This is a genomic window from Hymenobacter telluris, assembly GCF_017313265.1.
Classification (GTDB): domain Bacteria; phylum Bacteroidota; class Bacteroidia; order Cytophagales; family Hymenobacteraceae; genus Hymenobacter; species Hymenobacter telluris.
On record NZ_JAFLQZ010000011.1, the window covers coordinates 1 to 115,343 of the forward strand.

Sequence of the window (115,343 nt, forward strand, 5' to 3'; positions counted from 1 at the left end):
CATCGGTGGGAGAGTCGGTCGCCGCCAACCTTACTGTTTTGCCAACGCCCCTCCGGCCCTGCCGTTGAGGGGCGTTGTTGTTTCTGGACCACCGGCCCGCTGGCCAGAATGATTATGGTTGTTTAACAAATCCGTTTATGTGCTAAGCAATTATGCACGACTTTTCGTGTTCACATGGGTTTTAATAAACCTGTATGATTGGTCGTGTATATGTTTGGTTCTGCAATGATTTGTGTTTACAGTTTTAGCTAAGGTTCTCATATAGCTATTGAGAATTCTGGCCTGTGATATTCTGTAGATCATTATATACCATAGAGCAGTTACTTGCCAAGCGTGCCGTGTGACTGCTAATAGCCTAACACCAACATAAAAGCCAGGGGCGTTTGATATCGTATCAAACGCCCCTGGCTTTTATGTTGGTGTTAGGCTATGCCACTCCTTATTAGAATGGATAGCCGATGGCAATGTTTAGACGTATTGCTTTGTCTTCAGGAGTGCCATAAGGAGCGCGTACTGGCATAGCTGCATCGAAGCGGATTACGAAAAACTGGACATCAATGCGAATGCCCACGCCGGCGCCTACTGCGAGTTGCTTGAGAAATTGGTTGGGTTCGAATTTGCCACCGGGGCGGGCAGGGTCGTCGTTGACAAGCCAAATGTTACCAGCATCTACGAATACTGCGCCTTTAACATAGGGAAATAAGTCTTGGCGGTATTCGGCATTGGCTTCGAAACGTAAGTCGCCTACTTGGTCGTAGAAGCTAGTTCTTTCTTGAGAGGTATTTAGCGGACGGTAGGTACCGGGGCCGATGCCACGAGCGGCATAAGCCCGCACACTGTTGGGGCCACCAATACCATACTGCTTGAGATATGGCAACACGGAAGAGTTCTGGTATGGGAGGCCGGCACCAATCAGTACACGAGTAGCTATTTTATTACCGCTGGTGCTGTTAGAGGAAATGCGGTAATAATTGCGAAACTCCAGATCAACTTTAGTGTATTGAGAAAACTCCTGGCCAAATACCTCATAGCTGCCATTCTCGTTTCGGGTTGCTCCTTGAAGGTTTTTTATGAGGTAAGCAGCATTACCAGATACCTCAATACCTCCGCTGAAATAGAGTTGATTTCTACGCTGCTCTAGGCTTTGCTGATTGTATGTGTAGCGGTAACTACTGCCGAGGATAAACTGCTGGCGGAAGCTATTAGCCAAAAACTGGTTGCTGTCGAGCAATGCTTGGAACGTGTTGCTGGCGTTGGCTAAGCGAATATATTGGAGGTCGATGGGGCGGAACTCCTGCTCGTTGGTGATTTTGGTTTTCCAGGTATAGCCGTAGTTCAGGTTGAATACATCTTGCCGGAAAGCTTCCAGCCGCTGAACATACTTGTAACCGGCGCCAAACGACGTACGTGGTTGAAAGTCGGAGTTGCGCAGGCGAATATCAAAGGGGGGCGTGATGAGGCGCGGAACCAACAGCTGAGCGTCCACACCTACTTCATAAGAAGTAAGGCCGATGGCATTAGTACCAGAACGGGTCTGATTTTCAAAGGAGCCGGTGACATTGACCAGTAACTGCTCGGCTCCGCGGAAGGCTGAGCGGTTACGAAACTGTAACTGGAAGCCTGGTCCAACAAACCCATTGGATTTGCTTACGAGCAGTACCTCGGCACGCAACGACTTCTTGGGTACCTGGGTCATACGGACGAAGGAGTTCAGGTGGCCGTAGCCAGCAGAATCGGGTACGTTGCGGGCGGGGCGGTACCGGATATCCACGTATTTGAACGTGCCTAGGCTCATCAGGCGGCTCAGGGTCTGGTCGGAGCGGCGGCGGCGGTAGAGGCTGTCAGGATAGAGGAAGACGGCGTTGGTAATGGCTTTGGCTTTGAATACTTCCTCATCGGGATAGTACCGGTAGCCTTTGTACATAATGGGCGGGCGACCAGCCGATGCCGTATCGGACAACGAGTAATCCGTGTTGAGAGAAATCCGGTTCAGTACGTAGGGCTGAGCAGCTCGCTTCGGAATACTACCCTTGATTTTCATGTAGACATTAACCTGATTATCGAGGGTGCTGTCTACTTGAAACAGGATGTAGTCGGGTGAAAAATAATAGTAGCCTTGGTTTTTCAAGGCGCCATCAATGCGGGTCCGCTCGTTGATGAGAGTCTGTAGATTGTAAGGGTCGCCTACTTTCAATAGCGAGGCAGAGCTGGTAGCGCGAATATCCCGGTCGATAAGCGTATCGCGCTCCGGGAAGTGTAGCTCTTTAATAACATAGGGCTTGCCAACAGTAGCGGTGTAATCAACGGAAGCGGTTTTCTCTTCCTGCTTCAGTTTGCTATGGACTACTGGCTTGAAATAGCCATTGTTGTTGAGGCGGTTGGCCATCAAGCTCTTTACTTTCTGGGTGTCTACCTCACTGATGAGCACTGGCTTTTCGCCGTACTTATCGGCTATCCATTTGCCGAGGCCTTTGGTTTTGCCTTCCCCCAGATGCCAGAAATACAGCTTGGGCCGCAACCCCAGAATAGAAGAGTTAGGTTTGGGCGCAATGACACTAGTTAGCTCGGTAGTTAAGGCGCTTTCGTTGGGAATAGGAGCAGCTGATTCCAGTTTCACGGTGCTGCCCGTGTAGAGCTTGGTGCCTTCGGGAATGTACTTGGTGCCGGAACAGGATGCCGCTGTAACCAACAGCGTTACGGCCGCTGTGCGCTGCCATTTCCCCCAACCTTGCTCACCAGAAGGAGCAGGGGAATGCAATGGGTTACTTAGCGTGCGAAGAATACGGGTGAGCATATACGGGTGATTTCGTAAGTCATGTAAGTGATAAGGCCGGTCCAACGGATGGCACTAGCGCCCCGAGGTAGTGGGGCGCTGGGCCGTCCGGCGAATGGAATCCTGGCGAGGTTCAGTGGTAACGACTTTAGTGGAATCAGCTTCTGCTTTTCGCTCACGCTTGTTGCGGCGGCGGTTCTCTTTCACTTCTTCCTTCACTTGGTCGTCGAGGCCACGGAACAGGTCGGCGAGGTTTTGGTAGTCGCGCTGGAAGATGAGGGACGCACCGGTGCGCACGAACTGGCCGTCGATGTCGCCGTAGGCGTTGTTGCGGAAAGCCCGGAGCCGGATGCGGCCGTTGGCCAACACGTTGTACTCGACGCTTACGTCACCGGCGAAACTGCTGAGACCAGCTTGATTTTGGCCTTGCGACGCTTGATTGCCGCCGCCTAACGGCACATCGGTACCGAGGCGCACCGTGAGGCGGTTGTTGAGCAATTGCCGCCGCACAGCCACATTCAAATCGGTGCGGGTTTTGCCGTTGGCGCTGCCGTCGGAGTAGTCGGCATAAGAATTCACGCCCAGGTCGATACCTAAGTTGGAGAGGTAGCTGCCGGTGAGGTTGTTGAGCTGCTGAGTGAGTACCTGGCTGGCACTACCCCGTAGCTGGTCGGCTACGATGCTGCCACCGCTACTTTTGAAGGGGTCGTCGGTGATGAAGCGGTTCAGGACGAGCAACGAGAAGACTTGCTTGTTCAACTCCGACGCCTCACTTGGCTGGCGTAATTGCGCTAGACGTGCCTCAATAGGGCCTCGCAGTTCCGACCGGCTTTCCTCGGGCAGTTTGATATCAAAACCGATAACGGGCTTGAGCAACTCGCCGGTTACATTCAGATATACCTGGAAAGGAAGTTGATTGCGACTGATAGCAGTTTGTGTTTCGTCGGCAACACCTTGCGAAGCCAACAATTCGGCAGGAGCGGCCTTCACGTTGTAGATGGCCGCAATATTGAGCTGTGCGTTGTAAGGGTCGCCGCTCCATACGATGTAGCTGCCCTGGCCGATTTTGAATTCGCGGGAAGCCAAGTCGTAGAGCGACATGTAGTAGCTGCCTTCCGTCACGTCGAGGCGGCCGGTAAGGGTGATGGAGCCGGAGGCGTCGATGGAGGTGTTGAGCGTGCCGTTGGCTTGCACTTTCAGGTTGTCGCCGGAAAGCGGGTCGATGATGATGGTGAACGGCGACTTGTCGGTGACGGTAATGCGGGCGGTGATGTTGTAGCCCTCGGCGGTTTTGGCAGTGTCAACGGCTACTTGCCGCGCCAGCATGGTATCAATCGGTGCGCTCTTGTCAATCCACTCCACAATGCCGTCGGTTTGCACCAAGCCGGCTTCGTCGTTGGGCGTAACCACCGTCAGGGCCGAACCATCAACTACCACAGCGCGGGTGTTGAGTACGGGCAGCGCCAGATTGCCGGTGATGCGCGTGTCGGAATCAACAATCAGCTTGCCGTAGAAAAGCTCATTGTCGCGGGCGGTACTTTGGATGGCAATGAAGTTGTCGGTGGTGGCATTCAGGTTGAAACGGTAGTCGTCCACGTAGTTTTTCGTGAACACCCGGCCATCTACCACGGCCTTATTATTCAGGGAATCGAGGATGGTGAAATTATTGAAGCGAATACCCTGGTTGTCGAAGTTGATGGACTGGCTCTGCATCCGGAACGGCGCGCCGAGCTGGGTGGCCGTAAAGCCGGCATCGGCGGTGGTGGTGAGGGCGCCGTTGATGCGGGGCTGGCTGACGGTGCCATTCACGGTGAGGTTGCCGGTAATGCCACCGGTAGTTTCGCGCAGCTGGCCAGCCGAGAAAGGCTCAGCAATTTGCAAGTCGAACCGATTCACGTTGACAGCAAACTCAATGGGGCTGGGCGGCGTGGCCAGGTAGTATCCTACGGCCTGTACGTCCATGCCCTGCTGGTTGGTGAGGCGCACATCCACGTTGTACCGGTCGGGCACGGGGTTGGTGGCTTTCAGGCTAATGTCGCCGAGTACCGACTTGTTGTATACGAAACCCGTGAGGGCGGCATCGGCGGTGAAAGCCTGCTTGGGCTGGCCCAGGCTGAAGGCCACAGCCCGCCCGTTGAGCGTGCCAGCCACCAACGAATCCTGCATGCCGGCGGCGCGGGCCAGCCCATTGATTTCGAGGTTACCCATGCTGACCTGCAAGGGGTATTGCGCTCCGTCCAGCGTCTGCAAAGTCAGGAACCGGTTGTTGCGGCGGAAGTCCACGTTTTGGGCGAAGATGGCGCCGGTGGCGGTGGTGTAGCGCAGCTCGTTGCCGGGCGCTACGGTCCACTCCACCCGGTCCAGCATCAGCTTGGGGTCGAAGCTGAACGTGTAGGCGTCGCCGCCGCGGAGTACGCGCAGCACGCCGGCCATGTTCAGCCGTTCGGCGCTATCCGACTCGGCAATGCGCAGGCGGGTGCCAATCTGGTTGTTCTGAATGCTGCCCGCCAGCGTGGGGTTCGGAATGCGCAGGGTGGTATCCTGGCTGATTGCGCGCAAACCCAGCGCGTAGTCCAGCTTCTGCGGGTCGGAGTTGATGCGGAACTTCAGCGAGTCCATGGCATAGCCCATGTACACGATGCGCGCAATGCGGGTGTTAAGGTGCAGGTCGGCGGCGCGACTGTCAAAGGCCCCGGTGAGCTTGAACGGCGTGAGCTGCTTGAGGTCGGGCACCAGCTTCTGAATCAGCTGGGTGTTCTTCACATTGGCATCGAACGTGAACTGCCGGTACACCGACGACGGCCGGTAGCGCACGTCTGGTAAGTCGAAATACCGGTCGATGTGCTCTTGCAAGACGGTGGCTAAGTCGCCGAGCGGGGTGTTGCCTTCCAGGTTGAAGTCGGCCACGTTGGAGTTGAAGGCCACCTCGGTGCGGCCCGGCCGCTGCACAATGCGCCCACTCACTGAGTCCAGGGGAATCACCTGGTTGTCGCGCACGATGACGATGTTACGGCCCGAGAACGTACCGTTGATGGTATTGGCGTCGGCGCCGCTGAGGTTGGCGGTCAGGTCGCCCTGCACGCGCAGGTCGCCGCCGGTATAGAAGCCGAGGGCCGTGAGGTTGGCACCGCGCAGGTTGAGGCGCTGCACTTCGTAGCTGGGGTTATTGGCGTTGCGCAGGTTCACGGTGGCCAGCAAATCCAGGTTCAGGTTGGGGTCCTGGCGGCTGCGGGCATCGATGACGTAGCGGTTCCGGTCGATGCCCACGTTGGCGGTAATGCCGCGGTAGGTGTAGTTGTTGTAGGTGGCGCTTTGCACGTTGGCTACCAGCTGGCCGCGCAGCAAATTCGGGTCGAGGCCGCCGCGGCCGGTGAGGCGGCCGGTAGCCGTAATGCGCCCAATGGTGGGGTCGCGTAGCACTTTGCCCACATCAAAGCCCTGCACGTTGAAGCTGGCGGTAATGGGTTCCTGCCCTTTCGGACCCGCGCCCAAATCCACCTTGGCCGCCACGTTGCCGAAGCTGGTGGTAGCCCGCAAATCGGTATCAAACAACATGGCCGTGGGGCGACCCTTGAAGGTGCCAGCCACTGTCATGCGCGGCGGAATCCGGTACTCGTTCGGAATCGTGCCTTTCGGTACTAAGCTCCGGATGTCGGCTTCGGTGGTGGTGAATTGCTGGATGTTGAGGTCGGTGTAGAGCCGCTGGTCGGTTTCCGGTAAGCCCCGAATCCGGCCGCTGGCTTTCACAATCGTGTTGCGGAAACCTACAAACTCCAGGTTCTGAATGCGCATGTCGCCGACTCGGCCACTCACGCGCCCACTCAGCAGCACCGACTGGTTGGGGCCGGTGGTGAAGGGTGGGGTGGAAGCCAAGTCGGGGGCTAGGTACAGAATGTCGCGGAAGCCGATGCGCACGTTGCGGAAGTCGCCTTCGAGGCCCAGGTTCGGCAGCTGCTTGGTGTCCGACAGCGCATCGAGGCTGGCGTAGCGCATGCCCAAGGTCTGGCGGATGCGGGTGTGCGGCGTAATCAAATCCAGATTGGTGAGCCGGGTTTGCACCGAGTCAAACACCACATCGGCCTTGGCCGACGTAATCTGGAAGCCGCTTTGGTCTTTGCCGGAAAGCTGCGTGATGCGGCCGGTGGTGCTGTTCTCGGAGTAGCGCAGGTTTTCCAGGTTCAGAACGAGGTCCGTGAACTTGAGGTGGTTGTAATCCAGCGCCGGCAGGCGGGTGCGCTGCTTGGGCTCGTCGAAGTTGTCGAAGGCCACATCTACCCCGCTGATGTCGGAGCGTTTCAGGGTCACCACCCAGCTGGCTTCCTGGCCGGTGGCTTTTTCCACGGCTTCGTTCAGGTCGCGCACGGCCTCGGCGGGGTTTACGAGGCGCTTCTCAGTGGGTACGTTTTCGTTTTGGGCGTAGGCAATGCTGGTGTTGCGCAGCTTAAGCGTGTTCAAGTCAACCCGCGAGTTAATCAGGTCGATGTTGTCGGCCGTAATATCGGCCTCACCCACGCGCGTGCTGATAAACTGCGCCGAGGGGCTGTTCTTGTAGGTCAGGCTCACGTTTTCCAGCAAGGCCTTGTTGAGCCCAAATGTGAGGTCGAGCGGCTCGGCAACGGCGGTGTCGGGTGGGGCGGTTTTGCTTTGCACCATGCTGATGCTGGTGTTGCGCAGCGCCGCTTGGTCTACCTTATAGATAGACTGATCCACGTCCACGGCGTCCATCGTCACGGCCAGCTCGCCTACTTTGATGCGCAGGTCGAGGCCTTCTACCTGGTCGTTGTAGGTGAGGTGAATGTTGGTGAGGCGCAGGTCCCCGATGTCGTATTTGAACCCGGCCCCGGTGGTATCGGCGGGTGTGGTAGTCGTGGTGTCGCCGGCCGTGAAGGCATTGACGATGAAGTCGTAGTTGTTAATACTGTCGGGCTCGGTGCGGCTGATAGCCAGCCGGCCGTCGTTCAACTCCACCGTTTTTACATTGATTTCCGACTTGGTCAGGGCCCAGATGTCAATATCAACGCCCAGATGGCCCACCGACAGCAGCGTATCGCCCTTCTGGTCTTCGATGTACACGCCATCCAGATTGAGGGCGTGCTTGAAATCGGTGCGGAACTTGCCAATTCGGACTTCGGTACCAATTTTATCCTGCAAGTAATTAGCCGCCTTCTTGGCCACATAATCTTGCGTAGAGGGGAATTGCAACGCCACTACCAACCCGATAACGAGCAGCAGAACGAAGCCAACAAGCCCCAGAATAACATACAGAGTACGGCGTAGGTATGTAGGCACAGTGTTGATAATCAGGCAGAGTTACGGTTTTATATCTGACCCAAACGGGAAAAACGGGCTGCGGGTTGGAATTCGGGCCGCTGAGTGAGTTCTGATAAGTAGCGGTGAAGCAGCCAGATGAACAGTGGAGCGCTTTGCCAGCCGATGCCCTAGCATAGCTAATTAGCCGTACTCCCTATCTTTCGTCTTCCATTCTTCTTCCCCGTCCTGTCCCATGATTTTGCGTTTTTCTTTGCCCTTCCGCACCACGTGGGGCCAGCGGCTCCTGATTTGTGGTTCCGAGCCCAGCTTGGGCGCCTGGAACCTCGACCAAGCCGTACCACTCGACTACAACCTTGATACCGGCATCTGGAGCCGGGAAATCACCCTGCCCGACGACCAGCCGGGTGCCCTGGAGTACAAATACCTGCTGCTCAACGAACAAGCCAACTCAACGGAGTGGGAGTGGGGCCCCAACCGCACCGTCGCCTACGATGGCCACCAATTTCAACGGCTGGTGCTGGAAGATTATTGGCGGGCCCCCGCCGAACCTGAAAATGAGTTGTTTACGGCGGCCTTCACCGAAGCCCTGTTCCGCCGCCCCGCCAAGCCCGGTAAGGCGGCCCCAACCGCCCGCGTGGCCGATTCGGTGGTGCGGTTTCAGCTGCTGGCGGCCCGCGTAGAGCCCGGTCAGCAGTTGTGCGTGCTGGGTTCCGATGCCGCCCTGGGGGCCTGGGACGGCCGTAAGGCCGTGGTGCTTTCCAATGCCACGTACCCCACTTGGACCGCCGAAGTGGCCTTGGAGCAGCCCGACCGCGCCCTCGTATATAAGTATGGAGTGTGGGACCCGCAGGAGCGCAAAATCGTGCTGCTGGAAACCGGCGCCGACCGGGTGCTACCCCCGGCCACCGACCGTAAAACCCTGCGCGTCCGCTCCGACGACAAATTCCGCTACCCCAACAACTGGCGCGGCGCCGGTGTGGCGCTGCCGGTTTTCGCATTACGCAGCCACCGCGGGCTGGGCGTAGGCGAGTTTCCCGACCTGAAGCTGCTGGTGGATTGGGCAGTAAGCACCGGCCTGAAGATGGTGCAGATTCTGCCCATCAACGACACCGTAGCCACCCACACCTGGGTTGATTCGTACCCGTACGCCGCTATTTCGGTGTTTGCCCTGCACCCGCAGTACCTCAACCTGGAGGCCATTGCCCCGCTTCAGGATAAAGCAGCGCAGCAGGAACTGGATGCGTTGCGGGACCAGCTGAACGGCCTCGATTTCGTGGACTACGAGCCGATGATGAACGCCAAGTGGAAGTTCATCAAGCAGTTATACAAGCAGGAGAAGAAAGCCTTCCTCGCCGACCCCGAGTTTCAGAAGTACCGCGAAGAGCAGAAGGCGTGGCTGGCGCCGTACGCGGCCTTCTCGGCGCTGCGGGACCGGTTCGGGACGGCCGACTTCCAGCAGTGGCCCGAAGAGTACCGCACGCCCAAGCTAGTAGATCAACTAACCCAGGAAACTGCCACCGACTTCGACGAGTTTGGCGTGCATTTCTTCACCCAGTTCCACCTCGATAAGCAGCTCCGCGAGGCGGTAACCTACGCCCGCCAGCACGGCGTGGTGCTCAAAGGCGACTTGCCCATCGGCATCTATCGGCACTCCGTTGACGCCTGGACCCAGCCCGAGCTGTACCACATGCACCAGCAGGCCGGCGCCCCCCCCGACGACTTCTCGACCACCGGCCAAAACTGGCGCTTCCCCACCTATAACTGGGAACGGATGGCCGAAGACGGCTACGCGTGGTGGAAACAGCGCATGGGCCAGCTAGCCCGCTACTTCGACGCCCTGCGCATCGACCATATTCTGGGCTTCTTCCGCATCTGGGAGATTCCAGGGCACTCGGTGGAGGGCTTGCTTGGGCACTTTTCGCCGGCGCTGCCCCTGCACCAGCACGAGATAGAGCAGCGCCTCGGCTGGTTCGACTACAGGCGGCTGTGTGAGCCGTATATCCGCTGGCACATGGTGGAGCGCATTTTCCACGGCCAGGCCCAGGCAGTGTTCGATGAGTTCATGGAGGCCGACCACCACGGCGCCATCCGCATGAAAGAGCACGTGCGCACCCAGCGCCAAGTGGAAGCCGTGCTGGATGCGCAATGCGCTGCCGAGCCCAGCCTGGTCGACCATTGCAAGTGGCTGAAAACCGGCTTGTACCAGCTGATAAATGAGGTGCTGTTCGTGCCCGACGACCTGCGGCCCGACCACTACCACCCGCGCATCACGCTCAACAAAAGCACGTCGTTTGCCGAGCTGGACGAAACCTCGCGCCGCCGTCTCTACGACGACATCTACATCGACTTCTTCTACAAGCGCCACGAGGGATTCTGGCGCGAGCAGGGCTTAGTGAAGCTGCCGCCCGTGCGCTACGCCACCAACATGCTGATTTGCGGTGAAGACCTGGGTATGGTGCCCGATTCGGTGCCGGGCGTGATGAAGGCGCTGGGTATCCTGGGCCTCAACATCCAGCGCATGCCGTCCAACCCGCGCACCGAGTTCGGCCACCCCAACGACGCGCCATACCTATCAGTAGTGAGCCCCGGTTCGCACGACATGAGCACGTTGCGCGGCTGGTGGGAAGAGGACCGCGAGATAACGCAACGGTTCTTCGAAACTATGCTAGGCCACCACGGCGAGCAGGCTCCTTATTATTGTGAGCCCTGGGTGGTGCGCGAAATCCTGGTGCAGCACCTGCACTCTCCGGCCATGTGGGCCATCTTCCCACTCCAGGATTTGCTGGCTTTGCATGCCGAGCTGCGCCGCAACAACCCGCAGGATGAACAGATCAACGTACCTGCCAATCCGCAACACTTCTGGAAATACCGCCTGCACCTACCGTTAGAAACATTAAATGATAATGCAGGATTTATTGAAGACGTGAAAAAACTGATAACGAGCAGCGGCCGGTAGAAAAGGCTGGTTATCACAAGTAAAACCCGTGTGGCTACACGTAAAAAGCCTCACTACCTGGTGAGGCTTTTTCTTTTCTCAGAAAGGGATAAATCCAGATTCATAGTCAATTACGTAGCCCGAAAAACCCGGAAAATCAGCAATAAGAGCAGGAATAAGCATTCCTAAATTTGGAATAGTAATCGTCTCGTAAATAGAACTATTCAGCGGGTGTAGGATTGTATTGAACGAAAAGTGGGGCTGTTGGTCGAGCGTTAGACCTAGGTTTGTGCCGTTAATCAGTTGCTGCCCGCCTGAAAAGGGGGCAATGCAGCTTATGCTAGCACAACACTTGTCGTTCATATCCCCAATCATGCGGTTACCATTACGAGTTCTAATCGGGTTGTTATTATTGCTGCCTGTCTTTAGCGCCAGGACATTGGCCCAAACAGCTGGCCCAGCTTATTCCTGCGACGGTACATTTTATCAGACCCGGCAGGTAGCTATTGGCGCTAACTTTCACTCGCAGCTGTTTCGAGTGAACCGGAACGTGACGCCCGCCGCCGACCCTAGTACCACGGTGTACACTACCACGCTGGTACAGGACCTGGCAACCGGCCTGGGGCTGCCCGCTACCACCGACTTCGTTGTCAACTCGTTGGCGTACAACCCGCTGGATGGGTATATGTACGCGCTGACGTACCCGGTGAATAACAGCGCCACTTATCCCGAAATCCACCTGTACCGCATCGGCCAAACCGGCGTGCAGGATATTGGCCGTATTACCATCAACGGAAGCGTGCCCGCTCAGTATCCGCAATTGGCGGCTGGGGTTATCGACAAGGACGGGCAGTACTACGCCACCGCCCGGAACCTGGCCAGTGCTACCAACAAGAACAACCTGTTCCGGCTCAACCTGAATCAGTCGTCGGATGCAGCCAAACTCAACGCCGTAACCGTGCCGATGGACTTCTACACCACGGCCAGCCCGAACACGGTAGTTACGCCCGCTAGCACCCAGGATTTCAGCTTCATCGACATCGGGTTAAACCCCGCCGACAACCAGCTCTACGGCATCTACAGCGCCGGCTCGGTATATAAGTTCGACTTCATGACCACGCCCGGCCGGGCCCGCGTTACCCGCATCGGGGCGGCGCCAGCTACCGCTCCAAACTTCGGCTCGGTCAGCTTCGACCTGGTGGGCAACATGTTTGCGTATTCCAACGAAGGCGACTTTTACTCGGTAAATATTGCTACGGGTGCTGCCACCGATATTGGCAACGTGCCTACTGCCGGCGTAACCGACGGCGCGAGCTGCGTGAACCCCAGCCAGCGGATTGATGTGGTGAAAGAGGTGACGGGAGTAACGTTTGTGAGCGGTACCACTTACGACGTGGCGTTTGCCATTCGGGTGAAAAACACGGGTACCGTTACGGCTACCAATGTGCAGGTAAGCGACTTCCTGCGCGGAGCTGCCAATAATACCACGTTCCCTACGTCCACTTCGGTGGCTATTTCCGGGCTGGCAGTAACCAACACCGGTGGTGCACTAGCGGCCAATACCGGCTACACCGGTCAGGCTGGCAACGCCGACCTGTTGACGGGTAGTGAGCCGCTTTCGGCCGGCCAAAGCGCCCTGATTACGTTCACTGCCCGCGTGGTTTTCCCAACGAGTGCCGTGCCTACCACTGCCCAAAACAACACGGCCTATGCTTCCAGCACCGCTGGCACTGCGGCCAACCCTGGCTACGCGCTGCAAACCACTGATGGTAGCCTGATTCTGCCCCCCGGCGACCTGGTAGCCGTGGATGCTTCCACCAACAGTGCTGCCCTGCCGCTTACGCCCAACGGTGACGTGGCCTCGCCTAGCCCGGTGTATTTCCAGACGGCTATTCTGGGTAATGTATTCGAAGACATCAACTACGGGGGAGGTGCCGGCCGCTCCCAAGCCGCCAGCAACGGCGAAGGGGTATTCCAGGCTCGCGTGGAGTTGTATTCGTCGTCGGTGGCAGGTGCTTACTTAGGATTTACTACTACCGATGCTGCTGGCAACTACAGCTTTATAAATGGGGTGAATGGTATTTCGTTGTCGGCCAACACCAACTACCGCGTGCGGGTTGTCAACACATCTGTGGTGAGCAACCGCCCTGGTAGCATAGCCGGCTTAGTGCCCGTACAAACGTTTCTTAACGGCAACGTGAACCGGGTAGGGGGGGAGAACCCCAACCAGACTGATGCCGCGCAGAATTCCGGTAATCAAACGCTGAATACATTGGAAGCCCAGAGTACCAGCACCACGGTACAAACACTGACAACTGTTACCACCCCGGCTTCCGGCCCACTAGTAGGCGTTGATTTTGGCTTCAACTTCGATACCGTAGTGAATACCAATGCCAGTGGCCAGGGTTCGTTGAGCCAGTTTATCACCAATTCCAACACCCTCACCAACGCCAACCTAACCCAGGCGTACACCGGCGCCATAGCCGGCCAGGAAGCGGCCATCTTTATGCTCAACGACGGCCGCCTGACCGGTGCTCCTGCCGGCCTGCGTAATGGTATGACGGCCGTAACCGGCTACAGTGCGCTAACCAGAGTGTTTACCATTACGCCTACCGCCGCTTTGCCAACTATTTTGGATGACAACACCACTATTAATGGTGCGCGCCAAACGGCTATAACCGGCGACAACGTAGCTGCTACCGCCGAGACATCAACGGGCGCCGAAGTAGTTATCAATTTCAACTCACTGGCGGGTTTGTTGGTAACGGGTGGTTCTACCCGCATTGAAAACCTGGGCCTCAACAATGCCCGCGGTACCAGCACCGCTACCAGCGGCGCCGTAACGGCTGATGGTGCTGGCGTAACGTTTAGCGGTGCTGCTACTACCGGCTCTGTAGTGAACCTGGTTACCACGGCCGGCAATGCCACGGCAGGGGTACGGTTGCAAAATGGGGCCACGGGCGTAACCGTATCCAATAGCGTGCTGAACGGCAGTGTGGCAACCGGCACCGTAAACGGCGAAGGACTGGTTCTAGCCGGTGCTGCTCGCAACACGATTTCCGGCAACACCATTTCCAACAACAGCGGCTTCGGCGTGCTGCTGGAAAGCGGCCAGGCCAACAATGAAAACACGATTTCCGGCAACATTATCCGCAACAACGGCGGGGGAGCCAACGTCGAAGATGCAGGCTTAGTAATTGGCGGCGGCAACAACAACCTGGTTAGTCAGAATACCTTCACTGGCAACGCTAGCAACGCTATAATAGCAGCAGCTGGTACCAGCGGCAACCGGTTCACCCAGAACAGCATGTCGAACAACACCGGCAACGGCATCGACCTGATGGCCAGTGGCACTACCGGCCTGGCGGGTGATGGCCTGACCCGCAACGACAACACCGATGCCGACACCGGCGCCAATGGTCTGCTCAACTTTCCGGTGATTAGCCAGGCCGTAACCAATGGTGGAAACCTGATTATCACGGGGTACGCCCCGGCAGGCTCGTTGGTGGAACTGTTTGTGGCTGATGTGCAGGCCGACGGTTTTGGCGAAGGCAAAACGTACCTATCCAGTTGGACCGAAGGTTCGGCGCAGGATGGCGACACCCGCACCGGTGGCTACAGCGGCCTGGTTTCTGGCGTAAACCAAGGCAGCGAAACGGCAACTTCCCTCTTCATGTTCTCGGTTTCTATTGCTAGCCTGACCCCTGCTCAGCAGGCGGCCCTCACTGCCAATGGCGCCCGCCTGACGGCTACGGCTACCACCCTCACCACCGTAAATAGCTTGGTAGTTGGCAATACCTCCGAGTTTTCGGGTAACACGGCCCTGCTTCAGAATCGGCCCTTGCCGGTAGAGTTGGTGCGCTTCAGCGCCGTAGCCAACAACACTAATGCAGTGCTGAGTTGGACCACGGCTTCCGAGAAAAACAACGCCCGCTTTGTAATAGAGCGCAGCCTTGATGGCAAAGACTTTCAAGCGGTTGGAACCCTGGCTGGCCAAGGCACCAGCACCCAAAGCCGTAGCTACCAGTTTGTTGATGAGCGGGCAGCAGCGGCAGCCAACCTGGTGTACTACCGTCTGCGCCAGCAGGATACGGATGGTACCAGCAGCCTAAGCGCCGTACAGGCAGTGCGCTTCAACGGCAACACCAGCAACACGCCAGTTATCGGCCTATACCCCAACCCAACCACTGCCAACGCTTCACTGGACCTGCGCAGCCTACCCGCTGGCACCGTTCAGGTACGCCTTACCGATCTGACGGGCCGAGTGCTATCAACGGCTACTGTACCTACCGGCCAGGTATACACGCTGGCCAGCGCTCAACTACCACAAGGCAGCTACCTGGTCACAGTGGTCAATGGTAACCAGAAAACCACCCAGCGGTTGGTGAAGCAATAACCAATAAGCTAAACGGACTGATTAGGTGCAGTAAGCCGTTGAACTGTAGGACATAAGAAGGCAGCAACCCCGCACTTGGTTTAAGATGTGAGGAGTTCCGACTCCGCTCTATCCTAAACCAAGTGCGGGGTTGCTGCTTTGTAAAGAAGACAACTGTTGCCGCTAAATCTTCCTTGCCAGCACTGCGCCTGTACACCGGGTTTGTTGGCCGCAGAAAGCAGTAGCACGGTGGTATTCTCAAACTCAACTTACTGTACTTATGGCCAAACGTGCCCATCACTACCGCCTTCATTTAGAGCATACAGCAGCAGCTTCCCCTGAGCAGCCCATCCATACGCCGCTCACGCTGGACTTCGACAATCACGACGATGTTCTTCAGATTGCCGACCGATTGGAAGCGCGCCAGCTATTCACCACGCCCGGGCAGGCCACTGAGTTTGCTATCGGTTTGAAATTATTTAGTGAAGTAATGCTCAAGAACCGAGAGCACGCGCTGTTCGTGGAGTTCCAGCCAGCCTTCAGTGAGTTTATGAAGAAGCTGAAAAGCGCGGCGCAGTCAACTACGCAGCCTGAGGAATAACAGCTGGCACAACAGTTACAGTGTGTTAGCCCCTTATATGTAGCCCACCGGTTATCCGATGGGGCATTCACTCTATGCTGTTAGAACTACCGTTCAACCGAATGCAATACGTACAGTAGCAGTGTTCGGCGTGTAAATGATATTAAAATAGGATGACACCGCTGTAAGCTCATACTACAGCTACAAACCGAATGTCACCTTCTGGCAGGCACTCTGATTCAGTATCGGAGTGCCTGTTGTTTTTCCGGGAATTAATAAAATTATATAAATTAAGCGGTTTTAAGAGTGTCTTATTTTAATAAATAATTAAAACTTTTCATGACACATGTCTGTGTTTTCTATAATTGAGAATATTGTTTAAGTTATTTAGTTCATTTTGGGATTGTTTCATAAGTGATTGTAAAAAAGGCAAGTAAAAAATAATAGAATCTGTTGCTCTGCAAGTAAATCCAAATATTACTTATTTCAGTAAGGATTTGTATGATTGTATTGAGGGAAGTAGGTGGCTGTGGAAGCAAGTCTACCTCGTTTAAAAACTAGTATTCATCGAGTCTAAGAGTTTATTCAGCGAAATAGATAGGTAGCCAGTCAACAGCCACAGTATTTTTGAAAAGTAAGCTCGGCCTATAGCGCCGTTTTCTTTGTTTCAATTCATAATTATTTTGATTTCCACCACTTCTTTTTTCCTATGAGAACAACCTTACGATTTGCGGTCTTGCTTCTCGCATGGCTGACCTTATTGCGAACTGACGTCTGGGCGCAGTGCAACACAAGTTCGACTACTACTTTTGTTACCAGTACTAGTGCTGCTAACGCTGATTGGAAAACGCGCAGCTCAATTGGGATACCTGCTGCCTCAGGTGTTACCAGGGTTACGACTCTCAAGGCGGATAATACGAGTAGCTATACTTCATCCAACACCTCGAGCAGCTCCATACAAACGAATGCCGCTGGTACTCCAATAACCTGGACCAGTGACTTTTCTGCAGGAAATGGTACGTCAGCGCTGACTTTCACCTTCAACCGGCCGCTGTCTAATTTCGCCGTTCAGGTAGGCGATGTTGATGCTACTGTAGACCGTAATTTCTTCAATCAAATTACGAATGCGTACACAGATCAGGTTGTTTTTACGGGTGCCAACAATGGTACTGCGGTAACAGCGCCAACAGTAACATCTGCTTCCGGCCCAACGCTGGTCGTCATTGCTGGCAATACCGCTACTGGGGTAAACGATAACAATACCAATACCGCAGCAGTAGTTACGGCAACCTTCTCGCAGCCAATTACTTCATTAACAATAACGTACCGGAGCGGTACCATCCCGGTAACCGATCCTGGCGGACAAATAATCACCATCAACCAAATGACGTGGTGCCGCCTGGCGCCAGTGGCTAACAACGTAACCAACTCGGTTACGCTGCCCACCAGCGCCGGTCAGGTTAATATAGATCCCCTGAGCAGTACGGTGGATGGCACGGAGCAGAGCTACACGATTACCGCTATTCCGTCGGCTGCCCAAGGCGTACTGTACTACAATACGACGGGCACCACTTATGCCGCAGTTACCAACAACCTGGTTCTGACGCCAGCGCAGGCGGCCAGCTTGCGTTTCGAGCCAGCTACCAACGGAACGGCTTCCAGCGCCTCGTTTTCTTACCGCGTAACGGATGATGCCAACTTGCTCTCGGCTAACACAGCCACATTCACGATTCCGCTGCAGGTCATTACGCCTTGCGCAGCTACCAGCACACTAAGTTTCGCCGCTCCCCGAGCTTTGGCGCAAGACTGGAAGGCCCGCACTGAAAACGTTCCTGCCACCTCGGCGCTTACAACGGTTACGAGCGGCTCTTATCAGACTCCGGCTTCAGCTACGGTCAATACGTTTGAAACGGCTTCCTTCAACGGCGTCCAGAGCCTGCTGTGGCAAATGGACTATGCTAGTACCGCGGCCAACACGTCGAGCGTAACCTTCACCTTCAACCGGGCGGTGAGTAACTTCACGGTGCGGGTGCAGGATATCGATAAGCTGGAGGATGCCAACAACTCATTCACTGACCGAGTGACCTTCACTGGTACCAACGCTGGCACGGCAGTTGTACCAGTTCTGAGCCCAGTAACCCCGAATGCTAACGCGGTTATCATCAACGGCAATACTGCTACGGGCACGGTGAACAACACCAGCCCAGACAATGCAACGGTAATAGCTTACTTTGCCGAGCCGATTACCTCGCTGACCCTAACGTACAGCAACATCTCCACCGCGTCGGCTAATCCTACGGCAAATGCTGTGGGTATCGACTTTATGGACTGGTGCCGCCTGGCTCCCGTTGCCAATACCATTACTAATACCAGCGTGTCCAACGCTGCTGGCCAGGCTCCGGTTAACGGCCTGAGTTCTGTTGTTGACGGTACCCCAACCTACACCCTGACGGCCCTTCCTTTGGCCACGCAGGGTATTCTGTATGTGAACGGGGTTGCTGCTACCGTAGGCCAAACCCTTACGGCTGCTCAAGCAGCACAGTTGAGCTTCGACCCGGCTACTACGTTTGCCGGTACAGTTAGCTTCAACTACAGCGTTAGCGACGAAGCCGGACAAACGGCTTCCGCTGCTTACTCCATTCCTGTAAATGCTAGTGGTGCTGCTGGTACGCCAGGGCCGTGCGCTACACCAGGCCGCGACGGTTCGCCCACGATTACCGCCAACCCGAACACCTACTACCCTAGTACGGCGGTTCAGTCGCTGACCGGGGGCGTATCCAACTTCCTGTACGTGGGCCCCGCTACGGGTACCAGTGATATTGCCGTGGGTGACCTGCTGCTTATCATTCAGATGCAGGGCGGCGACATCAACTCTACGAACTCTGACGCATATGGCGACGGGGTAACAGGTGGTAGTGCGAATGGCGCTCTGAATACCAATTTTACGGCTGGTACCTACGAGTATGTAGTGGCCAACAGCGCCGTAACGGCCGTGGCAGGTGGAACAATCCAACTGGCTACCACGCTAAGAAACAGCTACCAGAACGACTACGCTACCGCTACTGCTGGTCAGCGCCGCTTTCAGGTAATACGAGTTCCTCAGTACAGCAACTTAACACTGGGCGCTACTATTTCGCCGTTGCCTTGGAATGGTAACGTAGGCGGCATTATTGCCGTTGACGTAGCCAAGCAAACCAACCTAAACGGCTTCACCATCGACGCTTCGGGTGCCGGTTTCCGGGGTGGTGCCGGCCGCGTGCTGGGGGGAGCCGCTGGTATTGCCGGTACGGATTACCGCACTTCCGCGGCATTGAACGCCAATGGCACCAAGGGGGAAGGCATAGCTGGTACTCCCCGCTATGTAAATAACAACAATGCCCTGCTGGACACCCGTACCAGCACCAACGGATTGCCCGCAGCATTGAACGATGGCTATCCAAGCGGCGACAACGGCCGTGGTGCTCCTGGTAACGCCGGCGGCGGTGGCACGGATGCCAACCCATCTGCAAACGACCAGAACACTGGTGGTGGTGGTGGTGCAAACGGTGGGCGTGGTGGCCGCGGCGGCAACGCCTGGGCCAGCAATGCTGCCGTAGGTGGCGAGCCAGGTGCTGCTTTCACGGCTGTCAGCAGCAGCCGTCTGATATTGGGTGGTGGCGGTGGTGCTGGTAGCACCAACAACGCCTCTGGTACCCCAGGTGCGGGCTTCGCAAGCAGCGGAGCAGCGGGTGGTGGTATCGTTATGCTCCGCACAGCTACTATCAACGGCACGGGTAGCATATTGGCCAATGGTGCCAACGCCAACAACACGGTTGCCAATGATGGTAGCGGTGGGGGTGGTGCCGGTGGCTCTATCCTGATTACGGCAGCTACGCCTGCTGGCTTGAGCAACCTAACCCTGACGGCTAACGGCGGTACGGGTGGCACAAATACTACCACTACTCACGGCCCAGGTGGCGGCGGCGGCGGCGGGGTTATTCTCACCAATGCGGCAGCCGCCGCTAGCAACATCACGGCGGGTGCCAATGGTACCACCGGGGGCGTGGCTTACGGCTCAGAAGCTGGCGCTATTGGCGCCAGCAACGCCCAAATCAGCACGAGCATTGCCAACAGCACCAGCGGTGCCAACTGCCCTGCCGACGTAACGACAACCATCTCGGGACCAACTACGGTGAACACCAACCAGGCCTCAGGTGCTTACTCGGTGACTTTCACCAACAATGGCACCTCAACGGCTTCCAATGTAACCCAGTTGGTAACCTTGCCAGCGGGGGCTACCGTAACGGCTGCCCAACTGCCAGCCGGAGCTACCTTCACTACAGCTGGTACCGTGACAACTATCAACTTCGGAACGGTAGCCACATTGGCTAGCGGAGCTGGTAACACGTATGCCTTCAGCTACACCACGCCGCCCACCAGCGGCAGCTACTCGCTAACCAGCACGGTAGGCACCGATGCCAACCAGGGAGCAAACACGGCTCCTGACGTAGCCTCACTCACCATCCAAGTGAACGGAGCGCCGGCAAACTGCCAGCCTTCTTACTTGAACAACAGCACGGTAAGCAGCGGCCTGACGGCAGAATACTACGCTGGCTACTTCAATGACAACGTGAGCTACTTCCAGCGGGCTTCTCCGCTACGCCGCCTTGACCCGCAGGTGAACTTCAATTCCGGCGACGGTATCACCACTTGGGGCGACCTGAGTGTGGTTGCCGGGGGCTCATCGACCAACTACGACAACTACTCGTCGCGGTACCGGGGCAGCATCTATATCACTACGGCTGGTTCTTATACCTTCTATCTGACTTCCGACGATGCCTCGTACATGTGGCTTGATGGCGCCGCGCTGGCACCTACCACGTCCAATGCTACGATAAACAACGGGGGGCTGCACAGTCCCACCACGGTAGCAAATACCATTACGCTATCAGCTGGTGCCCACGACATTACCGTAGTATTCGGGGAGAATGGTGGCACAAACCGTTTGCTGCTGGAATATGAAAGCACCGCGCTTGGTATCAGCCGGCAGGCTGTTCCCTCGTCGATTCTGTGCGCTGGTCCGGCCACTACCAACGTGCCGCCGGTAGCTCAGAACGTGACGAACACAACGCTGCTAAGTTCGGCAGGGGCAACCGTACTAAGCCCGAACCTGTCGGGCTCGGATACGGACGGTACAGTGAGCTACTTCAACATCCTGACGTTGCCAAGCGCAGCTAGCGGGGTGCTTACCTACAACAACACGGCCGTGGTGGCTGGCCAAGCCATTCCGGCCGGCTCCCTGAACCTGCTTCGGTTTGTACCGTCGACCAGCTTCAACGGCAATGCCACCTTCACGTACTCGGTAACCGACAACAACGGCCGCACCGATACCAACGGCATTACGGGCGCTGCGGCTACCTACACCATTCCGGTGAACGGCACGGCTGACGTGACTACCACCTTGTCTGGTCCGACCAACCTGAACCCTGGTCAGGCTACCAGCAATTACACGGCGGCTTTCACCAACAACGGTCCTAACCCGGCTGTATCCGTAACGCAGCGAGTGACCTTGCCTGCTGGCGCTACCAACGTTTTTGTGAATGGTGTGGCGTACGTGCCTTCCGGCAACGTTATCGACTTCGGTACCGCTGCTTCTTTGGCCGCTGGTGCTACCAATATCTTCTCGTTCAGCTTCACGGCTCCTACCACTACTGGTAGCGCGGCCATCAGCAGCAACGTAACTACTACCACCACGCAGGGTGCCGATACGGCTCCGAACACGGCTACGCTGAATGCTACTGTGGGTAGCCCAGCCAACGTAGCGGCTACTATCTCGGCCGGTGCGGGTACCGTAACGGCTGGTCAATCGGCTAGCTTCAACGTGAACTTCAGCAACGCTGGTCCGGCTACGGCTGCCGGTGTAGTGGCTTCGGTACAGTTACCTGCTGGTTTGGGTGCGGTAACTGCCTCTAACGGTGGGGTGTACGACAACGCAACGGGCATTGTAACCTACGCGGGCATCACCTCTTACAACAGCGGTGGTAGCACGGCTTCGGTGATTTCCTTCACGGCGCCAGCTTCTGGTCCGGTAACGGCTACGGCCAGTATCAGAACCACTACGTCGGAGGCCGGCCAGACCGCCAACAACACGCAGAGCGCTAGCATCAGCGTAACGCCAACCTACGACGTGACGACCTCGATTACGGGGCCAACCAGCACGGCCGTTGGGGTGCAAACCACGTTCAGCGTGATGACCATCAACAATGGTCCGTCGATGGCACCGAGCGTAGTGCAAACCGTAACCGGTCTGCCAACCAACCTGACCAACGTGTACGTGTCGAATGGCGGTACCTACGATGCGGCCAGCGGCACCGTAACCTTCCCAGCGCTTGAAGCTATGGCCAACGGCGCACGGGTGGACAACACCATCAGCTTCACGCCAACCTCGACTACGGCGGGCTTCACGGCTACGGCTACCGCCACGGCCAACGGCACCAACCCCGGCGACTCGAACACTGGTAACAACTCGGTAGCTGCTTCGGCAATGGCAGTAAATGCTGCTCCGGCCGCTGCCACCAACGCCAATATCTACACGACTATTACCACCCCGAGTGCTAACGTACTGCCCGGTGATGCAGTAACCTTCACGGTAACCTCGGGCAACCGGGGCGCGGCCACGGCTACCGCTGTAGCGCAGCAAACGACGCTGCCTGCTGGCTTGAGCAACGTGGTAGTGCGGGATGCCAACAACAACGTAGTACCCAACACGGCTACTACGGGCTACAACAGCGCCACCGGCGTAGTGGTAGTGCCTAACGTAGCATCTATCCAAAGCGGAACTACTACGTCGTACAGCGTTTCGTTCACGGCGCCAGCCTCGGGCATGGTAGCCGGTGTGGCCACCATTTCTTCGGCCAACGCCGATTCGATGCCAGCGGACAACATCTCGACGGCTGACGTGACGGTGATGCCAACTACCGACCTGGTAGTGCGCCTGACGGGTCCTGCTTCAGTGGTGTCGGGTAGCTCGGCTACGTACACCGTAACGACCACCAACAACGGTCCGGCAACGGCTACCAACGTGGTTACTACGGTTGCTATTCCGGCCGGCCTGACGGGTGTGACGGTATCGGGTGGCGGAACGTATAATGCGGCTACCGGGGTGGTTACATTCCCGGCTACGGCTAGCCTGCTCAACGGCTCGGCTACGTCGAACACCATTACCTATACCGAGCCGAACATGGGCACGGTGCGGAATGTGGCTTCCGCTACTTCCACTACCGTGGATAGCCAGCCAGCCAACAACACGGCCAGCGTAGCAACGCAGGTGAAAGGCATGACGGATGTAACGGTAGCGCTGAACGGGCCTGCCACCATCGTACAGGGCAACCAGGTAGACTACGTGGTATCGGCCATCAACAATGGCCAGACCGCCGCGGCCAACACGGTTATCAAGGTGCAATTGCCTACGGGCCTGAGCAACGTAATAACCTCGAACGGCAGCTACAATGCTACTACGGGTGTGGTTACCTTCTCTACCATCGCCAGCCAGGCCGCTGGTCGTGACGGAGCAGTTAGCTACGGAATCCGTTTCATTGCCCCATCTACGCTGACGAGCCTGTACGCTGCCGCCTCGGTAAGCACCGATTCGGAAGAGAGCAGCTACACCAACAACACGGCTACCACTACTACCGCTGTAGCCGCGCCAACTACCGGCCAGGCCGACCTGCAAATTGCCGTGACGCCTAGCACCAACTCGCCGGTGGCGGGGCAGTCGATGACGCTCAACGTGGTAACGACCAACCTGGCAGCCAGCACGGTTGCAGCTACCAACGTGGTAACGCGGGTGTCTATTGAGCCCGGCCTGACGGTGACATCCATCACCAACGGCGGTACCTACGACCCAGCTACGGGCGTAGTAACCTTCCCGGCTTTGTCGTCACTGGCCATTGGGGCTTCGGTGCCGAACTCGGTGGTGTTTGTGGTGCCAGGCGCTACGCCGCTCACCACGCGCGGCCTCGTGTCGGGCGACCAGTCGGATCCTTCGGCTACCAATAACGTGGACTTCCAGAGCCTGACCGTGAGCCAGCGCGCCGACGTAGCAACTACCATCAGCGGCCCGGCTACCACGCAGCCCGGCGACTTGGTAACGTACTCGGTATCGACGATCAACAACGGCCCATCGGTAGCTAACGGTGTGGTGCAGAAAGTAACCATCCCGGCCGGGGCCACCAACGTGGTGATTTCCGGTGGCGGTATGCTGTCGGGCAACGAGGTGACTTTCCCAACCATCAACAACCAGGTGGCTGGGGCCAACGGCGCGGTAGTGAATACCATTTCCTTCAACGCTCCGGCTACCATCACGACGCCTTACAGCGTAGTGGCCAACGTAACGACGACCAGCACCCAGCCGACTACGCCGGGTACTGCCAACGACGTGGCTACGGCAACGACGGCCAGAGGCAACCGGGCTCCGGTAGCCAATGCCGTAGTGAACTCGCTGCGGACGCCGGAAGGCAACACCGCTGGGGCGCTGGCTATTTCGCCGCTGAGTGGTACGGATGCCGATGGTAATGCTACCATCACTTCTTACACCATCACCAGCATTCCGGATGCTACCACGCAAGGCGTACTGCGCCTGAACGGTACGCCGGTAACTGCTGGCACGTCAGTACTAGCTGCCGACGTAGCCAACCTCACCTTCGACCCGGTGGCTTCGTTCGTGGGCAATGCCTTCTTCACCTACACGGCCACCGACAACGCCGGTGCAGTGTCGGCCCCGGCTATCTACACCATCCCGGTTGGTCAGGACATCAGCGCGGTATATACGCTGACGACGCCTAAAGGTGGTGCCACGCCATACCAGAACGGTGACGTAATTGCCAACGTGTTTGATGTGAATGGTGGTGCCTATAACAGCGCTGCTACACCAGTTGTAACCAACACTGGTATCCAGACGGCTACCCTGACGAGCGGCACGCTGCCCGCCGGTACCACCCTGGACCCCGTAACGGGTATCATCACGGTAACCAACCGCCTTGCGCTGGTGGCCGGTAGCTACCCCGTAACGGTTACCACGATTGATGCGTACGGTGGCACCAACACCAGCACCTTCACTATCGTAATCGGAACTCGTCCGCTGCCAGTGGAGCTGGCTACTTTCGAGGTACGCGCTGTGAAAGTGGATGCGTTGCTGGATTGGACTACCGCTTCGGAGAAAAACAATGACCGCTTCGAAGTGGAGCGCAGCCTGAACGGTAGCACGTTCGAGAAGATTGGCACGGTGCGCGGCCAGGGTACCACCCAAGCCACCACGGCGTACAACTTCAAAGACGCTGGTATCGGCGCCCGCACGCAGAGCCTGGTGTACTACCGCCTGCGTCAGATTGACCTCGACGGTACGGTATCGTACTCGCCTGTGCGCACGGTGCGCTTCGAAGCCCAGGCTGCCGTGACGGCCAAGCTGAGCGTGTTCCCGAACCCTGCTACTACCGCCGACCGGGTGGTGACGCTGGATTTGAGCACGCTGCCAAAAGGCACTTATCAGGCCCTGTTGGTTGACGCCGCTGGCCGCATCCTCGGTACCTACTCGGTAGAGGGTGGCATCAACAAAACGGTTGACGTGCAGAACCTGCCAACCGGTACCTACATCATTCAGGTACGCGGCAACGGTTTGAAACTGAGCGAGCGTCTGTTGAAAGAATAGTGCTAGTATCAGTTGAGTAAGAAAAGCCCCGTCGGTATCCGGCGGGGCTTTTTTGTGCTTGAGCTTCCCGAGTCACTCGCACAACATTGTAAACAAAAGGCCCCCTTGCTCCTTAACCTATCATCAGCTACAACGGTATATGTCGGCTGACCTACTCTGCTCGTTCTGCTATGCCTGTTGCCGTTTCCCTTCCATCTGCCGTCACGCCCCGCCCGCGCCGCCACCGGCCGCCAACCGCACCACTCCTCGACTACGACGTGCTGATAGTGGGAGCGGGTAGTGCGGGTTTGAGCGCCGCGCTGGTGCTGGGCCGTAGTTTGCGCCGGGTGCTGGTTTGCGACGGAGGCGCGCCGCGCAATGCGCCTTCGCCGGGTGTGCAAGGCTTTTTCACCCGCGACGGTATCAAGCCCGCTGAGCTGTTGCAGTTGGGCCAGGAGCAGCTACAGCCCTATACTTCCGTGGCGGTGAAACCGATGCGCGTGGTAGGAGTGGAGCCGCTAGCCGCTGGGTTTCACGTAACGCTCGAAAGCGAATCGGGGCGCACCAGTACATGCACCACTCGCAAAATACTGCTGGCTACGGGTGTGGAAGATGAGCTACCGGTGGTGGAAGGCATGCGCGAGTTCTGGGGCACCGGCGTGCTGCACTGCCCCTACTGCCACGGCTGGGAAGTGCGCGACCAACCCTTAGCGGTGTACGGCCAAGGCAAAAGCGTGACCGGCTTAGCGCTGTTGGTTAGCCGCTGGAGCAAGGATGTGGTAGTGTGTACCGATGGCCCCGGTCAGCTCACCGAAAACGCCCGCCGCCGCCTGCGCCAGCAAGGTATTCAGGTGCGGGAAGAGGAAGTTAGCAAGCTAGAAGGCACCAAGCGCAACGGGTTTCAGTGCATCGTGTTCAAGAACGGGGATAAGCTAGTGCGCACGGCCGTGTTCATTCACGCCCATCAGCACCAGCGTAGCACCTTAGCCGAGCAACTGGGGTGCCGGTTCACCAAGAAAGGTGGCATCTGGGTCGATAAAAACGCCCAAACCACCATTACTGGCCTCTACGCCGCCGGCGACGCAACGCCCGGTACTCAGCAAGCCTTGTTGGCAGCAGCCCAAGGTGGGCAAGCGGCCATCTGCATCAATGAGCAGCTCACCCGCGAAGAATGTCCGAAGTAGCGGATGATTGGGTAATTGGATGAAAGGATGACTGGTTTTGGCGAGTTGAACACGTGTTTATGATTTGAGGAGCAGGCTCTTTACACCAACAAGCCCTTGACGTTACTATACGCCAAGGGCTTGTTGGTGTAAAGAGCCTATTGCAGATAGAAGACGGGTGGCTTTGCGCTACGTTCCAGCAACCACCACCCGCCCATCCAATCATCCTTTCATCCAATCACCCACCTACTCCACCACCACCCGACGGCTAGTGGTTTGGCCCTCGGTACTGAGCCGGAGCAGGTAGATACCAGGCGCTAAGCCAGGCACCGCAAGCTCGGTACGGGAAGTGCCCGTGGCATGGCGCACTAGCTGCTGATGCACCGGGCGGCCGAGGGCATCCAGCAACATGGTTTCGATGAGGCGGGCCGGGCCTTGCACTTCCAGCGTGAGCGGCTGTGTGGCCAGAGCAGGATTCGGGAATACGCTTAAACTCAGGTCGCGTAGGGCAGCTACGGTGGCTTGCGGCTGCCGAATGGTGAGCGTAACGGTGGTGTTGCTGCTCACGCAGGCATTCACCGAATCGACTACGTAGTAAGTGTACACCCCAACTGCCGTGCGGCCGGTAGCGTACGAGTCGCCGGCAAACAGGCGCTGGGTGCGGGCGGCATCACCGTACCACACGCGGGTTCCGGCGGTTCCGGTGCTGGCCGTAGCAGTAAGCGGGGGTACTGGCTGGCCCAAATCAACGGTTACGCTGGCGGCAGTAGGCGCGGGCAGAACAGTCGGGGTGAATTCAAGCGCGCCAATATCCGGGGTGGTGGGGTTGCGGGTGCCCCCCAAATAATCGACCGGGAAGTTTGGGATGGGCCGGGCGCGACCATCAAGGTTGCAACTGCGGTTGATAACGGGGTTGAGGATACCCGGCACGTTGATTTGCAGGTACACCCGCGTAGCCAGGCTGGCCTGGTCCTGAGTGGTAGCCGTACGCAAAGCCGCCAGCGTAGGGCGGGCGGCCCCGTTCACGTAGGCCAGCGTGCTGTTCGGGCCTACCACCGAGTAGGCATTGTTGTCGATGACGCTAAAGGGCGAAGTGGCCGAGGCCGAGTACAGCGCATAGGTTTTGCCGGCGGCAGCCGTAGTGGTTTGCTCGTTGGCGAGGATGTTGTTGAGCAATTCTACGCCGGTTACACCGGTGTTCAGGGCTACGGCCGCCGTAATGGGCGTGGTGCCGTTGGGGAGGTTGCCGGTCAGCCAGATGCTGTTGTAGTATAGCTTATACCCGCCGCCCGATGAAATATAAATGCCGTGCGGCGTGAACGTGTAATCATCTTCGCCGGTACCCTGGATGCCGGAAATCAGGTTGTTCACCACCAATATATCGGCCGCGTTACCGGTTGCCGAAAGGCGGATTCCGTAGGCGCCGTACGCATCAGTAGTAGTGGCGGCGGTTTGGGTGATGTCGGAAATGTTGTTGGCCGCAATGATGCCGTTGCTGCTGGTAGTGCCTACCACAATGCCGGCCACGGCCCCGCCGCTGGCCCGCGTTACGCCCGCAATGGTGTTGTTGAACAGTTCAAAACTACTGGTAGCCAGTACCACAATGCCACTGGCCCCCACCTTGTCGGCGGCCACGGTAGAGCCAATCAGGTTGTTGTTGGCAATGAAAATAGTGCAGTTGGCTTGGGTCTGGATGGCGGTGGCCGTCCGGCTGATGGCCGAGCGCCGAATGCGGCTGCTGGCCGTGCCATTGAACGCCACGCCGTAAGCGGTAGTCGGGCTGGCGGCTTTCAGGTCCAGATGGCTCAGCAGCACATTGTTGCCCGATACGAACAGCGCGCCGCTGCTACTAGCCGTGCCATTGTTGGTAAACGAAATCCACCGGCTGCTGGAGTTGCCCGCGTCTTCCCCGGTTACGGTAACATAGTCGGCATCAATGATGAGCAGTGGCGTGGTGGTGCTGGCCGGCGCCGTAAAAGAAGTTGTGGACAACCCCGCCCGCCCCGAGTTGATGGTGATGGTATTGACGCCGCTGGAACCGGGGTTGGGGTTAATGGTAATCGGGTAGGTTTCAGTGGGGTAGGTGGCATCCAGGAGGCGCAGCGTGAGGGGCCCGCTCAACTCACTGCTGTTTACGGCCGCCACGGCCGCCGTCAGGGTGGGGTAGTCGGCAGTAGCGGCGGTACCCACGGTTTTCACCCCGCTCAACGCGCCAATAATCCGGTAGAAATTCGGCCGCGCCGGAGCACTGGTAATGGCACTCACCGAGGTAGCCACAAAGCCCGCGCTGGGCGAGGCACTCACGTTCGGCGGTGTGCTCCGGTCCTGCGCCGCTACAAAGTACTGGATGGTGTCACCGAGGGCTGGGGTGGAGCGTAACTTGCTGGCATCGATAGTGAACAAGATAAATGTGCCCGGCGCCGGCCCTGGGGTTACCCACTTCCAGCCGTTGCCGGTGGCGTCGTTGGGAGCCGTAAACACGTTGGCGTCGGTGCTTTTCTTGTAGTATAGCCGCGGCGCGTTGCCCCCCGTAGCATCCACCCCAGAGGCATCATTTATCTGGGTGGCTAGCGTGCGGTTGCCGGTGCTGGCCGTGTTGCTGAGCGGCTGGTAGTTGATGGTCGGGCCGGTGAGGTCCACGGCGGTAAACGTGCCTTCGTCGGCCCCGATATCCGGAGTAGCTACGGTGCGGGCGTTGCCATCAATATCGGTCGGGACGGGCAGGGGAGAAGCCGCCAGGGAGCCGCCGCCACTTTCCGCCTGGGTGGCCGCGCCGGGCTGGATGTGCGGGTCGGTGAGGGCACTCACAAACGGTACGTTTTCCGTTACCGAACCCTGTTCGGCAGGGGCGGCCCGCAGCTTGTACTGCGCCAGCGTCTGGTCTACGGCCGGCGTGGTAGCCACCCCGTAGAAAATCGGCTTCTCCGCCGACGGGGTGCCGGCATAAAACAGGTTGTTGCCCGAGGTAGCCGACAGGTTGGTTACCGACGCCGTGCTCTTAAAGAAAGCCGCGGCCACGCCACCGCCGCCGGCCGGCAGCCCGGTCACTAGGTTCACGAAGATGTTGTTGCGCAAGTCAACCGGCGGGGCGCTGGAAATGTAAAACGCGCCGCTCTTGTTGGAGGCGGCCGTGGCGGCGTAGGTCAGCACCACCGTGTTGTGGTAGCAGTAGTTGTTGGTGCCACCCCGGAAGCTCAGGGCCCGCACCGAGGTGCCCGCCGTGCTGCCCGGCGCCTTCACGTCGTACACGAAGTTGTTGAACACGTAGTTGGTGGTGCCCCCGTTGATGTCCATGCCCGACGCAAAGCCGCTGGCCCCGCTCGACAGAATATCATAGGTGCGGTTGCGGCCCACCCGGTGCAGTACCCCGCTGTTCACGAAAATGGCCTGCGCCGCCGACGTGCTACCCGTGCCTACCAAGCCGTGCACCCGGTTGTCGAGAATATCAGCCGAATTGCTGGCCCCCGTTGAGTAGATGCCGTACACCGCGCTGGCTCCGGTGAGAGTGGCAATGTCGGTGTTGGCTACGCGGGCATTGGTCTGGCTGCGTAGGTAAATGCCGTACACAATGCCCGTAGCGCCGCCTGCCGCGGCCCCCACGTTGAGCACCTGGCTGGGCGCGCCGCCCGGCAATTGGTTTATTTCGTTGCCGTCGTCGGTGCCGCTGGTGGTGGCGTCCAGGTTGTAGCCGTAGTAGCAGTCCTGCACCGTGTTCGACAGGAAGCGGTTCAGGTTGTTGCCGCCGTCCTGCACGTACACCCCGTTGGTGCGGTTGGCATTGCCGCGGGTCAAATCCACGGTGGCGTTCTGGATGGTGTTGTGGGTGGCGCCGTTGGTCAGCAGGAAGCCGTATTCCAGCTGCTGCGCGCCCGTGGTGTTAGTAGCCGCATCGTCGATGTCGATGCCGTCGAAGGTCACGTAGTCGGCACCGTTCAGAGTTACAGCCGCGTCGGTGGTGCCGGTGCCGGTACCTTGCAGTTTGGGGTTGGCCAGGGTGCCGTCTTTGCGAAAGATGATGGGGTTAGTAGCCGTGCCACTTGCTGTAATGGCCGGAACCAGCTCGGCAAACGTAGCGCCGCTTTTCACTTGAAACGTTACGCCGCCCGCGCCCACGCCCTGCGCGTTCAGGGCGGCCACGGCCGCCGCAAACGTGGGGTAGTTGCTGGCGCCACTACCCGCCGGGTCGATGGTGCGGGTGCCCGTGAGCTGAGCCGTAGCGCCGTGGCTGATGCCCAGCGCCAGTAAAGAGTAAAAGAGTTTATGCATAGCTATGGAAAGGAAGGGTGGAAGAAGAGTCGGCTACAGGGGAAGATGTCAGTTGCTTACGAATGATGGTCAGCGGCTTGCGCAGATTTTGGCCTCAGCTACAGCGGCGGGTAAGCCTCACAAGGTAGGAGAAGTTCGGAATTCCTTGGCCACCCCAAACGCAAACCGGCCCAACCACCTAAACGGTAGCTGGGCCGGCAGTAACTCCGTGGAGGGCACTACTTACTGGATGATGATGCTCCGGTGCGCTACGCCTTCCGTAGTGGTGCATTCCAGGGTGTAGAACCCGGCCGGCAACTGGTGCAAATCAAGCGCCGATTCGGTGGCCTGCACGTTGGCTAACTTGGTAGCGTGGGCCACGCGGCCGGTTACGTCGAGCACCCGCACGCCCACGGTCTGGCGCTGGCTCAGGTGCCAGTCCAAGGTAAAGCGGCCGTCCGCCGATGGGTTGGGGAACACCTTCAGGCTGGCTTCGGGCAAACCCGGTTGGGTGGCCAGCGGCCCGGCCACGCTGAACCGGTACACGTACTGGCAGCCAAAATCGGGGTTGAAGGTGCGGATAGTAGAGCCGCCCACGGCCGTCAGCAGCCGGAACGAGCCGCTGCCCGCACTGGGGCTGGCCCACCAGCTCAGCCCGTCGCAGCCCGAGTCGTTGATAACGAGGCGGTAGCAGCCGGGCGTTAGGTTCTGCACGTCGTTGTAGGTGGTTTGGCGCGCGGTAATCACGCGGCCCGATACCGCCTGGTTTTGCGCATCAAACAGCTGCCAGGTAGTTTGGGTGTTGTTGTTGGTGGTGAAGGAGAACGTCACGTTGGCGGGCAGCACGGCATTGGGCACGAACTTGCTGCGCAACGTATTATTCAGTGTGTTGGCGTCGGGCTGGCCGTTGGCTGTCACCAGGTTTACCTCAAACGTACCCAACGCCCGCGTCGAAACAATGCCGCCGGCTACTGGCAGCGTCACCTCGGTTTGGGCCAGAAACGCCAGGTTGCCGGTCCAGGAGTAGGTTTGCCATGCGCCCTGGTCGATGCGGTAACGGATGGTAGCGGCGGTGAGGGCGGTACTGCCGGTGTTGCGCAATATCACGCGGGCTGCGTCGCAGGCTGGGTTTTCGCGGAAGTAATTTTCGTTGTTGGTGGGCGCAATGATTTCTTCCAAAGAAGCGTCCACCGGGAAGTTGGGGGCGCTGTAGCTCACCAGCTGCGTGTGCCAGTAGTAGCCGGCGTTGGCATTGGTTTGGTTGGTGGGCTGGTAGGGCGGCATATCGATGTTCACGCGGCGGGCCGGGCTGCCGGCCGTGGGCAGCGGCCCTAAATCGTCGTAAATAGGGTCTACGGCGTTGCCGGGGCACCAATTGGCGCGGTTGTAAATCCAGGTGCCAGTTTGCGGATACACTTGGTTGAGGCCGCAGTTGTTGCGCCAGAGCGGATGTTGCTCGGTGAGGTTGTTGTCGAGCAGCAGGTTGAACGTGAAGTTGCAGAACTCGGCGCAGTTGCCGGCGTCGGCGCCGTGGCCCGTAACGGTGCTTTTCAACTGGGCCGAGGCCGCGCCGGTAGCCGCAGTTACTGGCTTGTCAACCAAGTGGTTTTCAATGGGCTCGGTGGCCCGGCCGTAGGGAAAATAGCCGCTGTACACGTTGGTGGCATCCAGGGCGTCGCGCGGCGGCGTGCCTTCAATATACTCCAGGTACATGGTCAGGCTGAAGCCCCAGGAGTAGCCGTCGTAGCGGTAGCGCATGGTGCGGGTGCCTTTCAGCACCGAGGCGTAGTCGGTTACGTCGATTACGTAGTCGTGCTTGCGGTTTTGCTGAAGCCAGTCGGAGGCGTAAGGCGTGATTACGCGGGCAATTTCCAGCGTGTCGTGGGCGGGTGGCAGCACCAGCACCTGCGTGGTGTAGTCCCAGGAGCCGCAGTATTGCGTGCCCGGCTCACAGGCGTAGCGCCCGAGCACATAGTGCAGCCGAATTTTGCGGTAGCGGCCCGCGGCGGGGAGTACCGCCGTGGTATCGAAGTCGCCGTAGTGCGTGATGTGGCGGTTGCTGAAGATCGTAACCCGGGTGGTGTCGCCGGGGGCGGCCCAAGCCTGGGTGCTGGTCAGCAGCGCAAAGAAGAGAAGAAGTAGGAGTAGAGGTTGACGCATACGCGAAATAGAAAAGTGAGAACGGTGAATATTCAAGGCAGCAATACTAAGCGAAACCCAGCAAAAATTGATGGTAACCAGCTGAAAAATAAAGTTATATAAAACCGTTTGGAGTGGATTTTCGCCAGGGTTGAGCGTCTTGTCACCGTATTGTACCGCATACCAACCAACGGCCGGCGCGGTAGCATGCGCCCCCAATTGTTGCCACTGGAAAAGACAGAATCTGGGCCAGGCTCGACGCGAAGCAAATTTTTGCGTAAGCCTTACTATACACTGCAACTATCCCAGCCATGGCCGCCAAGAAAGCTACTCCCAAGCCCGAGTCCCACGAATCCAGCAAACCTACCGCTCAGAAGCCCGCTGCTACCCCGGCTGCCAAAAAAGCCGCCAAAGCAACTGAGGCCCCCAAGCCCGTGAAGCGCCCCACGGCCAAAGACATGAAGGAGCATGCCCAGAAGCTGCCTTACCCGGCCAAGCAGGCTGATATGAAGCTGCAACCCGGCATGAGTTTCAGCACCTACCGCCCCGCCGCCAAGCTCCAGGACAAGATTGCGCTGGTTACCGGCGCCGACTCCGGCATTGGGCGGGCCGTGGCCGTGGCCTTTGCCATGGAAGGGGCCCACGTGGCCGTGCTCTTCAATGAAAACGTGGTGGATGCCGAAGAAACCAAGCGCCTCGTAGAAGCCCAGGGCCGCCGCTGCATTCTGCTCCAAAGCGACGTGCGCGACCCGGAGCAGTGCAAGCAGGCCGTGCGCCGCACCCGCGCCGAGCTGGGTGGCCTCAATATCCTAGTCAACAACGCCGCGTTTCAGATGAGCCAGGAGAAGTTCGAGGACATTCCCGAAGACCAAATCCGCCGCACCTTTGATACCAACATTCTGGGCTACATCTGGATGGCGCAGGCCGCCATTCCGCATCTCCAGGAAAACGACTGCATCATCAACACGGGCAGCATTGTGGGCCTCACCGGCATCCCGATTCTGGTGGATTACGCCTGCACCAAGTCGGCCATTCACGCCCTTACCAAAAGCCTGGCCACCTACCTCGGCGAGAAAGGCATTCGGGTGAACTGCGTGGTGCCTGGCCCCGTCTGGACGCCCAACATCCCCGGGACCATGCCCCGCGAGGAAATCGAGAAGTTCGGCTACGAAGTGGCACTGGCCCGCCCCGGCCAGCCCGAGGAGCTGGCGCCCGCCTACGTGCTGCTCGCCTCGCAAGATGGTTCCTTCATGACCGGCAGCCTGGTGCACGTCACCGGTGGCAAAATGAGTTCCGACCAGTAGAGTGAATAGACTGGATGACTGGATGATTAAATGAATGAGTAGCGAATCTGCGGTTTACCGTTAACCCCGGCATAACGACTGCCCTCTTACAGAACGTCATTCCGAGCTGGTCGAGGAATCTCGCGTGCTGACGTCAGGGTTACGACTCCAACATCAGCACGCGAGATTCCTCGACCAGCTCGGAATGACGCTTTCAAGGTTATTCTCACCGGTATCCGGCTGCCTTCCGCTGCGAATCAGGCGCGGTGGCGCTTCTTGAATTGCAACGGATTCTCGCCGGTAATCCGCCGGAACGTTTTGGTGAAATACGACAGATTCTCGAAGCCACACGCAAAGCACGCTTCCGACACGGTAGTGTCCTGCAACAACAGCTTCTGGGCCTGGTGCACCCGGTATTGGTTGAGAAACTGCGTGAACGTAAGCCGAGTAATGCGCTTGAAATACCGGCAAAAAGCGGCTTCCGTCAGGTTGGTGAGGGCGGCCACCTCTTGAATCTCGATTTTGCGCGAGTAGTGCTCAGCTACCACTTCGCTCACCCGCTGAATACGTTGCTGCTCCTGCACGTTGTACGTACTGGTAACGGCCTCCCCGTGTAGCAGTTGCTGGTCGGGGCTATGAGCTAGCTCCTGAAATATGCGCAGCAGGGTCAGCAGCCGCTCAAACGGCGCCATATCAGTTAGTTGCCCTAGCTGCTGGCCGATGCGGCGCTTGGTTTCGCCATGAAAGGAAACTCCCAGGCGGGCCCGCTCAAACAGCTGAGTAATGGCCGCAAACTCAGGGGTTTGCCGGAAGGCGTCGCCTAGGAAATAATCTTTCAGCTGCACCACCACCTTCTTCGGCTCCGTTACCACACCGTAGTCAAAATTCAGGTGCGGAATGTTGGGCCCAATGAACACCAAGTCGCTGCCTTCGTAGCGCGAAATATGGTCGCCGACATGGCGGGTGCCGTTGGCGCCCTCAATGTAGGCCAGCTCGTATTCGGGATGGTAATGCCAGAAAAATACGTCCGTCACACAAGGCGTTGACAGCAGGCGAAACGAACTTTCAGCGTCGGGCAGGATATGCTCACGGACTATCTTCATGCGTGGTTTTAGTCACTTATCCAGCCGAATCGACAATTTCAGCTAAAATCAGGACAATATAGTGCTAAAACGAGCAAGTTGCGTCCTAACCCCCGGAACTGGAACGGCTGCAACTTTGTGGGCTTTTGCTGTATAGAGAGTAGCGCGGAATCCGTTCCGCGACGAGCAACGCGAGTTCCTACGCGTTGGCGCAATACCAGATACTCGCGTTGCTCGTCGCGGAACGGATTTCCGCGCTACTCTCGTCGTACTAAACAGCGCCTAACTCCACGCGCTTCTTGCTTGTTCTGCTTTCCCACTCAGTTGTTCATTCCCACTCTGCCCACATGATGCATCACTCCTTCTTTCAAGCGTCAACATCTGGCCGCAAAGCCCCTTGGTTGCTGCTCCTGCTCTGCGTTGGTTTGCTTTGGCAAACGGCTGCTGCTCAGGAAATAAAATCGCCCAACGCCAACCTGACGCTCACCTTTGCCCTGCAAGCCGACGGGGTGCCCACCTACCGCCTCACCTACAAAGGCCGCGAGGTTATCAAACCCAGCAAACTAGGCCTGGAGCTGAAAAATGCGCCGGCCCTTACCAGCGGGTTTGCCGTGGCCGGCACCAAGCAAGCCACCTTCAACGAAACCTGGCAGCCGGTGTGGGGCGAGGTGAAAACCATCCGCAACCACTACAACGAGCTGGCCGTGACGCTCACCCAGGCCGCCACCCAGCGTACCCTCCTGGTGCGCTTCCGGGTGTTCGACGACGGGCTGGGTTTGCGCTACGAGTTTCCGCGTCAGCCCAAGCTCGACTACTTCACCATCAAGGAGGAGCGCACCCAGTTTGCCCTGGCCGGTGACCACAAAGCCTTCTGGCTGCCCGGCGACTACGACACCCAGGAGTACAGCACCGTAACGAGTAACCTGTCGGAAATACGGGGCAAGATGAAGGCGGCCACCACGCCCAACGCTTCGCAAACGCCTTTCTCGGCCACGGGCGTGCAAACCCCGCTAATGCTTAAGAGCAAAGACGGCCTGTACATCAACATTCACGAGGCGGCCCTCATCGACTACTCGGCTATGCACCTGGAGCTGGACGACCAAAGCTTCGTGCTGACCTCGCACCTGACGCCCGACGCCGTGGGCGACAAAGGCCTGATTCAGACGCCGGCCAACTCACCTTGGCGCACTGTAATCGTGAGCGACAAAGCCGGTGATATTCTGGAATCCAAGCTGGTGCTGAACCTCAACGAGCCCACCAAATTCAAGGACGTGTCGTGGATTAAACCGGTGAAGTACGTGGGCGTGTGGTGGGAGATGATTACCGGCAAGAGCACTTGGTCATACACCAACCAGGAGAATATCAAGCTCGACTCCATCGACTACAGCAAGGTGAAGCCCAACGGCACCCACGGCGCCAACAACGCCCACGTGAAGGAGTACATTGATTTTGCCGCCAAACACGGTTTCGACGCCGTGCTGGTGGAAGGCTGGAACACCGGCTGGGAAGACTGGTTCGGCAAGCACAAAGACTACGTGTTCGACTTCGTGACGCCTTACCCCGACTTCGACGTGGTGGAGCTGAACCGCTACGCCGCCAGCAAGAACGTGCGCATCATCATGCACCACGAAACCTCGGGCTCGGTGCGCAACTACGAGCGGCACCTGGACTCTGCCTTTCAGTTCATGAACAAGTACGGCTACAACGCCGTGAAAACTGGCTACGTCGGCGACATTGTGCCGCTGGGCCACCACCACTACGACCAGTGGGTGAACAACCACTACCAGTACGTGCTGGAAAAAGCGGCCGAGCATAAAATCATGGTGAACGGCCACGAAGCCGTGCGCCCCACCGGCCTGGCCCGTACCTTCCCCAACCTGATTGGCAACGAAGCCGCCCGCGGCACCGAGTACGAGGCCTTCGGTGGCAACAACGCCGACCACACCACCATTCTGCCCTTCACGCGCCTCATTGGCGGCCCCATGGACTACACGCCGGGCATCTTCCAAACCAAGGTCAGCGCCTACAACCCGCAGAATACCTCCTTCGTGCACAGCACCCTGGCCCGGCAGCTGGCCCTGTACGTAACCATGTACAGCCCCCTGCAAATGGCCGCCGACCTGCCCGAAACCTACAACCAGCACCTCGACGCTTTCCAGTTCATCAAGGACGTAGCCGTGGATTGGGACGACACCAAAGTATTGGAAGCCGAACCCGGCGACTACATCACCTACGCCCGCAAAGCCAAAGGCAAGACCAGCTGGTTTGTCGGCAGCACCTGTGACGAGCAGGGTCGCACCTCGAAAATCAACCTGAGCTTCCTCGACCCCAGCAAGAAGTACGTGGCCACCGTCTACGCCGACGCCAAGAACGCGCACTACGAGAAGAACCCGCAAGCCTACGCCATCCGCAAGATGAACGTAACCAGCAAGTCCAAGCTAAGCCAATACTGCGCCCCAGGCGGTGGCTACGCCATCAGCATTATGGAGGCCGGAGCCGCGCGGTAGGTAGCTGGGAAGAATAGCACAGATTCCTAGTTAAAAGGCCGTCATTCCGAGCTTGCCGAGGAATCTCGCGTGCTGAGGTTGTGGTAGTAACCCTGACGTTAGCACGCGAGATTCCTCGACAAGCTCGGAATGACGGCCTTTTAGGGTGTTGATGTCTAGATGCTTACTATTCTCCGCTTATCCTCAGCAAATCAGCTTGTAGCCGATGCCGCGGACGTTGAGGATTTGCACTTGCGGGTCGGCGCGGAGGTAGCGGCGCAGGCGGGTCACGAAGACGTCGAGGCTGCGGCCGTTGAAGAAATGGTCTTGGCCCCAGAGTTCTAGCAGTACGGTGGAGCGCTCCAACACCTGGTTGCGGTGGTCGTGGAGGCGCTTGAGTAGCTCTGCCTCACGGTTAGTTAGCTCGATTTCGGTGTCGGCTAGGCGCAGGCGCTGCTGGGTGTAGGCGAATACGTAGCGGCCGATGCGGAGCGGTTCGGTGGCAGTGGTGGCGCTGGGTGCGGCGGTGCGGTTGAGCTGGGCCTGGATGCGCACAATCAGCTCGTCCATGCTGAAGGGCTTGCGGAGGTAGTCGTTGCCACCCAGCTCGAAGCCGCGCACCACATCGGCGGGTTGGGAGAGAGCCGTGAGGAAAATGAGCGGGACGGTGGCGTTTTCCTGCCGGAGCTGCTTGCCCAGCGAGAAACCATCGAGCTGCGGCATCATCACGTCGGCCACCACAATGTCGGGCGGTTGCTGCCGAAATAGGCGCAAGCCCTGGGCGCCGTCGGCGGCGTGCTGCACCGTGAAGCCGCGCATTTCCAGGCTATCCTTGATGATGAGCGCCAAGGCGGCTTCGTCTTCGACCAGCAGAACAGTTGCCATGTATTTAGAACTTAGAAGTGAGAAGCTAGAGCTTAGAACTTAGAAATAGGAGGGCAGTAGGTCGCTAGGCTACTTATTAAATTCTAGCTTCTCACTTCTATAGCGGTTTCGCGAACCGTAGATACCCGATGTAGAGACGCGTATTCGCGTCTCATCGTCGAACGAAATCGTACAGCCGGCGCGGCCGACCAGACGCGAATACGCGTCTCTACAGCAGCCGGGTTGACCGTTCATGAAACCGCTATAAGCTCTCAAACCCCGGCAGCCAGAACGAAAACGCGCTGCCGCTGCCTGGCTCACTACGAAGCTGCAACCGGCCGCCGTGCCGCTCTATCACCTGCCGCACGTAGTACAAGCCTAGTCCGAAGCCCTTGACGGGGTGCAGGTTACCCGTTGGTACCCGAAAAAACCTATCGAAGACGGCAGGCTGGTAGCTAGTCGGAATCCCGATGCCATCATCAGCTACGGTGAGGCGCCAGCCGGTAGTTTCGGGCTGGCCCTGGATGGTAATCGTGACCTGCTCGCGGGAGTACTTGATGGCGTTGTCGATGAGGTTGCTGATGACGTTGCGCAGGTGCAGCCGGTCGCAGCGGATGGCCGCCGAATCGACGTCCACGGCGAAGCGCACGGCTTTGGTGGTGGTAAGCTGGTGTTGCTGCACTAGTTCGGCCACCAGCTCGGCGGGGCGCACGGTTTCGGGTTCCAGGCGGAGCGGCTGGCGCTCGGCCACGGCCATGTGCAGCACATGGTCAACGAGGCCCGACAGGCGCTGCAATTCCTGCTGCGAAATGGCGAGGTAGGTCTGAGTTTTCTGCGGGTTCTGGAGGGCCCCGAAGTGCTGCAACGCCTCTACTGCGGCCGATACCGTGGCAATGGGCGTTTTCAACTCGTGGGTCATGTTGTTGATGAAGTCTTCCCGGATTTCCGACAGCTTCTTCTGCCGCAGAATCGTGGACAGCATCAAGGCAAAGCACGCCGTAGTGATGCACAGCAACCCCAACGAGCCCGCCAGCAGCCCGCCCATGCGGTGCAAGGCGTAGGGCCACGGCAACTCGAAGCTGGCCCGAATGGCCACGCCCGGCAGCGCAGGCAACACCACGGCGGGCGTCTGCACGGAGTAGCCGGCCGGCACAGGCTTTTGGCGCCGGGCGGCGGCCGTGGCTACGGTATCGAAAAGGAAAGCAGCTTCGGCGCCGCGCTGCCGCAATTCGGCCTGGTAGGCGGTGGCGAGGCGCGAGAGGTTGAGCGTGGGCTGGTGGTCGGCGTTGCGCAGCAGAAATTGCAGAAACGCCTGGGCCACACTATCATCCTGGCGGTACGTGGCGAGCGGGGTAGCCCGTTCCCGGCCGCCGGCCTGGAGCAACTGCCGCAGCTGGGCGCGGTCTGCGTCGTTGAGGCGCTGCATGGGCAAGGCCACTTGGCCGTACGCCTGGCCAGGGACGGTGGGTTGGAGCAGCGCCCGGACTTCGGCCAGCTGCTGTTGCTGCACCACCGACAGCAGCGCCTCGTGCGCCGTGCGCGTGAACTGGGTGGCCGTCAGCTGGTAGGTGGTGTAGAGCCAGTACGCCTGGAATCCGTTGATGCCCAGCATACATAAACTCATCAGCCAGAAGATAATACGCAGGCGACTTTTCATACGCGGGGGCAAGGAGAATTCAAATTGAAAAGCCGCCCACCACGGGAACCTCACCCCCTAGCCCCCTCTCCAAAAGAGAGGGGGAACTAGCTTTAGATTCTAGCTCTAAAAAACTAGAGGTTAGTCCCCTCTCTTTTGGAGAGGGGGCTAGGGGGTGAGGTCCACCGCCGGAACGACAGCCATAGTGAAAAGTACGGGGCTGGCCGGGCCCGACCAAGCGCTTAACAATCATTAACACAAAATAACAGTCGTTTACACCCCCCTAGCGGTCCTTTGCTCCCGCAGCTTCCCTCCACATCAGCTGCCCACGGTTGGCGTGGTTTACTGCTGTTTGTATGGGTTCGTATGCGCGTTTAAATAATCTGGTGGGCTGGCTGGTGTTTGCGGTGGCCACCGTGGTCTATCTGCTGACGTTGGAGCCCACGGCTTCGTTCTGGGACTGTGGCGAGTTCATTGCCTGTTCCTACAAGCTGCTGGTGCCGCACCCGCCCGGCGCCCCGTTGTTCTTGCTGCTGGGCCGGCTGTTTTCCCTGTTCAGCTTCGGCGACACCAGCAAGGTGGCGGTGCTCATCAACACGCTGTCGGCGCTGAGCAGCGCGTTTGCGGTGCTGTTTCTGTTCTGGAGCATCACGCTGCTGGCCGGCAAGCTGGTGCTGCCTCGCCCTGCGCCCACCAGCCCCGCGCGGCCCGTGCCCACCCGCGGCCAGGCGCTACTGATGCAGGCAGCAGGGGTAGTGGGGGCGCTGGCCTTTGCCTTTTCCGATTCCTTCTGGTTCAATGCCGAGGAAGCCGAGGTGTACGCCATGTCGGCGTTGTGCACGGCGGCGGTGGTGTGGCTGATGCTGAAGTGGGAAAACCGCGCCGACGAGCACGACTCCGACAAGTGGCTGGTGCTCATTGCCTACGTTATCGGCCTGAGCATTGGGGTACACCTCCTGAACTTGGTGACTATTCCGGCGCTGGGGCTGCTGTACTACCACCGGCGGCAAGCCACGCCCACGCTGTGGGGCAGCGTGCTTACCTTGCTGATTAGCAGCGTAATAGTGGGGGTGGTGCTGGTGGGCGTCATTCCGGGGCTGCCGTCGTTGGCGGGGAGCTTCGAGGTGTTCTTTGTCAACGTATTGGGGCTGCCGTTCAACTCGGGTGTGGTGGGGTTTGTGCTGCTGCTGGTGGGCTTGTTGGTGCTCGGGTTCCGGCAGTCGTACCGGCGCAAGTCGCGGCTGCTGAACACGGCCATGTTGAGTTTTACCTTCATCCTGATTGGCTACTCATGCTACCTGATTGTGCCGATTCGCAGTAGCTACCAGCCCACTATCAACCAGAACGGCCCGCGCGACGTGCTCAGCTTTGTGAGCTACCTCAAGCGCGAGCAGTACGGCTCCCGGCCCTTGCTCTACGGCCCGCACGTATTCGCCCAGCCCATTGCCCAGGAAGATGCCGGCCCCCGCTACGTGCGCGAAGGCCAGCAGTACGTGGTGGCCGAGCAGCGCCAGGAACTGATTTACCGCCCCGAAGACAAAATGCTGCTGCCCCGCCTGTACGCCGACGGCAGCACCACCGTCGCCCAGCGGGCGGCGGCCTACCGGCAGTGGGTTGACATTCAGGAAGGGGTGAAGCCGACGATGGGTGAGAACCTGTCGTTTCTGTTCCGCTACCAGATGGGCCACATGTTCTGGCGCTATTTCCTCTGGAACTACGTGGGCCGTGAAAGTGACATCCAGCACGCCGGCGTGCTGTGGCCCACAGCTAGCCCCGAAGCCCTGCCCGAACGGGTAGCCGACAGCAAAGCCCGCAACAATTTTCTGGCCTTGCCGCTGCTGCTCGGGGTGCTGGGCCTCGTGTACCAAGTGCGCCGCGACTCCCGCAACGCGCTGGTAGTGGGGCTGTTGTTCCTGTTCACCGGCCTGGCTATCATCGTGTATCTCAATCAGCCGCCCCTGGAGCCGCGGGAGCGGGACTACACCTTCACGGGGGCCACCTACGCCTTTGCCATCTGGATTGGGCTGGGCGTACTGGCGCTGGCCGAGGCCCTGAAACGGGCACTAAAAGCCGATGCCACCCGCGCCGCCGTGGCCTTGCTGCTGGGCTTGGTGGTACCGGGCATCCTACTGGCCGAAGGCTGGGACGACCATAACCGGTCCGACCGGTTCACGTCGGTGGATGCGGCCAGGAACCTGCTGAACTCCTGCGCCCCCAACGCCATCCTGTTCACCAACGGCGACAACGACACCTTCCCGCTCTGGTACGCCCAGGAAGTGGAAGGCGTGCGCACCGACGTACGCGTGGCCGTATTGAGCTACCTGAATACCGACTGGTACATCCAGCAGATGATGAACCGCTCGTATAAGTCGCAGCCGCTGCCCATTTCCCTGCCCCTGGACCGGTACCGGCAAGGCACCAACGACTATCTGCCCTACGCCGAGAACCCCAACGTGAGCAGCGTTAACGTCCAAGATTTCATTGGGTTAGTGAAAGCCAACAGTGACTTGCTCAAGGTCAGCTACGGCGACGGTGGTCCTACGCTGCTTTCCTTCCCCTCGCCCAAGTTCTATCTGCCCGTTGATACCACGGCCGTTAAGCAGCTCGGCATCATCCCGCCCAGCCGGCGCGGGCATCTGGTGCCGCAGATGGAGTTCAACATCGGCAAGGGCGCCATGGAAAAGCGCAACCTGTTCGTGCTCGACATTCTGGCCACCAACCAGTGGAAACGCCCCGTGTACTTCGCTACCAGCGTGGCCCGCACCGAAGACCACATGGGGCTCGAGGCCTATTTCCAGCTGGAAGGCCTGGCCTGGCGCGTGCTGCCGCTGAAAAACCCGCACGACGACCCGCGCGAGGAAGCCGGCTACCTGGAGAAAGACCTGCTTTACCAACGCCTGATGCAGCAATTCGCCTACCGGGGCCTCGACAACCCCGCCGTTTTCCACGACGAAAACAGTCAGATGTTCCCGGTTAACTATCGCGCAAAATTTGCCCGCCTGGCCAATGCCTACTTAACCGCCGGCGACACCGCCACCGCCCAAAAGCTGGCCGACAAGTGCTTGGCCGTCATGCCCGACCAGGCCATTCCGTATGATTACAACACCGCGCAGCTGCTGCCAGTCCTGGTAGCGGGCGGGGAGCAAACCCGCGCCAACCAGCTTTTCGACTTGCTGTTCAACCGCGCCCAACGCGCCCTTACCTACTACAGCAACCCCGCCCACGCCCTCTTCGACCGGGAACTGAGCCAGCAGCTCGCCACCACCCAGCAGCTCTACTTGGCGGCCCAGCAAACCGGCGACGAGCAACGCGCCAACCAGGCATTCCAACTCCTGCGTCCTTACTTGCAGCAATAGCCAGGAGAACAGTGTAGAGACGCGACACTTCGCGTCTCGTCGTTGCTGACGTTGTTTAGCGTGTATTGACCAAGCGGCGCGGACGACGAGACGCAAGTATGCGTCTCTACATCGTTCAACCACATCCCCCACTCGGCAACCATACATGGTGACGGGTGGGGGCGTTGTGGCATCGGTACGTACATGAATTTCAAAAAATACCGCTCAGCATTATAACTAAATACCTCACCTGATAGTAATGAGAGTACTGTTGAGGTGCCGCGCCGCAAACGCCCTCAGCCACTACTCTTCATCTACTAGCACTCAGAAGCTTGAGCAATTATCCTGAAGGAACCGTCCGGGCCCTGTTGGCTACGGATATGGTCACGCCTGCCACCCGCGCCGCGCTGCAAGCCCGCCTGGATGCGCCGGCCCGCGAGCCGCAGTTCTTCGAGCCCGAAACCTACGCCTTGCTGCAAGCCGTAGCCGCCCGCCTCATCCCGCAGTCCGACCGTGCCCAACCCATCGACATCGTAGGTGGTATAGATGAGCGCCTCACCGAAGGCAAAGCCGACGGCTGGCGCTACGATGCCATGCCCCCCGACCGGGAAGCCTACCGGCTGGGTTTGGGTGGCATCAACCAAGCCGCCGAAGCCCTGTTTCAGCAGCCGTTCGTTGGCCTGCCCGAAGCCCAGCAGGATGCCGTGCTGGAAGCCGTAGCGGCCGGCACGGCGCCGGGCGCTAACTGGCAACAGTTACCCATTGCCCGGTTTTTCGAGGAAATGCTGGCCGAGCTAACCGAAAACTACTACGCCCACCCGCTGGCCCAGGAGGAAATCGGGTACGTGGGCATGGCCGACGTGCCCGGCTGGCCCCACATCCAACCCGGACAACTAGAAGCCCGCGAACCAGAAGAGGTGAAATAGTGAACTGGTGAAATAGTGAGTTAGCCGTTTCAGCGGCGCTAACTGCGCCGACGGAACATCAAACTCGCTCACTTATCAGAACATTAAACGCACCATTTCACTATCTCACTATTTCACCGTACATGCCCGACGAAGAAGTTCTCGAAGAAGGCGTTCTGAACCCCGTGAAACCGGAAATTCAGGACCCGCTGCTGCAAGCTATACTGGAAGAAAACGGCACCCCCGCCACCGCGCCCACCGGCGAAGAGCAGCCTAACCCGCTACCTAATCCCACGGATATTGTTGACTGCGTGGTGATTGGCACCGGGGCTGGCGGCGCGCCGCTACTGGCCCGGCTGGCTATGGCCGGCCTAAAGGTGGTAGCCCTGGAAGCCGGCCCCCGCCACGATGCCCGCAAGGACTACGCCACCGACGAAAAAGCCCAGGCCTTCCTGTTTTGGAATGACGAGCGGTTATCGGCGGGCCAAAACCCGGTGGCATTTGGCCGCAACAACTCCGGTACCGGCGTGGGTGGCTCCACGCTGCACTACACCGCCTACACCCCCCGCGCCCACCGCGGCGACCTAAAGCTGCACACCGAGTTCGGGCAGGGCGTAGACTGGCCTTTCGGCATCGAGGAGTTGGAGCCGTACTACGAAGAACTGGAGCACTTTATGGGCATCTCGGGCCCGACGCCCTACCCCTGGGACCCGAGCCGCCGCAAAGGCTACCCGCTGGCGCCGCTGCCCCTCAACGGGGCGGCTTTGCTGATGCAAAAAGCGTGCGCGCAACTTGGTATCCAAACTTCGCCGGCGGCCAATGCGGCGTTGTCGGCGCGGTACTACCAGGAGGGTATTGGCTGGCGCGAAGCCTGCACCAACCGGGGCTTCTGCCAGGCCGGCTGCAACGTGGGCGCCAAGGCCAGCATGGACGTTACGTTCCTACCCTTGGCCGAAGCGCACGGCGCCGAAATCCGGGCCGATGCCTTCGTGACAGAAATTGAGCGCGACGCGCAGGGCCGTATTACCGGCGTGGTGTACGAGCAGTACGGCCAGACCGTACGGCAGCGCTGCAAAAACCTGTTCCTGTGTGCCGGGGCCGTGGAAACGCCCCGCCTGCTGCTGCTCAACGAGTTGGCCCTCACCAGCGGGCAGGTGGGCAAGCACTTCATGGCCCACCCCGGCGTGCAGGTATGGGGTACCTTCCCCGAGGATATCCGGCCTTACAAAGGCATTCCCGGCGGGCTGATTTCAGAGGACACCCACCGACCCAAAGACGCCGATTTTGCGGGTGGCTATCTGCTGCAAAGTATTGGGGTGATGCCCGTTACGTTTGCCTCCCAGATGGCGCGCGGCCGTAAGCTGTGGGGCCCGGCCCTGCGCGACTACATGCGCAGCTACAACCACATTGCCGGCATCAACATCCTCGGCGACTGTCTGCCCCACGCCAGCAACTTCCTGGAGCTCAGCGACGAGAAGGACGCCCGCGGGCTGCCCAAGCCGCGCCTGCACTTCACGGCCCAGGAAAACGAGCAGCGCATGAACCGCCACGCCGAGAAGCTGATGCGCCGGATCTGGGAAGCCGCCGGCGCCACCGACATCTGGGCGTTCGAGCGGTATGCCCACGTCATTGGCACGGCCCGCATGGGCAAGAGTGGCGACGACGCGGTGGTAAATCCGGATGGTAGGGCTTTCGACGTACCTAACCTGTATATCTGCGACAACTCGGTGTTTCCTAGTGCCCTCAGCGTAAACCCGGCCCTCACCATTATGGCCCTCAGCCTGCGCACCGCCGACAAGTTTTTGGCCAGCCTCCGGTAGTGCTTCGTGCCTAGTGCTTGGTGCTTAGGCTATTCTGTTAACTAAAAAGCAAGTCCTAAGCACCAAGCACTAGGCACGAAGCACTAAAATATGAAATCCTTTCTCACGCATATCAAAGACAAGTTCGGCGACGGTAACTACGAGGGCGACCAGTTCGGTGGGGCCGGCGGCCACGATGGTACGGGCTTGCCAACGGGCAACCCTGGCAACTTCATGTTTGCCACCGGCATCGAGTGCTCGTACCCCACCATAGCGGGCGGCACCATCCGGCGCGATTTGCTGGCCGAAACCGACCATTACAACCGCTACAAGGAAGACCTGGGCCTGGTAAAGGAAATGGGCCTGAAGGTGCTGCGCTACAACCTGCCGTACTACCTCATCCATAAAGCCCCTGGTAAGTTCGACTGGGAATTTGCCGACCTGGCCATGGCCGAAATCCAGCGCCTCGGCATCACTCCCATCCTGGATTTGATGCACTTCGGCGTGCCCGACTGGATTGGCAACTTTCAGAACCCCGAGCTGCCAGTGCACTTTGCCGAGTACTGCGGAGCCGTGGCCCGGCGCTATCCGTGGGTGCGGTTCTATACGCCTGTTAATGAGATATATGTAACGGCGCGGGCTTCGGCCAAAGACGGCATCTGGAACGAGCAGCTGAAAGACGACCGGGCCTTCATTACGGCCATGAAGCACATCACGGCGGCCAGCATCATGGGTACCCAGCAGATTGCCAAGTACCGCCCCGACTGCGTGATTGTGCAAAGCGAATCGGCGGAGTACATCCACGAGATGCGCGCCGTGGAGAGCGACGAAATCCGCCTGACCAACAAGCTCCGGTTCCTGTCGCTGGACTTGCTGTACGCCCACACCATCGACGCCGAAGTGCTGCTCTACTGCCTCGACAACGGCATGACCCGCGAGGAAGTGAAGTGGTTTATGGCCGGCGAACCACCGGGCTACCAGATTATGGGCAACGACTACTACGGCCGCAACGAGAAGATAATTAAGCCCGATGGCAGCTGGTGCGAAGCCGAGGACGTGCTGGGCTGGTACACCATGACCAAGCAGTATTACGAGCGGTACCGCAAGCCCGTGATGCACACCGAAACCAACACCTTCAAAGCCAAGGATGCCGAGTGCTGGCTCTGGAAGCAGTGGGTGAACGTGCAGCGCATCCGGCAGGACGGGGTGCCGGTGGTGGGCTTCACCTGGTATTCCCTGCTCGACCAGCTCGACTGGGACATCAGCCTCGCCGAGAAGCGCCTCACCGTCAATGCCTGCGGCCTCTACGACCTGGACCGCAAAATCCGGCCGGTGGGGGAGAGCTACAAAATGCTGATTCGGGAGTTCGGCCAAATCACCGTCATGCCCCACGGCGAGATTTTCGAATTCACCACCCGGCCTTCCACGCTGAAAGTGGAGAAATAAGCAACAGCCGGCGGTGCCTTCTCGGAAGGCACTTCCGGCTGTTGTTCTATTTTATATAGCCAGAAGTACAAATATTCGCGGCGAATTATGTAGGTTGAAGCAGTCTTCATCTATCGTATTCGCCATGAAATCAACTAGACTACTTCAGCTTGGTTGGGGCCTGCCGCTGCTTCTGCTGGGTTTGAGTGCGTGCAGCCCCAAAACCAGCACCGCCATTACCGCGCCTGCCGGGGCCGCCACCACGGCGCCCGTTCCCGCCGAAGCAGTTCCGGCAGTAGCGGGTTTTCAGGTGCCGGTGGAGTACTACACGCTGCCCAACGGCCTGAAAGTGGTGCTTTCGCCCGACCATACGGCCCCCACGGCCACAGTGGCGGCGTACTACAACATCGGGTTCCGAAACGAGCCCAAAGACCGGACCGGCTTCGCGCATCTGTTTGAGCATCTGATGTTTCAGGGCTCCCAGAACTTGGGCAAGATGGAGTTTATCCAGCTGATTCAGAAGAACGGCGGGGTGCTGAACGGCTCTACCCGCTTCGACTTCACCAACTATTTCGAGGTGGTGCCGTCGCACAAGCTGGAAACCATGCTGTGGGCCGAAGCCGACCGGATGCGCGGCCTCGCCATCACGCAGGCCAACCTCACCAACCAGCAGGGCGTGGTGAAAAACGAGGTGCGCGTGAACGTGCTGAACGCGCCCTACGGTGGTTTTCCGTGGCTGGACATGCCCCAGAAAGCCAACAAGAACTGGAACAACGCGCATAACTTCTACGGCGACCTGAAAGACCTTGACGCTGCCACTTTGGAAGACGCGCAGGCGTTTTTCAAAACCTACTACGCCCCCAACAACGCCGTGCTGGCTGTAGTCGGCGACTTCGAGCCGGCCGAAGCTAAAGCTTGGGTAACCAAGTACTTCGCGGCCATTCCCAGCTCCCCGCAGCCCCCCAAGCCCGACCTCACGGAGCCGCGCCAGGAGCAGGAGCAGCGCTTCACCAAAGACGACAAGCTGGCCACCAAGCCCGCCCTGGCCTTTGCCTACCACATGCCCGAGCGCAACTCGCCCGAGTACTACGCCCTCATCCTGCTCGACCAGATTTTGCTGCAAGGCAAAGACAGCCGCTTATACCAAGCCATGGTGCAGAAGCGCGGCTACTCCGACAACGTAAGCGGCGGCATCAACTACCTCGGCAACGCCTTCAACTACGCCGGCCCCATGCTCTGGATGGGCGACCTGACCTACGACCAAAACGTGAAGGCTGATTCGGTGGTGAGCATTTTAGACCAGGAAATCAACCGCTTAGGCAAAGGTGGCGTCAGTCAGGCCACGCTGGATTTGGCGGTGGTGAAGCTGCGTTCCAGCCTCTACGACCAACTCAGCGGCTCCGACAATTTCGGCCGCGCCGATATGCTGGCGGCCTTCGCGCTGTTCGACAACAACCCCGGCCGCATCAACACGCTGGAAGCGGAATTCAAGAAAGTAACGCCGGCGCTGATGCAGAAAACCATTCAGGAATACCTGCGGCCCACCAATCGTACCTTGCTCATCGTCAACCCGATGGCCAAGAGCTAACGGCCGTATTCTGTTTTGCTAGTTGTATTCACCTCCTGACGCTGAACCCTATGAAACCGCTATATCTTACGCTGCTAGGTGCCGCCTTGGCCGTTGCCAGCGCGCCAACTGTTTCGGCCCAAACAAAGCCCGCAAAACCTGCTGCCAAGCCCGCTGCCGCCCAAGCCGCTGCCCCGGCCGCGCCGAAGGAAGCCCCGCCCGTTGGCAGTACGCCCCGTGATTTTGCCTTGCCCGCCAAGGAAGAATTTGTGTTGCCGAACGGCTTGAAAGCCAAGTTGGTGCCTTATGGTCAAGTGCCCAAGGTAACGATGATGGTCGCCATTCAGGCCGGCAACGTGCACGAAGCCGCCGACCAAGTAGGCGTTGCCGACTTGTTGGGCAAGCTGATGAACGAAGGCACTACCACTTTCAACGCCACCCAACTGGCGGATAAAGTTGCCCGCATGGGCGGCTCCCTGAACATTTCGGTGGGCCAGGACCAGACCATGGTATGGGCTTCTTGCCTCTCCGAATATGCGCCGGAACTGGCGGCGTTGCTGGCTGAGGTGGTGCTGCGTCCCGCGTTGCCGGCCGCGGAGTTGCCGCGCATCAAAACCGACTTCAAGCGGCAGATGAACCTAGCCCGCGCCCAACCCGGCACCCAGGCCCGCCAAAAATTCTCGGCCTCGCTCTACGGCAACCACCCCTACGGCCGGCCCCTGCCCACCGATGCTGCCATTGATGCCCTCACGCTGGAGCAAGTGAAGGCGTTCTACCAGAGCCAGTACGGCGCCAAGCGCACCAGCGTGTACGTGGCCGGCAAGTTCAACGCGCCCGTTCTGCGCGAGGCCATTACCAAAGCCTGGAGCGAGTGGGCACCCGGCCCCGAGCCCCGCATCGAAGTAGCCAAAGCCCAGTTCCGGCCCGATGTCATGACCCTCGACCGGCCCAGCGCCCCGCAGTCCACCATCGTCATCGGCATGCCCGTCGTGGACCCTAGCCACCCCGATTATATGCGTCTGCGCGTTACCAACTCGTTGCTGGGCGGTTCGTTCGGCTCGCGCATCACGCGCAACATTCGGGAGGATAAAGGTTACACGTATTCGCCATACAGTTACGTGGAAACGCACTACCGTGCCGGCAACTGGAGCCAGAACGCCGACGTGACCACCCAGGAAACCGGCAATTCGCTCAAGGAAATCGTGTACGAAATCGAGCGGCTGCAAAAAGAAGCTCCTTCGGCCGAAGAGCTGAAAGGCATCCAGAACTACGAGTCGGGCTTGTTTGTGCTGCGCAATTCCACGCCGGGCGGCATCATCAACCAGCTCAACACCCTGGACCTTCATGGCCTCCCCGACAGCTACCTCACCGAGCAGGTGAAAAACATCAACGCCGTTACGCCGCAGCAGGTGAGCGAAACCGCCCGCAAATACGTCCGCCCCGAAGCCATGACGGTAGTAGTAGTCGGCGACAAAAAAATCATCGACCCCCAAATCAAGAAGTTCAAGGAATCCAGGAAGAAGGCGCTGTAGCGCTAAAAACTAGTTCCCCTCCTCAGATGAGGAGGGGCTAGGGGTGGTTGACTCATCGTTGAACGACTAACTAGTTTTAGTTTCTAGCTCTAGCTGTTCAACCACCCCTAACCCCTCCTCATCTGAGGAGGGGAACTAGTTTTTAGTAATAAGAAAGGCCGCTCCGGATTTCCGGGGCGGCCTTTCTTATCGGATAAGCTGCTGAACCTAAGCGGTTACGGCGGCCGTGTTATGCTCCATTGGCATTTCGGCATCTACGCCGAGGCCTTTGGCAATGGCCATACCCAGGCGCACATCGGCGCGGAACCAGTGGCACAATTGGCGCTGGGTGATGAGGTCTTTCTTGGGGCCTTCGATGCCGCTCATGGCGCCTACTACGTTGTTGATGAGGTTCTGCTGGGCCTGCTTGTCCAGCAAGCGGAACAGGTTGCCGGCCTGGGTGTAGTGGTCGTCGTTGCCGGGGCCTTCGTTCCGGTCGTAGCGGGCGGCAAAACCGTCCAGCTCCTGGGCGGGTTCCCCCTGGGTTTTGTCTTCCACGGGGCCGTCGAACGAGTTGGGGAAGTAGTTTGGGCCGGGGCCACCGTTGGCGCCAAGGGCCATCAGGCCGTCGCGCTGGTAGTTGCTGAAGCCGAAGGGACAGGCGTTTACGGGCAGGTGCTCGTAGTTCACGCCGAGGCGGTAGCGCTGGGCATCAGGATAGCTCAGGATGCGGCCTTGCAGCATTTTGTCGGGCGAGTAGCCGATGCCGTCCACCACGTGAGCGGGCGCAAAAGCCGCTTGCTCTACGTGGGCGTGGTAGTTTTCGGGCACCGCGTTCAGCTCCATTACGCCTACCTCTTGCAGCGGAAACTCGCCCTGGGGCCACACCTTGGTAAGGTCGAAGGGGTTCCAGCGGAAGTCGCGGGCCTGCTCCTCAGTCATGGTCTGGATGAACATCGTCCAGCGCGGGAAGTTACCGTTGTCGATGGCGTCCACCAGGTCGTGCTGCGCGAAGTCGGCGTCCTCGGCCTTCATCAGGCGGGCTTCCTCGTCGGAGAAGTTCTTCACGCCCTGCTGGGTGCGGAAGTGAAACTTCACCCAGGTCCGCTCGTTGGCGGCGTTGATGAGGGAGAACGTGTGCGAGCCGTACCCGTGCATGTGACGGTAGCCGTAGGGCGTGCCGCGGTCCGACATCAGGATGGTTACCTGGTGCAGGCTTTCGGGGTTCAGGCTCCAGTAGTCCCACATCATCGTGGGGCTCTTGCGGTTGCTGCGGGCCTCGCGCTTCTGGGTGTGGATGAAGTCCATGAACTTGATGGGGTCCTTAACGAAGAACACCGGCGTGTTGTTGCCCACCAAGTCCCAGTTGCCATCCTCGGTGTAGAACTTCAACGCAAAGCCGCGCGGGTCCCGCTCGGTATCGGCCGAGCCTTTCTCGCCGCCCACGGTGCTGAAGCGGGTGAACAGCTTGCACTCGTTACCGATTTTGCTGAACAGCTTGGCGCGGGTCAGGTGGGTGATGTCGTGGGTGACGGTGAACTTACCGTAGGCACCGCTGCCTTTGGCGTGCACCACGCGCTCCGGAATCCGCTCCCGGTTGAAATGGGCCGACTTCTCGTGGAAGAAATAGTCTTGCAGCAACAGCGGACCGCGGGCCCCAGCCGACTGCGTATTCTGGTTGTCGAAAATCGGGCGACCTGAAGCGGTGGTCAGCTTCTTGGGTTGAGTTGATTCTTCCATGAGGCGGAAAGGAAATGATAGGAGTAAACAGCAATAAACGCCCTGGCGGCGTACTGAGCGGATGCAAAGGTTGCGCTTGCAGATCTATAAACAAAATCGATTGTTTTTATATTGCTATAGCCGGTATCTATATTTGCGGCATGACCATCCAGCAACTTGAGTACCTGGTAGCCCTCGATACGCACCGCCAATTCGTGCTGGCCGCCGAGAAGTGCCACGTCACGCAGCCCACCCTCAGCATGCAGCTGCAAAAGCTGGAAGAGGAGCTGGGCGTGCTACTCTTCGACCGCACCAACAAAGGCGTGCAGCCCACGGTAATAGGAGCCAAGGTAGTGCAGCAAGCCCGGCAGGTACTCCGCGAAATGCAGCAGCTGCGCGAAGTAGTACAGCTGGAAAAAGGCGAGCTGGTGGGCGAGTTGCGGCTCGGCATTATCCCAACGCTGGCACCGTATCTGGTGCCGCTGTTTTTGGTGGAGCTGGTGGAGCAGCACCCGCAGCTTCGGGTGCAGGTAGAGGAGTTGCAGTCGGCGCAGATACTACCGCGCCTCAAAGACCACACCTTGGACATCGGCCTGCTGGTAACGCCCCTCGACGACCGGCAGCTGCGCGAAATTACGGTACTGGAAGAACCTTTCCTGGGCTACATATCGGCCAATCATGCGCTGTACCAGCAGGCTACCATCGAGCCGCAGGACATGGGCGCGCCGGGACTGTGGCTGTTGCAGCAGGGCCACTGCTTCCGCCACCAGGTGCTCAACATCTGCGCCCCGGCCCCCGTGGATACCACCCGGCCCTTCACCTACGAGAGCGGCTCGATAGAAACCCTGAAAGAGCTGGTGCGCCACAACCACGGCTACACGCTGGTGCCCGAACTATCGGTATTGCAGGAGTTAGACAATCCCATGGTGAAGCGCTTTGCTGTGCCCGAGCCGGTGCGAGAAATCAGCTTGGTGGTACACCAGGGATTCGTGCGGCTGCCGCTACTGGCCTCCCTGCGCGACATCATTGTGGGCAAGGTGCCGGAGCGACTGCGGGCCGGTAAGGCCAGCCAGAAAATCAGGTGGAAATAGCACCGAACGGGTAGATTATAGGCAGGTGTTTTGTACAACAGCTGCATTGTTCTTTGCAAAGTGCCAATGGTTAGCAGAATTCAGGTATATTGAAGTTCTTCGCGGACAACGGCTACTTAATAGCCTGCGTACTGACGGATAATCTTTTAGACCACCTGCCACCCCAGCCAGGTTTTCTCGTTTTCAGGATTTTTTGCACATTTCCCTTTTCTCCACCTTTCCTTTTTACTGCATGAACGCAACTTTTTACTCACCCACATCTTGGCTATCCACTCGGCTCCGGTCGAGACTAGCCACCTTAGCGGCTGGCTTGCTGCTGGCTCCGGCTGCTTGGGCCCAAATTGAAGTGCCAGCCGGCAATCCTACTGGTACTGGCAGCACCTTAGCGCGCAAACCACTAGCCACCTACTATGGCTATGAGCGTAGTGCCATGATTTATACGGCCGCCGAAATCGGAACCAGCGGCAGTATTACGAATGTGGGGTTCTATGTCAATTCTGTAAGTACCCCGGGGGCAGCACCTACCAAGATTTACCTGAAAACGGTTGCTAACGCCACTTTTGCCGCCGCCACAACAGTTGCGGCTGAAGAAACGGGAGCTACTCTGGTGTATGATAGCACTATTCCAGCTGCCTCGTTCACTGCAAACACGTGGGTAAGTGTGCCCTTGACTACCCCCTTCGCTTACAATGGCACTTCCAATCTGGAAGTAATTGTAGAAACCAACGCCACTGGTGCTGGCAACGAAGGCAGCGCGGCCAAAGCATTCCGTTATTCGGCTACTGGTAACAACCGTACCCAATTCTGGCAAGCCGATAACGCCGCCCCAACCACTGCGGGTGCGCTAAGCGTTTACCGGCCTAATATTCAGTTGACAGGTCTCACCGCGCTAACCTGTCCACCAGTAACGGCATTGACAGTTGGCACTATTACTACCACTACGGCCCAGCTCACATTCACGGGCGGTACTGGTAATACGGGGTACACTGTCATCTACACATCGGCAGCTGGTGTTTCTACTACTGTAACGCCTGCTCCTACTGCCTCACCAGTAGCTCTAACCGGCCTGACGCCTGGTACAACGTATAGCGTAACGGTTGCTGGTAACTGCACAGGCAGCACCACTTCCCAAGCCGTATCTACAGGATTCAGCACCTTAGCCGTTCCGCCAGCCAACGATGATTGCGCTACTGCCACAGCTTTGACGGTAGGAACTACTTGTACTCCTGTTACTACTACTAACGTAGGAGCATCTGCCTCTACTGGTGTTCCAGCGCCAAGCTCCACTACGGGTACTGGCTGCTTTGTAGCCAATACTCCAGTTAGCAATGACGTGTGGTATAGCATGGTAGTGCCAGCATCTGGCAACGTAACGGTTACTACTAGCGCCGTAACTGGCTCACCACTGAATGACACCGGATTAGTATTATATACTGGCACCTGTGGTTCTCTAACTGAAGTTGCATGTAGTGATGATGCTACGGCCACTAGTTTCTTCTCGAGTGCTACGGCAACTGGGCTTACCCCCGGTGCTACCATCTATGCGCGGGTGTGGAGCTTTGGCACCACGCCTACGGGGCAATTTGGTATCTGTGCCGCCGTACCGGCACCCGACGCCGCCGTACAGGCTATCTACGCGTTGGGCACCGTATCAACTACCTATGCTTCGCCAGTTGCCGTACAAGCCGTAATTACTAATACAGGTGCTCTGCCGGTAGCTAACCTGCCCGTGACCCTAACTGTGACTGGTGCAACTACTTTTACGGATGTGAAACTGGTGCCTACGCTGGCGGCAGGAGCTTCAGCCACTGTAACGTTTGCTACTTTCCCGGTTACGGCTGCTTCCGGTACCAACACACTGACCGTGACGATTCCAGCCGATGGATTGGCTTCCAACAACTCACGAACCTTTAGCCAGACTATAACGCCTGCTACGTTGAGCTACACGTCGGGCACTACATTCGAAACTGGTGGCGTAGGTGTAGCAGCAACCAACAGCGTTGTGGCCATCCGGTATCAGACGAGCGGACCTGCTTCGGTGCGCTCCGTTACGCCTAGCTTTGCTGCTGCCAGCGCCGGTGGTAGCTACCAAATTCAGATATACAGCGCAGGTGCTACCGCCCCTGGTACATTGTTGTATACTTCGCCTACGCAAACCCGCACAACTGCTGCTAGTTCACCCACTATCACGCTGCCAGGCGTTAACGTGAACGGTCCTTTCTACGTGGGTATTCTGAATCTGGGAACTACCAACTTGGCAATTGCTTATCAACTGGAAAACCCGTTGCGCCCAGGTACATTCCTGTATACCTCAACGGGTGGCACCACTTGGGTAGATATCAGCACCTCCACACTGAACTCACGGCTGGCGGTTGATGTAGCGTTGGGCGCGCCGCTGTCCAACAAGGATGCTATTGGCGCGGGCACGCTGAGCGTGTTCCCGAATCCGGCGCACCAGGACTTCACGCTGCGGCTGCCCGCCATTGCCGGTCAGCGTACCGCTCAGCTGACGCTGATTAACACGCTGGGCCAGCAGGTGCAGAGCCGCACCATCCAGCTCAGCGCCGCGGGTACCGACACGCAGATGGATGTCAGCAACCTGGCCAAAGGTATCTACACCCTACGCGTACAAACCGCCGACCAGGTAGCTACCAAGCAAATCAGCGTGGAATAACCTGCTGCCCGCAAAGCCAACAGCAAGTAGTTGGCTCTGACGCTTCATTGAAAAGCCCGGCTTCCACAGGAGGCCGGGCTTTTTATTTCAGCACGAATCACATGGATTGCGTATGCTGGCTAACCACTGACGCTGTGCAGGTGTCAGGCGGTATTCACCTATTGCTTTCTGTTATGTCATCAACTGCCAAGCCTGCTCCTGCTTCTCTCACCTTTGTGTGCCTGCACTACTGGGCCGGCTCTGGCCGAGAGTGGGAGGCGGTTAGCAAGCTGCTGGCTCCCGATTTTGCGGTGCTGGCGCCTGATTTGGGTGGCTTCGGTGAGGCTCCGGCCCCGGCTGGTGGCTATACCGTGGATGCTTACACCGACCAGCTGGCTGCTTACTTAGCCAATAAAAAGCTGGCGCGCTACGTGGTAGTGGGGCACAGCATGGGCGGCAAAATTGCGCTGGCGCTGGCCGCTAGGCAGCCCGCCGGGCTAGTAGGCGTAGCCCTGCTAAGTCCGTCGCCGCCCACGCCGGAGCCCATGACCGAGGACAACCGCCAGAGCAGCCTGCGGGCGTATGGTAACCCTGTGAAAGCACAAGAAACCATGCAGCACATTACGGCCCGCCCCCTAGCCAAAACCATCCAGCAGCAAATCACCCAGGATAATCTGCGCAGCACCAAAGCCGCCTGGGACGCCTGGTTGCTCCACGGGAGCCGCGAGAATATTACCAGCCGGCTCTGCCACATCCAAGTGCCGTGCACGGTGCTGGCCGGCGACCAAGATGCCGTCATGTCGCCATCAGTACACGGCCTCGAAACGCTGCCCCTGCTGCCCGAAGGCACCCCGCTGGAGATTATTGGCGGCGCAGGGCACCTGCTGCCTTACGAAGCCCCCGAGGAAGTGGCAGCTCTGCTGCACTCGTTTGGGCGGCAGCTGTGAAAGACCGTTTGCGAGGTAAAAACAAACGGCAAGCAGAAGCGGGTACAGCTATATTTTCAGCCTCCCCCCGGAAGTAAGGTGCGCCGTTGCAGCAACGGTGAGCGAACCTCTTCAGGCAACATGGCTACGGCAGTTGGCTGCTGCGTGGCGGTGGCATTGGCCGCATTACCTGGCCGCGACGCCGGAGCTGGCTGTCTTCGTAAGCTGGGCCAGCTGCCTCACGGTGCTGATTGAGCATCCGGCGTCAGTGAAACCAAGGCGGGTTGGTTGCTGGGCACGCTTAATTCTGGTGTATAGCATAGTAGAAACAACGTTTTCGGGCCTGAGCCCGGCCCGCAGTTTAGGTGCCGCCACGGTGGCTGGCAGCTACCACGGCTTGTGGCGTACTGGGTAGCCCCACCCGTGGCTGTGTGGCTGGCTACCGTGTTGTTCCGGTACTTCTACCACGGCGAGGACCTGGACCGCGCTGTACTGGCCGGCTGCGGCGCTGGTACCTCCTCCCCATATTCTCCCGACGAAGAACCCCCACAATATCCGGACAAGGGGCAAGCAAGAATGCAACTAACTACCTGAGGCGTTACGACAAAAAGAGAGGATACCGTTCAAGCCACGCAGGCCGAACAGCACCCTCCCTCTTGGTCGTGGTACACGGTTTCTTACTTAATCCAACGACCGGTCGCGGAACAGGACGAAGCCGATGTGCGCGAAAACGCCGAACTGGTGGTCGGGGTCGTCGTAGTGAATGAATTGCAACGAGGCCGGGCCCACCGGGGTCTGGTACACAAAGCCGGTCATGGCTGTGAGGTAGGGGCGGCTGACGGTGGCCCCGCGCTTAGCCAGTACCGGGTTGAAATCCTGCTGTTCCCAGGGCCGAAATAAGGCGTGGGCGTACACCTCACTGCGCCACTCCAACGAGCCGAGGATGGCCTTTATGTACCGCAACCCCACTGCCGCGTAAGCCGTGCCCCGATACCGGTCCAGAAACAGGGTGCGCGAATCGGGGAGGGGCAAAAACGCGGCCGCCGACGTCAACGACGAGCGGTAAGTGGCAAAGCGGCCCTGCGTGGTAGCTACGGCATCGAGGGTGTAGCCCCACGCGTGTACCCGGCGCCCCACAGAATCCACTTTGTGAAAGGTGAAGTACTGCTCGATATACAAACGGCTCTGAAGCCATTGGTGGTCTTTGGTACGGTCGGCTAAGCCATTGGCTGTCGAGCCGGCCTCGTAATCTTCCTCGGCCACCACCCCGCGCAACGAGAATTCTGCGCGGCGGCCGCTCACCGGGTATTGCCGGCGGTTCAGAGAGTTACGCTGAAACTGAATGGCGCCCGTTACGCCGGTTACGTTGTTCTGGTCCAGGCTGGCGTCGCTGCTGATTTCGTTGGTGTTGGCAAACCGGTCACGGTTCGTGAACAGGCCCCCACTCAGTACGTAGCGGCTGCGGTAGTTGGGGCTGTAGCCGATGGCCACGCTGGTTTTCAGGTCGCGCTGCTGGAGCTGGGTGTTTTGGGCGGTGCTGCCTAGCAGGCCCCCGGTGTCTTGGTAGTTGAAATTGTTGAACGTAATAGCCGGCTCTACATAAAAGGGGTGGTTGCCGGGAATGCTGATCCGGAAGGTGCCCTGCGCCCCGTTGTAAAACCGCCCAATGGTGGCGTTGCCTTTTATCGTGTACAGAAACCGGTTGAGGTAGCGGTAAGCTCCGCCCAGGTAAAAGTTGCTCATAGACCTCGACGACAGCAGCACGCCCAAATCGGTGGTTAGGTTGCTGTTCTGGCGCGCATCCAGGTTCAGCGTGTAGCCTTGCAGCTTGCTGTCGTAGCGGACGCGCGGGTACACGTTGTTGAAGAAGTCGTTGTTTACGAGGCGGTAGTATCCCTCTTCTATGTCGCCGGGTGAGTAGCTGGAGCCGGTTTTCTGGAAGAAGCGCCGCACAAATTCCTGCTGTTGCGCCGGTACGCCCTGCACGGTTATCTGCTTGAATTCCGGCTTGGGAGCCCGCTCCTGGAAAGCCCGCCGGCGCTGCTGCAACGCCAGCGTGTCCTCGCGCCGCGGAATCCGGGTCAGGAGTTGGTCTAGCTTTTTCTCGGTGGCCTGGGTGCCCAATACCACCAGCTGCTTTACCTTGTTGAAGTCGGCCGCCGTGAATTCGTCGATTTTTGGCTGGATGAAAATGCCATTTGGGCCTACCGAGGTAGTATCGGCCCCGTTGAAGCCCACAAACAGCAGCGTATTCGCCAGCAGGGCATCATCCTTTTCTTTGGGGTATTTATTGAAGGCCACGTCACCCACGTTCACCCCAATAATAATATCGGGCTTGAACTCTTGCCGCATCACGCCGGTCGGGAAGTTGTCAACCACTGCCCCATCAAACAGGTAGCGGCCATCGGGCTGCCGGATAGGGCGGAAGGCCAGCGGGAAAGCCATGGAGTTGCGCACCGCATCGGCCAACGACCCATCCCGCTGCACCACTCGCTGCCGCGTGAATACTTCGGAGGCCACGCTGCGGTAAGGCACCATCAGCTTGTTGAAATCGTAGCCGGATATAGCGCCGGCTGGGGCCAGCATGGTGGATAGCACGTAGTTGAGCGTCACGTCGTCTACCAGCTTGGGCGTTACGCGGGCCTTCAGCGTCGAGTCGATGGCTAAGCGCAGGTGCAGGGCAGCGGGGTTGTAGTCGCCGTCGTAATAGTTATACACCTTGCCTTCCAGCGGCTCGCCCGACACCCAATTCTGGAAATCTGGCTTGAGCACAATTTCTTCGATTTCGGCCGGCGAATACCCGGCAGCGTACATGGCGCCCACAATAGCGCCCATGCTCGTGCCCACTATGTAGTCGATGGGAATCCGGTTTTTCTCCAGCACCTTGAGCACGCCCACGTGGGCCAGGCCCTTGGCGCCGCCACCACTAAGCACTAGGCCAACCTTCTGAGCGAAAGCAACTTGGCTACCCCACAGGAATGCGAGCAGCAAGGCGAGAAATGGGTAATATTTACGCATACATAAAGCACAAAGAGTAAGCCCCGCCTTGGGGCAGCGCGTTTCGTACGCAATGCCCGGCAGCAAGTTGCACTATCAAGAGGTAGTGAAAACGAATTTAGAAATAGCAGTACGAAGAAGGCTCGCGCCGCCGCCGTTGCAGTTGTGCCGGCTGGCGAATATATCGTCTTCGCAATGCAATTTGGCTTTGCGTTTTTCCGGCCTGTTGTGCAAGGTCTGCAAGTTACGGAGCCAGCCAGTTGCCCAGCGGCCCCGGTAAATTGCGCAACACCGTAAAGAGTATACTAGCTGCTACCACGCTCCAACCAAACCACGCACGGTACAGCACCGAACTACGGCGCGGGATACCACCAATCCGGCCGCGCACTTCTTCCACAGCACCCAATAGTAGCACCGGCGCGAAAAGTGCGGCCAGGAGGTTGAAACTGACGGCCTGCTCTATTTCACCATGCAGCAAGGCGTGTAAAGCCCGCTGGGTGCCACAGCCGGGGCAGTGCAGCCCCGTGAGCCAGTGCACCGGGCAGCGCGGAAACGGATACTGCGCCGGGTCGAGGCGGAAATACAGTGCCGCCAGCGCCAACCCTGCCACCAGCCCGCCACCTATCAGGCCCGCTGTAACTGGCTTAGTGAAAAACAAGCGGCGGCTACCTATCAACGAATCCACTCAAAAGAGCGCCGCCCAGCCCCATCATTATAGCAATAGCAATCGGGATAGCCACTTGCAGTATGGCTCCTATCAACCCGTATTTCACCCATTTGCCAGCGTTTTGGGAGGCTTCCTGTGCCCCGGCATAATCACCCACCGCCAGCCGCGAATTCACGTTGGCTGAGTTGATGATGGCCACAATGCCAAAGGGTAGGCAGCAGAAGATGGTCACCAAAATAGCTTCGACCAGCCAGTTCTTGGGTGGGAGCCCACCAGCCGGCGGCATGCCACCGGGGGATACGTACGCTTGTTCCATGCTGCTTGCGGATAGTTGGGTATATATAGTGAAAAGTAAAGATTCCTGTGGCAATACTCAAGTTCCGCCCCCAGTCCGTGCCAGTCTGCCAAGCTCAACAGCATGTTTTTGGTGCGCTTCAAACAACCAATTTCTGCCGCATTACGCGAGAAGCATACGGTAACTGCTCTGTCATTGGGTTGCAGCAAAATTATTGTTCAGCTACGGGGTAGACAGTGGTCTTGGCAAGGAAGGTGGAGCGAAAAATTATTCGATGTTATTGCACTTTGCTATTAAAAGATTTAAACCAGAATAGGTATGTAAAACAGAGGCATTAGATACGTTTGGAAATGCATTATATTGTACCGGCTTGAAATAAAGGCCATGTTTAGCCAAGGGTAAGTGGCGGTGCTGTATGGTTTTGTAATGCGGTTCGGTTGATTGATTCTTGGACTTTTTTGATTTGTTACTTCAATCTTTCTTGTTGTGCGAAACTTACTGTTCCGTTCTATAATCGGGCTTGGCTTATGCAGCGGAGTGCTGGTAGGCCTATCATCAGCGGCGGCCCTTGGCCGTACCGGGTCGGGAGAGAATGCTGGGGCTTCGGTAGTGCAAGGAGCTGGCACCGGCCTCACCGCTTCTTACTTCCGCAACGGCACATTGGCCGGAGCGCCAGTGCTTACCCGCATCGACCCGGCCATTGATTTTCAATGGGGCGCCGGCTCGCCTGGCCCCGAGGTGCCCGCCGACAACTTCTCGGTTCGGTGGGAAGGCCTGCTGGCGGCTTCGGTTACTGGCCGCTACAAGTTTTCGGTGCAAACCAGTGAAGGTGTGCGCCTGTGGGTGAACGGCAAAAAAGTGCTGGACACCTGGGACGGCAAAAAAGCCAACACCGATGCACCCCTGGCTTTTGCCAACCTGGCCGCCGGCGAAAAGACCTCTATCAAGCTGGAGTACTTCGACGAAGAAGGCGACGCCCGCATTCAACTGCAATGGACGCCACCCGGCCAGGCCGAGCAAACTATTCCATCGGGCAACCTGTACCCGCTGGGTTCGTCTCTCGCCCCTGATCCGGCTGGTGCAGGCCCGGCCGTAGCTGCGGCACCAGCTGCTAAGCCGGCGCCAGCTCCTAAGCCTGCTGCCGAGCCCAAAGCACCCAAAGCCGCTAAAGAGCCGAAGGTTGCCAAAGAGGCGGCAGTAGTTGCTGCACCGGCCCCCAAACCCGCTGCTGCTAAAGCGGCTGCCGCAAAGCCCGCTAAACCCGCCCCCGAGCCCAAACCAGCTCCTGCTCCCAAGGAGGTAGCCGCCGAGCCGAAACCTTCGCCGGCGTTTGTACCAGGCGTGTACACGCTGAAAGTCCGGTCCGATGAAAAGCCATTGGAACTTGCCGACCAAGCCCAGATAAATGCCGCCGCAAACCCGCTGGGCGGGGCGGCCGCCAGCACCGTACCACAATGGAGCATCGAGCCGGCCGGCACGGGCTACTACCGCATTGCGGTGCAGGGTGGGCGTAAGGTGCTGGAGGTGCTGGGCAGCGCCACTTCCAACGGTACGCCTCTCAGCTTGTGGCCTTTCTATAGCGGCAACAACCAACTGTGGGCCATTGAGCCGCTGGAAGATGGGTATTACAAGCTCACCGCCAAACACAGCGGCAAGGCCGTGACGCTCAACACGCCCGAGGAAGGCGGCTTGCAACAACGGCGCTACGCCAACCGCCCTACCCAGCAGTGGAAGCTAGAAGCCGCTGCTCCCGTGGTCCTGCTACCCGCCGGCGCGGTGCCTAGCAACACCCCTAGCGTAGGCGCCAACCAACTGAGCGTATATCCCAACCCTAGCAATGGGGTGATGCAAATGTCGTATCAATTGGGTGCCGAGCAGCCACTGGGTTGGGTGCTCTACAACCAAAGCGGTATTGCCGTGCGGGTGTCCGACTACCGGCGCCAAACGGCCGGGGGGCATCACCAAACCCTGGATTTCCGCAGCCTCCCCGCCGGCGACTATTACCTGAACCTGACGGTAGGTACCGTGAATACCAAGCACCCCGTAAGCATCCGTCGGCCGGCCGCTGAGGCACCAGCCACTACTTCGGCCGAGTAAGCGGATTCTATCAACGTGTCAGTGCTTGCTAAAGAGCTGAAAGCCAATCTTATCCTGCTGGTTATTGGCGTGGCGCTAATGCTGGTAGAAGTAAGTTTAGACTACAGAGACAGTACCCCCGGTGAAATTATCGAAGCCGTTGTGCTGCTTCCCTTGCTGTACCTGCTCGTGCTGCTGGCCCCATTACGGTACCTTTTGTTAGGCGTTCTGTGGGGAGTGCGCCAGCTGGTAAGCGCCACAAAATAAGCGCGTTCTATATAGTGTCATCTGCCTCGCTACCGGGTGGCTTACGATGAAAAAGAGGATTGACCGGACAGCATGGTGCTGCTTGGTCAATCCTCTTTTTTTGTAAGGAATATCCCCGGTGTTAAATCCCGCCGAAGGCCTTCATCTGGCCCCAAAGTCGCTCGAACTCCTGGCAGTAGCGCTGGGTTAGGGTGTGGTCGTCGGTAACGAGTAGGTTTTCGAGGTTATGCTCGGCCGCCGAGCGGGTCCAGTTATAGGAGCCGGTTAGTACGGTGCGGCAGTCGGCCACCGCAAACTTGTGGTGCATGTGGTACTCGGAATGGTCGATGCGGGTGGGAATGCCGGCTGCGGCCAGCTGGCGCACATCGGAGCCCCGGTCCAGTAGCTTGTCGTTGTCGGTGAGCAGGCGCACGCGCAGGCCCCGGCGGTGTGCGGTCAGCAGGGCATCGGTCAACCGGTCGTCGGCTACCGTGAACACGCACACATCCAGCTGATGCGCTGCCTGCCCAATGAACCGCTGAATAGCTGCCACACACTCGTCGCCGGGGCTGAAATGTACTTCCGACCGGCTGGCCCGGGCGGGCGGCGCGGCCGGGGGCAGCAACAGGGCGCTAGCCGTTTCCAGCCATTCCACCACCGCTTTGTCCTGGAAGCTGTTGAACCGGGAACGAGCCAGGTTGAACAGCTCGTGGCGCAGCGCATGCAAATCGGCGCCGTGCTGCCCGTGCTCCGCCAGCTGCTGCCGAAGCTGCCGCGCCTCCTGCTGGCTCAGGGTAGAGTCGGCGAAGGCGCGCTCAAAACGACGTAGCAACTCGGCCGTAGCCACCGACAAACGACGGCTTGCACCATCTGGGTTATTGGGCATATGCAACAGGCGGTGAAGTGAAACGGCAAGCACCACGCCCGAACGCGCGCACAAACCAAAAATCTGATAGTTAAGAGAAAGCCTCAGCCAGTGCGGGCTTACGTACGGTGGCGCTTTGTACTTGCTGTTGGGCGGCTAGCAGGGCCCTGGCGTAGGGCTCGTGTAGCACCCGCAGCGGGGGGGCGTCGGGGCGCAGCACGGCATCCCAGAGGCCCGAGCGGTGCCACTCCCGGTCCAGAAAATCCCAATCGGGCCGGTCGAGGATGGGGTAGAGGCACACGCCCCACAGCGGAATGCCCATTTGCAGAGCCGCCGCGCATTCGCGCCCAATCATGTCCATCCAAACAGGCCGGTCTACGCCGGGGTGGCTGGTTTCGGTGAGCACAATGGGGCAGCCGTACCGTTTGTGGGCCATAGCCAGCAGGTGGCGCAAGGGCTTCCACTGCGGGTGAACGGGCTGGTCGTTCCACGGAATGCGGTGGTGCGGGTCCAGCTCCCACTGGTTATCATAGTAGAAGTTGAAGCCCAGCATGTCCAGGTACTCGGGGCGGCCACCCAGCTCGGGGCACAACCGGCCCGCCAGCATATCCACTGATTGAAACTGGTGGGAAGTGTACTCGGCCATGCGTTGTCGCTCGGCGCGCTTGGCACCCGGTTTGGGCACAATGTTAATGAGCGGCTCGGTGGTCAGAATCCGCACGCCGGGGTCCACTTCGCGCATGGCGGCCACGCCTTCAATGTAGGCGCGCATCAGCCCGCGCTTCACTTCCCAGCCCTGGCCCACGCAGTAGGGTGAGGTGCCTCGCACGTCGCCGCCCAGCCAGCTCATGAAACTTACCTCGTTGATAGGCGTCACAATTAGCTCGCCCTCCGGCTGCTCGTCGCGGTAGAACTGCACAAAGGCCCGGCATACGGCTGCGAAGCGCCGCGCAAACAGCGGGTGCAACGGCGTCAGGTCGTCGGGGTAGCCGAAGTGGCAGATGTCCCAGAGCTGCTGAATGCCATGGCGGCGGCCGGCGGCCATCATGTCGCGCACGGTGCTCCAATCGTATTGGTAAGGTACTTTTTCAATCTGGCTCCAGCGGATACCTTCCCGCACGGTGGTCAGGTTGTACTGCTGCAAATCCTGATAGTCTTGGTCGATGAGCTGTAAGTGGCCGGTGAGGGGCAGAAAATCGACGCGGTTACCGAAGCAATTCAATTGGTCGGTACACTCGTAACCAGCCATCCAGAACGATTGAAACGGATTCGAGCGAGGAGTAGCAGGCGGCATAAGTCGGGGGAATAGGGTAAAGAAATGGCACCAACCCGGTTGAGCTGGTGCCATTTTAACTATAAAAGCCAAGATAAAGTTGGAATCAGACTGAAACTAGCCTTCCGGAAGGAAACTCAGCCCTGGGGGTAAGCCGCTAAATCTGGGGCGACACGGCCGACGAATCGGAAGCAAGCGGTACCCGATTCTCGCCGGTAATAGACTTAGCCTCAATAAAAATCCGCTTGAACTCGGGGAACTTGACCCGCACCGCATCTTGCAGCCGACTGATAGCCTGCTCCACTTCGTTGGCGGAAAGGTGGTCGTGAAAATCCACGTCGAGCGCCAGCACCACGTCGTGCGGGCCCATATACATGGTGAGGGGCCGCCGAATATTCTCCACGGCGTGGTCTTGGCGGGCCAAGGCTTCCAGCTCGTCGAGGATGGCATCCTCCACGCCTTCACCTACCAGCAAGCCTTTGGTTTTGTAAATCAAGAAGATAGCCACCGACACCAGCAGAATGCCGATGCAGATAGAAGCCCCGCCATCGAAGTACGGATTATCGAGCAGGTGCCCGAAGTACACGCCCAGCAGCGCAATAACCAGCCCGATTAAGGCGGCCAGGTCTTCCATCAGAATGGCAAATACCGAGGGGTCTTTGCTGCGGCCCAGCGTTGCCCAGAAGCTGGAGTCGCCCCGGTCTTTGTTGAACTCGCGGAACGCCAGGAAAAAGGAAATGCCCTCGAACACCAAAGACAAGCCCAATACCACGTAGTTCCAGGTAGGGTCGGTGATGGGAGAGGGATGCTTGAGGTGCTCGATGCCCTCGTAGAACGACATGCCGCCGCCCACCGAGAAAACCAGGATGGCCACAATCAACGACCAGAAGTACAGCTCTTTACTGCGTCCAAACGGGTGCCGCGCATCGGCTGGTTTTTCCGACTGCTTGACTCCGAACAGAATCAGGATGCCGTTGCCGCTATCAACGAGGGAGTGAATGCCTTCCGACAGCATGGCCGAGCTACCCGTGAAAAAGGCGGCCACAAACTTGGAAATGGCAATGGCGACGTTGGCTCCGATGGCCCCGTAAATAGCAATTTTAGAACCCCCGGCAGACATGAAAAAGTGGTTTGTTGGACCCGGAATACAGAAACGGGTTGCGGGTGGTACGCAGCCAAGCGAAACGAAGTTAGGCGCCGCCCCGCAATAGCACCGATGCCGCCAAAGTAGTGCCCAGCTTAAACCACAGCCCCAATAGCGGCTTGCCGTATATGGCGCTGCCTGGAACCCGACCGGGCTTCACTGAAAATACGCCTAGAACCGGGGTGCTTGGCCTGAATAGCAGTTTGCAGCCGTTCCACAGCTACCGGCACTTTATCTGAGGTGAGAGAAGCCGCTGTCAGCCAAGCTTGACCCCAGGCAGCCGGCAACTCGTAAGCACAGTGCAGTACGAAAACCCAATGCCCAACGAGCAGAGCGAATTCCTACGCTCCAGTGCTGCATTGAATACTCGTTCCGCTCGTTGGGCATCGGGTTTTCGCGCTCCATCCCTGTCCGTATTCTGGTGAGCCCCGAGGCGCGCTACTCGAACAATTCGCTTTTATCTGACTTTTACGCCTCATATGGCTGAACCTGCTACTCCCGCTCCTTCGTCTGCCGCACCCACTGCACCGCTCCGCCGCCGGCTGGGACTGGTGCAGGCCACGGCCCTCAACATGATTGACATGGTGGGCATCGGGCCGTTCGTTACGCTGCCGCTGGTCATGGGCTTCATGGGGCCGAACTTCCTGCTGGGCTGGCTGGCTGGTGCCGTACTGGCGTTGATAGACGGCTTGATATGGAGCGAGTTAGGGGCGGCGTACCCCGAGGCGGGCGGGTCGTATCGGTTTCTGAAGCTGGCGTACGGCGAGCAGAAATGGGGCCGGCTGATGTCGTTTCTGTATGTGTGGCAGACCTTGGTGCAGGCGCCGCTGGTGGTGGCCTCGGGTGCCATTGGTTTCGCGCAATACTTCAGCTACCTCGTTCCGCTCAACGACACCTGGCAGCCCAAGCTGGTGTCGGGCGTGGTGGTACTGCTGCTAATTGCGCTGCTCTACCGCCGTATTGATGATATTGGGCGGCTGGGGGTGCTGCTGTGGGTGGGCGTGCTGGGCCTCATGGGCTGGCTGATTTTCGGGGGGCTCACCAACGCCACGCACGCTGTGGCCTGGCTACCAGAAGGCGGCTTCTCGGGCTTGATTTCCTGGCAAGACGGGCAGCTGACGGGCCTGCTGCTGTCGGCGGCGCTGGGGCAGGCGGCCGTCAAAACCATCTACTCTTACCTGGGCTACTACAACGTGTGCCACCTGGGCGGCGAAATCCAGAACCCGCAGCAGGTAATTCCGCGCAGTATTTTCCTGAGCATATTGGGCATCATGGCGCTGTACCTGCTGCTCAACTGGAGCGTAGGCAGCGTTATTCCGTGGCCGGAAGCCAGCAAGTCGCAGTTCATTGTGAGTGCCTTCGTGGAGAAGCTCTACGGGGCTACGGCCGCCAAAGCCGCTACGGCGCTGGTGCTGTGGGTGGCGTTTGCCTCGCTGTTTGCGGTGTTGCTGGGCTATTCGCGCATTCCGTATGCCGCCGCCGCCGACGGCGAGTTTCTGCCAGTCTTCGCTAAAACCCATCCTACCAAGCATTTTCCGCACGTGTCGTTGCTGATTCTGGGTGGGGTAGGGTTTGTGTTCAGCTTGCTGTTCCGGCTGGGCGAGGTCATCAGCGCCATCCTGGCCATGCGGATTCTGGTGCAGTTTGTGGGGCAGGCGGTGGGGCTGGTACTGCTCCGGCGGCGGCGCGGAACGGCGGGCTTGCCGTTCAAAATGCCGCTTTACCCGCTGCCGGTTATTGTGGCGGTGCTGGTGTGGCTGTGGGTGTTTTGGAGCATCAAAGACGGCGCCGTGCTCTACGAAAGCGCCGACACGCGCATCTTTCTGCCTTTCCAGGTGGCCGCTTTGCTGATGATGACGCTGGGCAGCGTGGTGTTTCTGCTCTGGAGCCGCCGCCTGGGCCGCTGGCCGTTTCAAAAGTGAAGGCGTAGCCCGCTCTGCTTTTCGTCAAACCCTGCCATATGCTTGCCTTACCGACTACTATTCCTTCCTGCGCCTGGGCCACTCAAGATCCGCTGCTCCAAGCTTTTCACGACAATGAGTGGGGTGAGCCGGTAACGGAGGCAGTTATTTTGTTTGAGTACTTGCTGCTGCATACGTTTCAAATCGGCTTTAACCTGCCGGTAGTGCTCCGGCGGCGCGAAGCATTCCGGGAGTTGTTGGTTAATTTCGAGCCCGAGCGCCTAGTCCGGTTTACCGACGATGACGTGGAAGAACTGCTCCTTGATCCGCGCATTTTGCGCAGCCGCCACAAGTTGCGGGCGGCCGTGCAAAACGCCCGCGCCTGGTTGCAGCTGCAACGGCAGCTAGGCGGCGAAAACCACCTACTGTCTTTCTTCTATGATTTCGTTGGCGGCCAACCACTTGATAACCAACGTCAGTCTGAAATTCAAATGCCAGGTTCAACGCCTGCCAGCGTGGCAATGAGCAAGGAACTGAAGCGCCGTGGTTTTGTCATGACGGGTCCCGCAACCTGCTACAACCTGATGCAAACCGCCGGCCTCGTAAACGACCATCTGGTATCGTGTCCGCAACACCGGAAATGTCAGGCGCTGGCTTCAAGCGGAACACCGCTCGGGTAACAGAGGTAGGGAAAACCGGCGCAGTCCGTTTAGAGAGCCCGCACCAGCGCCACTCCGGCAAACGTAGCCAGCAGCCCCAGCAAAACGCTGCCCACCACATACAGCAGCACCAGCCCGTATTGGCCGTTTTCGAGCAGCGTGATGGTTTCGTAGGAGAAGGTGGAAAACGTGGTGAAGCCCCCGCAAAAGCCGGTAGTGAGCAACAGCCGCAGTTCCGGCGAGGCAATGGTGCCCCGTTCGGCGGCGGCGTAGAACAAGCCAATCAGCAGGCAGCCCAGCACATTTACCAGCAGGGTACCCAGCGGAAACGGGTGCGCCAAATACCGCGCTACCAGCAATTGGCCGTAGTAGCGGCACACGCTGCCCATGCCACCGCCAAAGGCAATCAAAATTACGTGTCGGAGCATAAGGCCGGGGCTGTACTTGAGGAGGGAAAGAGGCGGTAGCCGGCAAGATAAGCCGCTGCCGCCCGGGCTTCATACAATCAGAACCAGCGTGCCGCCAATAATCAGGGCCGCGCCCAGCGCCGCCTTCAGCGTAAGCGCCTCCCCCAAAAACAGCATCGACAGCCCAATGGCAATGGCCACGCTCAGCTTATCAACGGGCGCTACCTGCGACACCTTGCCCAGCTGCAATGCCTTGAAATAGAAAATCCAGGACAAGCCCGTTGCCCCGCCCGACAACACCAGAAACAGCCAGTTGCGGGGGGTGAGCAGTTGCACATCATGCGCGCTGCCCCGCGCCCACACAATACCCCAGGCCACCACCAGAATAACAACCGTTCGGATGGCCGTGGCCAAGTCAGAGTTGACGCCCCTGATGCCCACCTTGGCCAGCACGGCCGTAAGCGCCGCAAATACGGCCGAGAGCAACGCGTAAGTCCACCACATACTTGATTATTGATTGATGGTTGTTTCGTGCCGGGAAGTAGCAATCAGCCAATAAGTTACAACTGCTTCTCGTAACAGAAGAAGCGCAGTCCCGGCCGGAACGCCAGCGTGATTTCGCCCGCAAACCGGTAACCCAACTTCGGAAACAGGCGCTGCGTGGCGGCATTTTCCGAGTTGGTATCCACCCGCAGTGTTTTCAGGTTCCAGTCGCGCGCCAGCACCTCGGCTTGCTGCAAGAGCGCCGCCGCCACGCCCTGGCCCTGGGCAGCGGGGTCTACGGCGAGGCGGTGGGTTACTACGGCGGGCTCCGTGGGGTCCCAGTCGGCTTGGGCGTACTCGGGGTCTTGGGCGTTGTTGGTGAGGGCCGCTATACCTGCCAGCCGTCCATCCAACTCCGCTACCCAAAGCTGGTTTAGTCGGATATCCTCCTGAAAAACAGCTTCGTTGGGATAATCAGCCGACCATTGAAAGTTGCCGGCTTCGTTCATCAGGGGCACCACCCGGCGGACGAGGGCCATGATGGCGGTTACATCAGAGAGAGTAGCGCGGCGCAGCAGCATAAAGAGCAAGATGTAAGTAAAACAGCGTCAATTTGGGCTTTCAATTGATGGTAGTTGGTTTAGCTCCCCTTCTATATAGCCCATACACAAGCCCATAAATTCCACCGCCTAAAATGTAGGGTAACATTTCTATTACCTCTGTACTGTGTATAGAACTCCATTTCAATTTTACAGGCAAGAGTAGCATTAAGGCAACAATACCGGAAGCCACAAAAAAACCAGTTATGGTAGACTGCCAATTTTTCTTCTCAACCAACCAGCAATGCAGAATCACCAGAATAGTATAAGCAGGGAAGCCATACAGTAGTACACTAACAAGAATTAGCACGGCATAACCTCCAATATGTTGAGTCCCTTTTAAAGCTGACTCAAACAAAACAAAAACCACAGTGGTAGCTAATATGCTGAAAAGCAAAGACCACCACATTCTTTTGATGACAGGTTTCATGGGAGCCCGTTAACCAAAACTGCATAAATGGAAAACCAACTTCCTTAAAGAAAAAGACGCGCTTTAAGCGCGTCTTTTTCTGCAAAACTGCCTACCCCCGCCGCAGCACTTCGGCAGCATCCGGCGCGAAGTAGGTCAGGATAGCGTCGGCGCCGGCACGCTTGATGCTGGTTAGCACTTCCATCATGGCTTTTTCGCCGTCGATCCAGCCGTTTTGAGCGGCGGCTTTCACCATGGCGTACTCACCCGAAATGTTGTAGGCTGTAACGGGCAGGTTGGTGGCGTTTTTCACTTCCCGGATGATGTCGAGGTAGCTCAGAGCTGGTTTAATCATCACCATGTCAGCGCCTTCCGCCTCGTCGAGGGCCAGCTCGCGCAGGGCTTCCAGGCGGTTGGCGTAGTTCATCTGGTAGGTTTTCTTGTCACCGCGTTTCGGGGCCGAATCCAGGGCGTCGCGGAAAGGGCCGTAGAACGCAGAGGCGTACTTGGCGGTGTAGCTCATGATGCTCACGTGCGAAAAGCCGTTGCTGTCGAGCACATCCCGAATCCAAGCCACGCGGCCGTCCATCATGTCACTGGGCCCGATGATGTCGGCGCCGGCGCGGGCCTGGGCCAGGGCCATCTGCCCGAGCACTTCCAGGGACGCATCGTTGAGAATCTCGCCCGAATCTACATCCACAATACCATCGTGGCCGTCGGAAGAGTACGGGTCCATGGCCACGTCGGTCATGATGGCTATATCGGGGAATTGCCGCTTGATGTCGGCTACGGTGCGCAGGTATAAGCCTTCCGGGTTTTTCGACTCCTGGGCCAGCCGGTCTTTCAGGCTGTCGTTAATGGCCGGAAACGGGGCGAAACTCTTGATGCCCAGCTCCACGCAGCGCCCGATTTCGTCGATGAGGCGGTCGGCGGTGAAGCGGTAAATACCCGGCATCGAGTGGATTTCCAGCGCCTTGCTCTGGCCTTCAATCAGAAAAACGGGGTAAATGAAATCGTGCGTGGTGAGGCGCGTTTCCTGCACCATGTCGCGGATAACCTGGGACTTACGGTTGCGGCGCGGGCGGTGCGTAGGGACGTTGGGCATTAGTTCGGTCAGTTGGTAAGACGGGATAGAACAACTGAGGCAAAGGTAAGGTTGCTATAGTCTGCTAAGGATGAAGGCCAATCAAGAGAAACAGGATAGCGACAGCCAAGCATAGGAAAAATATTGGAAGAGAGCCAAATACCAGACCAAGCAAACCAATAACTAATGCCACAGCGGCAAAAAATAGCTGCGTTAGGGCTCTATATAAATTATCAGGGCCATCAGTGGGCCAACGTTTCTTGGAGACATTCTTTACACTGTACTCCCGCGCCGCCCGCCATTTCTTTGGTTTAATAGGATACAGACGTAAGCCTGCGCCATGACAGATTACTGATTGTTGAGGCGCTGATTTTTTTGCCTGCTTATAGAAATTACCAGCGCGTTGTGATGATACCACTGGAACAGGAGAGGTACCCAGTAATTTCTTGCCACGTTGCGTTTGATTGGAGTTGGCCGTATCAACTCGCGCCACCAAAGCCTTAGCTGGCCGAAACTGAAACGCCACTTTTTCGCTCCGGCAGCCAACCAGTAGCCCCGAAACCAATAAAAATAAGCAGCGCAGGAGCATCATTGGTGAGAAGACTACAGGTTGAAGACTTACCAATATATGCTTACTATAATACCGTTACCGTCTTCATCCTGAGAAGATTACATATTGAAGAACTCCTGAAATACTTCCAGCCACGCGTGCTTGCCCCCGATGCCCACACCCAGGAAGTAGTAGCCCAACAGCACCACCAGCGCGCCCACGCCCAGCCCTAGCCAGCCGCCTAGCAGAATGCCACCGGCCACACCGCCCGCCACCAGCGCCACGCCCAATACAAAGGCCGCAGTGTGCTCTAGCTGCGGCTGTTGCGGCCGATGATGCTTTGTGGTACTAGCTGATTTAGAGTAAGATGCGGCGGCGTTGGCTGATTTGAAAGGAACTGAAGCCAGCCGCTTAACGAGCCGTGCCCGTTTGGGTATCTGGCGTTGGGCCACTGTAGGTGCTACCGGTGCGGGCCGCTCCGCTGGCGTAACGGCAACCATTGGCGTCGCAGCAGCAACAGGCACAGCAGGGCAAACATTCTGCGTTAGCGGTGCCGGAGCAGGCTGAAATCGAAAGGCGGTTTTTTCGGTTTGGCAGCTAGCGGCCAGCAGTAGCGCGCAGCAGAAAAGTAGAGTTTGTTTCACGGAAAGTGGCGGGCAAGAAACGTATGGCACCCAAGATAGGCACCGTTCCGGTTTCCGTGGGTAATTGGGCGAGGCAGGTCAGGGTTTGGCGAGAAGCAGGCCCAGTACCGCCGTAACTGCCCCGGTAATGAATGTTCCCAGTGCGAGCAAGTAGCCCACATAAGCCAAAATGGCGCCTTCAAAAGTAACAACGGAAGGAGCCGCCAGGAGCACAATCACCATAAGCAGCACTGCCATGCCCATGAGCACCAGGCCAAAACGCACCGGCTTAGGAATTTCCTGCGCAATGGCCTGCTCCCGCAACGGACGCTTCAGGTTGCGGGTCAGGGGCCGGCTAAGCCGCGCCACCAGCTGGCGCGGGGGCTCGAAGGGCGGACGTACCAAGTGGCGACGGACAGCTTGGGCAAGTGGCCGGGTATGGCGCTGAGATGCCCTCGGCGGTGCCGCAATGGCTGCTGGGGCTGTCGGGGTGTCGGGTGGTACAGGCTTCGGCCTCTGGATTTGGTGTGCCGGCGCAGGAGGCCGAAAATGGAACGCTACTTTTTCACTTCGGCAGCCCGCCAACAGCATGGTCACCACTAACAGACGAACAGGATAAGATAGTAGCATCACAAAAAATAAGCGGACCTCTCAATATAGAGAAGTCCGCTTGTTTACCAATACCGTCAACCTTACAAGGAGTGGGGCGAAGAGTGTAGCTTCAAAAGAGTTGCTTAAAACGCCAGAATCACTTCTTCAATAATGTCGCAGGCTTCGTGGAGCTGCTCTTCGGTGATGACCAGGGGCGGCGCGAAACGGATAATGTCGCCGTGAGTGGGCTTGGCCAGTACGCCGCGCTCCATCAGGGTCACGCACACGTCCCAGGCAGTGCGGCCATCGGCGTGGGGCCTGATAACCACGGCGTTGAGCAGGCCTTTGCCGCGCACCAGCTCCACTACTTCGGGGCGCTTGGCTTGCACCCGGCGCATCCGCTCCCGGAACACTTCGCCCAGGACCCGCGCGTTGGCGGTCAGTTTTTCCTCAATGAGTACATCCAGCGCAGCGCGCATCACTACGCAGGCCAGCGGGTTGCCGCCAAACGTGGAGCCGTGCTGGCCAGGCTGAATGGTGAGCATGATTTCGTTGCGGGCCAGCACCGCCGACACCGGCAGCACGCCCCCGCTCAGGGCCTTGCCCAAAATCAGAATATCGGCATGTACGCCCTCATAGCATACGGCCAGCAGTTCGCCCGTACGGCCCAGTCCGGTCTGGATTTCGTCGGCAATAAATAGCACTTTGTGGGCCTTACAGATAGCCGCCGCCCTGGCCAGGTAGCCTTCCGACGGTACCATCACACCGGCCTCGCCCTGAATGGGCTCGACCAGAAAGGCACACACGTGCGGGTCCTGTACGGCTTCTTCCAGTGCCGCCAAATCATCATACGGTACCACTTGGTAGCCAGGTGTATAGGGGCCAAAGCCGCCGGTGGAATCGGGGTCGGTGCTGAAGGAAATGATGCCGGTGGTGCGGCCGTGGAAGTTATGCTCGGCCACCAGAATACGGGCCTGATTGGGAGCAATGCCCTTCTCCTGGTAACCCCACTTGCGGGCCAGCTTGAGGGCCGTTTCCACGGCTTCGGCCCCGGAGTTCATCAGTAACGCCTTGTCGTAGTTGAACAGCTCGCACAGCTGCTTTTCGGCCGCGCCGAGCTGGTCGTTGAAGAAAGCGCGGCTGGTGAGCGTTAGTTTCTGCGCCTGTTCGGTGAGGGCTCCAATAATGCGGGGGTGGCAATGGCCTTGGTTCACAGCTGAATACGCCGACAGGAAATCGTAGTAGTGCTTGCCGTCCACATCCCAAAGGTGCACCCCTTCGCCCCGGCTTAGCACCACGGGGAGCGGGTGGTAATTGTGGGCGCCGTACTGGTCTTCGAGGGCCATGAATTCCTGGCTGCGGCTCTGGGTATCGGTGGTGGAGGTAACTGACATAGCGGAAAGTGGGTGAGAAATGGGGATGCTTCAAACTTACGTAAAACAGTGGCACTGAGTGACGGGTTTGTTGCCGCCCATATCGATAAGCCACAAGTAAAGCAGGTAGTGAATAGATGCGGCCGGCCAGCTGATTTCAAGCCCGGCAGCGTATGTTTGGTAACTGGTTGCGTCTTCACTGTATTCCTCGTCTCATGGCTGTCACTCCTGCTCCGGTTGCTTATCTGACGTCGCCGCTGGGTACTTTGGCGCTCCACGGCACCGAAGCCGGACTAGCTGCCGTGCAGTTTCTGGATGAGCCGCAGCCCGAAACGCCGTTGGCGGGGCTGCCGGAGTGCCTGCGTGAAGCCCACCGGCAGCTACGGGCCTACTTCCAGCGGGAGTTGCGCGACTTTACCCTGACGTATGATGTGCAGCAGGGCACCGAGTTTCAGCGGCAGGTGTGGGCTGCGTTGCCCGGCGTTGGGTTTGGCCGCACGGCTTCCTACCTCGACCTGGCCAAGCAGCTAGGCAACCCCGGCGCGGTGCGGGCGGTAGGTGCCGCCAACGGCCAGAATCCGTTGGGTTTGGTGTGGCCCTGCCACCGCATTATTGGGGCTAGCGGCCAACTCACGGGCTACGCTGGCGGCTTGTGGCGCAAGAAGTGGCTACTGGAATTCGAGCAGCCGACCGCACAAGCTTCGTTGTGGTAGATGGTGAGATAGTGAAATGGTGAGGTGGTGAGTTTGATGTTTAGTTGAGGCTACTTGCACAAGCTGAACATCAAAATCACCACCTCACCATTTCACTATCTCACCATTTTCAGCAGCTCCTGGTAAATCACGTTGTCTTTCCAATACAGCTGCAACACCATGGGCGCGTGCTTTTTACCGGGCAGTACCGTGAACAGTGGCGGGTGGCCCAGGGTAATCAGTTTTTGCTCGAGCTTGCGGCTGCTGTTGCGGATAGACGGGTACGTTTCGCCGCCGATGAAGACAAGGAAGGGTGGCGCGGCGGCCGTGACGTGGTACAGCGCCGACACGTCTTTCCACACGGCTGGCTGCTTGCCGTACGGTATCAGGTACTGCTCGTCGTGGGGGTATTCCAGCTTGGTGAGGTAATCGAGCATGTCGAGGCCGGCGGGGTCGTCGAGGATGGCGCCTTTGATGGGGTTTTGGCTTAGGCCGCGCCGCTCAAACAGGCGGTTGTCGGCGGCTAATAGCGCCGCCAGCCCGCCCCCGGCCGAGTGGCCCATCACAAACAGCCGCTGCGGGTTGCCGCCATATTCTCGTATGTGCTCGGTGGCCCAGACCACGGCCCGGGCGCAGTCGTCGGCCATGGCCGGTACTTCCACTTTCGGGGAGAGGCGGTAATTAATCACCACGGCTACTACGCCCTGCTTGGCCAGCCGCCGGCCCACAAACGAGTAGAAGTTTTTGTTGCCGCTGTTCCAGCTACCGCCATGTATAAACACCACCACCGGGTACGGCGCGGCCGCTTTTTGGCGCGGTGCATACACATCCAATACGTGCCGTTCCGCGTCGAAAGCAGGGTCGGTGGCGGGTACGTAGGCTACATCCTGGGTGCGGCGGCTGGGGCGGGCGGTGGCGTATTCGTTGGCTACTACCAGCAGCAGCGGCAGCACCAGAAGGGCTGGCGCAAGCAGCCAGCGGCGGGAGAACAACATACAAGCAGGAAAGGAAGCAACAGGCTTGGAACCCGCTGCACACACACCTACGCATAGCCACTGCCACCGGATGGGTTGGGTGCTGGCGCGGTGCATTTTGTTGTGAAAAGCTTGCACACCACAACGCCCGCTCGGAGCGTTATATTTGTCGGGAACCCGTGGCAGCCGTTGTGCTGGCAGCCGGGTGTTTTCGTTTGTTGTACCTGTTTGCTTACATGAAATACCCACTGTACGTAGCCTTTGGGCTACTCACCTTGTTCGCCTTGCCCGCGGAGGCACAGCGCAAAACCAAAGTCAAAGCGAAAGGCGACGTAGCCGTGAGTGCCGCCAACCGGCTCCAGCCCCTGTTCGGGGGCATCTCCACAGCCCAGGCTGAGGGCGTGGTAGGCGCGGCGTTTCTGGCTGATGTGCAGCGCAGCTTCGCCTCGAAAGAAGAAGCCAGCCGCTTTTTCTCCACCAAAGCCTACGAATACCTCACTGAGGGCAAGACCGATACGGCCATCTATCGTTTCAACCTGGCTTGGCTGCTCAATCCCAAAAACGCCGACGTGTACCGCGGCCTGGGGGTAATCAGCAGCCGCAACCCCACCCCCGACGAGTCTATCGGCCTGCTCAACCAAGGCCTGGCGCTGGCCCCCAACGATGCGCTGATTCTCAGTGACCTGGGCAGCAGCTACCTGATTCGGTACGAGCAAACCAAGAAGAAGAAAGACCTGACCACCGGCTACGACTACCTGCAAAAAGCCGTAGCCGCCGACCCTAGAAACGCCGTGGCCTGGCAGCAGCTGGGCCGCGTGTACTACTTGCAGGAAGACTACGCCAAAGCCTGGGAAGCCATTCACAAAGGCGGCACCCTCAACATGACCAGCATCGACTTCGACTTCCTGAGCGAGTTGATAGCCAAAATGCCCGACCCCCAGGGGATGTTTAAGTAAAGGGCGCCGATGATTGAAGCAGGAGATGATTCGGTAAGAAAACAGATAGTTTTCGCGCCCGTCACCTGCCTGTCTCTTTCACTGCCTGCTTATTTTTCATCTCACCTCCTCACCTTTTACCTTAAACGGAGTGAAGTTTTCCCAGCTGATTTTCACTGCTCTCACGGGCATTACCCTTACGCATACTGCCACTGCTCAGGATGGGCCGGAGCGCCGCCGCAAGCACTATGATGGGCAGGCGCGCGCCTACCATCGGGGGCCGGTGCGCTTCACGGCGGGCGGCGGGGCCGCGCTCTACAACGGTGACCTGGGCAGCAGCCTCTCCGAGAATTTTGTGGGCGGCAGCTTTAGTTTGGGACTGGTGTATCTGCTGCGGCCCCACTGGGTAATTGGGGCTGAGGGTACGTATTTTCAGATTGGGGCCAAAGACCAGCTGCCTGAGCGGGGCCTCGCTTTCCGGGGGCGCAACGTGAGCGGCGTTACGTTTCTGCGGTACGAGCTGCTGCGCGACGAGGGCGAATATGCCAACCGTAAAAAGGCACCGGCTTTGGTAAAGCCATACGTTAAGGCCGGGGCCGGGCTGCTGCTCTACAACCCCAAGTCGTACCGCGGCACCACCCGCCCCGATGAGCGGACCGTGTTCCTGGACCCCGAGCGCAACGACTACCCCGCCCTGGCTGTAGTAGCCCCGGTTGGGCTGGGCGTGGTGCTGCGCCTCTCACCCAAGCTCAATGCCACGCTCGAAGGCGCCTATTACTTCACCACCACCGACCACCTCGACGACATCAGTACCCGCGCCAACCCCGGCCAGAACGATGGTTACGGTATTGCCGAGCTGAAGCTGGAATATTCACCCTGGGGCCGGTAGGCGTTCTTGCTCTTCACACTGAGCAATAGCCGCGTAGCCGTGCTAGGCTTGTAGCATAGTAAAGCTGAAAGAACGATGCGCCGCATAGCGGTGCAAGAAGCCGATAGTGCGTTTCCGGCACCGCTACGCGGCTTTGTTGTAATGAATCAGGTTGCCCGTAGTTTATCACTACCTGCCACAACAAAAAAGGCCTGTCATCTGACAGGCCTTTTTTTGTTGTGCAAAGCCGCTACTGGCTGCAAAGGAGAAGTGCTTACTGCTTTACAAAGCGCTGATGAAACACTTTCTGGCCATCGGTGGCCGTGAGGGTGTAGATGCCTTGCGCCAAGGAGGAAACGTTGAGCTGATTGCCTTCCACTTTTACCCCAAGTACTTTCACGCCTCGCAAATCGGTTACGGTTACTGCGGTGATGGCAATGTTGTTGGGCATGGTCAGGCGCAGCACGTCGGTAGCTGGGTTCGGGTACAGCTCCAGGTTTTGCGTGGTGGTTTGCGCCAGCAGGCCCATGTTGCTTCCGCCGCCGTCACCAGTATCGGCAATTGCCGCGCCACCCGAGATGGTGATGCTGTAGTCTTCGGTTTCGCCGTAGCTGTAAGAGCCGCAGCTGGTCGTGCCCGAGTTGTCGCTCATAACTACCCGCAGGCGGGTTTTGCCGTTTTTGGCCGTTGCAGGCACTGTGAAGGTGCTGCTGAGGGTAGCGGCGCTACTGCTGCTGCCACTCACCACCGTTTCGCCCGCGTCCGAGAAGTCACCGTCCTGGTTGTAGTCGATGAAGATTTTCCAGTATTCAGTGTACGCTGTGCTGGTGAAGCCCGCCGAGAAGTTGATGGTTTGGGCAGTGCCGGCCGTTACGTTGGCATTCAGGGCGGTACCATCGTAGTAACCAGCGTCTTTGCTGGAGGTGCGGTTGATGCCACCGATACTCACCAAGTCAATCCACTCGTAGCTGACGTTGGTGCCTTTGCTGGTGCAGTACGTAACCGTGGTAGGCGGCGGGGTGGTGCCACCACCAGCCGCGGCGCCTACGCCCACGGCATACCACGCGTTAGTCACGGCCGTTACCTGCGCCGAGCCCGCGCCATACAGGTCGGTAGCGGCCTGAATGGAATAGGTGCGGGCGGCCGCGTAGTTCGACGAAGCCGTGAGGTACACGCTTTCGGTGCGGTAGGCAATTTTGGCGGCGGCATCAATCCCGATGCCGGTTACGCTGTACGCGCTGCCAATGTCGTTGGTGCCGGTTTTGCCCACGCTCAGGATGTAGAACCAGTGGTTGAGTACGCCGCTGTTGGTGTGCACACCGCCATTGTCGCCGGTGCCGCTGTACCAGCTGGTGCCTCTGTACGTGTCGGGCTGACCTTCGGAATTCGGGTCGCTCATGGAGCGCAAGGCCGGCCGCACTTTATCGATGTCTTCACCAATCAGCCAGGTAGCCTTGTTCGGGGCTTTGTAGTACTCCACGGCGGCTCCCCAGATGTCGGAAAAGCCTTCGTTCAATGCCCCCGACTCGTTGGAATACGTTAGGTTGGCGGTGCTGGAGCACACAGCGTGTCCGATTTCGTGGGCGCACACGTCCAGTGAGGTTAGCGGGTCGAAGCGGGAGTACCCGTCGCCGTAGGTCATCACCGAACCGTTCCAGTAGGCGTTTTCGTAGCCTTTGCCGTCGCCGGGTGTATCATCAAAGTGCACGTAGCTCTTGATCTTAGCTCCGGCGTTGTTATAAGAGTTGCGGGCGTGCACGTTTTTCCAATAGTCGTACACCGCCTGCGCGCCCCAGTGGGCGTCAAGCGCGGCATTGTCGAAGTTGGCGTTGGCGTACTCGGTCCAGTTGTTGTCGGCGTCCACAAAGTCAACGGCGTTGGTGTAGCTGTTGCTTTTGCGGCAATTGTAAGTTTCAATGCCGGAGCCACGGGTAGCTTCGCGCAGGTAGTAGCCGCCGGTGGTAGTGCTGGTGGCGCTGCTCTGGGTGCCCGAGTACTTGGTAGCCAACGTGCCGGTAGCCGCCGCGTGCTTGATAATGGCGTCCTGTAGCACCACCTCGCCGGAGTGGGCATCCACGTACACGTACGCGCGGCTCACCGGACTTTGCGCATACACATCAAACTTCCAGGCCAGTGTGGGCTTGCCGTGGCGCGCCGGGTTGGTGCTTTGCTCGTTCCGCACAATCACCAATTCGCCCTGGGGCCGGTAGGTGGCTGCCGGGTTGTTTTCCTGCTGCTTCAGGCCCGCTTCTTCGGCTGGGTCTTCCCACATGTACTTCTTGGCTCCCACAAACGCCAGGGCGCGTTGCAGAGCGGCTTTGGCATCCACGGAAGGCGTTACGCTGAGGTTGCTGATGCGCTCCACCTGGCCGCTCATGCTTTCCACTTTGCCTTGTTTGGCGTGCAGCGTGTACGTGGCGTGCTCTACCTTGATGCCTTTGTAATACTGGGTGTACTTCTCGTGCGCAAAGCCCAGATTATCGAGGTCGGTGCGGGCGCGCAGCATCTGGTCGTCGTTGCTGAGTTGCAGTTGCTCTACAAATGCCTGCCGGGCCTGGCTAAGCGTATAAGCGGGAGCTTCCACCCGAAACTGCACGAGGGCCGGCGTGCCATCTTCGGCCATAAACTTCTTGGCCGCTTTGGCAGCGTCCTGGGCAAAAGCCGACGAATAGGGCAGCGCACCGAACAGAAGGAGCGCTGCAACAGGGTACTTGTTTAACATAGTGAGTTGGTTGTGGAAAGGAAGAAATAGAACAGGCGCTTGGCCGACAGCCAGCGTGCAGCCAATTTATATTTTTATCAACAGTAAAGCACTTTCATTAAAATTACTGTTTTGAAAACAGTATATAATTTGAAATATATCAATAATATAAGTGATAAATAATCTTGGCTGGATAGTATTAAGCTTGTTTTAACGTCTTTTATTCCTGTTTTTCCGCCACATAAAAGCCATAGTTTTACACCATTCTTTTTTCAATTGCATGATGCAGCCTTCTCCTTTATTGCAAAACCGCTGGAGCCTAGCCGGTCAGCTTGCCATTGTAACGGGGGCCTCCAAAGGCATTGGCGCCGCCGTAGCCGCCGAGCTGCTGGCTTTCGGAGCAACCGTTGTGGCCGTGGCCCGGCAAGCCCCCGAGCTGGAAGCCCAGGTAGCTGCGTGGCGGGCCGCCGGCTTCGAGGCCCACGCCGTAGCCGCCGACGTCAGCCAGGAAACCGGGCGGCAGCAGGTGCTGGCAGCGGCGGCGGCACTGGGGCCGGCGTTGCACATCTTGGTTAACAACGTGGGCACCAATATCCGCAAGCCCACCACTGAGTACTCTGCGGCGGAATTTCAGCACTTGCTGGCTACCAATCTGGAGTCGGCTTTTGGGTTGTGCCAGGGGGCCTACCCGCAGTTGCAAGCGGCCGGTAATGCCAGCATCGTCAATATTTCGTCGGTGGCGGGCCTTACGCACGTGCGCACCGGGGCCATTTACGGCATGACCAAAGCGGCGCTCAACCAACTTAGCCGCAACCTGGCCGTGGAATGGGCCGGCGCGGGTATCCGCGTCAACACGGTAGCGCCGTGGTACATCCAAACCCCGCTGGCCGAAACCGTGCTGCGCAACCCCGACTACCTAAAGCAGGTGCTGGACCGCACTCCGCTGGGCCGGGTTGGGGAGCCCGAAGAAGTGGCGGCGGCCGTGGCGTTCCTGTGCTTGCCGGCCGCCCGCTACATCACCGGCCAATGCCTGAGCGTAGACGGTGGCTTCGAGGTGTTCGGCTTTTAAATAATTCAAGTTGCGGAGTAGTAGCCGGTCAGCTGGCAAAAAAGCCAGTTGACGGGTTGTTGCCAGCACCGCATCAAGTAACAGCCACAGCATACGGCAACCCGTCAGCTCGCCAGAAAGCCAGCAGACGGACGAGCCTACGTGAAGCACTGCACAGCTCAGGTAATTGCTATGTGCTGTAGATATACACACTATAGGTATGTGGTAGCGTTACTTCTTTCGCTCCAGGTACCACCACAGTCCGCCAACTACCAGCGTGGCTGCCGCTACCAGCGCTACGGTAGTGGTGCCGCGGCCGTAGTTCACGCATGAGCAGTCCGTAAACAGAGGCTGGCCGTTCCAGCGGATACGGCGGCGGCAGGCAAAGCAGGGCGACACGAAGGCAGGGTTCATACGATAGGTATATAGTATACACTTTAATACCGCACTCCGCTTTTGGTAACCGCCAAGCTCGGCAGCAACTCCGCGTGCTTCACAACTAGGGCATGCCAAACGCCTTTTCTGCGCATCAAGCAGCGCAGGCGGCTAGGACTGAGGCCTGCTGAAAAACGAAAAAAGCCGCCCCGGAGTGGGGCGGCTTTTTCCATCATGGGCCAGACGGCCCGGCAATGCCTTACTTCAGCAACTCAGCGCTTTGGCGGCACACGTCACGGGCAATAGCCAAGTTGGTGTCGCGGGAGTTCACGGCCAGGTAAATGAACTTCTTGCCGTCGTCGGTCAGGTTGATGAGGTGAATTTGGTTGGTGAGGGTGATGAGGATGTCGTCGATCCGCTCGCCTTGCAGCTTCAGCGCCGACATGGCCTTCATCTTTTGCTTTACCACTTCGGTGTTGTAGGCGGCAGCGGTTTCGGGGTTGAGGCCGGGGGCGTTGCTGTGCGAAGCCAGCGCCATGCCCGATTGTACATCAACTACGGCTACGGCCATCAGGCCAGGCAGCGAATCAATGATTTCTTGTACGGTTTGACCTGCGGGGGTGTTGGTAGAGTAAGCCATGATGGAAAAAAAATGGTAAGGTTTGAAAATGAAGTAGATGTAGTTTGAAATAATCGGGGAGCCTGCGAAGCGAGTGATTTGCCTTGCTCGGTAGCCCTTGTGCCCCGTTGACATTACAAGGATAGGGCAGGGCCGAGCCGGCTGCCGGACTTTCTGCCGGATTGCCGACTTTTTGCAGTGAACGGTCGTATTTTTACAGTGAGTGGAAATGCCCCCGGTTGTCTGCCCCGCGAAGTATTGCCTGAACCACTTCTAATAAGGTCCGGAGCCTGCTGCCAGCGTAGCGTAGTTGTTGCTGGCTACTCTTATTCTATACTGCATGCCATTCCCATCTGCGCGCCCATTCATTCCCTCCGAAGCCGAAACGCGAATTGCGGAGTTGGAGCAAGCCCTGCGCGAAGCCGACGAACGAGCCGCAACTGCCGAGCGTCGGCTAGCGGGTCTGGTAGAACAGACGGAGCCCGGCCGGCTTCTGGTTGGGCCAGATGGAACTATCGAACGAATAAATGAGGCGCTTTGCCAACTGCTGGGGGCACCGGAACCCCCAACCTATTGGGTGGGCCGGTCGGCCGATGCGCTACTGGCCCGGTTGCAGCGCCTGATGGTGCATCCTGAGCGGTACGCGCAACAAATGCAGGAGCACCGTGCCGCGCAGCAGCCCGTACTAGGCGAAGAAATACCGCTCTACGACGGCCGCATCCTGACCCAGGACTATGTGCTGCTGCCAGCCTCCACCGGAGCGGCCCGGTCCGAGCTGTTCAGTTACCGCCTGCTTACACCGCCCGCTCCCGCGGAGGCATCCTCTAAAAGCCCGGCCGGGCAGCAACTCCGCGACTTGCCCGTGGCCGTAGCCACTCACGATTTGCAGGGGGTGCTGCTTTCCTGCAACCACGCCTTCGCGCGCCTGCTGCAACGGCCGGCTATGCACCTGCTGGGTATCTCACTGAGCGAGTTTATGCCCAGCGCCGACCAGTTCCAGGCCGCAGCCGCCTACTTGGTGCAGTTTAGCGCAGCCAGGGCAGCAGCTCAGGGCCAATTGCCGGTATTAGCTCCCGAAGGAGCCCATCGGCATCTGCTGTACCGCGCCAACCGCCTCGACCCGCCGGGGCAGCCGCCGTACGTGCTACTGTGCGCTTTCGATATCACGGAACGGGCGCAGACAGAAACCGAGCTGCGGCGCGGCAAGGAAAAAGCCGAAGCGTCGGCGCAGGCTAAGGAAACGTTTCTGGCCAACCTCAGCCACGAAATCCGGACGCCCATGAACGGGGTGCTGGGCATGGCCCGCCAGCTCACCAAAACTTCCCTCGACCAAACCCAGCGCGAACTGCTGCGCATCATTCAGGCTTCGGGCGAGCATCTGCTGGCCGTGCTCAACGAGGTGCTCGACCTCACCAAAATCAGCTCGGCCCGGTTGGAGCTGGAGCAAATGTCGTTTGATTTGCGCGCTTCCATGGAAGAAGCGCTGCGGCCCCTGGCGGTGCAGGCCACCGAAAAAGGCATCAACTTCCACGTAGCCCTGCTGTTGCAGGAGCAGCCGCTGCCCCGGGTGATGGGCGACCCGTTTCGGCTGAATCAGGTGCTTATCAACTTGGTTTCCAACGCCATCAAGTTCACCCCCACCGAAGGCAGCGTCTTGATAGGCGGGTACCTCATCAGTGAAACCGAAACCCACCTTACGGCCGGTTTTCGGGTGACGGACACGGGCATTGGCATCCCCCTCGATAAGCTCGACCACATCTTCGAGGACTTTGTGCAGGCCGGCACCGATACCGCGCGGCGCTTTGGGGGCACCGGGCTGGGTTTGGGTATTGCCCGCGCCCTCGTCGAGCAGATGGGCGGCGCAATTACCGTGGAAAGCCAGCCGGGCAACGGTAGCACGTTTCAATTCACCGTAACGCTACCGCTGGCCGAAGGCAGTGAAAACGAGCTAAGCCCGGCCCCCACCGACACCGGGGCGCTACACAAGCGGCGGGTGCTGGTAGTGGAAGACAACCACATCAACCGCGAAGTGGTGCGCCTGCTGCTGCAAAGCTGGGGTGTGGAGGTAGATGAGGCCGAGGACGGCCCCACAGCCCTGGCCCTGCACTCCCAGCACCACTACGACGCCATTCTGATGGATATTCAGATGCCGGGCATGAGCGGGGTGGAGGCTACCACCCAAATCAGGCTGCACCCCGAGTTCGAGCGGGCCCAAGTGCCGGTGCTGGCCCTCACCGCCAATGCCTTCCGCTCCGACCTGGATAGGTATCTGAAAGCCGGTATCAATGAGTGCCTGACCAAGCCGTTCAAGGAAGAGGAGTTCTACCGCAAGCTGGTGGCCTTGGTGCAAGCCCCGCCCGCGCCACTCTACAACCTGGCCTTGGTGCACGAGCTAGCCGACGGCGACACTGCTTTTGTGGAGCGCATCATCCGCTCGTTCTTGCTGCATATTCCGCCCAGCATCCAGCAGATTCAAACGGCGGCCACGGCCGGGCAGTGGGCGCAGGTAGCCAAACTGGTGCATCACATCAAGCCGAACTTGGTGCAGTTTGGGGTGGCCGCCCTCACCCAGCCGTTGCAGCTACTAATGGAGCAGCCCCGCCCCGGCGCCAAAGCCGCCAACCTGCGGGCATCCGCCGTGCGGCAGCTGGTGCGGCAAGTAACCCGCGTACTGGAGGCCCTTCCTGAGCAGTTGCCCGCCGTATCCTAGGGTACTACTTTATAGAGCGCCCAGCCGCTGGGCAAGCTGCTCCTGATACGGGCGGCTCACGGGAACTTCGTGCTGGCCCAGGCGCAACATGTTGTCTTCCAAGGCCTCCACGCGGTGCAGGTTCACAATATAGGAGCGGTGCACGCGCACAAAATGCCGGAAAGGCAGCCGGTCCTCCATGTTCTTGAGGGTGCCCCCCACAATGTGCTTGTGCTTGTCGGTTACCAGCAACACGTAGGTGGAAAGCGCCTCAATGAAGAGTACGTCCTCGAAGTTGATGCGCTGTAGCTTCCCATTGATTTTCACAAACAAGTCGGTGCCGGTGGCGGAAATGTCGGTGGGCACAGCGGCGCTGAGGGCGGGCGGGGGCGGAGCGGGTTGGTGCTGCTCCATTACGCGGGCAATGGCCTGGCAAAACCGCGCGTAGTTCACCGGCTTCACTAAGTAGTCGAGCACCCGCAGCTCAAAAGCATCCACCGCAAACGAGGCGTGCGTGGTGACCAGAATAATAGCCGGTTTCGGCTCGGGCAGCAGCTTCACCAGCTCCAGCCCGCTGATGTGCGGCATCTCAATGTCCAGCAGCAGCACATCTACTGCGCCGCCGTCGTGGAAATAGGTCAGGGCCTCCACTGCATCCGGGAAAGAAGCGGCCAGCGTCAATTGGTCGTGCCGCTCCACGGCCCGTTCCAGCGTGAAGCGGTTGATTTCGTTGTCGTCGATAATAACACAGGCAAGCAAAGCGGCAGCCATGATAGTAGCTTAAAGCACTTGGTACGCTGATTTACGAACCCAAGGATATAGAATAACATCTGAAAGCGGCGCCAAAAGTAGCAGCACCATTCCAGCTTGTATGTATAGCGGAAAATCGAATACTACCTATGTAGCTGACAGTAAATAGAAAAGGCCAGCGCTGAACACGCCGGCCTTTCTTATACAAGCATCAAAAATAGCTTAAAAGTCTTCGTCCAGCGAGAAGGCGTTTTCGGTCCGCTCACTCATCACGCCGGCTTTCTGATACTCCGCCACGCGCTTCTCAAAGAAGTTGGTTTTGCCTTGCAGCGAAATCATCTCCATGAAGTCGAAAGGATTGGTGGCGTTGTAGATCTTGCTGTAACCCAACGACTCCAACAGCCGGTCGGCCACAAACTCGATGTACTGCGACATGCTATTCGCATTCATACCAATCAGGTTCACCGGCAGCGCGTCGGTCACGAACTCCTGCTCGATGGTTACCGCATCACGAATGATGTCGTGCACGCGGGCTTCGGGCAGCTTGTTCTGGAGGTAGCTGTAGAGCAAGCAAGCAAAGTCGCAGTGCAGCCCTTCGTCGCGCGAAATCAACTCGTTGCTGAACGTCAGGCCGGGCATCAGGCCCCGCTTCTTCAGCCAGAAAATCGAGCAGAACGAACCCGAGAAAAAGATGCCTTCCACGGCCGCAAAGGCAATGATGCGCTCAGCGAAGTCCTCGGAGTTGATCCACTTCAAGGCCCACTCGCCTTTTTTCTTCACGCAGGGCACCGTCTCCAAGGCGTTGAAAAGCCGGTCTTTCTCCTGTGGGTTTTTAATGTACGTGTCAATCAGCAGCGAATAGGTTTCGCTGTGAATGTTTTCCATCATAATCTGGAAACCATAGAAGCAGCGCGCCTCCGGCATCTGCACTTCCTGCATGAAGTTGACGGCCAGGTTCTCATTCACAATGCCATCGGAGGCCGCAAAGAACGCCAGCACGTGGCTGATAAAGTGCCGCTCGTTGTCGTTGAGGTTGTCCCAGTCTTTCTGGTCCTGCCCCAGGTCAATTTCCTCAGCCGTCCAGAACGAGGCTTCGGCTTTCTTGTACATCTGCCACACGTCGTTGTTCTGGATGGGGAACAAGACGAAGCGGTTGGGATTTTCAATGAGCAGAGGTTCCATAAGAGAAAAGCAAAGGGTGAATAGGCGTCTAAATAAGAGCAGGCTACCAAGCCCGGCACAGTGCCTAACCTACCGTTGAAGCAGATTGTTCAGCTAGGCTTGGATAGGCAGCCGGAAGGTTGATGCACCAAATATAACCTCCTCATATGGGAAGGTTGGCTGGCCAAAACCATTTTTTCTCTGTTAATTTTTCTGCATGAACCTAGTTACTGCCTCGTGTATCACTCTAGGAAAACCGCTGAAAAAACCTTGAAAAAGACTGTTTATAGTGATGTTATCCACAATTGGCTTGTGGATAATTGTAGTTGTCCACAAAAAGTGTATTCGCGCGTCTGGTATCCGCTGGTTTTCGGGGCGGTTTTCAACCTGCCGAAAAGGTTGGGTAATGAGGTTTAATGAGTTAGGGTTTGGATTTGTAAAATGGTACTCGTACTTTTGCCTTCCATTTTTCAGAAACCGCGAAGACGCCGATGTACGCAATTGTCAATATAGCCGGTAAGCAGACCAAGGTCGAAGCCAATAAATTTGTATACGCCCACCGCTTGGCTGGCAATGTTGGCGATACCGTAGAATTGGGTAAAGCTCTGCTCACCGATGATAACGGAACCCTGAACATTGGCTCGCCCCTGCTGGACGTAGCCGTGACGGGTACCATCCTCGCTCACGTAAAGGGCGACAAGGTTCTTGTTTTCAAGAAGAAGCGCCGCAAGGGCTACCGCAAGCTGAACGGCCACCGTCAGCAGTTCACCAAAGTAATGATCAACAGCATCGGGTAATTTAGTGCATAGTTGTTGGTGCTTAGTTTGTTCACCGCAAGCATGTTAGCTAAGCCCCAACTATTCTCTAAGCACTAGCAACCAAGCACTAAGCACTAATAAAATGGCACACAAGAAAGGCGTAGGTAGCTCCAACAACGGTCGTGAATCGCATTCCAAGCGTCTCGGCGTGAAAATTTTCGGTGGTCAGTCCATCATTGCCGGCAACATCATCGTGCGTCAGCGTGGTACCAAGCACCACCCCGGCCAGAACGTGGGTATCGGCAAAGACCACACCCTGTTTGCTATGATCGACGGCACGGTGCAGTTCCGCAAGGGCCGCCAAGACCGCTCGTTCGTAACAGTAGTTCCTGCCGCAGCTACCGAAGCTGTTGCTGTAGCTGCCGAGTAGTTATTGTTGGTGCCGGCTTGCGCAAGTAGCCGGCTTCGCAACGCAGAAAGGGCCGCCCATACAGGGTGGCCCTTTCTGCGTTGGAGTGGTTTCACCTATAGTATGGATAGAGCAGCTTCTTGTGGAAAGCCTATGCGTTGGAGTGCAGCTGATAAAGCACCGGCTTGCTTGGGCTGGCATCCAGTTCCAAACTGGTGACTTGTAGGTTCAGCAGATATAGTCCGTCTTCCAGTTCATCGGGTACGAAGATCAACTCGGTAATAGTGGCTTGCTGACGAGTGGCGTGAGGGTATTGCCAGAACGCATGGTGCGCCAGCAGTTCGCCGCCGTCTTCCTCCCGGTCCACGCTGGGCAAGTCGAGGAGCAGGTGCTCGATGTGGTTGGCGGCCAGATAGTGTGCCAACGCGGGCTCCAGATACGTGGGGTTGGTGCCGGAATACTGCCGGGTACGTTTGGTTTTGTGGTTGGGCAGAGTGCGTAGGATAAGCGCCTCGGGCCGAACAGCAGCATCAGGGCCGCCTTCTAGCTCGCGCTGCACATCGGCGAGTAGCACTACCTGGTCGCCGTTGGGCTGGGGGCGGGGCTGTACCGAAACCAATCGGGCTACGAACAGGAACCGGCGTAGGCTGCGGTTGAGCGTAGCCATTGGGTCGGGCGAGATGTGGCCGTAGCATTCGGTATGGGTACCGTTGCCGTGCGGGGTAAGATGTACACGCTTGTAGTTGGTGCTGCCGCCATCGGCCACGCTTCCCACAAAACTGCCCACTCGTATTACATCAAACTGCACCGGCTCGGCCCAGAAGCAGTTCACTTGGTTTTCGCCCGGCGCTAAAGGGAGCGAAATATCGAGCGGGGCGGCGGGGTTGAAAGCGAAAATGCGGCCCTGATGCGGATAGGTAGCAAGCATGGAGTGATGTGCTAATTCTTGATGTGCTGGTTGGTGAAGCGGCTTCTCTATACACTACATCCTGTTTCAGTGGCTCCGGTCCGACGTCTTTTCGACCGTCGGGCCGGGCCTGGGATGTCGCTCTTGCAGGGTAGCGGATGACGACCGGTCCGACGGTCGAAAAGCCGTTGACCGGGCAGACAGGTCCTGAAACTGTTTTGGCAACATGCGTTAAGCAGTGAATCAGCAATTAACAGTCAGCCGCTGCCGCCAGCTTGTTCAGAATCTCGCTGATTTCCTGGGCGTGGCTGTACGCCATAAAGTGGCCGCCGCCCCGGATAAGGTAATCAACGGGCGTGGGGCCGGGCGGAAACACCCGGTCGTGGGTGCCCAGAATCTGGGTGCTGCGCCCAACGTGGGTGCTGTCCCAGTGCAGAAGCCGGTTGATGGCCCAACGGGTATAAACCGGTTCCATGTCGCGCAGAATCTGCCTGAATAGCTGATACTCGTCGCCGTTGCTGACGCCGAAGTACCATTGCCCGGCCCGTGGGAACAGCTTCAGCCACTGCGGCGGAAACAGCCGGTATGCCCTCGTTGCCCGAATCAGGCGTAGCAGTGGAGGCAGGCAGCTGGCATCAGGAATGCTGGAAATCAGGACGGTACGTAGCCGGGGGCGAATTCGATTGATCTCCAGCCCCACCACACCGCCAAACGAAACGCCTACCAGCAGCCCTGTTTGCTCCAGCGGAATATCGGTGGCCATGCGCGCCGCGTATTCTGGCAGGCTCTCCTCCGGGTTGGGCGTCAGCCAGGGCAGCAGCTGCGTTTCACCCTGCAACAAAGGCCGCAGGTTCTGAAACACCCGCTTATCGGCCCCCAAGCCCGGAATGAGGTAAATCATAGGGTGAACTAGTGAGACGATGAAGGAGGAAATTTGATGATTGGGTAGTGCGAATCTTTGCCAACGGCATCACCGCACCGCGGCTACGGCTCTACGCGCAAAAACACGCCTTCTAGGTAAAAGATATTGTGAGGGGCACCGGGCTCGTAGTCTTCTTCCTCTTCCTTGTCGGCTTCCATGCCAATGATGAATGTTTCCGGGTCTTCTTCCTCGCCGTCAAGCGTTTCGTCGGCCGGATAGGTGCAGGAGAGCTTGAGGGCCACGTTGGGCAGCGCCACGGGCGGTTCTTCTTCCGTGGTATACTCCAGCAGGCAGGGCCATTCCGTGACGGTGGCCAGGGCGTCGGCTACGTCTTCCTGCAAGGCGGCGGCTCGGGTATCAGCAAGGCGTAGCAACAGGTCGAGGCTCTGGAATTGCAAGCCAAGGTGGAAGAAATGCAGTTCCTGGTCGAAGAACGTGGTAGCCCAGATGGTTACGTCGTCGGAATTATCGAACACGATGGCCGTTATCTGAACCTGCTCGATGAAAAAGTCCGTGTCATCGGCCAAGGCATCAATCAGTCTTCTCATGGTCACGGATTTTTTGCGGATTATAAGGCTGCCCCGGTTGCTTCACCTGTGAGTAGGCTAGCCTAGCTGTCAAAGTTAGGTGAGACTAGCTTGTAAGATGGCAAAGGAATTTAACGGATTTCCGTCACCTGCATCTGCTTTCAAGCGGTGGAATCAGCGGCTTGAAACAGTTCCAGCGTTATTTGGTCGGCCAGCAGTTTGCCTTTGTCGGTGAGTATCAGCACATCATCAGAGGTAAGGGTAGCCCAGCCGCTTGCTTGCAGATACGTTAAATAATCTGTCCGCTGGCGTTGCAAATCCACCCCTAATGCAGTGCGCAGGTGGCGCAAGTCGGTGCCGCGGGCGGTGCGCAGGCTGGTCATCAGGTATTCGTTGGCCCGGTCGGTGGGGGAGAGGTGCTCGATGGTGGCTGGCACCTCGTGGCGCTCCAGCACGGCCGTTACGTACTGCGGATTATTGGCCAGCGTGTATTGCCGGCTGCGGCCGTTAAACGAATGCGCGCTTGGGCCCAAACCCAGGTACGGCACCCCGCGCCAGTACGCCGAGTTGTGGCGCGACTCCCGGCCGGGCTGGCTGAAGTTACTGATTTCGTACTGCTCGTAGCCGTAGCGCGCAATTTCCGAGAGCAGCATTTCAAACTGCCGGGCCACAAACTCATCGGGTGGGGGCCGAAACGCCCCTTTCTTCAGCTGCCGGCCAAACACCGTATCGGGCTCAACGGTAAGCGCGTAGCATGAGAGGTGCGGCACCTGCAAGGCAAACGCCTGCGCCAGATCCTGCTCCCAGATGCCGTGGTCGGGCGTGGGCACGCCGTAAATCAGGTCGATGGAAATATTCTCGAAGCCGGCCGCCTGCGCCACCCGTACCGCCGCCGCCGATTCGGTGGCTGAATGTGCCCGGTTCATCAGCCGCAGATGAGGCTCGTGGAAGCTTTGTAGTCCTATGCTGAGCCGGTTGACTGGCGAAGCGGCTAGCTCTTGTACTTTGCTGGCCGTCAGGTCGTCGGGGTTGGCTTCCAGCGTTATTTCCGCATCGGCAGCCACCCGGAAGTGGCGGTGGATGGCCTCGAAAATATGGTCTAGCTCTGCCGCCGTTAGCAACGACGGCGTGCCCCCCCCGAAGTAGATGGTTTCCAGCGTGGCGTGTGGCCCCAGGTAGTCGGCCCGCAAGGCTAGCTCCTGGGTTATGGCTTCCACCAAGCGGCTTTTCAGTGCCATGGAGGTGCTGAAGTGGAAGTCGCAGTAATGGCAGGCCTGCTTGCAGAAAGGAATATGAAGGTAAAGACCGGGCACTTAATGGTGGTGATTTGAGTAGTAAGACATGAGTAGTTAGTAGTTAGACTTGGGATGAATTGCTGACTATCAAACTTCTGCAATCCTATTACTTGCTACTTAATTCTGGGTACTTCCTTAAGAAAGTATCTTTAGGAAATTAAAAGTTCGTTTCCGCGTTTGTGGTTCCAAATGTACACTCGCCTCGCTGGTTACTGGTTGCTGTTGGTGCTGCTTGTTGGCACGGTGGGTGGCGCGTGGGCCCAAACGGCCCCGCCGCTCAACCTGAACCTGCCGCCCCAGCAGACGCCCACGGTACCCGATTCCAGCCGTGCCCGCACCCCAGCTGATTCTGGGCGGGTAGCCGTACCGCGGCCCGCCCCCAGCCGCCCACTGCCCGTCCGTCGTCCGCGCACACTGATACTGCAAACCGAAGCCGCCGACCAACCGCTGCTGCGCCGCTACCGCGTCAAAACCAGTCTGCCTGATTCGCTGGCGGTATTGCGCGAAGTGCGCGAACTGGTGCTGGCCTTGCAAGGCGAATCCTACCTCACTGCATCCGCCGACGACATGCGCTGGCACCACGACACCGTGCGGGTGCAGCTTTACGTGGGGGAGAAGTTCCTGTGGGCGCGGCTACGCAACGGCAACCTCGGCGACGGCCTGCTGACCCGCGCCGGCTACCGCGAAAAGCTGTACCGCGGCCAGCCCTTTCAGCCGCAGGAATGGAGCCGCTTGCAGGAGCGTATTTTGCAGGAAGCCGAAAACCAGGGCTTTCCGTTTGCTACGGTTCGGCTGGACTCGGCGCAGCTACGGGGTGCTGATATTGAGGGCCGGGTGCTGCTAGAACGAGGCCCGCTTATCGTGTTCGATTCGTTGCAGATTGTGGGCAGCACCAAAGTCCGCAAACGGTTCCTGACCAAGTATCTGCAACTCTTCCCCGAGCAGCCGTTCAGCCAGCAGCGGGTAGAGGAAGCCGCCCGCCGCTTGCGCCAGCTGCCTTATCTGCAACTCAAGGCCGAGCCCGAAGTACGTTTTGCCAAAGGCCGGGCGCGGGTGTATCTGCTGCTCGAAGACCGCACCGCCAACCAGTTCGACGCCATTGTGGGCATTTTGCCAAATCCTACGCCCGGCATCGGGCAGAAGCGCGTGCAGGTAACCGGCGACGTAACCATTGCGTTGCGCAACATTAAGGGCGGCGGCAAAGGCCTGGGACTGCAATGGCGCAAAGTAGACCTGAACTCGCAGCAGCTCGACGCCCAGTACACGCACCCCACCTTTTTCGGTACGCCGCTGGAGCTGGGCGGCAGCTTCAACCTCTACCGCCAGTCCGATCCGGTAAACGCCTTCCAAACGTTGCGGCCGCGCATTCAGCTTACGTATCCCACGGCGCGAGCGGGGCGCATCAGCTTTTTCACGGAATGGCGCAGCTCCCGCCTGCTGGCCACCGACAGCCTAGCCACCACCCTGCCGGCCAATATTGACACCCGCTTCACCTCCTATGGCCTCGACTACACCTGGACCACCCTCGACGATGCGTACTTCCCGCGCAGTGGTATACTGGCCAATGGGCAAACCTCAGTCGGTAGCAAAATCATCAGCCGAAATTCGCAGCTGAAAGCGGAACTGTACCAGGGCCTGCCGCTTCGTACCACGCAGGTCAGCGCCAGCACCCGCCTAGAGCGCTACACGCGCATTGGCCGAGGTGGGGTGCTGCTCACTCGTTTGCGCGGGGAGGCCCTCTTCAACCGGCGCCTGTTCCTCAATGACCTGTTCCGGGTGGGTGGCCTAGCTACGTTGCGCGGTTTCAATGAGCTGAATTTCTACGCCAGCCAATATGCCGTTGGTACCGCCGAGTTTCGCCAGTTCACCGGGCCCGATGCCTACGTGTTTGCCTTTGTAGACCAAGGCTATCTGCGCCAAGACATTCTCACCCAGGTTGGTGAAAACTCGCCAACGGGCGTGGGAGCGGGCCTCAGCTTCCGCACCGGCGCCGGCCAGTTCCAGTTTGTGTACGCCCTGGGCCGCGACAATCAGCAGAAACTGGCCCTCAACTCCGGCAAAATTCACTTCGGCATCACCAGTCGTTTTTAGCACAAGGCAGACTTTTAGGACCACGCTTGCCCATCAAGTCGAAAAAAAAGCCGTTGACTATCAACGATAAAGCTGTGTGAATGGCTTATTTTATGCGGTAGTATGGCTTTTTTTAAAAAGCCTCGTACATTTGCAGAACCAAACAGTGCGGGGTGGAGCAGTTGGTAGCTCGTTGGGCTCATAACCCAAAGGTCACTGGTTCGAGTCCAGTCCCCGCTACCTAAAAGGGTGTTTCCAATCTGGAAACGCCCTTTTTTCTTTTCGGTGCTAGATGCTCGCCTATGGAGTGGCCACAGCTGGTGCTTCCCAAGCCCGTAATTCTTTCAGGGCTTCTTGGGTCTGGCGGATGGTGACGGCCTTTTTCTCGTCTTGGTCGATGGGCTGATTGGGAGGGCTATCTGCAAAGAAGCTCAAGATACTTTTTTGCAACGTGGGCGTCATGCCCGGAAACTGCTTTTCGTGCAGCTTGCGTACCAGCTCGCCGTACGTTTCGTCGGCCAGGGCATACTCACCTAGTTTCGTGTTGAGGCCCGTATCGAAGTCGTAATTGGGTAGTGGCGGCGGGTTGCCGGTGGCTGATTGGCGGGTCTTCGTGAGAATGATGCCATAGTCATCAAGAACCTGCTGAAAGCTCTGCTTGAAAAACTTCTGCGCTTCGGGCGTTGGAAGCTTGAAGGCAAAGGGCTTCAGCGGCCCAGCTTTAGGCAGTATGCGCACCGCTTTCGACATCACCTTGGAGCCAAAGCCTGGCTTATCGAATCTGGCCGTACCAAACTCCTTACGGTACTGTTGCGGGCTCATCTGATACACATAGTCGCGGCGGCGCGCTCGTTTATCCAGCTTCTTGATTTCGTGCCGGTTGGCATGCCAGGCCGCACGAGAGGCCGTCGGGATGAGCTGCATCACGGAAAAGCGGTAAGCACTGACACTCAGGTCCACGTTGAACACGATTTGCCCCAACTCCAAGCCGTAAGTCTGCTGAAACGCACGTTCCAGCAAGTCTTTGTCTACCTGAAAGCCAATGAAATCATGGTAGCCGTCGGAGCGGTAGCGGCCGGCAGCCAGCTGTACCACATCGAAGGCAAATTCCAGCTGATTATGCTGCACTGGCGCCTCTTCGTACGTGATACGGTCGCCAAACTTCTTGCGCAGCTCCGGATAAACCGACGGCATGGCGCGGTTTGTCCCCTCTGAATGCCCCCGAATATCGGCCACGTAGTGCGACAAAGCGCCGAGGGCAAAGGCGTATTCATTCCGGTTGTTGGCCTGAGCCAAGATATTCTCTACAAAGTCGCCGCTCCGGACGTAGTGCGTAAGGTTGGAAAACAAGCTGGAGCCAAACGGATAGTAGCCGATGTCCTGAATGATGGAACCACCATAAGCATACGATTTGGCCGCAATCAGCTCTTCCCGCGTGGCCCCCGGATAGCGCTTTTCCAGTAATGGTACCAAGTTTCGCCGCCAGGCCGAGTCGATGATGGCTTGGTGCGTGAGCACAGAATAGGCCGTAGCAGCCCGAGGAAAGGTGCAGGTTAAGACAAGCACTACACCAGTCCAGAAAAAGAAAATACGCATGCAAGTAGGAAAGGCGCTGATAGGCAAGCCCGGCACTGCGTACGCGCAGACGAAAGTTGTTGTTCAGGTTGCTGTCTTGCTTCAAGCAGCCTGTGCCAACTGAAAACCAACAAAAAAGCCTCTCAGAAAAATCTGAGAGGCTTTTCGTGGTAATGGTTGGAATCGAACCAACGACACCAGCATTTTCAGTGCTGTGCTCTACCAACTGAGCTACATTACCAGCTCTTGGTATCCTCGGGGGCGTTTTGGCCGTTGAGGAGCACAAAAGTAGTAAACCAAAATCAACCTGCAACACTTATTTTAAAAATCTTTCTCCGGTGAAAGCTGTAATTTGTTATGCATACCGAGTATATTTCGGCCTGAACCCCAACCCAACTTCCCTTCCGTGCATTTCTCCATCCAAAACTTTCTATTCCTGTTAGTCGCAGTGGCGGGCTTTGGCCTGTTTGCCTGGCAGGCCCGGAAAATCCGCGCAAACATACTCGTTGGGCGCGACCGGGACATGAGTGGCAACGCCAGTGAGCGGCTCAACAAGACGCTGCTTGTAGCGTTTGGCCAATCTAAAATGTTCAAGCGCCTAACGCCGGCCTTCCTGCATCTGATTGTGTATGTGGGTTTTCTGGTGATTAACGTGGAGGTGATTGAGATTATGGTGGACGGCCTGTTTGGTACGCACCGGTTCTTGCAGTTTCTGGGGCCGCTGTACGACGTGCTGATGGCTACCAACGAAATATTAGGTGCTCTGGTGATTGTGGCGGTAATAGCGTTCTGGTGGCGGCGCAACCGCAAGCCGCCCGTGCGCCGTTTTCAGGGGCCTGAGCTACGCATGTGGCCCAAACTCGACGCCAATATTATTCTGTACGTGGAAGTGGTTCTGATGGTGGCTCTGTTCACTATGAATACTGCCGACTTGAAGCTACATCAACTCCGCAATGCTGACATGCCGGGCACCTTCCCCATCAGCAGCTTGCTGACGGGCTTGTTTCCCGGCAACGAAACCGCGCTGCATGTGCTGGAGCGCGTGGGCTGGTGGGCGCATATTGTGGGTATTCTGTGCTTCCTCAACTACCTGCCTAGCTCCAAGCACTTCCACATCATCATGGCTTTCCCAAACGTGTGGTACTCCCGGCTGGTGCCGCAGGGGCAGTTTTCCAACGTGGAAAGCATCACGCACGAAGTGAAAGCCATGATGGACCCCAGCTACCAGGTACCCGCCCCGGCTACCGCCCCCGACGGCTCGGCACTTGCACCTACGCCTTTCGGGGCGAAGGATGTGGATGATTTGGCCTGGACCAACCTGTTGAATGCGTATTCCTGCACCGAGTGCGGGCGCTGCACCTCGGTCTGCCCGGCCAACATCACTGGCAAGCTGCTCTCCCCGCGCAAAATCATCATGGACACGCGCGACCGGGTGGAAGAGAAGTACAACTCGCCGCTGATTTTCAACCCCAGCCTCTACGGCGCGGAAGCCAAGCACGACCCACAAGAAACGCTCGACAAGGAAAACCACACGCTGCTGCGCGGCTACGTAACGCCTGAGGAGCTGTGGGCCTGCACCACTTGCAATGCCTGCGTGGAAGCCTGTCCGGTGAACATCAACCCCTTGGAAAGCATTATCGAGATGCGCCGCTTCTTGGTGCTGGAAGAATCGGCGGCGCCCAACTCGCTGAACGTGATGTTCAGCAACATTGAAAACAACGGCGCGCCCTGGGCTTTCTCACCATCCGACCGGTTCAACTGGGCCGATGACCTGTATGTGGCTGAGAAGGAGACAGGGGTTAGGAGCTAGCATTCATTCTTGCTTCCAGTCAATGGCTTATAGCACCTGTTTCTTTTATAATAAATCATCTCAAAGCTGGTGGTAGCCATTCTGGCTCCTGGCTTCTAACTACTAGCTTCTCCATGGAAAAACGACAAATAACCGTCCCGCTGATGGCCGACCTCGCCGCCCAAGGCGAGACGCCCGAAATTTTGTTTTGGGTGGGCTGTGCGGGAGCTTTCGACGACCGGTACAAACGAGTAACCCGCGCTTTCGTGCGGATTCTGGAGCATGTGGGCGTGAAATATGCCGTGCTGGGCATGGAAGAATCGTGCACCGGCGACCCTGCCAAGCGTGCCGGCAACGAGTTCCTGTTTCAGATGCAGGCCATGCAGAACATTACCACGCTCAATGGCTACGGCATCAAGAAAGTGGTAACGGCATGTCCGCACTGCTTCAATACCATCAAAAACGAGTATCCGGCGTTGGGTGGCGAGTACGAAGTGATTCACCACAGCACCTTCTTGCAGCAGCTCATCAATGAGGGCCGCGTGAAAGTGGAAGGTGGCGAATCATACAAAGGCCGCCGCATTACGTTCCACGACTCCTGCTACCTGGGCCGCGCCAACGACATCTACGAAGCGCCACGCGCCGTGCTGGAAGCCTTGGATGCCGACTTAGTGGAAATGAAGCGCAGTAAAGCCAACGGCCTGTGCTGTGGTGCGGGCGGCGCCCAAATGTGGAAAGAGCCCGAGCCCGGCAAGAAGGACGTGAACATCGAGCGGACCGAGGAAGCCTTGGCCACTTTGGATGGTAATGCCGCCGCACTGGCCAGCCTCTACGGCGTGGAAAGTGGCAACGAAGGCGCCACGCCTGCCCCAAAAACCAACAGCCAAGGCAGCATTATTGCTGTCGGCTGCCCGTTCTGCATGACGATGATGAGTGACGGTGTGAAAAACAAGGAGCGCGAAAACAACGTGCAGGTATTCGACCTAGCTGAGCTGGTAGCCTCTGCCGAAGGACTGAATGCGTGATTCAGTTGCGAGTTGCCGGTTATGGGTTGCCAGTATTCTTCTGATATACCTGTAACTCATGACTGACAACCGGCAACTCGCAACTGGTAACTGAAAAGAACAACCCCGTCGGAACTTACCGGCGGGGTTGTTCTTTTGTAAGAAAATAAATCACCCTGCTTAGTCGTTGATACACCAAGCAGGTTCTCTGGCTTTCTAGCATCTGTTATGTACGTTCCTTTCAATCAGCTACCCGACTCCGCCCGCATCTGGATTTACCAAGCCGACCGGCCGCTAACCGAGGCCGAAATAGCCACCTTGCAGCCCGCTTTGCAGCACTTCGCTACCGAGTGGACCAGCCACGGCCGGGCTTTGCAAGCCTCTGCCGAGATTTTGCATCATCAGTTTCTGGTTGTCGGGCTCGATGAAGCCGTGGCCGATGCTAGCGGCTGTTCCATCGACGCCTCAGTGCGGTTTGTGCGCGCAGTTGAGGATGCCTTGGGGGTGTCGTTGTTAGAGAAGTCGCGCCTGGCTTTCCTGGTGAACGGGCAGGTGGAACTGCTGGACCGGCGGGAACTGAAGGCCGCTGTAGCCGCCGGCCGATTGGCTTCCGATACGCCGTATTTCGATGCTACCGTGGCTCGAAAAGACCACTTACAAAACTCGTTTCCTACGGCGGCCAGCCGCACCTGGTTGGCACGATACTTTAACTAAGCCGAGGAAAAATTTTGCTTTCCAAACTATTATCCTGTTCAAACTTAGTATTATTAGGCCTTGAATGGCCTCCTTTCACGATGCCTAGCTTTCACTTCCACCCTTCACCACCTATGAAGAAACTACTACTAGTATGCGTTGCAGCCAGTTCTACTGCCTTATTGAGCGGGTGCGCAACGACCGGCGGCTTGAGTAAAGCAGACAAGCGCTTTACCCGAGGCGAATACGAAGCTGCAATAGAACTCTATAAAGCAGACGTAGCCAAAGGAAAAAATACCGCTATGTCGAACTATGGCATTGCGGAGGCCTATCGTCGCTCCAACCGTATCGAGCAGGCCGAGAGCTACTACAAAGCCGCTATTGATGGAGGTGCCAAAGCCCCCGATGCGGTATTCTACTACGGCCAGGCCCTGAAAGCCAATGGTAAGTTCGATGAAGCCGCCCAGCAATTCGATGCTTACGTGCAAAACAGCGCCGGCCGCACCCTGGCCGCTCGGGCCGAAATGGAATCCAAGAACGCGAAGATGGCTAACACTATCGTAGCCATGCGTTCCAACAACGAGGTAACCGCCCTCGACCAGGTGAACACGCCCGCCGCTGAGTACGGCTCGACCCTGGTGCCTGATACCAAAGAGCTGGTATTCGCTTCCGGCCGTGAAGGCAAGAAGTTTCCAGGCAACGGCGAGAATTTCAGTGACTTATACGCTGTAAAGTTCGACGATGCCGATAAGATGACGGGCGGCACCGTGCGCAAGCTGGAGCCCCTGTTCAACACCGAAAACAAGCACGAAGCCAGCGCCACCTACACGCCCGACGGCAAAACGATGGTGTTTGCCCGCTCCAACGACGGCTCGAAAAAAGGCCTGCTGAGCGTGGACCTGTGGATTTCGTACAACAAGAATGGCGCTTGGAGCGAACCGGTACTGGCGAACATCAACGACCGGACTGCCGACGACTTCGCTCCGGCTTTTGCGCCCGACGGTCAGACGCTGTACTTCGCATCGAGCCGTAAAGGCGGCCTCGGTGGCAACGACATCTATAAGGCTACCCTCGGCCCGAACGGCCGTTTCTCGCCGGCCGAAAACCTGGGCGACCAGATCAACACGGCTGGCAACGACAATTTCCCGGCCGTAGCCCCCGACAATACGCTGTACTTCTCTTCGGACGGGCAGCCGGGCTTGGGTAAGCTCGACATCTTTATGGTGGACAAGGGTAAGGTAGTAAACCTAGGCGCTCCGGTGAACAGCAACGGCGACGACTTCGCGCCTTACTTCACCACCAAGGACATGGGCGTTTTCTCCTCGAACCGCGCGGGCGGCAAGGGCTCCGATGACCTCTACATGTTCCGGAAGAAGCCGCTGAAACTGGTGACGTTCATTGCGGATGGTACGCTGGTGGAGCGCGACGCCAAAACCGGTGCCACCACGCCAGTATCGGGCGAAACGGTAGAGCTGATTGGCCGCGACGGCAAGAAAATCCAGGAGGTAACGACTGGTGCCGATGGCAAATTCAGCATCAAGCTGGACTCGGCGGCTGCTAGCTATGCTGTAGTAGCCGACCGTCCTGGTTACTTCACGGCCCGTAGTGCTGTGAGCACCATCGGCCGCAAGCCTTCTCAGGATCAGCTGCCGAACGAAATGAACGACGTAACGATTCCGGTGACGCTGACGCTGACCAAAATCGTTAAGAACGTGGCTATTCGGGTAGAAAACATTCTCTACGACTACGACAAGGCGGATATCCGTCCGGATGCTGCTGCCGAGCTGGACAAGCTGGTGGAAACGCTGAACGACAACCCGAAAATCACCATCGAGCTTAGCTCGCATACCGACTCTCGTGGTAAGGATGCCTACAACCAAGCTCTGTCGCAGAAACGTGCACAGTCGGCCGTAGACTACATTATTTCCAAGGGCATCGATAAGAGCCGCATCACGGCTAAAGGTTACGGCGAGACTCGTCCGGAAATCAAGAATGCAAAGACCGAGGAAGAATACCAGCGCAACCGTCGCACGGAATTCAAAGTGACCAAAATTGCTGAGTAAGCAGTTCTGAGTGCCCTCTGAAACTAGAAAATCCTCGTACCGAAAGGTGCGGGGATTTTTTGGTTATTAGGCAATGAAATGACGCGCAGTTATTTAATTATCTGGCTTTAAAGCAGTGTATTGAATAAACCAGATAATTAGTTTATCCTCAGCAAGAATAACTATCCTTCACATGTCACTATCTCTATCTGCGTCACGGATTATGCTTGTGCTGCTCATGTGTTGTGTGAGCAATGCTGTAAAGGCGCAGCGTATACGCATCGGCCTGACAGGCGCGGTTACTCGCACTTTTGTTGATGTATTTACTTTCTCCGATGGCTTGGCAGATGCCCAAGGCCAGCAAGCATACACAATCGGGATTAAAAGCTTATACACCCTAACTCCACGGTGGCAATTAACCGGCGAGTTACGCTATAGCCGCTTCAAGACGATGGCAACGCTAACCCAACTAGATACTCCCTCAGTGCTTAGCAACATTGGTTGGCAGGGTCTAGGGGGGGGGTGTTCAACTACCATTGGGTGTGGTATACTCTCTCAAGCCACAAGCTAAAGTATCACCGTTGTTTGCGTTTAAGGCCGTAGTCGGGGTAGGTAGGAGTGCTTTTGATCAACAATACATCAGCATTACCGGCTATGATGGTACCGATGGAATATATCATAGGCCAAGCAGTGTGAGCGTAAATTTTACCGACCTCACACAATACCCGGCTCAGGTACAACTAGGGCTAGAGGCTGGGTGCGGAATACGGCTAAGGAAGGGGATAGAGCTTAATGCAGTCTATTATTATAGCGTCAGTAAATTTCGGCCTATCACTTATCAGTATAACGTTGATTTTACTACGCAGCAAGGGCGCTCTTATTCTACCCGTACAAGTGGCTTTATCAGAGGACGTCCGAGCCATATAGCTGGTGAATTGGTTATCTATTTTAACTAATATTGATAAAAACGTACTGGAGTAGGTCTTGGAAGGTCAAAACTGCTTTTGAGAAGTCAGGAGCCTAGTTTTCTGGAAGTGGCACAATCCTTGAAAACAGGAGAAGCACAGGGGCAAACGGATTGCTCCTGGCAACCTACTACTGCCATGAAAAAGGCGCTACTCTTCTGCTTCGGTCTGCTTTTGCTGGCGGCAGCACAACTTCAGGCCGCTCCGGCCAACGTGAATTTCACTTCCGAGCGTGGCACCCCGTTCAACCTTCGCTTTGATGGCCGCGCCCTCACCCGGGGCGGCGCCCGTCAGGTTCACATCGACCGGATTGTGCCGGGCGTACACTGGGTGGATTTTGCCATTCCGGTTGGGTACGGCCGCTCCATCAACTACCGCACTCGGGTGTTCTTGGATTCGGGTTTGGAAACCAGCTACGTGCTGCTCACCCGGCCGGGCTTCGCGCCCGAGCTACGCAAAGTGGCGGCTGTACCGCTGCGGGGCTACGGTCCGCCACCGCGCGGCGGGCAGGGTGGCTACCCAAACAGCAACGACGACTATTACTACGAGGATGGCGACGTGCACCGCAATCAGCCCACCGAGCCGGGTGATGACACCGACAGCCGTGGCAACTACCCTGGTGGTGGTAATAACGGCGGCAACTACCCCAACAGCAACAGCTATCCTAACGGTGGTTACAACAACGGCAATGCCTATCCGGGCAGTGGCGTAAGCTACAACCGCGTACTATCGGCGCAGGATGTGGATGGGCTGGTAGCGGCCATGCATCGGCAGTCGTTTGATAAGGACCGGATGCCGATGGCCCAGCAGGCGCTAAGCGAAAGTGCTATCCGGGCCGAAGACCTGACCCGGTTGATGAAGGAGCTAAGCTTCGAGAGTGCGAAAATGGATCTGGCCAAGTATGGCGCGGCCCGCGTAGCCGACCGCCAGAACCTATACCGCCTCAACGACGGATTCACGTTTTCGGCTTCAGCGCGGGAATTTCAGGAGTACCTCGCGCAACAGCGCTAAAGAGGTAGTAGGTAATAGGTAGTTGGTAGTGAGATTAAAACACAGCGTAAAACAGAAGCGCCGCCTGGTTCTACCAAGCGGCGCTTCTGTTTGATACGCACAATTTCTGTCTCAATACCAACTACTTACTGCCAACTGCCTCCTACCGCAACCGGTCCATGCTGCGGACTAGCTGCTCGTCGCGGCGGATGAAGCGGTTGGCCAGTACGTTCAGCAACAGCGCCAGCGTAGGCAGATAGAAGCCGGCCTGGTAGTCGCCTAGTATCTTCACGTTCAGCATCTGCTCGCCGAGGTTCGAGAAGTAGAAACCGGCGCCAATGGTGCACAGAATCAGCAACAGGTTGAGCATACCCAGCTTGAGCTGCAAAAAACGGTTCCGGAACTGGAAGATTTCGAACAGGGCCAGGGCCGCCGAGGCTGCCGCAAAAGCCGCAATCAGCCACACGTTGCCGGGAGCGGCTAAGCCGGCACCAGCTTTATTGTAGGCAAAGCCGGTGGCCGTTAAAGTCAGCTCCTGGCCGGTTGCGGGGTCAGCTTTGTGCCAGACGGGAAGGAAAACCACGGCAATCATGCAGAGAGCCAGTAAAAGCAGGAATACGCTTTGGATTCTTTGTATCATCTTTGTGTTCAAGTAATGATGGCGCCTGGCGGGGAAGCCGGGCCGGCAAAAGTAGCCAACATCAACTGGAAAAACGCATTCAAATCAGACAATGCCCACTGCTTATATAGTTGACGCCGTTCGGACCCCCATCGGCAAATTTGGGGGTGCCCTCCACAGCGTCCGTCCCGATGACCTAGCTGCGCACGTACTGCGCGAACTAATGCGCCGCAACCCGAATGTGGATAAGGCAGCAATTGAAGATGTAATACTAGGCGCCGCCAACCAGGCCGGCGAAGACAACCGCAACGTAGCCCGCATGGCCGCGCTACTGGCCGGCTTGCCCATTACGGTGCCCGGCGTAACCGTGAACCGCCTGTGTGCCTCGGGCTTACAGAGCATTACCGATGCTTCCCGCGCCGTAATGGCCGGCGAAGGCGACGTGTACTTGGCGGGCGGTTCGGAGAGCATGACCCGTGCGCCGTTTGTAATGGCGAAGTCGGAAACGGCTTTCGGGCGCGAGCTGACGGCCCACGATACCACCCTGGGCTGGCGTTTCACCAACCCCAAGCTTAGCAAGATGCACCACCCGTACGCTATGGGCGAAACCGCCGAAAACGTAGCGCGCAAATACGGCATCACCCGGCTCGAGCAAGACGAGTTTGCGTTTGAGTCGCAGCGCCGCTACCACCGCGCCGCCGAGAAGGGCCGGTTCCGCAAGGAAATCGTGCCGGTATTTGTGGCCGCTCCGAAAGGAGATGCCGCGCTGTTTGACACCGACGAGCCGCCGCGCCTGAGCACCATCGAGAAGCTGGGTACCTTGAAGCCCGCTTTCCAACCCGTGGATGGCACCGTAACGGCCGGCAACTCGGCGGGTATCAACGACGGCGCCGCTGCTGTAATGGTAGCCAGCGAAGAGGCCGTGAAACGCTTCAACCTGAAGCCGCTGGCCCGAGTGGTCGGCTCGGCCTTTGCGGGCGTTGATCCGGCGTACATGGGCCTGGGGCCGGTGCCCGCCACCCAAAAGGTGCTGCAACGCACCGGCCTGACGTTGAACGACATTGGCCTGATTGAGCTGAACGAAGCATTTGCCGCGCAAAGCATTGCCTGCATCCGGGACCTGGGTTTGAACCCGGAAATTGTAAACGTGAACGGGGGCGCTATTGCCATCGGGCACCCGCTGGGTACCAGTGGCTCGCGCCTCACGGCCACATTGTTGCACGAAATGCAGCGCCGCCAGGATGTCAAGTATGGCCTCGTGACGATGTGCGTAGGTGTGGGCCAGGGCGCGGCCATCGTCTACGAAAAAGTATAGTTGGTTTATAGGTGTTGGTTTTTGGTTTTTTGATCAAGATAACGAGCCGGCCTGTTAGACTAGTTAAAAACCAACACCTATAAACCAAAAACCAATCAATGACCGACCCGCTGCTTGCGCCTACGCTGGAGCTGCCGCAACCAGGAGCCCGGCTGCGGCCCTGGTCGTTTGCTGATGCCGCGGCGCTGGTAGAATACGCCAACGACCCGCGCATTGCCGAAAATCTGCGCGACACGTTTCCGTACCCGTACACCCAGCAGGACGCCGAGTTTTACCTGTGCCTGATGGCCGACCAGCAGCGCGACCTGCATTTGGCGTTTGAGGTAGGTGGCGTGGCCGTGGGCAGCGTGGGGGTGCACTTCAAAACCGACGTGCGCCGCCGCTCCGCCGAAATCGGCTACTGGCTGGGGCAGCCTTACTGGGGGCAAGGCCTGGCCACCGTCGCCGTGCAGTGCGTAGCCGACTATGTATTCGCGCATTTCGACGTGTGCCGGCTCTACGCCGTGGTGTTTGAAACTAACCTTGCTTCAGCGAGGGTGCTGGAAAAGGCTGGGTTTGAACTGGAAGCCGTACTGCGCAAAAGCATCATCAAGAACAACCAGATGCTCGATTCACGGCTGTACGCTAAGGTGAATTAAGAATTAAGAATTAAGAATTAAGAATTAAGAATTAAGAATTAAGAATTAAGAATTAAGAATTAAGAATTAAGAATGCGCTTTTCTGAGAGCATGTTGAATGATAGAACGATAGTTGAACGGCCAATTTTTAATTCTTAATTCATAATTTTTAATTCCTTTCCTTGCGCTACTTCCTTCATTTAGCCTACGATGGCACCCGCTACCACGGCTGGCAGGTGCAGCCCAACACGCTCACGGTGCAGCAGGAGCTAGACCGGTGCCTCTCGCAGGTACTGCGGCAGCCGGTGTACTCGCTGGGCAGTGGCCGTACTGATACGGGCGTGCACGCCAGCCACCAGGTAGCGCACTTCGAGGCCGACTTTCCGGCAACGCTGGACCTGGAAACGGCGCTGTACCGCTTCAACCGGGCCTTCCCGCCCGACATTGCCGCCTACGCCCTGCATCCGGTGCCCGATAACGCCCACGCTCGGTTCTCGGCCGATGCCCGCACCTACGAATACTACGTGCGCCTCGTACCCGACCCATTTAGCGTGGGGCGGGCCCTGTACCTGGACCGTGCGCCGGACGTGGCCGCTATGAATGAAGCTGCCGCTACCCTGCTCGGCTCCCGCGACTTCACGGCCTTCTCGAAAGTGAAAGGCGGCGAGAACCACTACGTCTGCGTGGTGTACGAGGCCGGCTGGCACGTCATGCCCGGCGGACTGATGTTCCGGATTCGGGCCAACCGGTTTGTGCGCGGCATGGTGCGGCTGGTGGTGGGTACGCTGCTGACGGTAGGCCGGGGCAAAATTACGCCCGCCCAGTTTCAGCAGATTCTGCACGCTCAGCGCCGGGTAGATGCCAGTGGCGCGGCCCCGGCCCAAGGCCTCTACCTAAGCCGCGTGGAGTATACACCCGACGTGGTGCCGCCCGAGCTACTGCCGCCGGGTTTGCCGTACTTTGTAGGACGTTAGTGCAAGTCGATAAGTGTGAACGTCATGCTTCTACAAGCTCAGCATGACGACCTAAAAAATCTACTGCAACTTCCGGTCGGCACGCCCGGTTATTAGTGCTTACTACCTCTCTATTTTGGAACCAACTACCGCTTCTGCCAAATCCGGCAATATCTTCGACTGGCAGGTGCTGCGCCGGCTGATGGTGTACGTGCGGCCGTATCGGCGCATTTTCTACCTGCTGGTCTTTCTGACGCTGGCGGCGGCGGTGCTCGGCACGCTGCGGCCGTTTCTCATCCAGCGCATGGTGGATGTAACCATCGAGGAAAACGACTGGCTCGGGCTCAACAAGATGTTTGGGCTGCTGCTCGTGCTGCTGGTGGCCAACTCTTTTGTGAGCTACCTGCAAACCTACTTCGGGGGCTGGCTGGGCCAGTACATCGTGCGTGATATTCGGGTGGATTTGTACAAGCACATCCTCAACCTGCGCCTCAAGTTCTTCGACCGGACCCCCATCGGCGTACTCACCACCCGCAACATCTCCGACGTGGAAACCCTCTCCGACGTGTTCAGTGAGGGGCTGGCGGCTATGCTGGGCGACATTTTGCAGCTGGTGTTCATCATGGGCTTCATGTTCTACATCGACTGGCGGCTGACGCTGGTGAGCTTGTCGGTGATTCCGCCGCTGCTGTTCAGCACCTATGTGTTTAAGGAGAAGGTGAAGAAGTCGTTTCAGGAGGTGCGCACGGCCGTGGCCAGCCTCAACGCCTTCGTGCAGGAACACCTGACCGGCATGAACGTGGTGCAGATTTTCAACAACGAGGAGCGCGAGTACCGCAAGTTCCAGGCCCTGAACCAGGAGCACACCCGCGCCAACATCCGGTCGGTGCTGTACTACTCCATCTACTTCCCGGTGGCCGAAGTGCTGGGCGCGGTAGGGGTAGGGCTTCTGGTGTGGTACGCCGCGCAGGGCCAGATTGAGGGCACGATTTCCAAGGGCGCCCTCATTGCTTTTATCATGTACAATGCGTTGTTCTTTCGACCCATCCGGCAGATAGCCGACCGGTTCAATACCCTGCAATTAGGCCTAGTGAGCACCGAGCGGCTACTCAAACTACTCGACAGCCAGGACTTCATTCCCAACAACGGCACGCTGGCCCCGGCCACGTTGCGCGGTGAGGTGGAGTTCGAGAAGGTGTGGTTTGCGTACAACGAGGAAGAGTACGTGCTGCGCGACATCAGCTTCAAGGTGGAGCCCGGCCAGACCATAGCGTTTGTGGGAGCCACCGGGGCCGGCAAAACCAGCATCATCAACCTGCTCAGCCGCTTCTACGACATCAACAAAGGCCACATCAAGGTAGATGGCCACGACTTGCAGGACTACGACCTGAGTGCGCTGCGCCGCCATATTGGAGTGGTGTTGCAGGATGTGTTCCTATTTGCGGGCACCATCCGCGACAATATCACGCTGGGCAGCCAGGACATCACCGATGAGCAGATTTGGGAAGCCGCCGACCTAGTGGGCGCCCGCCGTTTCATCGAGCGGCTGCCCGGCTCCCTCGATTACCCGGTAATGGAGCGCGGTGCCACGCTTTCGGTGGGGCAGCGGCAGCTCATTAGCTTTGTGCGGGCCATGGTGTACCAGCCCACGATTATCGTGCTCGACGAAGCCACCTCGTCAGTTGACTCGGAAACCGAGGAGCTGATTCAGGCGGCCATCGAGAAGCTGATGCAGGGCCGCACCTCGCTGGTTATTGCCCACCGCCTGAGCACCATCCAGAAAGCCGACCGTATCATTGTGATGGACCGCGGCGAAATCAAGGAGTCGGGCCGCCACGAGGAACTGCTGCGCCAGAGTGGCTACTATGCCCAGCTCTATCAGATGCAATACCGCGACGTGCTGAAGGCATAAGTAAGGATGATTGGATGAGGGAATGAAAGGATGACTGGATGAAGACGAATTAGATTTATGTCTCTTCTCTTTCTAGCCGCTATCCTTTCGTTTCCTCATCCAATCATCATTTCATTCAATCATTTCTTTAAGAATGAACCGTATTTTCCTTATTCTTTCCCTGCTGCTCATCGTAGCAGTTGGCGTAGCGTACTACGTGCTGGGTGGCTTCAAAACGGCCGAAGTAAAGCTGGAAACCACCGCGCAACCCGTATTCGTGGCCGGCAAATACTTTGAAGGTCCGGCCAGCAGCGAGGCCTTTGGCGACCTGACGCGCGAGGCCTACGAAATCCGCACCTCGGGTAAGCTCAATGGTACCTTCGGCAACATCTTCTACAACGACCCCGCCACGTCCAGCGAAGCCGCCGAGGTGTTTGTGGGGCTGATTGTGGACGATACTACCTCCCAGAAGCTGCCAGCTGGCTACCGGTACCGGGTATTCCCAGCGGGGCAGCGGGTGTTGCATTCCACCATCGAAGCCAGTTACCTGGTAGCTCCCGGCAAACTCTACACCGGCGTCAAGTCAACGGCCCAGGCGCAAAGCCTCACCTTGCAGAACATCTACCTGGAACGGTTTCCGACCACCGGCCCCGTGGAAGTATGGGCCGTAGTGAAATAGATTCACCTAAGCCTGACATGAAACGAGTTCCTTCGCACAGTGCGAAGGAACTCGTTTATTTGCATATCGAGCCTGTTAGTTGCCTAAGTGGAATGATGCACCGATAGCCAAGTTCTGAAGGCCAAAATTAGCCCCAAAGTCGCTGCTACTGCCCTCTGAGCTGCCGGGTTGAAGCTGCCCGTTCTGCTGCTTGTTCTTCAATTTTGAGTACACCAGATTGCCTAGCGTGAGCTCTATCCCTATTTTCTTGGTAGGAAAATATACGAAGCCGGGAGTCAGGTTGCCGTAGCCGCCGGTTGCTTTATTCTCATAAGAATAGCTCTGCGTGCCATTCTGGCCCCTGGTGTCACTGCTATTTTTGTTTGTCTGGCGTTGGTAGCCGCCGGAAAGCTGCCCGTAGAAGCCCAGATTCTCCATTATCATGGTGTAGTACCGTACAAACGGACCTACAGACACCGTTGTGTTGCGGTACGTATACTTGTTTACAAATTCACTGCTGCCGCTGAAGCTCTCTGTTCGATTGTCGGTACGCTTAGAGGTAGATGTGACACCCACAACCCCTACCGCCAGCCTGTCGGCAACAAAGAAGCCAAGCTGAGGCGCGAAGTTGAAGCCCGACTGCTTGGCTTCCTGCTTGATAGTAGTTGGTGGTAGTCCGGCATTTGTCGTGTTGGATTCACTTTCCGATTGAGCGTAATTCACCTGCCCGCTTATAAGCAACTTGCCGGCTTCTGTTTGTGCTTGGGCGGCGCCAATAGTTAAGCTTAGTGCTAGCGCACTTACAATTGTTTTTTGGGTTCTCATAAGACTGGAATAGATAAAAGAAGGAGGAAAAGTACGCCTCCAACGCGCTATTCGGCAGGATTATTTAGAGTAGCTGGATTTATATATTTTATTAAAAACAGGCCTGCGCGCGCAATAAAAGCCAAGCACTATAGTAGCTAGGTAATTGGAAGCAGCATGTGGGAAACGTCCACTTACGCTAGCAGGTAATCTTGGGCGGTTTGCTGGCAGCGGATGGAAGTAATTTGCAATCCTAGCAGGTGCGGGCTCCGAAACTGCTCGTACAAATCAGTGAATACCTCATTCAGCTCTGGGGTTTCGCTCAGGCGGTGGTGGCACACCTGATGCGTGTTTACCACGTGGCCGTCTTGAAATTCAGCTAGCGTGAGTTGGTAGCAAACTGTATACTGGGGTTCCTTTTTCATAGTCGTTGGAAGAAAGGACAGAGACAGAATAGAATTGTAAAGCTAATATATTTAGTATTAAATCCACTATATTTAGTAGAAAAAAGAATTGTTCTGAGTACCTGTGGCACGTGTGGCGCAATAAAAAACGCTGACCCAAGGGCCAGCGTTTTTCGCTTTTGGTATCGTCAGGAACCAACTTTTACTCTACTACAAGCCGCTTGATGAGGACGCCTTCGGTGGTAGTTAAGTGCAGCGAATACACTCCGCGTGGTAGAGTAGCCACCTCAAAAGAGGTTTTTACGCCACCCGCAGCTGCTGCCAGCGTGCGTTGCATTACCTGCTGACCGAGCGTATTGTAAAGCGTAGTGCTTACAGTTTTGCGGGTGAGCGAAGCCGGTATATCCAGCCAGAACACCTGTTGTGCCGGGTTGGGGTACAGGCCAATCAGCTTGGCCAGTGCCACTTGGCGGGTGGAAGCCACCAGCGTTGAGAAGGCAACGTTGGCCGTGGGCACCGACGTGGTGCCGCCAGTGCAGTTGCTGGTTACCCGCACGGTGTAGGCCGTATTGGCAAGCAAGCCGCTTAGTACCACCGGCGAAGCAGTTGGAGCAGGCGTTACGGTTTGCGCCGTGCCGTTCTGCGGCGTGTAGGTGACGGTGTAGCTGGTGTTGCCGGCACCCGGTGTGAAGCTCACGCTGGCCGAGGTTGCCGTGATGCTGCTAACCGCCACGTTCGTTACCGGTGGGCAAACCGGCAAGGCCAGCGTGGTGAACGTGGTAGTAGCTGCCGCAGAAGTCTGCCCGGCGCCACAGTTGCTTACTATACTCACCGTGTATAGAGTGGCCGGAGTAAGACCCGCCAGCGCTACCGGTGAACTGGTTGGAGCGGGCGTTACGGTGGTGGCTGTACCGCCCTGCGGCGTGTACGTGACGGTATAGCTAGTGCCGGCACTGGCCGGGGTGAACGTCAAACTGGCCGACGTAGTGGTAATGGCCGTGGCCGTGAGGTTGGTAACGGGGTTACAGGGCGGTAGCGCCAGCGTGGTGAAGGAAACGGTGGCGGCTGGCGAGGTCTGGCCCGGTGCGCAGCTTGATACAATGCTGACGGTGTACGTAGTGGCTGGCGTAAGGCCCGTAAGCACGACGGGTGAAGCCGTGGGGTTGGGCGTTACCGTTTGGGCGGTGCCACCTTGGGCGGTGTACGTAACGGTGTAGCTGGTGCCATTGCCTACTCCAAACGAAATGCTGGCCGAGGTAGTGGTGATGTTGCTGGCCGCCAGGTTCACTGGCGGCAGGCAAGCCGTGGTGGTAAACGTGGTAGTGGCCGGGGCCGAGGTTTCGCCAGGGGCGCAGTTGCTCACAACACTCACCGTGTACGTAGTGCCAGGAGTGAGGCCAGATAAGGTTACCGGTGAGGCAGTAGGCGCTGGGGTAACCGTAGTGGCCGTGCCCCCCTGCGGCGTGTACGTGACGGTGTAGCTGGTGCCTGCCGTTGGGGGCGTAAAGGCAACGCTGGCCGTGGTAGTGGTAATGGCCGTAACAGTTAGGTTGGTGGGGGCCGGGCACGGTGGGTCCGTCACGGCGCACAAGGTAAACTGGCCGGGCGTGCCGCCGCCAATCTGCCAGGCGCGGGCATAAATGGTGCTGCCCGGCGTGAGGTTCGTGGCGCGCACCTGCGAGAAATTACCAGTGCCGAAGTTGTCGTTGCAGCCCACCGAAGTCAGGGCGCCGCAAGTGCCCGAGTACAGCTGCAAGCCCGTGTCCGTAACCGAACTGCCAGTAACGGCCCCAGTGCTTACCTGCACCACACCGTTGGCGGGCACCACCAGCGTAAACCATACGTCATTCACTACGCCATTGCCGCAGGTGGGGGCCGGTACCGGAGTTGCTGAGGCCGTAGCGCCCACCGTGGTGCTAGTAACCGGCGCGCAGGTGGTGCTTACCGTAAGAGCGGTAGCGCCCGCGCAGTCGTCGTTGGCGGGAGCGGGGGCCAACGTAGTGAAGGTAAGCGCCAGCGGCAAGCCCTGCCCCGCCGTGCAGTTCGACTGAATGGTGACGGTATATACCGTGCTGGGCGTCAGGCCAGTAAAGTTGACAGGCGAGGTAGTGGAATTTGGCGTTACCACCGAAACCGTGCCGCCCTGCGCCGTGTACGTGACGGTGTAGCTGGAAACCGAAGTGCCCGCCACCGGCGTGAAAGCCAACGACGCCGAAGTGCTGGTAACGTTGTTGATGGCTACGTTGGTAACGTTCGGGCAGACCACATCCGTCTGGGCGCAGATGGTGAAAGCCCCACCCGCAAACTGCCCGAACGGCCACACCCGCGCATACACCGTGCTGCCCGGCGTCAGGCCGGTACGCCGCAACAACGAGAAGTTGCCGTTGGGCGAACTGTCATCGTCGCAGCCCAGCAGCGTGAGGGTGCCGCAGCTGCCTGAGTATAAAGCCAGGCCGGTATCCGTGAGCGGGCTGCCCGTAGCGGGGCCGGTTTCAACTTGCAGAGTGCCGCTGGCTGGTACCACTATGCTGTACCACACGTCACTGGAGTTGTTGAAGCCAGCGCAGCCCGGTGCAGGAACCCCCGCCGACGTGGTAGCTCCAAGGGTGTTACCCGTAACCAACGCCCCGCAGGTGCCAATTCCTACACTACTAATAGGAGTGGACCCCGCGCAGTTATCATTGGCCGGAGCCGCCGAGGAGGCAGTAAACGTGCGGGTCAGAACCGAGCCCACGCCAGCCGGACACACACTTTGCAGCGTAACAGTGTACGTAACCCCCGAAGTCAGCCCCGACAGCGTAACCGGCGAGCCAGTGGCGGTGAGGGTGGTAGTAGGCCCGCCGCCCTGCGGCGTGAAGGTTACATTGTAGCTGGTGGCGTTGCCGCTGGGCGTAAACGAGAGACTGGCCGACGTGGTAGAAAGACCCGCAATGGCAAGGTTGGTCGGGTCGGGGCAGGCAGCGGCACCGGTTACGCAAATCGTAAACGGCCCCCGAATGCTGTTGTCGTTCTGGCCGGCTACCATTACGTAATACGTGGTATTGGGCGTGAGCGTGGTGGCGCTCAGAGGCAAAGCCGGGCCGTTGGCACTCTGCGAGCAGCCAATCTGGGTGAGAGCCCCACTGCACGAAGCGCCCGAAAATAACCGCACCTGGCCGGCGGCGGCTCCCGCCACGGTAATGGTGGCGCTGGTGCTGGCGCCACCCGTGGCCGGCGTCGTGAACTGATACCACACATCCAGCGGGCTACTGTCGAGGGCGCAGCCAGGGTTGCTGTAGCCGTTGGGTGTGGTGTTGCTGGCCCCGAAGGTGGTGCCGTTGGTGGGAGTGCACGCACTGGTAATAGGCAGTGTAATGGCGCCGCAAGGGTCGTCGTTGAGCAGTGGTACCGTAAAGCTGAAAAACGGCGACTGAAGCGTAGTCCCGCCGCATTCCGTCCGCACCGACACAAAATACGTGGTGCCCGGCGTCAGGCCCGCAAACAGGGTAGGTGAAGTGGCATTCGGAATGGTTTGGGTGCCACCCGCACCACCGTTCAGCGTGGCCGTGAACGTGGTATTGCCCGGCCCCGCCGTAAACGACACTGCCGCCGAGGTACCCGTTGGGAACGTTACGCCCAGGATGGCCGGAGCACCGCAGGCCGGCGGATCGGTGAT

76 protein-coding genes and 2 tRNA genes (1 of these 78 running past the window's edge) are annotated in these 115,343 nt (G+C 58.2%); 39 read left to right on the forward strand and 39 right to left on the reverse strand.

All coding sequences use genetic code 11. From position 1 onward, the window contains the following. Nucleotides 1-442: 442 nt before the first annotated feature. A complete protein-coding gene (tamL, locus tag J0X19_RS15640; RefSeq protein WP_206985326.1) occupies nt 443-2,794 on the reverse strand; it encodes a translocation and assembly module lipoprotein TamL in 2,352 nt (783 codons plus the stop codon). A 54-nt stretch (nt 2,795-2,848) separates the two neighbouring features. Further along, nucleotides 2,849-8,062: a translocation/assembly module TamB domain-containing protein gene (locus J0X19_RS25145; protein WP_206985327.1), complete on the reverse strand. Its 5,214-nt coding sequence runs from the start codon at nt 8,060-8,062 to the stop codon at nt 2,849-2,851. Between the two features lie 214 nt (nt 8,063-8,276). Here J0X19_RS25145 and J0X19_RS15650 point away from each other — a divergent pair, with 214 nt between their 5' ends. The 5 genes from J0X19_RS15650 to J0X19_RS15670 all read left to right on the forward strand — a co-directional run bounded on the left by J0X19_RS15650 (nt 8,277) and on the right by J0X19_RS15670 (nt 26,782). Next, nucleotides 8,277-11,000 carry a 4-alpha-glucanotransferase gene (locus J0X19_RS15650; RefSeq protein ID WP_206985328.1) on the forward strand — a complete coding sequence of 908 codons (2,724 nt, stop codon included), beginning with the start codon at nt 8,277-8,279 and terminating at the stop codon, nt 10,998-11,000. Between the two features lie 418 nt (nt 11,001-11,418). Beyond that, nucleotides 11,419-15,375 (forward strand): beta strand repeat-containing protein, encoded by a 3,957-nt coding sequence (locus J0X19_RS15655; RefSeq protein ID WP_206985329.1) that lies wholly within the window; start codon nt 11,419-11,421, stop codon nt 15,373-15,375. A 259-nt stretch (nt 15,376-15,634) separates the two neighbouring features. Beyond that, a complete protein-coding gene (locus J0X19_RS15660) occupies nt 15,635-15,955 on the forward strand; it encodes a DUF3861 domain-containing protein (RefSeq protein WP_206985330.1) in 321 nt (106 codons plus the stop codon). Between the two features lie 1,363 nt (nt 15,956-17,318). After that, complete coding sequence (locus J0X19_RS15665; protein ID WP_206985331.1) at nt 17,319-25,619, forward strand: Ig-like domain-containing protein; 8,301 nt, start codon at nt 17,319-17,321, stop codon at nt 25,617-25,619. Nucleotides 25,620-25,789: 170 nt separating this feature from the next. After that, nucleotides 25,790-26,782 (forward strand): NAD(P)/FAD-dependent oxidoreductase, encoded by a 993-nt coding sequence (locus J0X19_RS15670; RefSeq protein WP_206985332.1) that lies wholly within the window; start codon nt 25,790-25,792, stop codon nt 26,780-26,782. Between the two features lie 225 nt (nt 26,783-27,007). On the opposite strand, the gene J0X19_RS15675 is transcribed toward J0X19_RS15670, so the two are convergent. After that, a complete protein-coding gene (locus J0X19_RS15675; protein ID WP_206985333.1) occupies nt 27,008-31,027 on the reverse strand; it encodes a T9SS type A sorting domain-containing protein in 4,020 nt (1,339 codons plus the stop codon). A 222-nt stretch (nt 31,028-31,249) separates the two neighbouring features. Beyond that, nucleotides 31,250-33,166, reverse strand: a complete 1,917-nt coding sequence (locus J0X19_RS15680; RefSeq protein ID WP_206985335.1) for a peptide-N-glycosidase F-related protein — start codon at nt 33,164-33,166, stop codon at nt 31,250-31,252. Nucleotides 33,167-33,603: 437 nt separating this feature from the next. Here J0X19_RS15680 and J0X19_RS15685 point away from each other — a divergent pair, with 437 nt between their 5' ends. Continuing rightward, complete coding sequence (locus tag J0X19_RS15685; RefSeq protein ID WP_394369120.1) at nt 33,604-34,449, forward strand: SDR family oxidoreductase; 846 nt, start codon at nt 33,604-33,606, stop codon at nt 34,447-34,449. 236 nt (nt 34,450-34,685) lie between these two features. Here the strand turns inward: J0X19_RS15685 and J0X19_RS15690 are convergent, their stop codons facing one another. Then, nucleotides 34,686-35,531, reverse strand: a complete 846-nt coding sequence (locus J0X19_RS15690) for a helix-turn-helix domain-containing protein (protein WP_206985337.1) — start codon at nt 35,529-35,531, stop codon at nt 34,686-34,688. 326 nt (nt 35,532-35,857) lie between these two features. Here J0X19_RS15690 and J0X19_RS15695 point away from each other — a divergent pair, with 326 nt between their 5' ends. After that, entirely contained in the window at nt 35,858-38,017 is a 2,160-nt protein-coding gene (locus tag J0X19_RS15695) for a glycoside hydrolase family 97 protein (RefSeq protein ID WP_242582777.1), read from the forward strand. Between the two features lie 183 nt (nt 38,018-38,200). Here the strand turns inward: J0X19_RS15695 and J0X19_RS15700 are convergent, their stop codons facing one another. Then, the gene (locus tag J0X19_RS15700) at nt 38,201-38,881 is read right to left on the reverse strand and encodes a response regulator transcription factor (protein WP_206985338.1); all 681 of its coding nucleotides are present in this window, start codon (nt 38,879-38,881) and stop codon (nt 38,201-38,203) included. A 241-nt stretch (nt 38,882-39,122) separates the two neighbouring features. Next, on the reverse strand, nt 39,123-40,517 hold the full coding sequence (locus J0X19_RS15705; RefSeq protein ID WP_206985339.1) for a sensor histidine kinase: 1,395 nt from the start codon (nt 40,515-40,517) through the stop codon (nt 39,123-39,125). A gap of 335 nt (nt 40,518-40,852) precedes the next feature. Between J0X19_RS15705 and J0X19_RS15710 the strand changes: the two genes are divergently transcribed. The 6 genes from J0X19_RS15710 to J0X19_RS15735 all read left to right on the forward strand — a co-directional run bounded on the left by J0X19_RS15710 (nt 40,853) and on the right by J0X19_RS15735 (nt 51,059). Continuing rightward, nucleotides 40,853-43,852: a glycosyltransferase family 117 protein gene (locus tag J0X19_RS15710; RefSeq protein WP_206985340.1), complete on the forward strand. Its 3,000-nt coding sequence runs from the start codon at nt 40,853-40,855 to the stop codon at nt 43,850-43,852. Between the two features lie 311 nt (nt 43,853-44,163). Then, nucleotides 44,164-44,757, forward strand: a complete 594-nt coding sequence (locus tag J0X19_RS15715; RefSeq protein WP_242582780.1) for a gluconate 2-dehydrogenase subunit 3 family protein — start codon at nt 44,164-44,166, stop codon at nt 44,755-44,757. 122 nt (nt 44,758-44,879) lie between these two features. After that, on the forward strand, nt 44,880-46,556 hold the full coding sequence (locus tag J0X19_RS15720; protein WP_206985341.1) for a GMC family oxidoreductase: 1,677 nt from the start codon (nt 44,880-44,882) through the stop codon (nt 46,554-46,556). A gap of 90 nt (nt 46,557-46,646) precedes the next feature. After that, the gene (locus tag J0X19_RS15725) at nt 46,647-47,981 is read left to right on the forward strand and encodes a family 1 glycosylhydrolase (RefSeq protein ID WP_206985342.1); all 1,335 of its coding nucleotides are present in this window, start codon (nt 46,647-46,649) and stop codon (nt 47,979-47,981) included. A gap of 124 nt (nt 47,982-48,105) precedes the next feature. Continuing rightward, entirely contained in the window at nt 48,106-49,548 is a 1,443-nt protein-coding gene (locus J0X19_RS15730; protein ID WP_206985343.1) for a M16 family metallopeptidase, read from the forward strand. Nucleotides 49,549-49,598: 50 nt separating this feature from the next. Further along, complete coding sequence (locus J0X19_RS15735) at nt 49,599-51,059, forward strand: M16 family metallopeptidase (protein ID WP_206985345.1); 1,461 nt, start codon at nt 49,599-49,601, stop codon at nt 51,057-51,059. Nucleotides 51,060-51,266: 207 nt separating this feature from the next. Here J0X19_RS15735 and J0X19_RS15740 read toward each other — a convergent pair whose 3' ends face one another. Continuing rightward, nucleotides 51,267-52,778, reverse strand: a complete 1,512-nt coding sequence (locus J0X19_RS15740) for a catalase (protein WP_206985348.1) — start codon at nt 52,776-52,778, stop codon at nt 51,267-51,269. Between the two features lie 140 nt (nt 52,779-52,918). Between J0X19_RS15740 and J0X19_RS15745 the strand changes: the two genes are divergently transcribed. The 4 genes from J0X19_RS15745 to J0X19_RS15760 all read left to right on the forward strand — a co-directional run bounded on the left by J0X19_RS15745 (nt 52,919) and on the right by J0X19_RS15760 (nt 58,021). Next, nucleotides 52,919-53,848 (forward strand): LysR substrate-binding domain-containing protein, encoded by a 930-nt coding sequence (locus tag J0X19_RS15745; protein ID WP_206985350.1) that lies wholly within the window; start codon nt 52,919-52,921, stop codon nt 53,846-53,848. Nucleotides 53,849-54,080: 232 nt separating this feature from the next. Then, nucleotides 54,081-56,522 (forward strand): T9SS type A sorting domain-containing protein, encoded by a 2,442-nt coding sequence (locus J0X19_RS15750; RefSeq protein WP_206985351.1) that lies wholly within the window; start codon nt 54,081-54,083, stop codon nt 56,520-56,522. A 173-nt stretch (nt 56,523-56,695) separates the two neighbouring features. Beyond that, on the forward strand, nt 56,696-57,448 hold the full coding sequence (locus J0X19_RS15755) for an alpha/beta fold hydrolase (RefSeq protein ID WP_206985352.1): 753 nt from the start codon (nt 56,696-56,698) through the stop codon (nt 57,446-57,448). A 378-nt stretch (nt 57,449-57,826) separates the two neighbouring features. Then, on the forward strand, nt 57,827-58,021 hold the full coding sequence (locus J0X19_RS15760) for a hypothetical protein (RefSeq protein ID WP_206985353.1): 195 nt from the start codon (nt 57,827-57,829) through the stop codon (nt 58,019-58,021). Nucleotides 58,022-58,108: 87 nt separating this feature from the next. Here the strand turns inward: J0X19_RS15760 and J0X19_RS15765 are convergent, their stop codons facing one another. The 3 genes from J0X19_RS15765 to J0X19_RS15775 form a co-directional block, all read right to left on the reverse strand. Beyond that, on the reverse strand, nt 58,109-60,418 hold the full coding sequence (locus J0X19_RS15765) for a patatin-like phospholipase family protein (protein WP_206985354.1): 2,310 nt from the start codon (nt 60,416-60,418) through the stop codon (nt 58,109-58,111). A 250-nt stretch (nt 60,419-60,668) separates the two neighbouring features. After that, nucleotides 60,669-61,082 carry a DUF2752 domain-containing protein gene (locus J0X19_RS15770; protein WP_206985355.1) on the reverse strand — a complete coding sequence of 138 codons (414 nt, stop codon included), beginning with the start codon at nt 61,080-61,082 and terminating at the stop codon, nt 60,669-60,671. A gap of 7 nt (nt 61,083-61,089) precedes the next feature. Continuing rightward, nucleotides 61,090-61,407, reverse strand: coding sequence for a CD225/dispanin family protein (locus tag J0X19_RS15775; protein WP_206985356.1), 318 nt, complete (start codon nt 61,405-61,407; stop codon nt 61,090-61,092). 465 nt (nt 61,408-61,872) lie between these two features. Here J0X19_RS15775 and J0X19_RS15780 point away from each other — a divergent pair, with 465 nt between their 5' ends. Further along, nucleotides 61,873-63,483 (forward strand): PA14 domain-containing protein, encoded by a 1,611-nt coding sequence (locus tag J0X19_RS15780; protein ID WP_206985357.1) that lies wholly within the window; start codon nt 61,873-61,875, stop codon nt 63,481-63,483. 367 nt (nt 63,484-63,850) lie between these two features. Here the strand turns inward: J0X19_RS15780 and J0X19_RS15785 are convergent, their stop codons facing one another. The 3 genes from J0X19_RS15785 to J0X19_RS15795 form a co-directional block, all read right to left on the reverse strand. Beyond that, on the reverse strand, nt 63,851-64,594 hold the full coding sequence (locus J0X19_RS15785) for a phospholipase D-like domain-containing protein (RefSeq protein WP_206985359.1): 744 nt from the start codon (nt 64,592-64,594) through the stop codon (nt 63,851-63,853). Between the two features lie 70 nt (nt 64,595-64,664). After that, the gene (locus J0X19_RS15790; RefSeq protein WP_206985361.1) at nt 64,665-65,867 is read right to left on the reverse strand and encodes an amine oxidase; all 1,203 of its coding nucleotides are present in this window, start codon (nt 65,865-65,867) and stop codon (nt 64,665-64,667) included. Nucleotides 65,868-66,003: 136 nt separating this feature from the next. Beyond that, nucleotides 66,004-66,966 (reverse strand): cation diffusion facilitator family transporter, encoded by a 963-nt coding sequence (locus tag J0X19_RS15795; protein WP_206985363.1) that lies wholly within the window; start codon nt 66,964-66,966, stop codon nt 66,004-66,006. Nucleotides 66,967-67,469: 503 nt separating this feature from the next. Between J0X19_RS15795 and J0X19_RS15800 the strand changes: the two genes are divergently transcribed. Continuing rightward, on the forward strand, nt 67,470-68,912 hold the full coding sequence (locus J0X19_RS15800; RefSeq protein WP_206985365.1) for an APC family permease: 1,443 nt from the start codon (nt 67,470-67,472) through the stop codon (nt 68,910-68,912). A gap of 38 nt (nt 68,913-68,950) precedes the next feature. Beyond that, nucleotides 68,951-69,571 carry a DNA-3-methyladenine glycosylase I gene (locus tag J0X19_RS15805; RefSeq protein ID WP_206985366.1) on the forward strand — a complete coding sequence of 207 codons (621 nt, stop codon included), beginning with the start codon at nt 68,951-68,953 and terminating at the stop codon, nt 69,569-69,571. Between the two features lie 29 nt (nt 69,572-69,600). On the opposite strand, the gene crcB is transcribed toward J0X19_RS15805, so the two are convergent. The 9 genes from crcB to rocD form a co-directional block, all read right to left on the reverse strand. Continuing rightward, nucleotides 69,601-69,978 carry a fluoride efflux transporter CrcB gene (gene crcB / locus J0X19_RS15810; protein ID WP_206985368.1) on the reverse strand — a complete coding sequence of 126 codons (378 nt, stop codon included), beginning with the start codon at nt 69,976-69,978 and terminating at the stop codon, nt 69,601-69,603. A gap of 69 nt (nt 69,979-70,047) precedes the next feature. Then, nucleotides 70,048-70,461, reverse strand: a complete 414-nt coding sequence (locus J0X19_RS15815) for an EamA family transporter (RefSeq protein WP_206985370.1) — start codon at nt 70,459-70,461, stop codon at nt 70,048-70,050. 56 nt (nt 70,462-70,517) lie between these two features. Further along, a complete protein-coding gene (locus J0X19_RS15820) occupies nt 70,518-71,021 on the reverse strand; it encodes a GNAT family N-acetyltransferase (protein WP_206985372.1) in 504 nt (167 codons plus the stop codon). Nucleotides 71,022-71,061: 40 nt separating this feature from the next. Continuing rightward, nucleotides 71,062-71,469: a hypothetical protein gene (locus J0X19_RS15825; RefSeq protein WP_206985381.1), complete on the reverse strand. Its 408-nt coding sequence runs from the start codon at nt 71,467-71,469 to the stop codon at nt 71,062-71,064. A gap of 91 nt (nt 71,470-71,560) precedes the next feature. Continuing rightward, on the reverse strand, nt 71,561-72,553 hold the full coding sequence (gene hemB, locus J0X19_RS15830) for a porphobilinogen synthase (RefSeq protein ID WP_206985382.1): 993 nt from the start codon (nt 72,551-72,553) through the stop codon (nt 71,561-71,563). Between the two features lie 64 nt (nt 72,554-72,617). Beyond that, nucleotides 72,618-73,124, reverse strand: coding sequence for a hypothetical protein (locus tag J0X19_RS15835; RefSeq protein WP_206985383.1), 507 nt, complete (start codon nt 73,122-73,124; stop codon nt 72,618-72,620). A 77-nt stretch (nt 73,125-73,201) separates the two neighbouring features. Next, entirely contained in the window at nt 73,202-73,606 is a 405-nt protein-coding gene (locus J0X19_RS15840) for a hypothetical protein (protein ID WP_206985384.1), read from the reverse strand. 198 nt (nt 73,607-73,804) lie between these two features. Beyond that, entirely contained in the window at nt 73,805-74,110 is a 306-nt protein-coding gene (locus J0X19_RS15845; RefSeq protein WP_206985385.1) for a hypothetical protein, read from the reverse strand. 329 nt (nt 74,111-74,439) lie between these two features. Continuing rightward, the gene (rocD, locus tag J0X19_RS15850) at nt 74,440-75,690 is read right to left on the reverse strand and encodes an ornithine--oxo-acid transaminase (RefSeq protein ID WP_206985386.1); all 1,251 of its coding nucleotides are present in this window, start codon (nt 75,688-75,690) and stop codon (nt 74,440-74,442) included. 194 nt (nt 75,691-75,884) lie between these two features. On the opposite strand from rocD, the gene J0X19_RS15855 reads away from it, so the two are divergent. Further along, nucleotides 75,885-76,382: a methylated-DNA--[protein]-cysteine S-methyltransferase gene (locus J0X19_RS15855; RefSeq protein WP_206985387.1), complete on the forward strand. Its 498-nt coding sequence runs from the start codon at nt 75,885-75,887 to the stop codon at nt 76,380-76,382. 95 nt (nt 76,383-76,477) lie between these two features. Here the strand turns inward: J0X19_RS15855 and J0X19_RS15860 are convergent, their stop codons facing one another. Beyond that, a complete protein-coding gene (locus J0X19_RS15860) occupies nt 76,478-77,356 on the reverse strand; it encodes an alpha/beta hydrolase (RefSeq protein ID WP_206985388.1) in 879 nt (292 codons plus the stop codon). A 215-nt stretch (nt 77,357-77,571) separates the two neighbouring features. Between J0X19_RS15860 and J0X19_RS15865 the strand changes: the two genes are divergently transcribed. Next, a complete protein-coding gene (locus J0X19_RS15865; RefSeq protein ID WP_206985389.1) occupies nt 77,572-78,291 on the forward strand; it encodes a tetratricopeptide repeat protein in 720 nt (239 codons plus the stop codon). Between the two features lie 130 nt (nt 78,292-78,421). Then, nucleotides 78,422-79,159, forward strand: a complete 738-nt coding sequence (locus J0X19_RS15870) for a hypothetical protein (RefSeq protein WP_206985390.1) — start codon at nt 78,422-78,424, stop codon at nt 79,157-79,159. 253 nt (nt 79,160-79,412) lie between these two features. On the opposite strand, the gene J0X19_RS15875 is transcribed toward J0X19_RS15870, so the two are convergent. Then, the gene (locus tag J0X19_RS15875; RefSeq protein ID WP_206985391.1) at nt 79,413-81,860 is read right to left on the reverse strand and encodes a M4 family metallopeptidase; all 2,448 of its coding nucleotides are present in this window, start codon (nt 81,858-81,860) and stop codon (nt 79,413-79,415) included. A 259-nt stretch (nt 81,861-82,119) separates the two neighbouring features. Here J0X19_RS15875 and J0X19_RS15880 point away from each other — a divergent pair, with 259 nt between their 5' ends. Then, entirely contained in the window at nt 82,120-82,908 is a 789-nt protein-coding gene (locus tag J0X19_RS15880; RefSeq protein WP_242582782.1) for an SDR family oxidoreductase, read from the forward strand. 210 nt (nt 82,909-83,118) lie between these two features. Here J0X19_RS15880 and J0X19_RS15885 read toward each other — a convergent pair whose 3' ends face one another. Both J0X19_RS15885 and J0X19_RS15890 read right to left on the reverse strand, forming a co-directional pair. Further along, on the reverse strand, nt 83,119-83,301 hold the full coding sequence (locus J0X19_RS15885; RefSeq protein ID WP_206985395.1) for a hypothetical protein: 183 nt from the start codon (nt 83,299-83,301) through the stop codon (nt 83,119-83,121). Between the two features lie 220 nt (nt 83,302-83,521). Beyond that, the gene (locus J0X19_RS15890; RefSeq protein ID WP_206985397.1) at nt 83,522-83,902 is read right to left on the reverse strand and encodes a hypothetical protein; all 381 of its coding nucleotides are present in this window, start codon (nt 83,900-83,902) and stop codon (nt 83,522-83,524) included. Between the two features lie 319 nt (nt 83,903-84,221). Between J0X19_RS15890 and J0X19_RS15895 the strand changes: the two genes are divergently transcribed. Next, complete coding sequence (locus J0X19_RS15895; RefSeq protein ID WP_206985399.1) at nt 84,222-86,591, forward strand: PAS domain-containing hybrid sensor histidine kinase/response regulator; 2,370 nt, start codon at nt 84,222-84,224, stop codon at nt 86,589-86,591. A gap of 9 nt (nt 86,592-86,600) precedes the next feature. On the opposite strand, the gene J0X19_RS15900 is transcribed toward J0X19_RS15895, so the two are convergent. Together J0X19_RS15900 and J0X19_RS15905 are read right to left on the reverse strand one after the other, a co-directional pair. Next, nucleotides 86,601-87,341 carry a LytR/AlgR family response regulator transcription factor gene (locus J0X19_RS15900; protein WP_206985400.1) on the reverse strand — a complete coding sequence of 247 codons (741 nt, stop codon included), beginning with the start codon at nt 87,339-87,341 and terminating at the stop codon, nt 86,601-86,603. A gap of 201 nt (nt 87,342-87,542) precedes the next feature. Beyond that, on the reverse strand, nt 87,543-88,502 hold the full coding sequence (locus tag J0X19_RS15905; protein ID WP_206985402.1) for a ribonucleoside-diphosphate reductase small subunit: 960 nt from the start codon (nt 88,500-88,502) through the stop codon (nt 87,543-87,545). Between the two features lie 470 nt (nt 88,503-88,972). Here J0X19_RS15905 and rplU point away from each other — a divergent pair, with 470 nt between their 5' ends. Both rplU and rpmA read left to right on the forward strand, forming a co-directional pair. Further along, nucleotides 88,973-89,278 (forward strand): 50S ribosomal protein L21, encoded by a 306-nt coding sequence (rplU, locus tag J0X19_RS15910; RefSeq protein WP_022825780.1) that lies wholly within the window; start codon nt 88,973-88,975, stop codon nt 89,276-89,278. Nucleotides 89,279-89,381: 103 nt separating this feature from the next. Next, nucleotides 89,382-89,669, forward strand: a complete 288-nt coding sequence (rpmA, locus tag J0X19_RS15915) for a 50S ribosomal protein L27 (protein WP_206985403.1) — start codon at nt 89,382-89,384, stop codon at nt 89,667-89,669. A 130-nt stretch (nt 89,670-89,799) separates the two neighbouring features. Here rpmA and J0X19_RS15920 read toward each other — a convergent pair whose 3' ends face one another. The 4 genes from J0X19_RS15920 to hemW all read right to left on the reverse strand — a co-directional run bounded on the left by J0X19_RS15920 (nt 89,800) and on the right by hemW (nt 93,317). Beyond that, nucleotides 89,800-90,576: a cyclase family protein gene (locus J0X19_RS15920; protein WP_206985405.1), complete on the reverse strand. Its 777-nt coding sequence runs from the start codon at nt 90,574-90,576 to the stop codon at nt 89,800-89,802. A 229-nt stretch (nt 90,577-90,805) separates the two neighbouring features. Next, nucleotides 90,806-91,456, reverse strand: coding sequence for an alpha/beta fold hydrolase (locus J0X19_RS15925; RefSeq protein WP_206985407.1), 651 nt, complete (start codon nt 91,454-91,456; stop codon nt 90,806-90,808). An 83-nt stretch (nt 91,457-91,539) separates the two neighbouring features. Further along, nucleotides 91,540-92,025, reverse strand: coding sequence for a hypothetical protein (locus tag J0X19_RS15930; protein ID WP_206985416.1), 486 nt, complete (start codon nt 92,023-92,025; stop codon nt 91,540-91,542). A gap of 140 nt (nt 92,026-92,165) precedes the next feature. Then, nucleotides 92,166-93,317 carry a radical SAM family heme chaperone HemW gene (gene hemW / locus J0X19_RS15935; protein ID WP_206985420.1) on the reverse strand — a complete coding sequence of 384 codons (1,152 nt, stop codon included), beginning with the start codon at nt 93,315-93,317 and terminating at the stop codon, nt 92,166-92,168. A 171-nt stretch (nt 93,318-93,488) separates the two neighbouring features. On the opposite strand from hemW, the gene J0X19_RS15940 reads away from it, so the two are divergent. After that, nucleotides 93,489-95,390 (forward strand): BamA/TamA family outer membrane protein, encoded by a 1,902-nt coding sequence (locus J0X19_RS15940; protein ID WP_206985421.1) that lies wholly within the window; start codon nt 93,489-93,491, stop codon nt 95,388-95,390. Nucleotides 95,391-95,536: 146 nt separating this feature from the next. Continuing rightward, nucleotides 95,537-95,609 (forward strand) — tRNA-Met (locus J0X19_RS15945). A gap of 60 nt (nt 95,610-95,669) precedes the next feature. On the opposite strand, the gene J0X19_RS15950 is transcribed toward J0X19_RS15945, so the two are convergent. Both J0X19_RS15950 and J0X19_RS15955 read right to left on the reverse strand, forming a co-directional pair. After that, the gene (locus J0X19_RS15950) at nt 95,670-96,965 is read right to left on the reverse strand and encodes a zinc dependent phospholipase C family protein (RefSeq protein WP_206985422.1); all 1,296 of its coding nucleotides are present in this window, start codon (nt 96,963-96,965) and stop codon (nt 95,670-95,672) included. Between the two features lie 147 nt (nt 96,966-97,112). Further along, nucleotides 97,113-97,185 (reverse strand) — tRNA-Phe (locus J0X19_RS15955). Nucleotides 97,186-97,350: 165 nt separating this feature from the next. Between J0X19_RS15955 and J0X19_RS15960 the strand changes: the two genes are divergently transcribed. The 5 genes from J0X19_RS15960 (at nt 97,351) to J0X19_RS15980 (ending at nt 104,448) form a co-directional block, all read left to right on the forward strand. Continuing rightward, nucleotides 97,351-98,754: a 4Fe-4S dicluster domain-containing protein gene (locus tag J0X19_RS15960; protein ID WP_206985423.1), complete on the forward strand. Its 1,404-nt coding sequence runs from the start codon at nt 97,351-97,353 to the stop codon at nt 98,752-98,754. Nucleotides 98,755-98,897: 143 nt separating this feature from the next. Further along, the gene (locus J0X19_RS15965; RefSeq protein ID WP_206985490.1) at nt 98,898-99,758 is read left to right on the forward strand and encodes a (Fe-S)-binding protein; all 861 of its coding nucleotides are present in this window, start codon (nt 98,898-98,900) and stop codon (nt 99,756-99,758) included. A gap of 207 nt (nt 99,759-99,965) precedes the next feature. Then, nucleotides 99,966-100,451, forward strand: a complete 486-nt coding sequence (locus J0X19_RS15970) for a hypothetical protein (RefSeq protein WP_206985424.1) — start codon at nt 99,966-99,968, stop codon at nt 100,449-100,451. A gap of 113 nt (nt 100,452-100,564) precedes the next feature. Continuing rightward, entirely contained in the window at nt 100,565-102,493 is a 1,929-nt protein-coding gene (locus J0X19_RS15975) for an OmpA family protein (RefSeq protein ID WP_206985425.1), read from the forward strand. Between the two features lie 1,082 nt (nt 102,494-103,575). Further along, nucleotides 103,576-104,448: a DUF4476 domain-containing protein gene (locus J0X19_RS15980; RefSeq protein ID WP_206985426.1), complete on the forward strand. Its 873-nt coding sequence runs from the start codon at nt 103,576-103,578 to the stop codon at nt 104,446-104,448. A gap of 142 nt (nt 104,449-104,590) precedes the next feature. Here the strand turns inward: J0X19_RS15980 and J0X19_RS15985 are convergent, their stop codons facing one another. Next, nucleotides 104,591-105,067 (reverse strand): DUF4293 domain-containing protein, encoded by a 477-nt coding sequence (locus tag J0X19_RS15985; RefSeq protein WP_206985427.1) that lies wholly within the window; start codon nt 105,065-105,067, stop codon nt 104,591-104,593. A 91-nt stretch (nt 105,068-105,158) separates the two neighbouring features. Here J0X19_RS15985 and J0X19_RS15990 point away from each other — a divergent pair, with 91 nt between their 5' ends. The 5 genes from J0X19_RS15990 (at nt 105,159) to J0X19_RS16010 (ending at nt 110,501) form a co-directional block, all read left to right on the forward strand. Beyond that, complete coding sequence (locus J0X19_RS15990) at nt 105,159-106,361, forward strand: thiolase family protein (protein ID WP_206985428.1); 1,203 nt, start codon at nt 105,159-105,161, stop codon at nt 106,359-106,361. A gap of 98 nt (nt 106,362-106,459) precedes the next feature. Then, the gene (locus tag J0X19_RS15995) at nt 106,460-106,999 is read left to right on the forward strand and encodes a GNAT family N-acetyltransferase (protein WP_206985429.1); all 540 of its coding nucleotides are present in this window, start codon (nt 106,460-106,462) and stop codon (nt 106,997-106,999) included. 161 nt (nt 107,000-107,160) lie between these two features. Further along, on the forward strand, nt 107,161-107,952 hold the full coding sequence (gene truA, locus J0X19_RS16000; RefSeq protein ID WP_206985430.1) for a tRNA pseudouridine(38-40) synthase TruA: 792 nt from the start codon (nt 107,161-107,163) through the stop codon (nt 107,950-107,952). Between the two features lie 181 nt (nt 107,953-108,133). Next, a complete protein-coding gene (locus J0X19_RS16005; protein WP_206985491.1) occupies nt 108,134-109,843 on the forward strand; it encodes an ABC transporter ATP-binding protein in 1,710 nt (569 codons plus the stop codon). A gap of 133 nt (nt 109,844-109,976) precedes the next feature. Then, entirely contained in the window at nt 109,977-110,501 is a 525-nt protein-coding gene (locus tag J0X19_RS16010; protein WP_206985431.1) for a hypothetical protein, read from the forward strand. A gap of 75 nt (nt 110,502-110,576) precedes the next feature. Here the strand turns inward: J0X19_RS16010 and J0X19_RS16015 are convergent, their stop codons facing one another. The 3 genes from J0X19_RS16015 to J0X19_RS16025 form a co-directional block, all read right to left on the reverse strand. Further along, the gene (locus J0X19_RS16015; protein WP_206985432.1) at nt 110,577-111,305 is read right to left on the reverse strand and encodes a hypothetical protein; all 729 of its coding nucleotides are present in this window, start codon (nt 111,303-111,305) and stop codon (nt 110,577-110,579) included. Nucleotides 111,306-111,478: 173 nt separating this feature from the next. Then, nucleotides 111,479-111,709 (reverse strand): hypothetical protein, encoded by a 231-nt coding sequence (locus J0X19_RS16020; RefSeq protein WP_206985433.1) that lies wholly within the window; start codon nt 111,707-111,709, stop codon nt 111,479-111,481. 181 nt (nt 111,710-111,890) lie between these two features. Then, nucleotides 111,891-115,343 carry the 3' portion of a fibronectin type III domain-containing protein gene (locus J0X19_RS16025; RefSeq protein ID WP_206985434.1) on the reverse strand. 459 nt of this gene lie beyond the right edge of the window, so 3,453 of the gene's 3,912 nt are visible here — the last part of the coding sequence; the start codon falls outside the window, past its right edge; the stop codon is at nt 111,891-111,893.

What these genes read in the sequence shown, in the direction of transcription:
- tamL (WP_206985326.1), bottom strand. Translation starts at nt 2,794, where the DNA reads ATGCTCACCCGTATTCTTCGCACGCTAAGTAACCCATTGCATTCCCCT.
- J0X19_RS15650 (WP_206985328.1), top strand. Translation starts at nt 8,277, where the DNA reads ATGATTTTGCGTTTTTCTTTGCCCTTCCGCACCACGTGGGGCCAGCGG.
- J0X19_RS15660 (WP_206985330.1), top strand. Translation starts at nt 15,635, where the DNA reads ATGGCCAAACGTGCCCATCACTACCGCCTTCATTTAGAGCATACAGCA.
- J0X19_RS15665 (WP_206985331.1), top strand. Translation starts at nt 17,319, where the DNA reads ATGACGTGGTGCCGCCTGGCGCCAGTGGCTAACAACGTAACCAACTCG.
- J0X19_RS15670 (WP_206985332.1), top strand. Translation starts at nt 25,790, where the DNA reads ATGCCTGTTGCCGTTTCCCTTCCATCTGCCGTCACGCCCCGCCCGCGC.
- J0X19_RS15675 (WP_206985333.1), bottom strand. Translation starts at nt 31,027, where the DNA reads ATGCATAAACTCTTTTACTCTTTACTGGCGCTGGGCATCAGCCACGGC.
- J0X19_RS15680 (WP_206985335.1), bottom strand. Translation starts at nt 33,166, where the DNA reads ATGCGTCAACCTCTACTCCTACTTCTTCTCTTCTTTGCGCTGCTGACC.
- J0X19_RS15685 (WP_394369120.1), top strand. Translation starts at nt 33,604, where the DNA reads ATGAAGGAGCATGCCCAGAAGCTGCCTTACCCGGCCAAGCAGGCTGAT.
- J0X19_RS15690 (WP_206985337.1), bottom strand. Translation starts at nt 35,531, where the DNA reads ATGAAGATAGTCCGTGAGCATATCCTGCCCGACGCTGAAAGTTCGTTT.
- J0X19_RS15695 (WP_242582777.1), top strand. Translation starts at nt 35,858, where the DNA reads ATGATGCATCACTCCTTCTTTCAAGCGTCAACATCTGGCCGCAAAGCC.
- J0X19_RS15700 (WP_206985338.1), bottom strand. Translation starts at nt 38,881, where the DNA reads ATGGCAACTGTTCTGCTGGTCGAAGACGAAGCCGCCTTGGCGCTCATC.
- J0X19_RS15705 (WP_206985339.1), bottom strand. Translation starts at nt 40,517, where the DNA reads ATGAAAAGTCGCCTGCGTATTATCTTCTGGCTGATGAGTTTATGTATG.
- J0X19_RS15710 (WP_206985340.1), top strand. Translation starts at nt 40,853, where the DNA reads ATGGGTTCGTATGCGCGTTTAAATAATCTGGTGGGCTGGCTGGTGTTT.
- J0X19_RS15720 (WP_206985341.1), top strand. Translation starts at nt 44,880, where the DNA reads ATGCCCGACGAAGAAGTTCTCGAAGAAGGCGTTCTGAACCCCGTGAAA.
- J0X19_RS15725 (WP_206985342.1), top strand. Translation starts at nt 46,647, where the DNA reads ATGAAATCCTTTCTCACGCATATCAAAGACAAGTTCGGCGACGGTAAC.
- J0X19_RS15730 (WP_206985343.1), top strand. Translation starts at nt 48,106, where the DNA reads ATGAAATCAACTAGACTACTTCAGCTTGGTTGGGGCCTGCCGCTGCTT.
- J0X19_RS15735 (WP_206985345.1), top strand. Translation starts at nt 49,599, where the DNA reads ATGAAACCGCTATATCTTACGCTGCTAGGTGCCGCCTTGGCCGTTGCC.
- J0X19_RS15740 (WP_206985348.1), bottom strand. Translation starts at nt 52,778, where the DNA reads ATGGAAGAATCAACTCAACCCAAGAAGCTGACCACCGCTTCAGGTCGC.
- J0X19_RS15745 (WP_206985350.1), top strand. Translation starts at nt 52,919, where the DNA reads ATGACCATCCAGCAACTTGAGTACCTGGTAGCCCTCGATACGCACCGC.
- J0X19_RS15750 (WP_206985351.1), top strand. Translation starts at nt 54,081, where the DNA reads ATGAACGCAACTTTTTACTCACCCACATCTTGGCTATCCACTCGGCTC.
- J0X19_RS15755 (WP_206985352.1), top strand. Translation starts at nt 56,696, where the DNA reads ATGTCATCAACTGCCAAGCCTGCTCCTGCTTCTCTCACCTTTGTGTGC.
- J0X19_RS15775 (WP_206985356.1), bottom strand. Translation starts at nt 61,407, where the DNA reads ATGGAACAAGCGTACGTATCCCCCGGTGGCATGCCGCCGGCTGGTGGG.
- J0X19_RS15785 (WP_206985359.1), bottom strand. Translation starts at nt 64,594, where the DNA reads ATGCCCAATAACCCAGATGGTGCAAGCCGTCGTTTGTCGGTGGCTACG.
- J0X19_RS15790 (WP_206985361.1), bottom strand. Translation starts at nt 65,867, where the DNA reads ATGCCGCCTGCTACTCCTCGCTCGAATCCGTTTCAATCGTTCTGGATG.
- J0X19_RS15795 (WP_206985363.1), bottom strand. Translation starts at nt 66,966, where the DNA reads ATGTCTGCCGGGGGTTCTAAAATTGCTATTTACGGGGCCATCGGAGCC.
- J0X19_RS15800 (WP_206985365.1), top strand. Translation starts at nt 67,470, where the DNA reads ATGGCTGAACCTGCTACTCCCGCTCCTTCGTCTGCCGCACCCACTGCA.
- J0X19_RS15805 (WP_206985366.1), top strand. Translation starts at nt 68,951, where the DNA reads ATGCTTGCCTTACCGACTACTATTCCTTCCTGCGCCTGGGCCACTCAA.
- crcB (WP_206985368.1), bottom strand. Translation starts at nt 69,978, where the DNA reads ATGCTCCGACACGTAATTTTGATTGCCTTTGGCGGTGGCATGGGCAGC.
- J0X19_RS15815 (WP_206985370.1), bottom strand. Translation starts at nt 70,461, where the DNA reads ATGTGGTGGACTTACGCGTTGCTCTCGGCCGTATTTGCGGCGCTTACG.
- J0X19_RS15820 (WP_206985372.1), bottom strand. Translation starts at nt 71,021, where the DNA reads ATGCTGCTGCGCCGCGCTACTCTCTCTGATGTAACCGCCATCATGGCC.
- J0X19_RS15825 (WP_206985381.1), bottom strand. Translation starts at nt 71,469, where the DNA reads ATGAAACCTGTCATCAAAAGAATGTGGTGGTCTTTGCTTTTCAGCATA.
- hemB (WP_206985382.1), bottom strand. Translation starts at nt 72,553, where the DNA reads ATGCCCAACGTCCCTACGCACCGCCCGCGCCGCAACCGTAAGTCCCAG.
- J0X19_RS15835 (WP_206985383.1), bottom strand. Translation starts at nt 73,124, where the DNA reads ATGATGCTCCTGCGCTGCTTATTTTTATTGGTTTCGGGGCTACTGGTT.
- rocD (WP_206985386.1), bottom strand. Translation starts at nt 75,690, where the DNA reads ATGTCAGTTACCTCCACCACCGATACCCAGAGCCGCAGCCAGGAATTC.
- J0X19_RS15855 (WP_206985387.1), top strand. Translation starts at nt 75,885, where the DNA reads ATGGCTGTCACTCCTGCTCCGGTTGCTTATCTGACGTCGCCGCTGGGT.
- J0X19_RS15860 (WP_206985388.1), bottom strand. Translation starts at nt 77,356, where the DNA reads ATGTTGTTCTCCCGCCGCTGGCTGCTTGCGCCAGCCCTTCTGGTGCTG.
- J0X19_RS15865 (WP_206985389.1), top strand. Translation starts at nt 77,572, where the DNA reads ATGAAATACCCACTGTACGTAGCCTTTGGGCTACTCACCTTGTTCGCC.
- J0X19_RS15875 (WP_206985391.1), bottom strand. Translation starts at nt 81,860, where the DNA reads ATGTTAAACAAGTACCCTGTTGCAGCGCTCCTTCTGTTCGGTGCGCTG.
- J0X19_RS15880 (WP_242582782.1), top strand. Translation starts at nt 82,120, where the DNA reads ATGATGCAGCCTTCTCCTTTATTGCAAAACCGCTGGAGCCTAGCCGGT.
- J0X19_RS15885 (WP_206985395.1), bottom strand. Translation starts at nt 83,301, where the DNA reads ATGAACCCTGCCTTCGTGTCGCCCTGCTTTGCCTGCCGCCGCCGTATC.
- J0X19_RS15890 (WP_206985397.1), bottom strand. Translation starts at nt 83,902, where the DNA reads ATGGCTTACTCTACCAACACCCCCGCAGGTCAAACCGTACAAGAAATC.
- J0X19_RS15895 (WP_206985399.1), top strand. Translation starts at nt 84,222, where the DNA reads ATGCCATTCCCATCTGCGCGCCCATTCATTCCCTCCGAAGCCGAAACG.
- J0X19_RS15900 (WP_206985400.1), bottom strand. Translation starts at nt 87,341, where the DNA reads ATGGCTGCCGCTTTGCTTGCCTGTGTTATTATCGACGACAACGAAATC.
- J0X19_RS15905 (WP_206985402.1), bottom strand. Translation starts at nt 88,502, where the DNA reads ATGGAACCTCTGCTCATTGAAAATCCCAACCGCTTCGTCTTGTTCCCC.
- rplU (WP_022825780.1), top strand. Translation starts at nt 88,973, where the DNA reads ATGTACGCAATTGTCAATATAGCCGGTAAGCAGACCAAGGTCGAAGCC.
- rpmA (WP_206985403.1), top strand. Translation starts at nt 89,382, where the DNA reads ATGGCACACAAGAAAGGCGTAGGTAGCTCCAACAACGGTCGTGAATCG.
- J0X19_RS15920 (WP_206985405.1), bottom strand. Translation starts at nt 90,576, where the DNA reads ATGCTTGCTACCTATCCGCATCAGGGCCGCATTTTCGCTTTCAACCCC.
- J0X19_RS15925 (WP_206985407.1), bottom strand. Translation starts at nt 91,456, where the DNA reads ATGATTTACCTCATTCCGGGCTTGGGGGCCGATAAGCGGGTGTTTCAG.
- J0X19_RS15930 (WP_206985416.1), bottom strand. Translation starts at nt 92,025, where the DNA reads ATGAGAAGACTGATTGATGCCTTGGCCGATGACACGGACTTTTTCATC.
- J0X19_RS15940 (WP_206985421.1), top strand. Translation starts at nt 93,489, where the DNA reads ATGTACACTCGCCTCGCTGGTTACTGGTTGCTGTTGGTGCTGCTTGTT.
- J0X19_RS15950 (WP_206985422.1), bottom strand. Translation starts at nt 96,965, where the DNA reads ATGCGTATTTTCTTTTTCTGGACTGGTGTAGTGCTTGTCTTAACCTGC.
- J0X19_RS15965 (WP_206985490.1), top strand. Translation starts at nt 98,898, where the DNA reads ATGGCCGACCTCGCCGCCCAAGGCGAGACGCCCGAAATTTTGTTTTGG.
- J0X19_RS15970 (WP_206985424.1), top strand. Translation starts at nt 99,966, where the DNA reads ATGTACGTTCCTTTCAATCAGCTACCCGACTCCGCCCGCATCTGGATT.
- J0X19_RS15975 (WP_206985425.1), top strand. Translation starts at nt 100,565, where the DNA reads ATGAAGAAACTACTACTAGTATGCGTTGCAGCCAGTTCTACTGCCTTA.
- J0X19_RS15980 (WP_206985426.1), top strand. Translation starts at nt 103,576, where the DNA reads ATGAAAAAGGCGCTACTCTTCTGCTTCGGTCTGCTTTTGCTGGCGGCA.
- J0X19_RS15985 (WP_206985427.1), bottom strand. Translation starts at nt 105,067, where the DNA reads ATGATACAAAGAATCCAAAGCGTATTCCTGCTTTTACTGGCTCTCTGC.
- J0X19_RS15990 (WP_206985428.1), top strand. Translation starts at nt 105,159, where the DNA reads ATGCCCACTGCTTATATAGTTGACGCCGTTCGGACCCCCATCGGCAAA.
- J0X19_RS15995 (WP_206985429.1), top strand. Translation starts at nt 106,460, where the DNA reads ATGACCGACCCGCTGCTTGCGCCTACGCTGGAGCTGCCGCAACCAGGA.
- J0X19_RS16005 (WP_206985491.1), top strand. Translation starts at nt 108,134, where the DNA reads ATGGTGTACGTGCGGCCGTATCGGCGCATTTTCTACCTGCTGGTCTTT.
- J0X19_RS16010 (WP_206985431.1), top strand. Translation starts at nt 109,977, where the DNA reads ATGAACCGTATTTTCCTTATTCTTTCCCTGCTGCTCATCGTAGCAGTT.
- J0X19_RS16015 (WP_206985432.1), bottom strand. Translation starts at nt 111,305, where the DNA reads ATGAGAACCCAAAAAACAATTGTAAGTGCGCTAGCACTAAGCTTAACT.
- J0X19_RS16020 (WP_206985433.1), bottom strand. Translation starts at nt 111,709, where the DNA reads ATGAAAAAGGAACCCCAGTATACAGTTTGCTACCAACTCACGCTAGCT.